This is a genomic window from Mesorhizobium sp. B2-3-7, assembly GCF_006442695.1.
Classification (GTDB): Bacteria; Pseudomonadota; Alphaproteobacteria; order Rhizobiales; family Rhizobiaceae; genus Mesorhizobium.
Window position 1 is genome coordinate 1 of the sequence record NZ_VFVV01000016.1, and the last position, 111,491, is coordinate 111,491.

The 111,491-nt window shown below is 63.9% G+C and carries 111 protein-coding genes, 1 tRNA gene, 1 pseudogene and 1 riboswitch (1 of these 114 running past the window's edge); of the genes and pseudogenes, 51 read left to right on the top strand and 62 right to left on the bottom strand.

Going from position 1 to position 111,491, the window contains the following annotated elements; all coding sequences use genetic code 11:
* Positions 1-484 precede the first annotated feature (484 nt).
* On the top strand, positions 485-2,455 hold the full coding sequence (locus tag FJ940_RS25015; RefSeq protein WP_181168324.1) for a M23 family metallopeptidase: 1,971 nt from the start codon (positions 485-487) through the stop codon (positions 2,453-2,455).
* Positions 2,456-2,472: 17 nt separating this feature from the next.
* On the opposite strand, the gene FJ940_RS25020 is transcribed toward FJ940_RS25015, so the two are convergent.
* Positions 2,473-4,026, bottom strand: coding sequence for an MFS transporter (locus FJ940_RS25020; protein WP_140658236.1), 1,554 nt, complete (start codon positions 4,024-4,026; stop codon positions 2,473-2,475).
* A 184-nt stretch (positions 4,027-4,210) separates the two neighbouring features.
* Between FJ940_RS25020 and FJ940_RS25025 the strand changes: the two genes are divergently transcribed.
* Positions 4,211-4,843, top strand: a complete 633-nt coding sequence (locus tag FJ940_RS25025) for a TMEM175 family protein (protein ID WP_140513832.1) — start codon at positions 4,211-4,213, stop codon at positions 4,841-4,843.
* 113 nt (positions 4,844-4,956) lie between these two features.
* Here FJ940_RS25025 and FJ940_RS25030 read toward each other — a convergent pair whose 3' ends face one another.
* From FJ940_RS25030 to FJ940_RS25070, 9 genes are all read right to left on the bottom strand, one after another.
* Complete coding sequence (locus FJ940_RS25030) at positions 4,957-6,444, bottom strand: L,D-transpeptidase family protein (RefSeq protein WP_140525458.1); 1,488 nt, start codon at positions 6,442-6,444, stop codon at positions 4,957-4,959.
* A gap of 256 nt (positions 6,445-6,700) precedes the next feature.
* Positions 6,701-7,060 carry an MmcQ/YjbR family DNA-binding protein gene (locus FJ940_RS25035; RefSeq protein ID WP_140500941.1) on the bottom strand — a complete coding sequence of 120 codons (360 nt, stop codon included), beginning with the start codon at positions 7,058-7,060 and terminating at the stop codon, positions 6,701-6,703.
* Between the two features lie 61 nt (positions 7,061-7,121).
* Positions 7,122-9,728, bottom strand: a complete 2,607-nt coding sequence (clpB, locus tag FJ940_RS25040) for an ATP-dependent chaperone ClpB (protein ID WP_140500939.1) — start codon at positions 9,726-9,728, stop codon at positions 7,122-7,124.
* 219 nt (positions 9,729-9,947) lie between these two features.
* Positions 9,948-10,874 carry a DUF4167 domain-containing protein gene (locus tag FJ940_RS25045; protein WP_140658238.1) on the bottom strand — a complete coding sequence of 309 codons (927 nt, stop codon included), beginning with the start codon at positions 10,872-10,874 and terminating at the stop codon, positions 9,948-9,950.
* A gap of 304 nt (positions 10,875-11,178) precedes the next feature.
* Positions 11,179-12,051, bottom strand: coding sequence for a peptide chain release factor N(5)-glutamine methyltransferase (prmC, locus tag FJ940_RS25050; protein ID WP_140500927.1), 873 nt, complete (start codon positions 12,049-12,051; stop codon positions 11,179-11,181).
* Entirely contained in the window at positions 12,044-13,123 is a 1,080-nt protein-coding gene (gene prfA / locus FJ940_RS25055) for a peptide chain release factor 1 (protein ID WP_140500926.1), read from the bottom strand. The genes prmC and prfA overlap by 8 nt, the downstream gene beginning before the upstream one ends.
* A 10-nt stretch (positions 13,124-13,133) precedes the next feature.
* Positions 13,134-15,404 carry a phosphoenolpyruvate--protein phosphotransferase gene (ptsP, locus tag FJ940_RS25060; RefSeq protein WP_140525455.1) on the bottom strand — a complete coding sequence of 757 codons (2,271 nt, stop codon included), beginning with the start codon at positions 15,402-15,404 and terminating at the stop codon, positions 13,134-13,136.
* An 80-nt stretch (positions 15,405-15,484) separates the two neighbouring features.
* Positions 15,485-16,738 carry an aspartate kinase gene (locus FJ940_RS25065; RefSeq protein WP_140658240.1) on the bottom strand — a complete coding sequence of 418 codons (1,254 nt, stop codon included), beginning with the start codon at positions 16,736-16,738 and terminating at the stop codon, positions 15,485-15,487.
* A 208-nt stretch (positions 16,739-16,946) separates the two neighbouring features.
* A complete protein-coding gene (locus FJ940_RS25070; protein ID WP_246671084.1) occupies positions 16,947-17,513 on the bottom strand; it encodes a putative glycolipid-binding domain-containing protein in 567 nt (188 codons plus the stop codon).
* 217 nt (positions 17,514-17,730) lie between these two features.
* Between FJ940_RS25070 and ubiG the strand changes: the two genes are divergently transcribed.
* Positions 17,731-18,480: a bifunctional 2-polyprenyl-6-hydroxyphenol methylase/3-demethylubiquinol 3-O-methyltransferase UbiG gene (gene ubiG, locus FJ940_RS25075; RefSeq protein WP_140500923.1), complete on the top strand. Its 750-nt coding sequence runs from the start codon at positions 17,731-17,733 to the stop codon at positions 18,478-18,480.
* A 6-nt stretch (positions 18,481-18,486) separates the two neighbouring features.
* Here the strand turns inward: ubiG and FJ940_RS25080 are convergent, their stop codons facing one another.
* Entirely contained in the window at positions 18,487-19,401 is a 915-nt protein-coding gene (locus tag FJ940_RS25080) for a DMT family transporter (protein ID WP_140513841.1), read from the bottom strand.
* A gap of 98 nt (positions 19,402-19,499) precedes the next feature.
* On the opposite strand from FJ940_RS25080, the gene FJ940_RS25085 reads away from it, so the two are divergent.
* Positions 19,500-19,985 carry a MarR family transcriptional regulator gene (locus FJ940_RS25085; protein ID WP_140500921.1) on the top strand — a complete coding sequence of 162 codons (486 nt, stop codon included), beginning with the start codon at positions 19,500-19,502 and terminating at the stop codon, positions 19,983-19,985.
* A 4-nt stretch (positions 19,986-19,989) separates the two neighbouring features.
* On the opposite strand, the gene FJ940_RS25090 is transcribed toward FJ940_RS25085, so the two are convergent.
* Genes FJ940_RS25090 through FJ940_RS25105 form a run of 4 tightly spaced genes read right to left on the bottom strand, consistent with a single transcriptional unit; the run spans position 19,990 to position 22,380 of the window.
* Positions 19,990-20,415, bottom strand: a complete 426-nt coding sequence (locus FJ940_RS25090) for a DUF1178 family protein (RefSeq protein WP_140500920.1) — start codon at positions 20,413-20,415, stop codon at positions 19,990-19,992.
* Complete coding sequence (locus FJ940_RS25095; protein ID WP_140658242.1) at positions 20,412-21,272, bottom strand: carbon-nitrogen hydrolase family protein; 861 nt, start codon at positions 21,270-21,272, stop codon at positions 20,412-20,414. Before FJ940_RS25095 ends, FJ940_RS25090 begins: the two co-directional genes overlap by 4 nt.
* A gap of 10 nt (positions 21,273-21,282) precedes the next feature.
* Entirely contained in the window at positions 21,283-21,552 is a 270-nt protein-coding gene (grxC, locus tag FJ940_RS25100; protein ID WP_140513844.1) for a glutaredoxin 3, read from the bottom strand.
* A gap of 27 nt (positions 21,553-21,579) precedes the next feature.
* Entirely contained in the window at positions 21,580-22,380 is an 801-nt protein-coding gene (locus tag FJ940_RS25105; protein WP_140513940.1) for a ComF family protein, read from the bottom strand.
* A gap of 66 nt (positions 22,381-22,446) precedes the next feature.
* Here FJ940_RS25105 and FJ940_RS25110 point away from each other — a divergent pair, with 66 nt between their 5' ends.
* Positions 22,447-23,319: a methyltransferase domain-containing protein gene (locus FJ940_RS25110; RefSeq protein WP_140513845.1), complete on the top strand. Its 873-nt coding sequence runs from the start codon at positions 22,447-22,449 to the stop codon at positions 23,317-23,319.
* A 27-nt stretch (positions 23,320-23,346) separates the two neighbouring features.
* Here the strand turns inward: FJ940_RS25110 and FJ940_RS25115 are convergent, their stop codons facing one another.
* The 5 genes from FJ940_RS25115 to argJ all read right to left on the bottom strand — a co-directional run bounded on the left by FJ940_RS25115 (position 23,347) and on the right by argJ (position 26,550).
* Positions 23,347-23,526, bottom strand: a complete 180-nt coding sequence (locus FJ940_RS25115; protein WP_140500916.1) for a Flp family type IVb pilin — start codon at positions 23,524-23,526, stop codon at positions 23,347-23,349.
* Between the two features lie 109 nt (positions 23,527-23,635).
* Positions 23,636-23,950, bottom strand: coding sequence for a hypothetical protein (locus tag FJ940_RS25120; protein WP_140658244.1), 315 nt, complete (start codon positions 23,948-23,950; stop codon positions 23,636-23,638).
* 145 nt (positions 23,951-24,095) lie between these two features.
* Positions 24,096-24,518, bottom strand: a complete 423-nt coding sequence (locus tag FJ940_RS25125) for a (deoxy)nucleoside triphosphate pyrophosphohydrolase (RefSeq protein WP_140625586.1) — start codon at positions 24,516-24,518, stop codon at positions 24,096-24,098.
* Positions 24,519-24,526: 8 nt separating this feature from the next.
* Positions 24,527-25,279 carry a GNAT family N-acetyltransferase gene (locus FJ940_RS25130; RefSeq protein WP_140500961.1) on the bottom strand — a complete coding sequence of 251 codons (753 nt, stop codon included), beginning with the start codon at positions 25,277-25,279 and terminating at the stop codon, positions 24,527-24,529.
* 29 nt (positions 25,280-25,308) lie between these two features.
* Positions 25,309-26,550, bottom strand: coding sequence for a bifunctional glutamate N-acetyltransferase/amino-acid acetyltransferase ArgJ (gene argJ, locus FJ940_RS25135; protein ID WP_140500913.1), 1,242 nt, complete (start codon positions 26,548-26,550; stop codon positions 25,309-25,311).
* Between the two features lie 388 nt (positions 26,551-26,938).
* On the opposite strand from argJ, the gene FJ940_RS25140 reads away from it, so the two are divergent.
* A complete protein-coding gene (locus FJ940_RS25140; RefSeq protein ID WP_140513847.1) occupies positions 26,939-27,538 on the top strand; it encodes a TetR/AcrR family transcriptional regulator in 600 nt (199 codons plus the stop codon).
* A gap of 63 nt (positions 27,539-27,601) precedes the next feature.
* On the opposite strand, the gene FJ940_RS25145 is transcribed toward FJ940_RS25140, so the two are convergent.
* The gene (locus FJ940_RS25145; RefSeq protein ID WP_140500911.1) at positions 27,602-28,519 is read right to left on the bottom strand and encodes a peptidylprolyl isomerase; all 918 of its coding nucleotides are present in this window, start codon (positions 28,517-28,519) and stop codon (positions 27,602-27,604) included.
* Positions 28,520-28,778: 259 nt separating this feature from the next.
* Here FJ940_RS25145 and secA point away from each other — a divergent pair, with 259 nt between their 5' ends.
* Positions 28,779-31,511 (top strand): preprotein translocase subunit SecA, encoded by a 2,733-nt coding sequence (gene secA / locus FJ940_RS25150; protein ID WP_140500910.1) that lies wholly within the window; start codon positions 28,779-28,781, stop codon positions 31,509-31,511.
* A 58-nt stretch (positions 31,512-31,569) separates the two neighbouring features.
* Here the strand turns inward: secA and FJ940_RS25155 are convergent, their stop codons facing one another.
* Complete coding sequence (locus tag FJ940_RS25155; protein WP_140633328.1) at positions 31,570-34,155, bottom strand: AAA family ATPase; 2,586 nt, start codon at positions 34,153-34,155, stop codon at positions 31,570-31,572.
* Positions 34,156-34,370: 215 nt separating this feature from the next.
* On the opposite strand from FJ940_RS25155, the gene FJ940_RS25160 reads away from it, so the two are divergent.
* From FJ940_RS25160 to FJ940_RS25185, 5 genes are all read left to right on the top strand, one after another.
* A complete protein-coding gene (locus tag FJ940_RS25160) occupies positions 34,371-34,643 on the top strand; it encodes a DUF4242 domain-containing protein (RefSeq protein ID WP_140500909.1) in 273 nt (90 codons plus the stop codon).
* Between the two features lie 418 nt (positions 34,644-35,061).
* Positions 35,062-35,559, top strand: a complete 498-nt coding sequence (locus FJ940_RS25170) for a hypothetical protein (protein ID WP_140500907.1) — start codon at positions 35,062-35,064, stop codon at positions 35,557-35,559.
* A 57-nt stretch (positions 35,560-35,616) separates the two neighbouring features.
* Positions 35,617-35,823, top strand: a complete 207-nt coding sequence (locus FJ940_RS25175; protein ID WP_140525446.1) for a DUF1127 domain-containing protein — start codon at positions 35,617-35,619, stop codon at positions 35,821-35,823.
* 176 nt (positions 35,824-35,999) lie between these two features.
* Complete coding sequence (locus FJ940_RS25180) at positions 36,000-37,400, top strand: lipopolysaccharide biosynthesis protein (RefSeq protein WP_140658246.1); 1,401 nt, start codon at positions 36,000-36,002, stop codon at positions 37,398-37,400.
* Complete coding sequence (locus FJ940_RS25185) at positions 37,400-38,680, top strand: GNAT family N-acetyltransferase (RefSeq protein WP_140525444.1); 1,281 nt, start codon at positions 37,400-37,402, stop codon at positions 38,678-38,680. Before FJ940_RS25180 ends, FJ940_RS25185 begins: the two co-directional genes overlap by 1 nt.
* A gap of 577 nt (positions 38,681-39,257) precedes the next feature.
* Here the strand turns inward: FJ940_RS25185 and FJ940_RS25190 are convergent.
* Positions 39,258-39,491 (bottom strand): polymerase, encoded by a 234-nt coding sequence (locus FJ940_RS25190; RefSeq protein WP_140500900.1) that lies wholly within the window; start codon positions 39,489-39,491, stop codon positions 39,258-39,260.
* A 334-nt stretch (positions 39,492-39,825) separates the two neighbouring features.
* Between FJ940_RS25190 and FJ940_RS25195 the strand changes: the two genes are divergently transcribed.
* Entirely contained in the window at positions 39,826-40,026 is a 201-nt protein-coding gene (locus FJ940_RS25195) for a hypothetical protein (protein ID WP_140525443.1), read from the top strand.
* Between the two features lie 182 nt (positions 40,027-40,208).
* Here the strand turns inward: FJ940_RS25195 and FJ940_RS25200 are convergent, their stop codons facing one another.
* Together FJ940_RS25200 and FJ940_RS25205 are read right to left on the bottom strand one after the other, a co-directional pair.
* On the bottom strand, positions 40,209-40,418 hold the full coding sequence (locus tag FJ940_RS25200; protein ID WP_140500898.1) for a hypothetical protein: 210 nt from the start codon (positions 40,416-40,418) through the stop codon (positions 40,209-40,211).
* 283 nt (positions 40,419-40,701) lie between these two features.
* A tRNA-Leu gene (locus FJ940_RS25205) sits at positions 40,702-40,786 on the bottom strand.
* A 327-nt stretch (positions 40,787-41,113) separates the two neighbouring features.
* Between FJ940_RS25205 and FJ940_RS25210 the strand changes: the two genes are divergently transcribed.
* Both FJ940_RS25210 and FJ940_RS25215 read left to right on the top strand, forming a co-directional pair.
* Positions 41,114-41,701: a YqaA family protein gene (locus tag FJ940_RS25210; RefSeq protein WP_140500881.1), complete on the top strand. Its 588-nt coding sequence runs from the start codon at positions 41,114-41,116 to the stop codon at positions 41,699-41,701.
* A gap of 84 nt (positions 41,702-41,785) precedes the next feature.
* A complete protein-coding gene (locus FJ940_RS25215; RefSeq protein WP_140500880.1) occupies positions 41,786-42,304 on the top strand; it encodes a disulfide bond formation protein B in 519 nt (172 codons plus the stop codon).
* Positions 42,305-42,668: 364 nt separating this feature from the next.
* On the opposite strand, the gene FJ940_RS25225 is transcribed toward FJ940_RS25215, so the two are convergent.
* Together FJ940_RS25225 and FJ940_RS25230 are read right to left on the bottom strand one after the other, a co-directional pair.
* Positions 42,669-43,226, bottom strand: a complete 558-nt coding sequence (locus FJ940_RS25225; RefSeq protein ID WP_023677956.1) for an HNH endonuclease — start codon at positions 43,224-43,226, stop codon at positions 42,669-42,671.
* A gap of 130 nt (positions 43,227-43,356) precedes the next feature.
* Positions 43,357-43,998, bottom strand: a complete 642-nt coding sequence (locus tag FJ940_RS25230; protein ID WP_140658248.1) for a DNA-3-methyladenine glycosylase — start codon at positions 43,996-43,998, stop codon at positions 43,357-43,359.
* Between the two features lie 74 nt (positions 43,999-44,072).
* Between FJ940_RS25230 and gluQRS the strand changes: the two genes are divergently transcribed.
* Positions 44,073-44,942: a tRNA glutamyl-Q(34) synthetase GluQRS gene (gene gluQRS / locus FJ940_RS25235; RefSeq protein WP_140658250.1), complete on the top strand. Its 870-nt coding sequence runs from the start codon at positions 44,073-44,075 to the stop codon at positions 44,940-44,942.
* Positions 44,943-45,093: 151 nt separating this feature from the next.
* Positions 45,094-45,990: a DMT family transporter gene (locus FJ940_RS25240; protein ID WP_140658252.1), complete on the top strand. Its 897-nt coding sequence runs from the start codon at positions 45,094-45,096 to the stop codon at positions 45,988-45,990.
* A 105-nt stretch (positions 45,991-46,095) separates the two neighbouring features.
* Here FJ940_RS25240 and FJ940_RS25245 read toward each other — a convergent pair whose 3' ends face one another.
* The gene (locus FJ940_RS25245; protein ID WP_140500876.1) at positions 46,096-46,947 is read right to left on the bottom strand and encodes a YihY/virulence factor BrkB family protein; all 852 of its coding nucleotides are present in this window, start codon (positions 46,945-46,947) and stop codon (positions 46,096-46,098) included.
* 58 nt (positions 46,948-47,005) lie between these two features.
* On the opposite strand from FJ940_RS25245, the gene FJ940_RS25250 reads away from it, so the two are divergent.
* The 7 genes from FJ940_RS25250 (at position 47,006) to FJ940_RS25280 (ending at position 52,414) form a co-directional block, all read left to right on the top strand.
* The gene (locus FJ940_RS25250) at positions 47,006-47,872 is read left to right on the top strand and encodes an SDR family oxidoreductase (RefSeq protein WP_140560187.1); all 867 of its coding nucleotides are present in this window, start codon (positions 47,006-47,008) and stop codon (positions 47,870-47,872) included.
* 24 nt (positions 47,873-47,896) lie between these two features.
* Complete coding sequence (locus tag FJ940_RS25255) at positions 47,897-48,088, top strand: twin transmembrane helix small protein (protein ID WP_140500874.1); 192 nt, start codon at positions 47,897-47,899, stop codon at positions 48,086-48,088.
* Positions 48,089-48,113: 25 nt separating this feature from the next.
* Entirely contained in the window at positions 48,114-48,695 is a 582-nt protein-coding gene (locus tag FJ940_RS25260; protein WP_140500873.1) for a cob(I)yrinic acid a,c-diamide adenosyltransferase, read from the top strand.
* 31 nt (positions 48,696-48,726) lie between these two features.
* Positions 48,727-49,539 carry a rhomboid family intramembrane serine protease gene (locus FJ940_RS25265; protein ID WP_140560186.1) on the top strand — a complete coding sequence of 271 codons (813 nt, stop codon included), beginning with the start codon at positions 48,727-48,729 and terminating at the stop codon, positions 49,537-49,539.
* Positions 49,540-49,716: 177 nt separating this feature from the next.
* Positions 49,717-50,466 (top strand): electron transfer flavoprotein subunit beta/FixA family protein, encoded by a 750-nt coding sequence (locus FJ940_RS25270; protein WP_140525441.1) that lies wholly within the window; start codon positions 49,717-49,719, stop codon positions 50,464-50,466.
* A gap of 20 nt (positions 50,467-50,486) precedes the next feature.
* Entirely contained in the window at positions 50,487-51,416 is a 930-nt protein-coding gene (locus FJ940_RS25275; protein WP_140558136.1) for an electron transfer flavoprotein subunit alpha/FixB family protein, read from the top strand.
* A 119-nt stretch (positions 51,417-51,535) separates the two neighbouring features.
* Positions 51,536-52,414 (top strand): 3-hydroxybutyryl-CoA dehydrogenase, encoded by an 879-nt coding sequence (locus tag FJ940_RS25280; RefSeq protein WP_140500869.1) that lies wholly within the window; start codon positions 51,536-51,538, stop codon positions 52,412-52,414.
* Positions 52,415-52,447: 33 nt separating this feature from the next.
* Here FJ940_RS25280 and FJ940_RS25285 read toward each other — a convergent pair whose 3' ends face one another.
* The 3 genes from FJ940_RS25285 to FJ940_RS25295 all read right to left on the bottom strand — a co-directional run bounded on the left by FJ940_RS25285 (position 52,448) and on the right by FJ940_RS25295 (position 55,773).
* Complete coding sequence (locus tag FJ940_RS25285; protein WP_246671085.1) at positions 52,448-54,343, bottom strand: PAS domain S-box protein; 1,896 nt, start codon at positions 54,341-54,343, stop codon at positions 52,448-52,450.
* A 238-nt stretch (positions 54,344-54,581) separates the two neighbouring features.
* Positions 54,582-55,220 (bottom strand): NrsF family protein, encoded by a 639-nt coding sequence (locus FJ940_RS25290; RefSeq protein WP_140525439.1) that lies wholly within the window; start codon positions 55,218-55,220, stop codon positions 54,582-54,584.
* Between the two features lies 1 nt (position 55,221).
* Positions 55,222-55,773: a sigma-70 family RNA polymerase sigma factor gene (locus FJ940_RS25295; RefSeq protein WP_140513867.1), complete on the bottom strand. Its 552-nt coding sequence runs from the start codon at positions 55,771-55,773 to the stop codon at positions 55,222-55,224.
* Between the two features lie 297 nt (positions 55,774-56,070).
* Here FJ940_RS25295 and FJ940_RS25300 point away from each other — a divergent pair, with 297 nt between their 5' ends.
* The 3 genes from FJ940_RS25300 (at position 56,071) to FJ940_RS25310 (ending at position 59,906) form a co-directional block, all read left to right on the top strand.
* Complete coding sequence (locus FJ940_RS25300; protein ID WP_140658253.1) at positions 56,071-57,078, top strand: iron ABC transporter substrate-binding protein; 1,008 nt, start codon at positions 56,071-56,073, stop codon at positions 57,076-57,078.
* 168 nt (positions 57,079-57,246) lie between these two features.
* Positions 57,247-58,827 (top strand): iron ABC transporter permease, encoded by a 1,581-nt coding sequence (locus tag FJ940_RS25305; protein WP_181165391.1) that lies wholly within the window; start codon positions 57,247-57,249, stop codon positions 58,825-58,827.
* Positions 58,824-59,906, top strand: coding sequence for an ABC transporter ATP-binding protein (locus FJ940_RS25310; protein ID WP_140513869.1), 1,083 nt, complete (start codon positions 58,824-58,826; stop codon positions 59,904-59,906). The genes FJ940_RS25305 and FJ940_RS25310 overlap by 4 nt, the downstream gene beginning before the upstream one ends.
* 45 nt (positions 59,907-59,951) lie before the next feature.
* Here FJ940_RS25310 and FJ940_RS25315 read toward each other — a convergent pair whose 3' ends face one another.
* The 7 genes from FJ940_RS25315 to FJ940_RS25350 all read right to left on the bottom strand — a co-directional run bounded on the left by FJ940_RS25315 (position 59,952) and on the right by FJ940_RS25350 (position 67,612).
* A complete protein-coding gene (locus tag FJ940_RS25315; protein WP_140500808.1) occupies positions 59,952-61,001 on the bottom strand; it encodes a sn-glycerol-3-phosphate import ATP-binding protein UgpC in 1,050 nt (349 codons plus the stop codon).
* A gap of 7 nt (positions 61,002-61,008) precedes the next feature.
* The gene (gene ugpE / locus FJ940_RS25320; RefSeq protein ID WP_140500807.1) at positions 61,009-61,857 is read right to left on the bottom strand and encodes a sn-glycerol-3-phosphate ABC transporter permease UgpE; all 849 of its coding nucleotides are present in this window, start codon (positions 61,855-61,857) and stop codon (positions 61,009-61,011) included.
* Positions 61,858-61,865: 8 nt separating this feature from the next.
* Positions 61,866-62,750, bottom strand: a complete 885-nt coding sequence (ugpA, locus tag FJ940_RS25325; RefSeq protein ID WP_140513871.1) for a sn-glycerol-3-phosphate ABC transporter permease UgpA — start codon at positions 62,748-62,750, stop codon at positions 61,866-61,868.
* A gap of 239 nt (positions 62,751-62,989) precedes the next feature.
* Positions 62,990-64,294, bottom strand: coding sequence for a sn-glycerol-3-phosphate ABC transporter substrate-binding protein UgpB (ugpB, locus tag FJ940_RS25335; protein WP_140633277.1), 1,305 nt, complete (start codon positions 64,292-64,294; stop codon positions 62,990-62,992).
* 396 nt (positions 64,295-64,690) lie between these two features.
* Positions 64,691-65,815: an ATP-binding protein gene (locus tag FJ940_RS25340; RefSeq protein WP_140658255.1), complete on the bottom strand. Its 1,125-nt coding sequence runs from the start codon at positions 65,813-65,815 to the stop codon at positions 64,691-64,693.
* Positions 65,812-67,305, bottom strand: coding sequence for a circadian clock protein KaiC (gene kaiC / locus FJ940_RS25345; protein ID WP_140500803.1), 1,494 nt, complete (start codon positions 67,303-67,305; stop codon positions 65,812-65,814). Before kaiC ends, FJ940_RS25340 begins: the two co-directional genes overlap by 4 nt.
* Positions 67,289-67,612: a circadian clock KaiB family protein gene (locus FJ940_RS25350; RefSeq protein ID WP_140500802.1), complete on the bottom strand. Its 324-nt coding sequence runs from the start codon at positions 67,610-67,612 to the stop codon at positions 67,289-67,291. The genes kaiC and FJ940_RS25350 overlap by 17 nt, the downstream gene beginning before the upstream one ends.
* Positions 67,613-67,873: 261 nt before the next feature.
* Between FJ940_RS25350 and FJ940_RS25355 the strand changes: the two genes are divergently transcribed.
* Complete coding sequence (locus FJ940_RS25355) at positions 67,874-68,632, top strand: Crp/Fnr family transcriptional regulator (RefSeq protein WP_140513873.1); 759 nt, start codon at positions 67,874-67,876, stop codon at positions 68,630-68,632.
* A 191-nt stretch (positions 68,633-68,823) separates the two neighbouring features.
* Here the strand turns inward: FJ940_RS25355 and FJ940_RS25360 are convergent, their stop codons facing one another.
* Positions 68,824-69,504 carry a TlpA disulfide reductase family protein gene (locus tag FJ940_RS25360; RefSeq protein ID WP_140633280.1) on the bottom strand — a complete coding sequence of 227 codons (681 nt, stop codon included), beginning with the start codon at positions 69,502-69,504 and terminating at the stop codon, positions 68,824-68,826.
* 36 nt (positions 69,505-69,540) lie between these two features.
* Here FJ940_RS25360 and argH point away from each other — a divergent pair, with 36 nt between their 5' ends.
* The 3 genes from argH (at position 69,541) to lysA (ending at position 72,625) form a co-directional block, all read left to right on the top strand.
* A complete protein-coding gene (gene argH / locus FJ940_RS25365) occupies positions 69,541-70,941 on the top strand; it encodes an argininosuccinate lyase (protein WP_140658257.1) in 1,401 nt (466 codons plus the stop codon).
* 140 nt (positions 70,942-71,081) lie between these two features.
* Positions 71,082-71,288: a lipoprotein gene (locus FJ940_RS25370; protein WP_140500798.1), complete on the top strand. Its 207-nt coding sequence runs from the start codon at positions 71,082-71,084 to the stop codon at positions 71,286-71,288.
* A 68-nt stretch (positions 71,289-71,356) separates the two neighbouring features.
* The gene (gene lysA, locus FJ940_RS25375; RefSeq protein WP_140513876.1) at positions 71,357-72,625 is read left to right on the top strand and encodes a diaminopimelate decarboxylase; all 1,269 of its coding nucleotides are present in this window, start codon (positions 71,357-71,359) and stop codon (positions 72,623-72,625) included.
* 22 nt (positions 72,626-72,647) lie between these two features.
* Here the strand turns inward: lysA and FJ940_RS25380 are convergent, their stop codons facing one another.
* The gene (locus tag FJ940_RS25380) at positions 72,648-72,950 is read right to left on the bottom strand and encodes a metalloregulator ArsR/SmtB family transcription factor (protein WP_140513877.1); all 303 of its coding nucleotides are present in this window, start codon (positions 72,948-72,950) and stop codon (positions 72,648-72,650) included.
* A 50-nt stretch (positions 72,951-73,000) separates the two neighbouring features.
* Here FJ940_RS25380 and FJ940_RS25385 point away from each other — a divergent pair, with 50 nt between their 5' ends.
* The 3 genes from FJ940_RS25385 to FJ940_RS25395 all read left to right on the top strand — a co-directional run bounded on the left by FJ940_RS25385 (position 73,001) and on the right by FJ940_RS25395 (position 77,068).
* Entirely contained in the window at positions 73,001-73,942 is a 942-nt protein-coding gene (locus FJ940_RS25385) for a threonine/serine dehydratase (RefSeq protein WP_140584042.1), read from the top strand.
* 118 nt (positions 73,943-74,060) lie between these two features.
* Complete coding sequence (locus FJ940_RS25390; RefSeq protein WP_140525430.1) at positions 74,061-76,655, top strand: TIGR02302 family protein; 2,595 nt, start codon at positions 74,061-74,063, stop codon at positions 76,653-76,655.
* Between the two features lie 41 nt (positions 76,656-76,696).
* Positions 76,697-77,068 (top strand): glyoxalase superfamily protein, encoded by a 372-nt coding sequence (locus FJ940_RS25395; protein ID WP_140525429.1) that lies wholly within the window; start codon positions 76,697-76,699, stop codon positions 77,066-77,068.
* On the opposite strand, the gene FJ940_RS25400 is transcribed toward FJ940_RS25395, so the two are convergent.
* A complete protein-coding gene (locus tag FJ940_RS25400) occupies positions 77,047-77,928 on the bottom strand; it encodes a LysR family transcriptional regulator (protein ID WP_140558119.1) in 882 nt (293 codons plus the stop codon). The genes FJ940_RS25395 and FJ940_RS25400 overlap by 22 nt on opposite strands.
* A 222-nt stretch (positions 77,929-78,150) precedes the next feature.
* Here FJ940_RS25400 and FJ940_RS25405 point away from each other — a divergent pair, with 222 nt between their 5' ends.
* The gene (locus tag FJ940_RS25405; protein ID WP_181171815.1) at positions 78,151-79,092 is read left to right on the top strand and encodes a DMT family transporter; all 942 of its coding nucleotides are present in this window, start codon (positions 78,151-78,153) and stop codon (positions 79,090-79,092) included.
* Here FJ940_RS25405 and FJ940_RS25410 read toward each other — a convergent pair whose 3' ends face one another.
* The 3 genes from FJ940_RS25410 to FJ940_RS25420 all read right to left on the bottom strand — a co-directional run bounded on the left by FJ940_RS25410 (position 79,093) and on the right by FJ940_RS25420 (position 80,847).
* The gene (locus tag FJ940_RS25410; protein WP_181165388.1) at positions 79,093-79,464 is read right to left on the bottom strand and encodes a response regulator; all 372 of its coding nucleotides are present in this window, start codon (positions 79,462-79,464) and stop codon (positions 79,093-79,095) included. It lies immediately after the preceding gene.
* A 109-nt stretch (positions 79,465-79,573) separates the two neighbouring features.
* Positions 79,574-80,116, bottom strand: coding sequence for a hypoxanthine phosphoribosyltransferase (gene hpt / locus FJ940_RS25415; RefSeq protein WP_023677924.1), 543 nt, complete (start codon positions 80,114-80,116; stop codon positions 79,574-79,576).
* A gap of 89 nt (positions 80,117-80,205) precedes the next feature.
* Entirely contained in the window at positions 80,206-80,847 is a 642-nt protein-coding gene (locus FJ940_RS25420) for a hypothetical protein (RefSeq protein ID WP_140658259.1), read from the bottom strand.
* A 301-nt stretch (positions 80,848-81,148) separates the two neighbouring features.
* On the opposite strand from FJ940_RS25420, the gene ftsE reads away from it, so the two are divergent.
* The 3 genes from ftsE (at position 81,149) to FJ940_RS25435 (ending at position 83,600) form a co-directional block, all read left to right on the top strand.
* Positions 81,149-81,808, top strand: a complete 660-nt coding sequence (gene ftsE / locus FJ940_RS25425) for a cell division ATP-binding protein FtsE (protein ID WP_027023302.1) — start codon at positions 81,149-81,151, stop codon at positions 81,806-81,808.
* Positions 81,801-82,787: an ABC transporter permease gene (locus FJ940_RS25430; RefSeq protein WP_140658261.1), complete on the top strand. Its 987-nt coding sequence runs from the start codon at positions 81,801-81,803 to the stop codon at positions 82,785-82,787. Before ftsE ends, FJ940_RS25430 begins: the two co-directional genes overlap by 8 nt.
* A 99-nt stretch (positions 82,788-82,886) precedes the next feature.
* On the top strand, positions 82,887-83,600 hold the full coding sequence (locus FJ940_RS25435) for a YdcF family protein (protein ID WP_140658263.1): 714 nt from the start codon (positions 82,887-82,889) through the stop codon (positions 83,598-83,600).
* 9 nt (positions 83,601-83,609) lie between these two features.
* Here FJ940_RS25435 and FJ940_RS25440 read toward each other — a convergent pair whose 3' ends face one another.
* Both FJ940_RS25440 and FJ940_RS25445 read right to left on the bottom strand, forming a co-directional pair.
* Positions 83,610-84,242, bottom strand: a complete 633-nt coding sequence (locus FJ940_RS25440; protein ID WP_140658265.1) for a pyridoxamine 5'-phosphate oxidase family protein — start codon at positions 84,240-84,242, stop codon at positions 83,610-83,612.
* Positions 84,243-84,267: 25 nt separating this feature from the next.
* Positions 84,268-84,738 carry a DUF1348 family protein gene (locus FJ940_RS25445; RefSeq protein WP_140565877.1) on the bottom strand — a complete coding sequence of 157 codons (471 nt, stop codon included), beginning with the start codon at positions 84,736-84,738 and terminating at the stop codon, positions 84,268-84,270.
* A gap of 113 nt (positions 84,739-84,851) precedes the next feature.
* Here FJ940_RS25445 and FJ940_RS25450 point away from each other — a divergent pair, with 113 nt between their 5' ends.
* Both FJ940_RS25450 and FJ940_RS25455 read left to right on the top strand, forming a co-directional pair.
* Positions 84,852-85,754, top strand: coding sequence for a LysR family transcriptional regulator (locus FJ940_RS25450; RefSeq protein ID WP_140658267.1), 903 nt, complete (start codon positions 84,852-84,854; stop codon positions 85,752-85,754).
* Between the two features lie 122 nt (positions 85,755-85,876).
* Entirely contained in the window at positions 85,877-86,665 is a 789-nt protein-coding gene (locus FJ940_RS25455) for a 1-acyl-sn-glycerol-3-phosphate acyltransferase (RefSeq protein WP_140633304.1), read from the top strand.
* Between the two features lie 41 nt (positions 86,666-86,706).
* Here the strand turns inward: FJ940_RS25455 and FJ940_RS25460 are convergent, their stop codons facing one another.
* From FJ940_RS25460 to FJ940_RS25470, 3 genes are all read right to left on the bottom strand, one after another.
* Positions 86,707-87,333, bottom strand: coding sequence for a LysE family translocator (locus tag FJ940_RS25460; RefSeq protein WP_140513889.1), 627 nt, complete (start codon positions 87,331-87,333; stop codon positions 86,707-86,709).
* Between the two features lie 86 nt (positions 87,334-87,419).
* Positions 87,420-88,367 carry an aldo/keto reductase gene (locus FJ940_RS25465; RefSeq protein ID WP_140658269.1) on the bottom strand — a complete coding sequence of 316 codons (948 nt, stop codon included), beginning with the start codon at positions 88,365-88,367 and terminating at the stop codon, positions 87,420-87,422.
* Between the two features lie 118 nt (positions 88,368-88,485).
* On the bottom strand, positions 88,486-89,007 hold the full coding sequence (locus FJ940_RS25470) for a gamma-glutamylcyclotransferase (protein ID WP_140500781.1): 522 nt from the start codon (positions 89,005-89,007) through the stop codon (positions 88,486-88,488).
* A gap of 137 nt (positions 89,008-89,144) precedes the next feature.
* Between FJ940_RS25470 and FJ940_RS25475 the strand changes: the two genes are divergently transcribed.
* Positions 89,145-90,143: a DUF2125 domain-containing protein gene (locus FJ940_RS25475; protein ID WP_140658271.1), complete on the top strand. Its 999-nt coding sequence runs from the start codon at positions 89,145-89,147 to the stop codon at positions 90,141-90,143.
* Between the two features lie 9 nt (positions 90,144-90,152).
* Positions 90,153-91,082: a sugar kinase gene (locus tag FJ940_RS25480; protein ID WP_140658273.1), complete on the top strand. Its 930-nt coding sequence runs from the start codon at positions 90,153-90,155 to the stop codon at positions 91,080-91,082.
* On the opposite strand, the gene FJ940_RS25485 is transcribed toward FJ940_RS25480, so the two are convergent.
* Positions 91,079-92,014, bottom strand: a complete 936-nt coding sequence (locus tag FJ940_RS25485) for a prephenate/arogenate dehydrogenase family protein (protein ID WP_181167284.1) — start codon at positions 92,012-92,014, stop codon at positions 91,079-91,081. The genes FJ940_RS25480 and FJ940_RS25485 overlap by 4 nt on opposite strands.
* A 6-nt stretch (positions 92,015-92,020) precedes the next feature.
* Entirely contained in the window at positions 92,021-93,130 is a 1,110-nt protein-coding gene (gene hisC, locus FJ940_RS25490; protein WP_140558101.1) for a histidinol-phosphate transaminase, read from the bottom strand.
* Between the two features lie 136 nt (positions 93,131-93,266).
* Positions 93,267-93,344, top strand: a riboswitch (SAM riboswitch).
* Positions 93,345-93,464: 120 nt separating this feature from the next.
* Between hisC and FJ940_RS25495 the strand changes: the two genes are divergently transcribed.
* Positions 93,465-94,634 carry a homoserine O-acetyltransferase gene (locus tag FJ940_RS25495; RefSeq protein WP_140513895.1) on the top strand — a complete coding sequence of 390 codons (1,170 nt, stop codon included), beginning with the start codon at positions 93,465-93,467 and terminating at the stop codon, positions 94,632-94,634.
* A 58-nt stretch (positions 94,635-94,692) separates the two neighbouring features.
* Positions 94,693-95,307, top strand: coding sequence for a methionine biosynthesis protein MetW (metW, locus tag FJ940_RS25500; RefSeq protein WP_140500775.1), 615 nt, complete (start codon positions 94,693-94,695; stop codon positions 95,305-95,307).
* A gap of 111 nt (positions 95,308-95,418) precedes the next feature.
* Here metW and FJ940_RS25505 read toward each other — a convergent pair whose 3' ends face one another.
* The 3 genes from FJ940_RS25505 to FJ940_RS25515 form a co-directional block, all read right to left on the bottom strand.
* Entirely contained in the window at positions 95,419-96,222 is an 804-nt protein-coding gene (locus FJ940_RS25505) for a DUF1194 domain-containing protein (protein ID WP_140658275.1), read from the bottom strand.
* A 105-nt stretch (positions 96,223-96,327) separates the two neighbouring features.
* Positions 96,328-98,151: an ABC transporter ATP-binding protein/permease gene (locus tag FJ940_RS25510; RefSeq protein ID WP_140658277.1), complete on the bottom strand. Its 1,824-nt coding sequence runs from the start codon at positions 98,149-98,151 to the stop codon at positions 96,328-96,330.
* A gap of 139 nt (positions 98,152-98,290) precedes the next feature.
* Complete coding sequence (locus FJ940_RS25515) at positions 98,291-99,079, bottom strand: methyltransferase domain-containing protein (protein WP_140565863.1); 789 nt, start codon at positions 99,077-99,079, stop codon at positions 98,291-98,293.
* A gap of 153 nt (positions 99,080-99,232) precedes the next feature.
* Here FJ940_RS25515 and gloB point away from each other — a divergent pair, with 153 nt between their 5' ends.
* On the top strand, positions 99,233-100,000 hold the full coding sequence (gene gloB, locus FJ940_RS25520; protein ID WP_140560165.1) for a hydroxyacylglutathione hydrolase: 768 nt from the start codon (positions 99,233-99,235) through the stop codon (positions 99,998-100,000).
* Positions 100,001-100,023: 23 nt separating this feature from the next.
* On the top strand, positions 100,024-100,464 hold the full coding sequence (locus FJ940_RS25525) for a cupin domain-containing protein (protein WP_140500770.1): 441 nt from the start codon (positions 100,024-100,026) through the stop codon (positions 100,462-100,464).
* A 15-nt stretch (positions 100,465-100,479) separates the two neighbouring features.
* Here the strand turns inward: FJ940_RS25525 and FJ940_RS25530 are convergent, their stop codons facing one another.
* From FJ940_RS25530 to FJ940_RS25540, 3 genes are read right to left on the bottom strand one after another with little or no spacing between them, the layout of a single operon-like run.
* Entirely contained in the window at positions 100,480-101,154 is a 675-nt protein-coding gene (locus FJ940_RS25530; protein WP_140500769.1) for a lysoplasmalogenase family protein, read from the bottom strand.
* Complete coding sequence (locus tag FJ940_RS25535; protein WP_140500768.1) at positions 101,151-102,086, bottom strand: EamA family transporter; 936 nt, start codon at positions 102,084-102,086, stop codon at positions 101,151-101,153. Before FJ940_RS25535 ends, FJ940_RS25530 begins: the two co-directional genes overlap by 4 nt.
* A gap of 27 nt (positions 102,087-102,113) precedes the next feature.
* The gene (locus FJ940_RS25540; RefSeq protein WP_140525409.1) at positions 102,114-102,902 is read right to left on the bottom strand and encodes a DUF3108 domain-containing protein; all 789 of its coding nucleotides are present in this window, start codon (positions 102,900-102,902) and stop codon (positions 102,114-102,116) included.
* A gap of 252 nt (positions 102,903-103,154) precedes the next feature.
* Between FJ940_RS25540 and rpmB the strand changes: the two genes are divergently transcribed.
* The 3 genes and pseudogenes from rpmB to FJ940_RS25555 all read left to right on the top strand — a co-directional run bounded on the left by rpmB (position 103,155) and on the right by FJ940_RS25555 (position 104,982).
* Entirely contained in the window at positions 103,155-103,451 is a 297-nt protein-coding gene (gene rpmB / locus FJ940_RS25545; RefSeq protein ID WP_140500766.1) for a 50S ribosomal protein L28, read from the top strand.
* A gap of 164 nt (positions 103,452-103,615) precedes the next feature.
* A complete protein-coding gene (locus FJ940_RS25550) occupies positions 103,616-104,299 on the top strand; it encodes a queuosine precursor transporter (RefSeq protein WP_140565855.1) in 684 nt (227 codons plus the stop codon).
* 3 nt (positions 104,300-104,302) lie between these two features.
* Positions 104,303-104,982: pseudogene (locus FJ940_RS25555) on the top strand (hypothetical protein).
* A gap of 87 nt (positions 104,983-105,069) precedes the next feature.
* Here the strand turns inward: FJ940_RS25555 and FJ940_RS25560 are convergent.
* The 4 genes from FJ940_RS25560 to FJ940_RS25575 form a co-directional block, all read right to left on the bottom strand.
* Positions 105,070-106,098, bottom strand: coding sequence for an esterase-like activity of phytase family protein (locus tag FJ940_RS25560; RefSeq protein ID WP_140513906.1), 1,029 nt, complete (start codon positions 106,096-106,098; stop codon positions 105,070-105,072).
* Positions 106,095-107,993, bottom strand: a complete 1,899-nt coding sequence (cobT, locus tag FJ940_RS25565; protein WP_140513907.1) for a cobaltochelatase subunit CobT — start codon at positions 107,991-107,993, stop codon at positions 106,095-106,097. The genes FJ940_RS25560 and cobT overlap by 4 nt, the downstream gene beginning before the upstream one ends.
* A gap of 11 nt (positions 107,994-108,004) precedes the next feature.
* Complete coding sequence (gene cobS, locus FJ940_RS25570) at positions 108,005-108,991, bottom strand: cobaltochelatase subunit CobS (RefSeq protein ID WP_140500761.1); 987 nt, start codon at positions 108,989-108,991, stop codon at positions 108,005-108,007.
* 123 nt (positions 108,992-109,114) lie between these two features.
* The gene (locus tag FJ940_RS25575) at positions 109,115-109,735 is read right to left on the bottom strand and encodes a J domain-containing protein (RefSeq protein WP_140500760.1); all 621 of its coding nucleotides are present in this window, start codon (positions 109,733-109,735) and stop codon (positions 109,115-109,117) included.
* A gap of 183 nt (positions 109,736-109,918) precedes the next feature.
* On the opposite strand from FJ940_RS25575, the gene FJ940_RS25580 reads away from it, so the two are divergent.
* Positions 109,919-110,221, top strand: a complete 303-nt coding sequence (locus FJ940_RS25580; protein WP_140500759.1) for a BolA family protein — start codon at positions 109,919-109,921, stop codon at positions 110,219-110,221.
* Between the two features lie 55 nt (positions 110,222-110,276).
* Here the strand turns inward: FJ940_RS25580 and FJ940_RS25585 are convergent, their stop codons facing one another.
* Positions 110,277-111,083, bottom strand: a complete 807-nt coding sequence (locus FJ940_RS25585) for an alpha/beta hydrolase (protein ID WP_140513908.1) — start codon at positions 111,081-111,083, stop codon at positions 110,277-110,279.
* 341 nt (positions 111,084-111,424) lie between these two features.
* Between FJ940_RS25585 and FJ940_RS25590 the strand changes: the two genes are divergently transcribed.
* A protein-coding gene (locus tag FJ940_RS25590) for a PrkA family serine protein kinase (protein ID WP_140500854.1) crosses the window boundary here: on the top strand, positions 111,425-111,491 show its 5' end (the start). It continues 1,883 nt past the right edge of the window; only the first 67 of its 1,950 coding nucleotides appear in the window; it begins with the start codon at positions 111,425-111,427; its stop codon lies beyond the right edge, outside the window.

Here is a 111,491-nt window from a genome sequence, read left to right on the forward strand (position 1 = left end):
GGGCAGTCTTAGAAGCAAACTTCTTCGTCGCCAGCGGCGCACCGCCCTCGTTCGTGAGGCGTATATAGTCGCCACCCCGACAAACTGTCAACACCGATCCAAGAAGTTTTTGAATTTTTTGCGACAGAAATTTCAGGCCCGATTTGTCGATAGCCGGCTGCCGTTGGGGAACAGGACGCTAAGGAGTATCCAGCCACGAAGGAGCCCTATTGCCGCCGCATTGCCGTTCGACACCAGAACCAACAAAGCGGGCGCAGCGCAGCGGCGCGGTGCCTCTTTTAAGAGCCTCATATAGAGGTGTGCGATGAGCCCTCGAGAGAGGGAAACGCCGCCCTCTTTGCAGAGCGCTCTATAAGAGAAGCGCGCGAGGGGAATTCGACCGGGGCCCGAGGCTTCGTTGACTTAACCTGCCGTGACAGGCAAATGTCATGGCCACAACAAAAGCGACAAGCCGTTCCGCCCGGGGAAAAAGCAGCCTTTCTGGATGCCAGATACGGAAGATGTCATAGCCGAACTCGGCAACGAGCCGCCGCTTATCGCGGACGGCCGCAGTGGCCCACCCGACCGGCGCGAGGTTTCCGCGCGCTGGCTGTCGGGGACATTCTTGACCGGCGTGACCTCAAGCGTGCTGATGGGCGTGGCGCTGTTCGCCGCCCTCGACGGGCGCCAGCAACTGGCGACGCCACCCGAGATCGCCGAACTGATCGGCCTTGCCGGCAATGGCGATTCGGGCGAGATGGCCAAGACCACCAGGCTGGTGGCGCCGCGCCAGATCGCCAAGGCCAAGGACCGTCGACGCATGGAAGTGTCGATGGTTACCAAGGTCGGCGACCGCGATGTCATCCACACCATGCCTTTCGTGCAGATCAAGATGGCGCTGGCCGCCGGCCATACTACCAACCGGCCCTACCCGCCCTTCGATCCGATGCAGGTGTTCGGCGACGACGGTGACGACGCATCGGCGCAACCGGCGACGGCCGCCGCTGCGCCGGGCCAGATCTACGGCACCAAGGTCGAAAGCGAAATGAGCCTGAAGACCGTCGACTTCCCCATTGAAACGGCTTCCTTCGATGAAAAGAGCGACCTTTCCGCCGATGAGGTGGAAAAGGTAGTGCGCGAGGCCGGCACCGATCTCAGCGACGGCGCCGTCCAGGTCGCTTCGCTCCACTATGTCGACCCGCAGCGATTTGGCGAGGCCTTTGCCGAGAGCATGGCCGGCTCCTACGACGTCAGGATCGTGCCGGAGAACGTTTCGGTCGCGCCACGTGCCAACGCCGATGACCAGGCACCGGCCTTCGCCGAGGAAATCATCCCTTTCACCAAGGATCTCGCCATCACGGAAGCCTTCGCAGATTCGGGCTATACGGGCGAGGACGCCGCCGGCATGGCCGAGGCGATCACCAAGCTCTTGAACGCCCCGGCGCTCAAGGCTGGAACCGTGCTGCGTGTTGGTCTCGAGGTCCATGGCGACGCCGCCAAGGTCGTGCGCACCAGCGTCTACGATCGGACCCAGCATATCGTCACCATAGCGCTCGACGATCGCGGCCAGTATGTGCCGGCGCAGGAACCGGAGCCCAATCCGGAGTTGCTGACGGCGTTCGATGATTCGTCGGCGCCAGTGGTGGTGCGCGGCAACCTGCCCAACGTCTATGACGGCATCTACCGCGCCGCCTATTCCTACGGCATGTCCAAGGCCATGACGCAGCGGCTCATCAAGCTGTTGGCTTCCGATGTCGACTTCCAGTCCCGCCTCAATCCGGCCGACCGTCTCGAAGTGCTATTCTCGCAGCCCGACGGCGACGACCAGACCTCGGACAATTCCGAACTGCTTTACGTCTCGGCGACCTTCGGCGGGCAGACGCGCAATTTCTACCGTTTTCAGATGCAGGACGGCAGCACGGATTATTTCGACGAGGACGGCTCGAGCGCCCAGCAGTTCCTGCTGCGCAATCCGTTGCCGGCCGGAAAGTTCCGCTCCGGCTTTGGCGCGCGCAGGCACCCGATCCTCGGCTATGTCCGCATGCATACCGGCGTCGACTGGGCAGCCCCCATCGGCACGCCGATCATCGCCGCGGGCAATGGCGTCATCGAGAAGGTCGGCTGGGCCGGCGGCTATGGCAAGCAGATCATCATTCGCCATGCCAACGGCTATGAGACCTCCTACAATCACCAGAGCGCTTTTGCCAAAGGCATCGAACCGGGCGTTCACGTCCGACAAGGCCAGACCATCGGCTATCTCGGCCAGACCGGCCTCGCCACCGGCCCGCATCTTCACTACGAGCTGATCGTCAATGGCACCAAGGTCGATCCGATGCGCGTCCGCCTGCCCGTCGGCAAGGTGTTGAAGGGCGAGGACCTTGTCGCCTTCAAGCGTGAACGCGAGCGCATCGACGACCTGCTGAAGCAGGAAGACAGTGATTCGCTGAAGGTCGCGAGCGCCAAGATCGAAGGATAGTTCCTTCGATCCACCCGTCAGTCGCGAGGGTTTTCGGCGGGCCGGCGCCATGGCAATGATTCGCCTGAAATCGTCATCCAGGCGATGACAGCCGAAAGCAGGCAAAGCAGCGCCGTTACAAAGGAAACAGCCGAGAATGCGGCGTCGCTGGCGGCAAGCCGTGCGGCGTCGACAACCGGGGCCAGTCCGGTCGTCGCCGGTTCACCGAACCCCGGCACGCCGGGCAAGGCGCTGCCATCCAGGGCCTTCGCGTAGACCCAGGCGGCAAGCGACCCCATAGCCGCAACCGCAATCAGGCCGCCTATGCGCGAGACGGCATTGTTGATACCGGAGGCCGCGCCCGTATCCTTGTCTTCCACCGCCGTCATGATCGCCGTCGACAGCGGCGACACCACCAGCGCCATGCCGAACCCCATCAGCGCCATCAGCGGAAATGTTCCGGTCCAGAAATTGTGGATACCGGCATGCGTCAACAAGCCAAGCCCGGCGAAGGCGAAGGCAACCACCAGACTGCCGCTGGCGATCGGAAAACGCGGTCCGATCCGGTCGGACCACTGGCCGACAGGCCCAGACAGCAGTGCGATCAATGCAGACAGCGGCAGGAAGATGAAGCCGACCTCGGCCGTGCTCAGCCCCCAGCCGGCGATCAAAAGCATGGGCAGGTAGAAAAGATTGGCCGACAGCGCGAAATAGAGGAAGAAGGTCGCGAGATTGGCGCCGGCGAAGGCGCCGATGCGAAACAGATTGAGATCGATCATCGGCTCGCGCTGCCGGCGCTCGTAGAAAATGAAGACGAAAAGCAGGACCACGCCGGCAACGATTGCCGAACCCGACATGAATCCGGCAGCCTCCGCGTTCATCGCCGTCAGCCCGTAGGCCAGCAACCCGAAGGCCAGTGTCGCCAGCGCCGCGCCGCCAAGATCGAGGCTGCGCTTTTCGGTCGGCCGATCCGCCGGGATCTTGGCGAGCAGCAGGTAGATCGAAACCAGCCCAAGCGGCAGGTTGATGGCAAATATCGCACGCCAGATTCCATTGCCGAGGGTCGACAGCACGAAACCGCCCAGCACCGGACCGAGTGCCGTGGTCAGCGCCGAAGCGGCGGCCCAGATGCCGATTGCGCGGCCGCGCTCCTTTTTCGGATAGGCCTTGGCGATGATGGCAAGGCTGCCCGGCACCATGATCGCCGCGCCGACGCCCTGGATTGCACGAAACGCGATCAGCACCGCCGGATTGGGCGCCAGCGCGCAGGCCAATGAAGCGGCGATGAACAGCGCGATGCCGGCGACGAAGGCGCGGCGCAGGCCGAAGCGGTCGCCCGCAGCACCGCCGGCAAGGATGAGCGCCGAAAGCGTCAGCGCGTAGGCATTGGATATCCACTGCGCTTGCGCCAGGCTGGCGCCGAGATCGACGCGGATTGCCGGCGTGGCGATGGCAAGGATCGAACCGTCGATGAAACCAAGCGCTGAAGCCAGGATCGCGGCGATCAGCACATAGCGCCGCTGCGACTGCGGGCAGAACGTACCGTTGGCGGTCGGCGGCGGGACGGCAGCGGCTTTGCTCGGTGAATGCATGCAACCTGCATAAACCCGCGGCGCGCCCGCAACAACCAGCCAGCGGTCCCGGTGGTTGAAACCAGCTGCGCAGCCACCTGGCCGCGTTGGCAGGTGCCGGCCCACGCAGGTGCAAACAAGCGCCGGCATGCTAAGCTTTCACGCGGCATCGGACGGGAGCCGATCAGACAGGGGGAGAAAATCGATGAAGCGACCGCTCGAACCATCCCAGTCCGGGCTCCACCGCGTCGTCGGGCTGACCGACGGCGTCTTCGCCATCGCGCTGACCCTGATCGTTCTGGAGATTCGTGTACCGACGCACGAGGCGATCCATTCCGAAGGCGATCTCCTCGACGCCGTCCTGGCGTTGGCGCCGCGCTTCCTGACCTATGCGCTTTCCTTCCTGACGCTGACCATCTTCTGGTTCGGCCAGCAGGCGCAGCATGGGTTGATCACCAGATCCGACAGGCGGCTGGCAACGCTCAATTTGTGCTTTCTCGCCTTTATCGCCCTGCTGCCGTTCTCGACCGATCTTCTGGCCGACTTCCTCGAATTCAGAACCGCGGTCGCCGTCTATTGGCTCAATCTGCTGATGCTCGGCGTCACCCTGATCGCCAGCTGGCGCTATGCGGAGAAAAATGGCCTTCTGGCGGATGATGTCGACGTCGAAACGAAACGCACGGTCTACCTGCGCATCGTCAAGGCGCAGCTTCTGTGGGCGGTCGGCGCCCTGCTCTGTCTGGTCACCCCGCTGCTCAGCGTCGGCTTCATTCTCATGGTGCAGCTGATTTATGCCGCGACACCGAGCGCGAAATGGTTGCGCAGGATAATCGGGTAGAGCAATTCCAGGAAAAACGTGGCGGTTTCCCGGGAAAAGCGCGCAGCGCTGGAGCGGCTCGGAAGTCCATCGAACACTGAACCGCTCTAACCAGCGACGAACGCCGCATCGTCTCAGTCGACGAATTCCACCGTCACGCCGGGCGAAACCAGCTTGGCCAGCTCGCGGGCATCCCAATTGGTTAGTCGCACGCAACCATGGCTTTCGGTCTTGCCGATCTTCGAGGGATCCGGCGTGCCATGGATGCCGTAGGTCGGCTTGTCCAACGCGATCCACACCGAGCCGACAGGGCCATTCGGGCCGGGCGGAATGGTCAGGACCTTATTGTTCTCGCCCTGTTTAAAATTGATGTTGGGGTTGTAAGTGTAGTTCGGATCGAGCGCGACACGGGACACGGCATGAATGCCGGACGGCGACGGCGTGTCGGACGAGCCGATGGTGGCGGGATAGGCCGCGACCAGCTTGCCCGCCGTATCATAGGCAAAGACCTCTTTCTTGCCCTTGTCGGCGACGATACGAGCCACCGGCGACGACACCAGTCTGCCGAAATTGGCAACCTTGATGATCGTTCCGGGACGGTTGAAATTGGCCTCCGGGTTGAGCGCCTTGAGATAGTTCTCGTCCATGTGGAAGCGCTCGGCAAGCGCTTCCGTGACCGACGTATAGCCCATGCGGTCGAGCTGCGCCTTCTGGCTGTAATCTTCCGGGATCGACGCAACATAGGGACCGGCCGCATCCTCCGGCGTGATCGTGTAGTTGGCCAAGGCATCGCCGCCCGATTGTGCAAGGGCCGCCTGGATGCCGACGGCGTCGGTCGATCGCAGATTGCTGCCGGTGATCTGGTTGTAGGCAGCCAGCGCCTTGTCGACATTCGAACCGAAGCGCCCGTCGATGACGCCAGGCGAAGCGCCGCCGCGATCAAGCAGCACCTGCAGAGCCGCGACATCCTGGCGTGCTCCGAGCGAAAGCGACGGGTCGACCACAGTCTTGCCGCCTGCTTTCGGCGGTAATCCCGCCTCCTCTGCGGGCGCCGGCTGCGCGGCGGGAGCCGTGGGCTCGACCGGCTCTATCGAGGCCTCGTTCAGCGGCTGGCGCTTGATGGAGGGCGGCGTTGCCGGCTGGGGCGCTTCCGGATAGTTGTCGTAGACGCCGTCGCCGCCGGGGGCCGGCGGGTAGGCCTCGACGGAATTGTCGCCATAGGGATCATATTCCTGGACGGGCGGCGCGATGACCCGGCCTTCGTCTTCCATCTGCCTGCGGCGGAAGCGTGCCATGTCTTCCGGATCGTCGAGATAGTAGCGGTCGTCGTCGGCGGGAACGCGGCCGAGTTCGCGCAGCCGTGTCTCGCGGCGCAGCGCGCGTCGGTCGAGCCTGGTCTGCGGCGGTTGGATGGCGATGACCTTGCCCGTGTCCGCATCGACGATGACGCGGTTGCCCCTGGCGTCGTAATAGATGTCGAGATTGCCGTCCTGGGCCAGCAGGATGCCGCCGTCAGCGGGGCGGACGACCCGCGGCGAAGCGTCCTCGGTCGGCGCGGCGAACGCGCTTGAAAACGCCAGTCCGGCCGCAAGTGCCGAAAGGGTGAAGATCGTCCGCAACATCGTGGGCAAACTCTCCGGTCCGTAATTGCCGTCGCCGGCGGCTTTCGCGCGTAGCGAGTCCTTCGCCAGCGAACCACCGCCCGACCATAAGGTTCCAATATGAACCGGGCATGAAGATGGCGGTTTTCCGGCGCCTCGACGAATATCAGCTAAATGCATATCATCCAAAAGCGGCCCGGTTTGGGGCGAAAGATATGCATAGAACAAAAAGCTAAAGCGCGTCGCCTGAATCCGTCGAGCGTGACGCGTTTTAGCCTCAGGCAAGTCCCAGTTCCTTTCGCGCCTGCTTCGTCAACTTCAGGGCGACAAGACGATGGCTCTCGCGCAGATAATCCTTCAGCGCGCCATCATCCATGCTCTGGCTTGTCTGGCGCTGGATCCATTTCATGCCGCGCGAGGCAAGGTAGGGTGCGGGCCGCAAGCCGGGCTGCTCCTTCAGCACATCATAGGCAATGTCGGAGCATTTGAAGGTAATGAAAGGGTCGCGGCCCTCGCTCCAGCCGCCGATGGCAAAGACCTTGGCGCCGACCTTCCAGACATGGGCGCCGCCCCACTGGACGACATGCGATGTGGCGGGCAGCGAGGCGCAGAAGCCGTTATAGTCGTCCAGCGTCATGCGTGCTCCTGCCGAAAGACGCGAAAAAGCCGCGCGCCCGTCCTGGGCGCGCGGCGTTCAATCAGGCTGCCGCTTCGGTCGCGACGACCGTCGGCTTCGAACGGAAATTCAGCCGGTCGGAGCCGGCGGTCACCTTGACGGTCGAGCCGTCGAGGATCTCGCCGAGCAGGATCTTCTCCGCCAGCGGATCCTGCAGGTCTTTCTGCATCACCCGCTTTAACGGCCGCGCGCCATAGGCGGGGTCGTAACCCTTGGATGCCAGCCAGTCGATCGCCTCCTGGTCCAGTGACAGCGTGATCTTGCGGTCGACCAGCAGGTTTTCCAGCCGCTTGAGCTGGATTTCGACGATGCGGCCCATATCCTGCCGGCGCAGCCGATGGAACAGGATCACCTCGTCGACGCGGTTGAGGAACTCCGGCCGGAACGACGCCTTGACGACGTTCATCACCTCGTCGCGAACCTGGTCGACATCCTGGTCCTCGCCGAGATTGACCAGGTATTCGGCGCCGAGGTTCGACGTCATGATGATCAGCGTGTTGCGGAAGTCAACCGTGCGGCCCTGCCCATCGGTGAGCCGGCCGTCGTCGAGCACCTGCAGGAGCACGTTGAACACGTCGGGATGCGCTTTCTCGATCTCGTCGAACAGCACGACCTGATAGGGCCGGCGCCGCACCGCTTCGGTCAGCGCGCCGCCTTCCTCATAACCGACATAGCCGGGAGGCGCGCCGATCAATCGGGCAACCGAATGCTTCTCCATGAACTCCGACATGTCGATGCGCACCATCGCGCTCTCGTCGTCGAACAGGAAGTTCGCCAGCGCCTTGGTCAGTTCGGTCTTGCCAACGCCGGTCGGGCCGAGGAACATGAACGAGCCGATCGGCCGGTTCGGATCCTGCAGGCCGGCGCGAGCGCGCCGCACTGCCTTGGAAACAGCTTGCACCGCCTCGCCCTGGCCGACGACGCGCTTGCCGATCTCGTCTTCCATGCGCAACAGCTTGTCGCGCTCGCCTTCCAGCATCTTGTCGACCGGAATTCCGGTCCAGCGCGAGACGATGTGGGCGACATGATCGGGCGTGACCACTTCCTCGACCATGCCGGCCTTGCCGTCCTGGGCCTCGGCTTCCTTCAGCTTCTTTTCCAGTTCCGGGATCTTGCCATAGGCAAGCTCGCCGGCGCGCTGGAACTCGCCCTTGCGCTGGGCGATGGCCAGTTCGTTGCGCGCCTCGTCAAGCTGCTTCTTGAGGTCGGCGGCGAGCCCGAGCTTCTGCTTCTCGGCCTGCCACTTCGAGGTCATCTCGGTCGATTCCTCCTCGAGGCTGGCGAGGTCCTTCTCGAGCCGGGCAAGCCTGTCCTTCGAAGCTTCGTCCTTCTCGACCTTCAGCGCTTCGCGCTCGATCTTGAGCTGCATGATGCGGCGGTCGATCTCGTCCAGCGCTTCGGGCTTGGAATCGACCTGCATGCGAAGCCTCGAAGCGGCTTCGTCGACGAGGTCGATCGCCTTGTCCGGCAGGAACCGGTCGGCGATGTAGCGGTTGGACAGCGTCGCCGCCGCGACCAGCGCCGAATCGGAAATGCGCACCTTGTGGTGCTGTTCGTATTTCTCCTTCAGGCCGCGCAGGATGGAGACCGTGTCCTCCACCGTCGGCTCCTCGACGAAGACCGGCTGGAAGCGGCGGGCGAGTGCGGCATCCTTCTCCACATGCTTGCGGTATTCGTCGAGAGTGGTGGCGCCGACGCAGTGCAGTTCGCCGCGCGCCAGCGCCGGCTTCAGAAGGTTGGACGCATCCATGGCGCCGTCCGCCTTGCCGGCGCCGACCAGGGTGTGCATCTCGTCGATGAACAGGATGATCCCGCCGGCAGCGGCAGTGACCTCGGAAAGCACGGCCTTCAGCCGCTCCTCGAACTCACCGCGATATTTGGCGCCGGCGATCAGCGCGCCCATGTCGAGCGCCATCAGCTGCTTGTCCTTCAGCGATTCCGGCACGTCGCCATTGACGATACGCAGCGCCAGGCCTTCTGCAATCGCCGTCTTGCCGACGCCCGGCTCGCCGATCAGCACCGGATTGTTCTTGGTGCGGCGCGACAGCACCTGGATGGTGCGGCGGATCTCGTCGTCGCGGCCGATGACCGGATCGAGCTTGCCGGCGCGGGCATCGGCGGTGAGATCGCGCGCGTATTTCTTCAGCGCGTCATAGCCCTGTTCGGCATTCGCCGAATCGGCGGTGCGGCCCTTGCGGACATCGTTGATCACCTGGTTGAGCGCCTGCGCGGTAACGCCGGCCTTGGCCAGTATGTCTGATGTCTTGGCCGATTTCTCGACCGCCAGCGCGGTCAGCAGCCTTTCGACCGTGACGAAGCTGTCGCCGGCCTTCTTGGCCAGTTCCTCGGCCGTCGAAAACACCTTGGCCAACGGCTGTGCCAGATAGAGCTGGCCGTTGCCGCCCTCCACCTTGGGCATCGCTTCGAGTGCCGTCTCGATGCCGAGCTTGACGTCGCGGACGCTGCCGCCGGCGCGCTCGATGAGCGACGCAGCCAGACCCTCGTCGTCATCGACGAGCACTTTCAGGATATGTTCGGGGGTGAATTGCTGGTGGTTGCGCGAGAGCGCCATGGTTTGCGCGGATTGGATGAAGCCGCGCACGCGCTCCGAGTATTTCTCGAGATTCATACCTGTCTCCTTCCATCACCGGCCCGCTTTGCGGCACCGGATCAGTTTGCGGTGACGGACCCGCCCGTGAGAGCCGGATCCAGTTGAGGCTGATATGGTGCGCAACCCGCGAACCCTCAAGACGTCTCGATGGCTGCGAAAGCATAATATTCCACGGCCGCGCAAAACGAAAACGGCGGAGATTTCTCTCCGCCGTTCAATGCATGGAAGCGTCGCCGCTCAGTTGTCGATGTCGGCGACCGCGGTGTCGGCGTTGCCATTGTCCGTCGGCGCCGCGACCACCTCGCCAGCGTCGGCATTGTCGTTGCCGCTGGTGATCTGGTCGGCATTGCCGCGCGGGCGGCGCGGACGCCTCGGACGACGGCTGGGACTAGTCTCCGCGGCCGTCTCATTGAGTTCGGCCTGGGCTGCGAGCCCGGCCGGCGACAGGTTCTCGAACAGCGGCGCCGCCTGCTCGACCGGCGCGGCGGATTCGGCTGGCGTGGCGACCTCGGCCTGTTCGGCCGTCTCGTTGCGCTGCTGCTGGGCACCCTGCTCGGCGGACGAACCATAATCGCCGCGCTGGCTGTTCTGGCCATAGCCGCCATTGGGGCGGCGGTCGCGATGGCGTCCGCCATTATTGTCGCGGCCGCCACTGTTGCGCCCGCCATTATTATCACGATCGCGGCCGTTTTCCCGGTTCAGCGCGACTTCGGCCGGCATGCCTTCGATAACCGGCTGCGGACCCGCGCCGTGGTTGATCACCGGAACCGGCGCATCCGCAACGTTGTTGCCGGCGTTGCCGGCATTGTCGAACTCGTCGCGATCCTCATCGCCATCATCGTCGAATTCGTCGCGATTCTGCTGGACGTTCTGGATCGGCATCTGCGCCTGCGCGGCGGCAATGATGCGATTATAGTGCTCGGCGTGCTGGAGATAGTTCTCCGCCATCACCCGGTCGCCGGAGCTTTGCGCATCACGGGCAAGGGTGGCGTACTTTTCAGCGATCTGCTGAGCAGACCCACGGATCTTCACGTCCGGGCCGTTGCTCTCGTAGTTGCGCGTCAGGGGATTTGGCCCCTTGCGGTTGTTGTTATTGTTGTTGTTGCCGCCGCCGCCATTGTTGTTGCGACCGCGCATGCGCCTGTTCTGCTGTTGTGGCCTCATTCGACTCTCTTCATATTGAAATTTTCGAAAACTCTTCACGAACGGTGGCGCTCATGCAGCCAGCCGTTTCGTTTCTTCACCGGCGTTCGCCCGCATCAATTGCGTTGGCGCCACGTGCCATCCTGTTCCGGTTACATCACTTGCCGGACGATTCCCGCACGAAGCTTGGGCGTCGTTTGCGCAAGAAGGCAGCTATTTCCAAGGAAAACCGAATCGCTAAGAGCACTGCCTGCTTCGTCTCATCCGGTTAACGCGACCCTAGCCGCATTCCCCGGCATTGCCAAGCGGTTTTTTTCGCACTGCGTCAAGGCTTTCCCCGTTGAAAGACAAGAACCCTGTCGTTTCCGCCGAGGTCGCCGAACGCACCAGCGACCGCATAGCCGGACGAGCGAAATATAGCGGTGACCTCGATGTGCTGTGTGTAGCCGATCTCGACCGCAATCCTGCTTCCGGCTTCTAGAAACTTAGCCGCCTCAGCGGCGATGACCCTGTAAGGGGCCAACCCATCCGCGCCGCCATCCAGGGCCAGGCGCGGGTCGAAATCCCGGACTTCATCCTGCAGATTTCCGATGTCCTCCGATCGTATATAGGGAGGGTTTGCGACAATTACATGGTATCGACCAGAAACTTTTTCAAACCAGTCGGACAGCAGCGCCGTGAACCGGTCGCCAAGCCCCAATTGCGCGGCATTGCGCGTTGCCGTCCTCAACGCCCCTTCCGAGAAGTCGACCCCGGTGGCAATCGCTGCCGGCACGGCGCTGAGCAGCGCCAGCGCGATGGCTCCGCTGCCGGTTCCCAGATCGAGGATGCGGCACTCGCCCTCGCGCATGACGGTTGCCCTGACAAAGGGCAGTATGGCCTCGACCAGCGTTTCGGTGTCGGGCCGCGGCTCCAGCGTTTCCGGCGACAGCGACAGCCGCAACCCGTAGAACTCCCGATAGCCCAGGATGCGGTGCACGGGCTCGCCGCCCGCGCGGCGCCTCAAGGCGCGGTCGATCTGGACAAGAGCGGCGGCATCGACCGCATGTTCGGGATCGGCAATGGCCTGCGTGCGGGTCGTACCTGAAAAGTGCTCCACGATCAGTCTTGCATCGAGCGCCGGATTATCGACCGCCGCCAAGCGCGCTCGCGCTGCCCGCAGCAGCGGCCCCAGCGCCTGGGGCAAAGGATCAGCCATCAAGACCGATATCGGCGAGCAGCTTCGACTGGTGATCGGCGATCAGAGCGTCGATGACTTCGTCGAGTTCGCCCATCATCACCCGGTCGAGCTTGTAGAGCGTCAGGTTGATGCGATGATCGGTGACGCGGCCTTGCGGAAAATTGTAGGTGCGGATGCGTTCCGAGCGGTCGCCGGAGCCGACCTGCGACTTGCGCGATTCCGAGCGCTCCTCATCGGCCTTGCTGCGTTCCAGGTCGTAGAGCCGGGCCCGCAGGATCTGCATGGCCTTGGCCCGGTTCTGGTGCTGCGATTTCTCCGCCTGCACCACCATGATGCCGGTCGGCAAATGGGTGATGCGCACTGCCGAATCGGTGGTGTTGACGTGCTGGCCGCCCGAGCCCGACGCGCGCATCGTGTCGATGCGGATGTCTTCGGCCCGGATGTCGATGTCGACTTCCTCCGCCTCCGGCAGCACGGCTACCGTCGCCGCCGAGGTGTGAATGCGTCCGCTGGCCTCGGTCGCGGGCACGCGCTGCACCCGGTGGACGCCGGACTCGAATTTCAGATGCGCGAAAACCCCCTTGCCGGAAACCGTGGCGATGATTTCCTTATAGCCGCCGGCATCGCCCTCGCTGGCCGATACCGTCTCGAACCGCCAGCCACGCGAAGCGGCATAGCGCTCATACATGCGAAACAGGTCGCCGGCGAACAATGCTGCCTCGTCGCCGCCGGTGCCGGCGCGGATTTCCAGGATGGCGTTCTTGTCATCGGCCGCATCCCTGGGCAAGAGCAGGATCTGGATGTCCTTCTGCAACGCTTCGATGCGCTCATCGACCTCTGGCAGGTCGGCCTCGGCGAGAGCCCGCATCTCGGCATCGGTGCCCTTGTCGGCGAGCATCGCCTCGAGATCGGCCTGCTCCTGCTCGGCCGAGCGCAAGGCTCTGACCTTGGCAACCATCTCCTGGAGCTCGGCATATTCCGATGCCATCTTAACATAGGCATCCGGCGCCGGGCCGGCCGACATCTGCGCTTCGAGCATTTCGAAACGCTTGACGACTTGATCCATGCGGTCGCGGGGAAGGGAGATCATTGCAAAGGTGCTATAACGGAATTGAGCGGTCGTCGGCAAAGGCCTGCAGCAGCGCCCGCATCGGCAGCCCCTGGGCCGGCGCCATCAGATTGTCGTCGAAGAACGCTTTCAACGCCTCCAGCGGCAATTCGGTCAGCATCGCCTTGACCGGACCGATCGAAGCGGGCGACATCGAGATAGAACGGAAACCGAGGCCGACCAGCGCCATTGCCGAGATCGGCTTGCCGGCGAGTTCGCCGCAGAGTGTGACGGGCGTGTGGTTGCGGGCGCCGGCATCGGCGATGGTCTTGAGCACCCGCAGGAACGGCGTCGACAACGTGTCGAAGCGATCGGAAAGCTGCGTGTTGCCGCGGTCGACCGCCATCACGAACTGGAACAGGTCGTTCGAGCCGACCGAGACGAAGTCGACCGCCTTCATCAACTCGTCAAGCTGGAACAGGAGGGACGGCACCTCCAACATTGCCCCGAGCTTGAGGCTGGTCGGCAAATGATGGGCAAAGCGCGACAGATGCCGCACCTCGCGGTCGATGATTTCGCGCGCCTGGGCGATCTCGCCGAGCTCGGTGACCATCGGCAGCATCAGCTTGAGCTCCCGCCCGCCGCAGGCTTTCAGCAGGGCGCGGATCTGGGTGCGCAGCAATCCCGGACGGTCCAGCGTCAGGCGGATCGCCCGCCAGCCGAGCGCCGGGTTCTCTTCCTGGATGGCGCCTTTGAAATAGGGCAGCACCTTGTCGCCGCCGATGTCGATGGTGCGGAAGGTCACCGGCTTGCCGCGCGCGGCATCGAGCACGTCGCGGTAGAGCCGCTCCTGCGCCTCGGCACGGGGAAAGGTCGAGGCGACCATGAACTGCAATTCGGTGCGGAACAGGCCGATCCCGGCGGCACCCGACTCGGCCAGTTGCGGCAGGTCGACGGCAAGCCCGGCATTCATCAAAAGGTCGACCGCAACGCCATCCTTGGTCACCGACGGCTTCTTGCGCAGTTCGCGGTAGACTTCCTGCCGGCGCGCCCGGAACCGCACCTTTTCGGCATAGGCGGCTTCGAGATCCGACTGCGGACGAAGATGGATCGCGCCTTCCTCGCCGTCGACGATGATGGCATCGCCGTTTTCCGCCATGGAAACGGCGCCCTTCATCTGCCCGGCGACGGGAATGCCCATGGCGCGCGCGACGATGACGACGTGGCTGGTGGCCGCGCCATCCTCGAGCACCAGCCCGCGCAATTTGTCCCGGGGATAGTCGAGCAGTTCGGCGGCGCCCATCGAGCGGGCGACGATGATGGCATCCTTCGGCAGCGAGGCCGCGACATCATCAGGCCCGCGTCCCATCAGCTGGCGCAGAAGCCGGTTGGCGAGGTCGTCGAAATCGCTCATCCGCTCGCGCAGATAAGGATCGGTCATGTGCAGCATGCGGGCGCGCATGTCGCTCTGCACTTTTTCGACCGCAGCTTCCGCCGTCAGGCCGTTGCGGATCGCCTCTTCCAGCCGCCGGACCCAACCGCGGTCGTTGGCGAACATGCGGTAGGCTTCCAGCACCTGGCGATGCTCGCCCTCGAAGGCGACGTCGCGGCGCTCGAGCATGTCGTCGATGGAAAGCCTGAGCGAACCGAGCGATGCCTCGAGCCGGCGGACTTCCTCTTCGCTGTCCTCGTTGAACAGGTTGGTGACGACGATGCGCGGCTCGTGCAGCACGACATGACCGAGCCCGACGCCCTCGTTGAAGGACAGGCCGGTGAAGCTGACCGGGCGGCGCAGATCGAGCTCGAGGCCGGGCCGCGTCAGCCGCGCCAGATCGCCGGTGGCGATCATCTCGGCGATCACCATCGCGGTGGTTTCCAGCGCCTCGACCTCGTCGTCGCGGTAATGGCGCATGGTCTTGTTTTGCACCACCAGCACGCCCAGCGTGCGCCCTGCCCTGAGCACCGGCACGCCGAGGAAGGAATTGTAGATCTCTTCCCCGGTTTCCGGCAGGTAGGCGAAGGCCGGATGTTCCTGCGCATTGGACAGGTTGAGCGGCCGCGCGCTGGCGGCAATCGTGCCGACCAGGCCTTGCCCCAGCCTGAGCTGCGCCAGGTGCACCGCGTTCGGGTTCAGGCCTTCGGTGGCGTAGAGTTCGAGCACGGAATCGGCGCGCAGCACATAGAGCGAGCACACTTCGGCGACCATGTTGGAGGCGATGTCGCGCACGATGCGGTCGAGCCGCTCCTGCGGCTCCAGCGGCTCCTGCATGAGCTCGCGGAGCCGTTTCAGCAGAACGCGCGGGCCACTGGCCGGGTCACGCATCGCGGCTTCTTCTCCAATAGGCTTCTTGCCGGCGCAGTTTCGGCCGCCGCCGGCACGCACGCAACAACTGATTCAGTCTGCTACTGCTTATCCAGACCGTAGACGGAATGCAAAGTGCGAACCGCGAGTTCCGTGTAAGGACCGTCGATCAGTATCGAAATCTTGATCTCGGAGGTGGTGATGGCGCGGATGTTGATCGCCTTGTCGGCCAGCGCCTTGAAGGCGGTGGCGGCAACGCCGGCATGGCTTCTCATGCCGATGCCGATGACCGAGACCTTCGACATGCCGGCTTCCGACTGCACGACGTCATAGCCGACATCGGCCTTCAGCCGGTCGAGCACGGCCAGCGCTTTGTCCACGTCTCCGGAGGGCACCGTGAAGGTCATGTCGGTAAGCTTGCCGTCCTCGGAAATGTTCTGGACGATCATGTCTACGTTGATGTTGGCCTCGGCCAGCGGCCCGAAAATGCCGGCGGCAACGCCCGGTCGGTCGCCGACACGGCGCAGCGAAATCTGCGCCTCGTCCTTGGCATAGGCAATTCCGGTGACGACCTGCTGTTCCACGATCTCTTCCTCGTCGCAAATAAGCGTTCCGGGCGGATTGAGCAAATCCCCCATTCCGGGCGCGTCGGGATCGTCGAAGGACGACCGCACGAAGGTACGCACCCTGTGCACCATGGCAAGCTCGACCGAACGCACCTGCAGAACCTTGGCGCCGAGCGAGGCCATTTCAAGCATTTCCTCGAACGATATCTTGGCCAGCCGCCGCGCCTTCGGCTCGATGCGCGGATCGGTGGTGTAGACGCCGTCGACGTCGGTATAGATGTCGCAGCGGTCGGCTTTGACGGAGGCCGCGATCGCCACCGCGCTGGTGTCGGAGCCGCCACGACCAAGCGTTGCGATGCGGTTGTCCGGTCCGATGCCCTGGAAACCTGCGATGACGGCCACCTGGCCCTCGCCGAAGCGCTTGATCAGGAAAGCGCCGTCGATATCGAGGATGCGTGCCGCGCCATGCGCGTTGTCGGTCTTGATCGGGATCTGCCAGCCCTGCCAGGAGCGGGCGTGCACGCCCATGTTCTGCAAGGTGATCGCCAGGAGGCCTGCCGTCACCTGCTCGCCGGACGCAACCACGGCATCATATTCGCGCGCGTCGTGCATCGGCGAGGCCTCGCGCGTCCAGCCGACCAGTTCGTTGGTCTTGCCGGCCATCGCCGAGACCACCACCGCCACCTCGTGGCCGGCATCGACCTCCCGTTTGACGTGACGCGCCACATTGCGGATGCGGGCGATGTCGGCGACGGAGGTTCCGCCGAATTTCATCACGATGCGCGCCATGGAAGCGAAATGCCTTTGACTGAAGCCGGCTCTGCGCCGAAAAACCGAGGAAAGCGCCCGGCTGGCGCCGGCCGCTGAATGCGCGGCCTCCTTAGCCAAAACATCCAGGCTTCGCAAGCGACGGCTCATAAGAAGAGCGCCGCGCGGGCTGAACGGTAACTTCATTTTGCGCAGGGCCCAACCGGCAAGGCTCACACGGCGACGGGCGTCAGCCCAGGCGCACGATGCTTTTCCACAAATGTGGATAGTCGAGCACGAAGCCGAGTGGAGAGACCTCCAGAACCGCCTCATAGCCGAATGCCGGCGCGGCATAGGCGTAGCGGGCCGCGTCGAGGCGCCGATAGGTCTGCTCGAGCCGCATCATTCTGAGCTCGGGAAAGGCCAGATAGGCGGCCGGCGCGGGCGTCGCTTCGCCGACGGCGAGCGCGAACCGGCGGATCGCCAGGAGGTTCGAAGCCGGCGTGAAGCCGAGATCGACGTCTATCAGGCCGGCCACCTCCGGCTGCGGCTCGCCATTCAGCGCCCAGGAGCCGTCGGCGCGGCGTTCGATCCCCAGGGAAAGCTCTTGCGGGCCGAGAAAGCCCTCGACCCGTGCCGAGCGCGTGTGCCAGCCGGCATCGCAATCCACCTCGTAGGCGATGCAACACGGCCTGTCGTCTTGCAGGAAGATGGCCTGCCCCTTCAGGCCGTGCCCACTGGGCCGCTGCGAGAGCATGCAGGAATCGTGACCTTCAAAGTCGAGCCTGCGCCAAAGGATCGATGCGGTCTGAGCCACGGCCATCTCCTTTTTTCAACACGATCTTCCCTTTTTCGCACACCGCCGCGATTTTGTTTCGGCCGAGATGCCCTGAGCTGACACGTCCTGACAGAGCGCCGCCGGCAATACAGGGCGCTTGTCGGCGGTGCCGGCCTCGCACTGTCAGCAGGCGAAAATGCAGCCTTGACTTTCCCTCCCCCACGCCCGACTTGCTAGCGTCCGAGGAGACCAATCGATGCCAGAGCCCCGACGATCGACGATCGATGCCGGAGAAGTGGAGCGCTTTTCCGCCCTTGCCGCCGAATGGTGGAACCCAAACGGCAAGTTCCGGCCGCTGCACAAGTTCAACCCCATCCGGCTTGCCTACATACGCGACCAGGTGGCAACGCGCTTCGGCCGCGATCCGCGCGCGGCACGGCCATTCGAGGGCCTGCGCTTTCTCGACATCGGTTGCGGCGGCGGCCTGCTGTGCGAGCCGATGGCGCGGCTTGGCGCCGAAGTGGTCGGCGCCGATGCTTCCGCCACCAATATCGAAGTGGCCAAATTGCACGCCGCCGAAGTCGGCGTGCCGATCGACTACCGCGCCACCACGGCCGAGGACCTGGCCGACGCCGGCGAAAAATTCGACGTTATCCTCAATATGGAAGTGGTCGAGCATGTCGCCGACATCGACCTGTTCGTCGCCAAATGCGGCGAGATGGTCAAGCCCGGCGGCATCATGTTCGTGGCCACGATCAACCGCACGCTGAAGGCGCTAGGGCTGGCCATCATCGGCGCCGAATATGTGCTGCGCTGGCTGCCGCGCGGCACTCATCAGTTCGGCAAGCTGGTGCGCCCGGAAGAGCTGGAAAAGGCGCTCGGCGGCGCCGGCCTGACCGTCATCGACCGCACCGGCGTCGTCTACCACCCGCTCGCCGACCGCTGGCAGCGGTCGAAAGACATGGACGTCAACTATATGGTGCTGGCGGAAAAGGGCACGGTCTGAACCGGCTCACGCCGCCTGACTCTGCGCCCTCGCGCTGGTCCCGCTTTGCGCCTTGGTGGTGATAAACACGCCGGCCGTGATGATGACAGCGCCTGCCCAGGTCAGCAGTTGATAGTGCTCGCCGAGGAAGATCGTGCCCGCGAACAGCCCGACGGCCGCCGCCACATAGCCGATCTGGCTGAGATAGACCGGGCCGCCCACCGCCTGCAGCCGGAAGAAGAAGGCAAACATTGCCGAAGCCGACGCCATCTGCGCGACGACCACAGGCGGTACCGCGCCCAGCGGAACAAACGCTTGCCAGCCGAAAAGCGTCAGGATGCCGAGGAGAAGCAAGGTCGCCGACGCCAGATGGCTGCCCACGGCAAGCTCGATCGGGCCGGTTCCTTCGGGCCAGTCGACGGTGCGGTAGATGTTGCCCGCGGCAAGGCTGACCGGGATCAGCAATCCGATCGTTACCCAGAAATAATCGGCCGGTTGGCCAGCTTCGCCGCGTGTAAGCGCGACCATGACCGCACCGATGAAGCCGACCGCAATGCCGATGACGCCGAGCAGGTTGGGGCGCCGAACGCCAAGCAAGATCGAGAACACGAGCGTGATCACCGGCGATAGCGTGAACATGATGCCCGTATATCCCGCGCCGAGATGCGGGATGGCCGAAAACATCAAGAGGTTGGGAAAGGCATAGGACACCGCCGCCGTGACGAAGAAATAGCGCAGCTTGCGCGCCGTAAGCTTGATGCGCTCGCCACGCAGCAGGAGAGCCAGCAACAGCACGCCGCCGGCACCGAGCGAGATGACGAAGGCCCAGACCATGGCCGGAACGCCGGCGGCGGTCGCAAGCTTGCCGAACGGCAGCGTCAGGCCAAGCAGGGCGCCCGTCACGACCAGCAGGCCAAGCGCCGAATCCCAGAGAAATTTCATCTGATGGTCCTCGTCATCGTCGCCGGCACTTGGCCGCCACTTCATTTTCCGATAAGATAACGAAAAGATTCTTAACGTCAAGATACATGGCAGAATAGATGGACAGGGCGGCAAAGGCGATCGAACAATGGAACAGGGAGAGGCCGGACCTTGACGTCTCGCCGATGGGCGTGATCGGGCGGTTGAATGAAGCATCCTCGCTGATTGCCCGCGAGCGCCTCGCGCCGTTGTTTGCGCGCTATGGATTGCAGGCCGGCGAATTCGACGTGCTGGCCACGTTGCGCCGCTCGGGCGCGCCCTACGCGCTGACCCCGACCGCCCTTTACGAGGCGACGATGGTGACCTCGGGCGCCATGACCAACCGGCTCGACCGGCTCGAAACCTCAGGGTTGATCGTGCGTGGTCCGCATCCCAACGACCGGCGCGGCATCGTCGTGCGGCTGACTGAAAAAGGCCTCGCTTTGATCGACGAGGCCATTGCTGCCCACGTCGCCAACGAGCACGAGATTCTTTCCGGCCTGACGCAAGCCGAACGGGAAACGCTTTCGCGCCTGCTTGAAAAATTGATCGGCAGCGTAAGCTGACCGCTCAGTTCCGATCCTCCGGAAACACCGGGATCGGCATGAACTCGACGCCGTCCTCGGCCAGGCTCTTGGCCTCCTCCAGCGTCGCCTCGCCATAGATGCCGCGCGGGTCGGTCTCGCCGAAATGGATCTTGCGCGCTTCCTCGGCGAATTTGTCGCCGACGTAATCGGCATTCTCGCGAACCTTCTCGGCCATTGCCTTCAGTTGCGCCAGCGCCTGCTTCTGCGCCTCGCCCATGGCGAGCGCTATCGTTTCCTGCTTGCGCGCCGTCGACACGGCCGGCGCCATCAGGGCTTTCTCCACCTTGTGCGAGCCGCAGCTCGGGCAATCGACGAAGCCACGCTTCTTTTGCGTGTCGAAATCGTCATTGCTGCGGAACCAGCCCTCGAACTCGTGCTCGTTTTCGCAGATCAGGGAGAAGCGGATCAAGAGGCCGCTCCCCTGAGACGCGATGTCTCGGACGAACCGGCATTGACAGCGAAATCCCGCGCATTTTTCAGATTGGGGATCTTCTTGCGCGCCGCCAGCGACTGCGCCGGGTCGATCTCGGCGACGATCACCGCCGGCTCATTGTGCGCCGCCTCCGCGATGACGCGGCCCCACGGATCGACGATCAGCGAATGGCCATAGGTTTCGCGGCCGTCCTCGTGAAGGCCGCCTTGCGCAGCGGCCACGACATAGGCGCCGTTCTCGATGGCGCGGGCCCTGAGCAGCACGTGCCAATGCGCCTCGCCGGTTTGGCGGGTGAAGGCGGCGGGCACGGAAAGCAGGTCGGCGCCGGCTAGCGCCTCGGCGCGGAACAGTTGCGGAAACCGCAGGTCATAACAGACGGCAAAGCCCAGCTTGGCGCCTTCGATGGTCGTGACGACCGCCTCCGTGCCGGGCTCGTAGGTCGCGGATTCGCGCCAGCTCTCGCCATTGTCGAGATCGACGTCGAACATATGGATCTTGTCATAGGAGGCGAGCGTGGCGCCGTCCGGACCGAACAGCAGCGCCCGGTTGGCGAGCTTGCCGTCGGCGCGCAGGATGGCGGTCGAGCCGATATGCAGGTGGACGCCAAGTTCGCGGGCCAGTCGGCGGGCGGTCCCGACGATGATGTCCTTGTCCTCTGAGGTAAAAGACGCGGCCTTCTTGTCACGCACCAGCGCTCCGGTCATTTCCGGTGTCTGGATGTAGGTGGCCCCCTGGCCGGCTGCCTCGCGCACCAGCCGCTCGAGATCAGTTGCGTTGCGCTCTGGCCTCTCGCCCGAACGCATCTGGATCGCGGCCGCCTTGAAAACACCCATCGTCATATCCTCAATTCGTCGAACCATTGGCGAGCAACTTGTCCAGCCGGCCTTGCGCCTCCAGCTCGTGGAGGTCGTCGCAACCGCCGACATGCGTGTCGCCGACGAAAATCTGCGGAAAGGTCGTGCGGCCATGGGCGCGGGAAATCATCTCCTGGCGCAGTTCCGGCGAAAACGACGCGTCATGCTCCGTATAGGCGACGCCCTTGCGCTCGAGCAGCCGCTTGGCGGCCGTGCAGTAGCCGCACATCATGCGTGTATAGATGGTGACGTCGACCATGACGAATTTCCACTGTTTGTTGCCGACTTATATAGTCGTGGACTCGTCGGCCCGAAAGTCCCCCGGCAGCACGCGTGCGAAGGTCAGCACATCGACGGCGCCGGCCCCTGCTTTTTTCAGCGCCTTGCTGGCGGCGCGAACCGTGGCACCCGTGGTGTAGACGTCGTCGATCAAAAGCACGCGGCGGCCGGCGATCTCGATTTCCGCTTCGGCAGGCACGCGAAAGGCGGCCCGCACGTTGTCCTCGCGGTCCTTGCGCTCCAGCCCGACCTGCTGGCGCGTGAGCTTGACACGCCGCATGGCCGAGGGTGCGAAAGACAGGCCGCTGAGCTCGCAGACCGCCCTCGCCAATTCCGCTGACTGGTTGAACCGCCGCCTGAAGAAGCGACGCCAGTGCAGCGGGACCGGCACCACCACATCCGCCTCGGCAATGAGGTCGGCGCCGGCGCGCAGCATCCAACGCGCCATCCACGGCGCCAGGTCGGTGCGATCCTGGTATTTCAGCCCCTGCACCATCTGGCGGGCGACGCCGGAATAGGCGACGGCCGCCCGCGCCCGCTCGAAGGGCGGCGGATCGGCGATCGCCTCGGCCGACAGAAAGCCCTCACCCATATGGTGGGTGAACGGCGTGCCCATCACCGGGCACCAGGGCCGCTCCAGGAGGCGCAGTTTCGGCCAGCAGGCGCCGCACAGAACGCCGGGCTGCGAGACATGCCTGCGGCAGCCGGCGCAGACAGGCGGGAACAGGATGCGCGCCGGCCAGTTCGCCGCCGACCGTGCAAGGTTCCTGATGTCCAGAGGCTTGATCTTGGGCATGGGATCGGCCACGTGGTGGGTGCTGTGCGCCACTATATCAACTCCATCGGGGAATGGACAAACAAAGGATCTGCCCGTTTGCTGCCGATAATGGACACCTCACTGTGGCTGGCGCACAAGCAGCGCGCGCTCGATCATCCGGTCGGCGGCGCGGACTTCCTGATGCGGCGCAGTGCCGACGATCTTGCCGACCGGCTGGGTGCCGTGGAGCGCAGGTTTAGCAAGGCAGCGGTGCTGTTTTGCCAGACGTCGGCCGCAGCCGACATCCTCGCCGCGAGCGGCAAGGTGGCGGACATCGTCCGTGTCGAGGCGGATACGGCTTTCCTGGGCAATTCCGCCGGCATGGTCGCGCCGCTGGAAACCGTGCCCTTCGAGCCGCAAAGCCTCGACCTGGCGGTGTCGCTCCTGTCGCTGCAGGCCATGAACGACATTCCCGGCATGCTGGTGCAGATCCGCCGTGCGCTGCGTCCGGACGGGCTTTTCCTCGGCGCCTTCGCCGGCGCCGGCACGCTTGGCGAATTGCGTGAAAGCCTGCTGGCGGCCGAGACCGAGCTTCACGGCGGCGCCAGCCCGCGCGTCATTCCGTTCACCGACGTTCGCGACGCGGGAGCGCTGCTGCAGCGCGCCGGCCTCGCTCTGCCGGTCGCCGATGTCGAGACGGTGACGGTGCGCTATGACAGTCTTTTCAACCTGATGGCCGATTTGCGCGCCATGGGCGAAACCAGCGCGCTTGCCGATCGCAGCCGGCGGCCGGGCACACGCCAGCTGTTCGCCCGCGCCGCGCAAATCTACGCCGAGCGGTTTTCGGATCCCGACGGCCGCATCCGCGCAAGCTTTTCGATGGTCTGGATGTCCGGCTGGGCGCCCGATGCATCGCAGCAAAAGCCGCTCAAGCCGGGTTCGGCCAAGATCTCGCTGAAGACTGTGTTGGAGCAGCCCAAGGGGCAATGACAGTGTCCGCGGACGCGGACAGCCAGATCAGGGTGCGAAAGCGTTGGCAAGCCTGCTGCCATTGTCGCTGAACAGCCAGGTGATCGCGTTGAAGACCTGGCTGATGCCGCCGACGATCGTCAGCGACAGTACGGCGACGATCAAGCCGTATTCGACGGCCGTGGCGCCCTTTTCATCGTTCAGGAAACGCAGCAGCACTGTTTTCATCACGTCGATCCCTCTTGCCGGAACCATACCGCCGACCTGTTAAGAAAGGTTAACGGCACAGGCTTAATAGGCGATGAAACCGCCGCCTCTGAAAATGTCTTGGACCCGATCAGCAGTCGCCGCTGGTCCGGCCGTCGGATCGGATGATGCAGACCGAATCGGGCTGCGGCTGAAGCACGCTGCGGCGCACCGTATAGGTATCGCGACGAGTAATCGAACCAGTGGCAGTCATGTCGAGACCGCTGGCAAAATTCCGAGCCGATTGCGAGCGCGCCTGGCTCTCGAGGAAGGGCGTTGCGATCAGGGCCAGCGCCACCGCGGCCGACCCGAACAGCAGCGTGACGCGCAGCACGCCCATGCCCGCATCCGCGGCGCGAAAACTGCGGTCGGGCCGGATCGAATCCCAATCCCTGTCTAGGCTCATGCTGTCGCTCCCCAGAAAATCGCCGGCACGGCCGCGACGAGGCAGCCTTGCATCAATTTTTCATGATGAGATAAATCTTCCATTAATGCTGGCTTATGCGCCCCGCAGCTCCGCTCAGCCACAGGCCGCTAGCGGTTCTGTTCGCCTACAGGAGGTCGATCAGGAACGGGATCAGCGGAGCGTCGGCCGGCGGCATCGGGTAGTCGCGCATCTGCCTGGGCCGCACCCATTTCAGCGCCTGCCCCTCCTTCGGCTGGGCGATGCCGCGAAAGCGGCGGCAGATGAAAAGCGGCATCAAAAGATGGAAATCGTCGTAGCTATGGCTGGCGAAGGTGAGCGGTGCCAGGCACGGGATGTCGGTCTCGATCGCGATCTCCTCATAGAGTTCGCGGATAAGGCATTGCTCCGGCGTCTCGCCGGGCTCGACCTTGCCGCCGGGAAACTCCCAGAGCCCGGCAAGCTGCTTGCCCTCGGGCCGCTGCGCCAGGAGCACGCGCCCGTCGGCGTCGACCAGGGCGCAGGCGGCGACCAGGAGCAGGCGCTTGCCGGCGATCGTCACATCATTCATGCCCGATTTCACCCATGAACAGGCGGCCGGCGGTAGTGGTAGCGATAGACCTCGTCGAAGCCGAGCGAATGATAGAGCGCCAGCGCCGGCACATTGCCGGCCTCGACCTGCAGCCAGGCTTCCCGCGCGCCGCGCAGCCGCGCCCATTTCAGCGCCGACAGGATCAGGTTGCGGCCGTGGCCCTTGTTGCGTGCCGACTTGTCGGTGGCGACCTCGAACAGGCCGGCGAGATCGCCGTCATGGACGCAGATCAGCGTGGCCAGTGGTTCCGCTCCAGCCTCGAGCGCGAACAGCCCGGCCTCGGGCTGGATGGCGCCGATGATCTCCGACAGGCCTGGCCGCAGCGACGCGTCCGAGCCGCTGACCTTGAGCGACGCGCCGATGAAGCGGCTGATGTCCTTCAACGGGATCTGGTCCATGGCGGCATCGAGCTGGGCATCGGCCAGCGGCAGCCGCATCACCAGCGATTCGTCGAACCGGCTCCAACCCTCGCGGTCGAGATGGCTGGCGAGATCCGGACCCGATAGCGGCGACATGCGGAAGGTCAGCGGCCTGCCATAGGCATCGAAACGACGGCTGGCGCGGCCGATGCGGTCGGCGATGTGCTGGGTGTCGCCGGGATCGAGCGGATTGACCGAATTCAGCCGCTTGGCCGGATGTCCGGCCGTCAGCCGCACCACCCAGGTGCCGTCATAATGGACTGCCGCCGCGGGCCAGGCGCGGAACCCGGCCGCCTCATAGCGGCGCACTGTCGCCAGCATGCTGGCCGGATGTTTGGAAACCAAGTCCGTCAGCTCCGGTAGTCGCCATTGATGGCGACGTATTCCTTGGTGAGGTCGCAGGTCCACACCGTCGCCTTGCCGCGGCCGATGCCGATATCGGCGCGGATGCGGATGTCGTCGCGCTTCATATACGCCGAGGTCGCTTCCTCCGAATAGGCCGGATCGCGCTCGCCCTCATGCGCCAGCCTGTTGTCGCCGAACCAGATCGACAGGCGGTCGCGGTCAGCCGGCTCGCCGGCCTTGCCGACGGCCATGACGACGCGGCCCCAATTGGCGTCCTCGCCGGCGACCGCGGTCTTGACCAGCGGCGAATTGGCGATCGAGAGTGCGATGCGCTTGGCCGAACGCGCCGATTTCGCGCCGGTAACGGTGACTTCGACCTGCTTGCGGGCGCCCTCACCGTCGCGCACCACTTGCAGCGCCAGCGACTTCAGCACTTTGCCGAGCGCACGGCGGAACGCCCCCAGACGGGCATCCTTGGGATCGGTTATCTCCGGCGCGCCGCGTTTGGCGGCCTTTCCGGTGGCGAAGAGCAGCAGCGTGTCGCTGGTCGAGGTGTCGCTGTCGACGGTCACCGCGTTGAAGGTCTTGGCCGTGCCGCGCGACAGCAGATCCTGCAGCACGGGGGCGGCGATCGGCGCATCGGTGGCGACGAAGGACAGCATCGTGGCCATGTCGGGTGCGATCATGCCGGCGCCCTTGGAAATACCGTTGATGGTGACATCGGTCTCGCCGAGCTTGACGGTCTGCGTCGCCACCTTCGGATAAGTGTCCGTGGTCATGATGGCCTTGGCCGCCTCGGTCCACAGGTCGGGCTTGCCGTTGCTGACCAGACCAGCCAGCAGGTGGCTGAACTTGGTTGTGTCAAGCGGCTCGCCGATGACGCCGGTCGAGGCCAGGAACACCTCGCCTGGCGTGCAGCCGGCAGCCTTGGCTGCCGCTTCGCCCGTCAGCGCGGTGGAGTCCCGGCCCTTCTTGCCGGTGAAGGCATTGGCGTTGCCGGAATTGACGACGAGCACCCGGGCCTTGCCCGCGGCAAGGTTCTGCCGGCAGAAATCGACTGGCGCCGAGGGGCATTTCGACTTTGTGAACACGCCGGCGACCGCCGTGCCGGGCTCGAAGACCATGGCCAGGAGATCGGTGCGGTTCTTGTATTTTATCCCCGCTTCGGCGGTGGCGATGCGCACCCCCTCGATCTCAGGCATCTTGGGGTATTTCTTCGGCGCGAGCGGCGAAATCGTCGTGGACATGGAACCTCGGACGGGAAAAATCGGCGGAGAAACGCCGGTTTGCCCGATACGGCGCGCCCGCGCAAGGCGTTTTGGTGGCGGCGTGAGAACCGGAATTGGCCTTGACCGGTTCGCAGCCGGCTCCGTTGCAGTTCGCTGGCACCGCCCTGCCCAGGTTGCGATCTCTCCCGAGGGCAGCTTCTGACCCTGGCCCTGGTATTTCTGGGAGCCGTTGCGACTCGGCGCGGGAGCGCGGGCAGAGTTGGTCAGCACCGATGGCGGCCTGCGCATCGTGCGGGGGGACATGGCAGGCAAAATGTCTCCTGCCTCAGCCGCCAAGAACGGGCCGTTTCGTTTCATCGCCGGATCACTTATATTGCCGGCCTAAACCGACGGCGAGGGCGACAGGATGGCCGAAGAGGCGGATACGGCGCGTAAATCCATCGGTGCGCGGCGCAATCCCGACAGCGCGGAAGCCATTCTCGATGCCGCCGAGGCGGTGTTGGTCGAGGCCGGCTATGCCGGCTTCTCGATCGAGGCCGTGGCGCGGCGGGCGCGTGCCGGAAAGCCGACCATCTATCGCTGGTGGCCGAGCAAGGCCTCGCTGCTGCTGGAGGTCTACCAGCGCCAGAAACGCGTCGATGTTCCCGATACGGGAAGACTGGAAGAGGATCTCGTCGGCTTCCTCAAGAACCTGTTCGCGCACTGGCGCGAGACGTCGTCGGGCAGCGTGTTCAGGTCGCTGATCGCCGAGGCGCAGTCGGACGAAACGGCGGCCGCGGCCCTTGCCGGCTATACAGGCGGGCGCCGGGCCCACACCGGCCAGATCATCGAGCGCGCCAAGGCAAGGGGCGAGGTCGCGGCCGATGTCGATCCGGCTGTGGCGGCTGACTTGGTGGCTTCCTATGCGTGGCGGCAGCTCCTGACCAACCGGCTCGACGAAGACGAGGCGACGATACGCAAGGTGGTCCGCTACCTCCTGCGAGGCATAGAAGGGCCCGACGGCTGAACTGACGCAAAAAGGGCGCGGCGCCCTTTGGCCGCCGCGCCCCTTTTTCGAAACCGTTCTGGTTTACTTGGCGCTTTCCAGCGTATCGACGGCCTTCTTCAAATTGGCGTCGGGAATTTCGACCTTGGCATCGGCGCGCAGCGACTTGACCAGCGCGAAATACTTGTCGCGGATGACCGCCTGCTTGGCCTGGTCCTTGACGTCGTCGAAGGCCGGCGGCTGCTTGGTGCGCTTGTCCTCGAGCTTGATCACATGCCAGCCGAACTGCGACTGCACCGGCTGCTCGGTGTATTTTCCGACCTCGAGCGCGAAAGCGGCCTTGTCGAATTCCGGCACCATCTGGCCAGGTCCGAACCAGCCGAGATCGCCGCCACTGGTCTTGCCGCTCGGATCCGAGGTGTGCTCGTTGGCGAGCTTCTGGAAATCGGCGCCGCCGTCGAGTTGCTTGATGATCGCTTCGGCCTCTTCCTTCGTCTTCACGAGGATGTGACGGGCATGCACCTCATTGACCGGCGGCGTGTTGGCGATCTCCTGGTCGTAGCGGGCGCGGATCTCGGCGTCGGTGACCTTGTCGACGACGCCTTTCTCGACCATCTCGCCATGCAGCGCGCGCTGCTGCAGGAAGGCCATGCGGCGCTGGAAATCGGGATCCTTGTCGAGACCGGTCGAGACGGCCTGGGCGGCCATGACGCGGATCTCGATTGCGGCCGAAAGCGCCGCGGCGCGGCGTTGCTCGGCCGGGAGTTGCGCGAACTGCTGCGACAGCTCGCCTTCGGCAAGCACGAGATCTGCTTCGGTGAGGGGTTGGCCGTTGACGGTGGCAACCACTGTATTCGGATCGACCGGTGCGGCCGGTGCCGCTGGTGGTGCCGGCTGGGCTGGTGCGGTTTCCTGCGCCATCAGCGGCGACAGGCAAAGAGCCGACAGGCCGACGGCCAGGCCGAGGCTGGCGAGCGACGCACGGCGGAACAACAAGGACATTAAGATGACTCCGATGAGGATGTGAAGGACGGGAGGCTTCCAGATCAGCCAGATTGTGGCCGAATTTGGCGCGACCGGCAGGGCCAGCGCGGCGTTGACATCAGTTGAGCCCCCTCTTATCTGTCCAACGACTTTGCGTCCAGAACCGTTTTCCGGGCGCTTTTTGCGTTGCCCGTATACAGGCGGCGCATTCACGTGGATTTGATGGGGCCGGCCGGCGCTCGTCTCAGTTTGAGAATTCTATCGAAAGGACCATTGGATGGTCAGTCTCGGCGGTCTCGCCCGTAAGGTTTTCGGCTCCTCCAACGACCGCAGGGTCAAGTCGACCCGGCCCCGTGTCGAGGCGATCAACGCCATGGAAAACGAGATGCGGGCGCTCTCCGATGCAGAGCTCGCCGGCCGCACGGAAAAGTTCCGCCAAGACATCGCCAACGGCGCCAGCCTCGAGGACCTGCTGATCCCGGCCTTCGCCACCGCCCGCGAGGCGGCGCGCCGCGTGCTCGGCATGCGCCCCTTCGACGTCCAGCTGATCGGCGGCATGGTGCTGCACAATGGCGGCATCGCCGAGATGCGCACCGGTGAGGGCAAGACGCTGGTCGCGACCTTGCCCGTTTATCTCAATGCACTGGCCGGCAATGGCGTCCACGTCGTCACCGTCAACGACTATCTCGCCACCCGCGACTCCGAATGGATGGGCCGCGTCTATAAGTTCCTCGGCCTCTCGGTCGGCGTCATCGTCCATGGCCTGTCCGACGAGGAGCGCCGCGTCGCCTACGCCGCCGACGTCACCTATGCCACCAACAACGAACTCGGCTTCGACTATCTGCGCGACAACATGAAGTACGAGCGCGCCCAGATGGTACAGCGTGGTCACAACTACGCGATCGTCGACGAAGTCGATTCCATCCTGGTCGATGAAGCGCGCACGCCGCTGATCATTTCCGGTCCCCTCGAGGACCGTTCGGAAATGTACAACACCATCGACACTTTCATCATCCAGCTGCAGCCGCAGGATTATGAGATCGACGAGAAGCAGAAGACCTCCATCTTCACCGAGGAAGGCACCGAGAAGCTCGAGAACCTGCTGCGCGACGCCGGCCTGCTCAAGGGCGAGTCGCTTTATGACGTCGAGAACGTCGCCATCGTCCATCACGTCAACAATGCGCTGAAGGCGCACCGCCTGTTCCAGCGCGACAAGGACTATATCGTGCGCAACGGCGAGATCGTCATCATCGACGAGTTCACCGGCCGCATGATGCCCGGCCGCCGCTACTCGGAAGGCCTGCACCAGGCGCTTGAAGCCAAGGAGCATGTGGCAATCCAGCCGGAGAACCAGACGCTCGCCTCCGTTACCTTCCAGAACTATTTCCGCCTCTACAAGAAGCTTTCCGGCATGACCGGCACCGCGCTGACCGAGGCCGAGGAATTCGGCAACATCTACGGCCTCGAAGTCACCGAGATCCCGACCAACCTGCCGGTCATCCGCAAGGATGAGGACGACGAGGTCTACCGGACGGTCGAGGAGAAATACAAGGCGATCGTCAAGGAGATCCGCGAAGCCAGCGCCAAGGGCCAGCCGACGCTGGTCGGCACCACCTCGATCGAGAAGTCCGAGCAACTGGCCGAGCGGCTGCGCAAGGAAGGTTTTAAGGATTTCGAGGTGCTGAACGCCCGCCATCACGAGCGCGAGGCGGCGATCGTCGCCCAGGCGGGCAAGCCCGGCGCCATCACCATCGCCACCAACATGGCCGGCCGCGGCACCGACATCAAACTCGGCGGCAATGCCGAGATGCGCATCGCCGAGGAACTGGGCGACATGCCCGAAGGGCCCGAGCGCGAGGCGCGGGAAAAGGAAATCTATGCCGACGTCGAGCGCCTGAAGGAAAAGGCGCTGGCTGCCGGCGGCCTCTACGTGCTCGCCACCGAACGCCACGAGTCACGCCGCATCGACAACCAGCTTCGTGGCCGCTCCGGCCGCCAGGGCGACCCCGGCCGCTCGAAATTCTTCCTGTCGCTGCAGGACGATCTGATGCGCATCTTCGGCTCCGAGCGCATGGACGGCATGTTGCAGAAGCTCGGCCTCAAGGAAGACGAGGCCATCATCCATCCCTGGATCAACAAGGCGCTGGAAAAGGCGCAGAAGAAGGTCGAGGCGCGCAACTTCGACATCCGCAAGAATCTTCTGAAATATGACGACGTTTCCAACGACCAGCGCAAGGTCGTGTTCGAACAGCGCATCGAGCTGATGGACGGCGAAGGCCTGTCGGAGACCATTGCCGAGATGCGCGAAGGCGTTATCGACGAGATCGTCGCCAAGGCCATTCCCGAGAACGCCTATGCCGAGCAGTGGGATGTCGCCGGGTTGAAGGCCGAGGTCGCCGAGTTCCTCAATCTCGACCTGCCGATTGAGGAATGGGTCAAGGAAGAAGGCATCGCCGAGGACGACATTCGCGAGCGCATCACGCAAGCCGCCGACGCCGCCGCCAAGGAGCGCGCCGAGCGCTTCGGGCCCGAGGTGATGACCTATGTCGAGCGCTCCGTGGTGCTGCAGACGCTCGACCATCTGTGGCGCGAGCACATCGTTAATCTCGACCATCTGCGTTCGGTTGTCGGCTTCCGCGGCTACGCCCAGCGCGATCCTTTGCAGGAATACAAGAGCGAGGCGTTCGAGCTGTTCCAGGCGATGCTGGGCAATCTGCGCCAGGCCGTCACCGCGCAGCTGATGCGCGTCGAACTGGTCCGCCAGGCTGCCGAGGCCCCGCCGCCGGAAGCCCCCGACATGTTCGGCACGCATATTGACGGTACCACCGGCGAGAACGATTTCGAAGGCGGCGAAACCGCCCTTCTGGTGCGCCAGGAAAGCAACGCCATCGTCGCCCCCGAAGACCGCGACCCCAACAACCCCGCCACCTGGGGCAAGGTCGGCCGCAACGAAGCGTGCCCCTGCGGCTCCGGCAAGAAATACAAGCACTGCCACGGCGCTTTCGCGTAAGGAAAACCTGCAGGGCTCACATTCCCGGATTTCTGATCCGGGCGAGATTCCTACGTGCTCAGATCAGCCCGGAATCGCGCGCGGCGGCGGTCGCCTCGCCACGCGAAATGGCGTCCAGCTTGCCCAGCACCGCCGAGACATGATGATCGACGGTCTTCGGTGAGATGGTCAGGTGCTCGGCTATTCTCTTGTTGGAAAAACCGCGTTCGATCAGTTGCAGGACCTGCATCTGGCGCAGCGTCAGGCCAGCTTGATTGGCGCGCGTGCTCTGCCGCGGTCCCCTTGCAATGTTATTGACGCCATTCTGCCGCATGACGGCGCGGACGTGCTGGGCGACCGGCCGGGCACCGAGCCCCTCGAATATATCCAGGGCCAGGCGCAGGGCCGGCTCGTCGCCGCGCAGCAGGGCGAGCGCCTGCTCGAACGGAGCACCCAGCCGGGCCCACAGCGTCGCGGCACCGTGCCAATCGCCGGCGAGCAGCAGGCGATAGGGCTCCGCCATGCCGGTCGTATCGCCAGGGTCGCTTTCAGGCGACAAGAGCAGCCGCCAGACGGCCAGTTCGGCGAACATCGCCCTCGTCGGCGACAGGCTTTCTGCCAGCTCGATCAGGCGAAGCGCCTCACTGGCGTCGCCTTGCCCAAGCCATGCCAGTTCGGCCATCGACGCCGTGTAAGGCACCAGCCGCTGCAGCTCCATTCCCCTGTCCAGGAACCGCTTCATTTCCTCCAGCACCGGCCCAGCCGGATCGCCTCGCCTTATGCGCAGTTTCGCCAGCGCGACCAGGGATGGGTAACGCACCAGGGCTGTCGTTGCAGCATCGTCGATGACGTCGAGAGCCATGGCCGCCGCATCGTCCCAAAGGCCGCGTCGCAAAAGCAGCTGCGCCTGCACGCCCCGCATATAGTCGCGCCAGGTCGCGAGGTCGTTCTCAACGCAATAGGCAATGCCGCGGTCGAGAAAGGATTGCGCGCGCACAAGATCGAGCTGGTTCATTTCGGCGCAGGCGCAATTGGTGAAGCCGCGTGCCGCGTGCTCCTGGAAATTCTGCACGAGCGCGATTTCAAGGCTGCGGGCGAGGTGCAGCCGGCCCTTGGCCAGGTCAAGCCACTGCTCGGCCGAGCCAAGATTGTTGAGCGCGTGGCAGATTATCTCCGGCTTGTTCAACCGTTCGGCCAGAGCGACTGCCTTGCCGCCAAGCAGCAGCGTCTCATCGAGCTTCTCGGCCAGCATCGCCAGCTGCGAGAGATTGGAATAGGCCATGGCAAGCTCCGGACTGGCAGGCGCCTGTTCCAGCAGTTCCACTGCCTGGGCCCCGAACAGGTCCGCCTGTTCGCGGTCACCCACCAAATAGGCGAAGCGCGACAGGCATCTGAGGCTGTCGCCCTCCCTGAGCGTGTCGCCCAGCGCCTGCTGTAGCCGGCGCGCTTGGCTCTGCGCCTCGATGGCCGCATCGATGCGGCCGATCAGATGGCATTCAAACGCATATCCTTCGTAAAGCCTCGCCCGGTCGCTCATCGGCAGGCTGTCGGCATGCCGCAAGGCGACCTCGTAGTAGCCGGCGGCATCGCGATGCGCGCCGACGCGGGAAGCCTCGCGCGCTGCGAGCGGGGCAAGCTCGCGCACCGCCTCAAGATTCTGGGCCTCCACCGCATGGTGCACAAGCCTTGCGGTAGTCACCTCGGCGTTTTCCTGCAGTGCGGAAAGCGCGCGTTGGTTGAATTCGCGCCGACGGCTCGAGGTCAGCGCCATCTCGATGGCGCGACGGGCGATCTCGTGCCGGAAGGCGTAGCCATCGCCGAGATCGTCGAGCAAGCCATTCGAGACACATTCCGCCAGCTGGCCGGCGCTGGCGACGCCACAGAGGCCGCGCAGCGCCCAGGCATCGGCGCGGCGTGGAAACACAGACACCGCGTCGAGCATCGAGCGCGCTCCCGGCGACAGGCGCTCGGCACGCGCCAGCACGGCGTCGCGGACGCTGGCCGGCGGGATCATCTCGCTTTCGGCAGCCAGCAATTCGGTGACGAAGAAGGCGTTGCCCGCGGTGGCGCGATAGATTGCGCTGCCGTCGCGGTTGGCTGCTTCGGCAAGCGACAACACCGCCGCCTCGCTGAGCAGTGGCACTTCGATGCGCTGGACGTTGCCGGCTGGAATTTCGCCGAGCACCCGGCGCGCACGCATCTGCCCTTCGCTGCGGTCGGTGCGTGCCGTGAACAGCACCAGCATATGTGTGTTGGTGATGCGCCGGCCCAGGAAACGGACGAAATCCAGGGTCGCGTCGTCGGCCCAGTGCATATCCTCGATGACCAGCAAACCCGGCCGAGACCTCGCCTCGAAAACCTCGAGAGCGTCTGAAAACAGGGGCAGCCGCTGACCTTGGCGGTCGTCGATTGCCCGGGGCAGTGCCCACTGCGCGTCCCGGGCCAGATCATAGAGCGGTCCCAGCGGATCGGGAATCGACAGGTCTTCGCAAGCGCTGCGGAATATGGAAACGTGCTGCCCGGCACGGGTTACGAACGCCTCGACGAGTGCCGTCTTGCCGGCGCCGGCCTCGCCCAGCAATGCCGCCACGCGGCCGCGACCGCGCGCGGCCTCCGCGAGCAGTTCCTCCAACTGATCGAGTTGTGCCTGCCGTTCCAGAAGCATCGTCACTGGCCCATAAGTATCGTCGTCCCTCGACCCTTCTCCAAAATACCCCCGCTTCGGTATCCGCAGTGTGGCTCCCAGACCAAACGTCGAAAACATAGGGAATCGTCCCGCGCAATATGGGGAAAGGCTCCGATGTGCGCTTTCGACGATCGTGATTTTTCTCCAACCGCGCTCATTTCGAGCGTGAATCAGTCACAAAAGGAAGCCACTCCATGCCTCGCTATCTGATCGAACGGACATTCCCCGACGGGCTCAACGTGCCGACGAACGACGTCGGCGCGACGGCGCTCGGCGGCATCATCATGCGCAACGCCGAGAAGGGGGTCACCTGGCTGCACTCCTTCGTGTCGCCCGACAGGAACAAGAGTTTCTGCATCTACGACGCCCCCTCGCCGGAGGCGATCCGCAGCACGGCGCAGAAGAATTCGCTACCGGTGGACAAGATCACGGAGGTGAGGGTCCTGGACCCTTACTTTTATCGCTGACCCTATGGACCAAGGATGGAACAATGAGCGTGAGATCGTCCTGGGCAGCGATGGGTGTCGGCTTTCCGTGCTGTTTCCTCCCGAAACGGCAGCCGCCGTCGTGGCGTTCGACCATGCACCCTCCCGGCGTGGTCTCGCATCGCGGATTGTCTCCGCGCTGCTCGCGCCATTGCGAAGCCGGCGCAGGCGCCTGCCACCGCAAGACGATTATTTAAGGCGGGACGTCGGCCTGCCGGAGCACGAGATGCGGCGGGACTACTGGGAATATTGGTGGTGGCATCAATGAGACCGCCGCCCGGCTAGAGAGGAACGGATCGGACCCGTCCCGCAACTGACGATCCAACGCGCAGGCATGGCAGCAGGGCCTTACAGGCCGGTCCTGCCGCCTGCGCGTCACCAACAACCAATGGAGAATAAAATGAACGTCAATTTCTGGCGCCTTGCCGCGCTGTCCATCATGGCGATCACCGCCACTGCCGCATCTGCGGAGAGTGGCAATCGGCTGGCCGCCGAGGTGCGGGCGGCCAACGGCCGCTTCGTGAATGTCGCGGCGGCCACCGCCGAGGGCTATGCGCCGATTCCCTGCGCCAGCGGCATCACCGGCGGCGCCATGGGCATTCACTACGTCAATGGCGCCTATCTCAAGGACGATGCCGTCGACCTCGCCAAGCCGGAGGCCGTGATGTACGAGCCGATGGCCGATGGCAAGCTGAAGCTGGTGGCCGTCGAATATATCACCGCGAAGGGTCCTGCGTCGCTCGAAGGCCAGCTGTTCAACTTCGACAGCGCTCCCAACCGCTACGGCCTCGGCCCCTTCTACGAACTTCATGTCTGGGCCTGGAAGCAGAACCCGACCGGCGCCTTCGCCGACATGAACCCGAATGTCTCATGCGATGCCATGAAAAAGGCCGACTGACGGCACCGCCTGCCGGAACAGTGCCGGCAGGCCTTTTACGCGTCGCGAGGAGAAACCATGCCCGAGATAGCTATCTTCCTGGCAAGGCTGCGCGCCCCACCATGGCGGCTGATGGCCATCCTCGCTTGGCTGGCGCGCGGACGGCGCCTCCGACATGAGCGGCGTCACCTGGAGGCCATGCCCGATTTCATGCTGAAAGACATCGGCATCAGCCGTTCCGAGATCGACTATGTCGCAACTCACGGCGAAGCGCGCCGCTCTTAGGCTTGGCTGGGAGTTGGAACGACAGAGCGCGTGTCTCCTGCTTGCGGCATGGAACCCACACCGGTCGTCCTCGCTGGCCTCTCTGCCATTGTGTATGCCTCTTCCACCCACCCTTTCTTAAGGTGTCTCCGCTACACCAAAGCCTGAAAAGAAGCGGAAAACGGAGAACAATCGGGGTGCGCTTTTCCGCGGCCACGACAGCCGGGCGGTTCTTGCCGCAGCGTTTGGCGCTGCGCGTGGAGCCGTTGCTTGGCCGCGTCGACGCCGTGCTGTTCACCGCCGACGAGCGCGGCGAGGCCGGCCGCATGTCGGTCATTGCCTTTTGCATCCGCATCGTCAGCGCCGTCATCGCCTTCGTCAGCCAGGTGTTGATGGCACGCTGGATGGGCTCGTTCGAATACGGCATCTTCGTCCTTGTCTGGGTGACCATGGTCATCGTCGGCAATCTCGCCTGCCTCGGCTTCCACACCTCGGTCATCCGCTTCATTCCCGAATACCGCGAGCGCGGCCTCATCGACGAGTTGCGCGGTATCGTCGTGGCCAGCCGCCTGTTCGTCCTGATCGCTTCGACGGTCATCGCCGGGCTCGGCGCGCTCGGCGTGTGGCTCGCTTCGTCATGGACTGAAAACTACTATGTCCTGCCGTTCATCCTCGGCGTCATCTGCCTGCCGATGATAGCGCTGTCGGATCTGCTGCAAGGCCAGGCCAGGGCGAACAGCTGGGCGCTGTTCGCCCTGGCGCCGACCTATCTGATACGGCCCGTGCTGATCCTGCTGTTCATGGCGCTGATGCTTTTCGCCGGCTACGCGCCCGACGCGAAGACCGCGATCTTCGCCTCGATCGCCGCCACTTACGTCACCACGCTCGCCCAGCTTATCGGCGTCACCCGGCGCATGGAAAAGCAGATTCCGGCCGGGCCGATGAAGGTGCATTTCGCACAATGGTTCATTGTCTCGCTGCCGATCTTCCTGGTCGAAAGCTTCTTTTTCCTGCTCACCAATGCCGACGTGCTGATGGTCGGCGCCTATATGGACCCCAACGACGTCGCCGTCTATTTCGCCACGGTCAAGACACTGGCGCTGGTGCATTTCGTCTACTTCGCCGTCAAGGCAGGCGTCGCTCAGCGCTATGCCCAGTTCACCCATGGCGAGCCGGAAAAGCTCGCCGCCTTCGCCCGCGAGACGGTGTCGTGGACCTTCTGGCCATCGCTCGCCATGGCGCTGCTGGTGCTGGCGCTTGGCAAACCGATGCTGATGCTGTTCGGTCCCGAATTCACATCGGGTTATCCGCTTCTGTTCCTGCTCGTCTTCGGCGTCGTGGCGCGCGCCGCCGTGGGCCCGTGCGAAAGCCTGCTCACCATGAGCGGCAACCAGAATGTCTGCGCCGCCGTCTATGCCATGACGCTGGCCTTCAACATTGGCCTGAACGTGGTGCTGATCCCGCTCTTCGGCCTGTGGGGCGCCGCAATGGCCACCGCCTTCGCCATGATCTTCGAGGCCGGCGCGCTGTCCTTCACGGTCTGGCGCAAGCTCGGCATCGTCATGGCGATCTTCGTGCCAGCCAAAGGAGCCGCGTGATGGCCGCCATCCCCTTGCTCGAGGAAACCAGCGGCGGCCCCGCCGGCGCCATGGTGTCCGGCCTTGCCGGACTGGGGCGCGACACCGACCCGGCCCATATCGAGATCCTCGCCAACAACCGGCCCGAGCGGAAACTGGCCATCTATCCGGCGTCGGCCGGGTTCGACCTCGTCGAGGAGCTGGATTATCTGTGCGCCCGCACCATCGAGCCCAACGTCTTCTTCAACCCGCGTTTCCTCGCGCCCGCAATGCCCCGGCTGGAAGACCGCGAGGTGCGTCTGGCCGTCATCCGTGACGGCGATGAATACCGCAACCGGCTACGCCTTCTGGTGCCGTTCTCGGTGGAGCGGCCGGTGGTGCCGCTCGGGGTTCCGGTCATGCGCACATGGTCGAGCCCGTTCGGCCCGCTCGGCACCCCGCTGGTCGACCGCGACGATCCGGTCGGTGTCCTCGAGGATTTCTTCTCCATGCTGTCGCGCCCGCATCTGAAGCTGCCGAAAGTGTTCGTCCTGCCCGACATCAGGCTCGACGGCGCGGTGGCGAGCCTGGTTGCCACTGTGGCCGAAACGCGTGGCCTGATGTTGGTCACCACCGGTCACGCCCAGCGTCCGCTGCTCGAGAGCGAACGCGACGCCGAGGACTATCTGAAGGCTTCGCTGCGCGCGCACCATTATCGCGAGTTCCGCCGCCTCAAGCGGCGGCTGGGTGACCTCGGTAAGCTTGAACATGTCGTGGCGCGCGGCCCCGACGAGATCCGTCACGCCATCGAGAGCTTCCTGACGCTGGAGGCGGCCGGCTGGAAGGGCCGCGAGCGCACGGCCATGGCGATCGACCGCTACCGCGCCGCCTTCGCCCGCGAGGCCGTGCACAGGCTGGCCGAGCAGGACCTGTGCCGCATCCATTCGCTGACGCTCGACGGCCGCACCATTGCGTGCCTGATCGTCTTCGTCGAAGCCGGCGTTGCCTACACCTGGAAGACGGCCTACGACGAAACTCTGGCCGGCTATTCGCCAGGCACGCTGCTGATGATCGAGGTGACCAGGCAGCATCTCGACGACCCCAACATCATGATGACCGATTCCTGTGCCGTGCCCGACCATCCGGTGATGAGCAGGCTGTGGACCGAGCGCAAGCCGATGGGCACGCTGGTGATCGGCCTGACGCCGGACGCCGACCGTCTCGCCCGCCAGGCGGCCTCGCAACTGCATCTCTACCGGGAGACCCGCAACATGGCCCGCCTGCTGCGCAACCGGATGAAGAGCCTGCTCAAGAGACGATAGACGCGCTCGCATCTTCTGGAGCGCGTGGATGCTTGCTTCAAGCCTGAGCATTTGGTTGCTTCATGGGATTAACAGTCACTGTATTGATGGCGTTTATTCGCCAGCGCCTGCTTGAGCAACAGTCACAATCTTTCAACAAAGCGCGACAAAGGTGATACGATTTTGGGTATAATTCAAGTCGCTTGCCGGCGGCGCATCCGTTTTTCTTCAGCACTTTTCCTCGTGGCGGACATCAGAATTAGCTAATTCATTCGAACATATAAAGGACATTCACGGAACTTAAGTGGTAACATAAGACCTTTGGGACCAGACCCTGGGACTTTGGTCCGCCTTCACGAAATCCGGCAGCGAGCATGAGGCTAATCTTCATTGCTCTTCAGGAACTTGAAACGGCCGACCAGATCTAACTTGAGCCACTCGTCCTCATTCTTCCCCGTCGCTTTCGGCGGTGGCGCGCGGATTGCGAGGAACAGGCGCTGAACGCGAGAAATCCACCTGCCGGAACCAGCGGGGGAGCCGCCAATGGGAAAGCTGCCGGCGCCAGAATCCTGGACGCGTAAAAGCCCGCCACGGAGCCCTACGGGGACGGTCTTGGGCGAGCGAGCGCCATGTCGAAAGTGTCCGGCAGGTGAGGATGCGCGCCGGTCCGTCTCACCGAAGCCGTGGTCATCGCGTCGACCGGGAGAATAATCGACATGCGAGCATAGTGGTCCGGCCACAGCGGCTTTCCAAACAGGAAGAACACGATCGCGAGAAAACAAATCAGCAGCAGGACGGCGAAGGTGTTCGCGATGATCTCGCCAAGCTGCATGTCTTTCTCCCCGAAGTCGGACACCCGCCGCTCGCAGCAACGGCGGGCGTCCAGGGACCGTCGATGAAGGGACTTTACTCGACGGCTTCCACGCCAATGAGGAACGGCGGCTTATGTTCAGGGTTTAGGACCAATGCGTCGATGCTTCGGACTTCAGTCCCAATTGCGGGTCCAGGAGAAGGAGACAGTCTGCCTTTCGCACCGGCTAAGCCCTCCACCAAGGTACCTGACAGCCGGGAGCACAGCCCGGCCTGCTCGCCAAGTGCCGAACCTACCGCCAAAAGCAGGCCGGGCTCCTTCTGTCGATAGTCAAGATCGTCGCCCAACGGGGAAAATGACCAGCTACAAGGTGGAGGAAATCCTGGGCGAGAGAATTATCGGCACGCACGAGGTGGCGGCTTCAAGTCCCGCAGGGGCTGCCAGACGGGCAACCGGTCATCCGATGCAACCCCGCATTCCAGGCGCGCTGTTCGTTCGGGTCACCAGAGAGGACGGCACGGTCGCCGAATTCAGCTTCGCGGGATTTCCTTGTTGAACCCGGATGCCGTCGGATAGGACGGCACGAGTGGCGTTTCTTGCGACTATGGCCGGTGTCTACGCCGACCCATTGGCGCGGTTCGGCATTGAAGGAACCCGCTCGCTCTGACCCTTTGTATTCACGTGGATTCCGAAGCTCGTCGATGAAACCGTTTTGACCCGACTTGCACCAGAATTGCGCTAGCGTCCCAGCGGCTGTCTGGATGCCGAAACCAATTCGTCTTCGTCCCTGATCCCGGCCATGTAATTCGCGATTATGCGGGATGAAATCGCTTCGCGTTGCTGGGCCGATCGGGCGTCGAGCTTCAGCCTGTCGAACACGCGGCCAAGCAGGGCCACTTCGGAGGAATCGAAGACGCCAGCCTCCTGAGCTTTCTGACGAATCGGCATGAGTTCCTCCCTTTCAGATAAATAAGCAACAACTGATGCAAGGGGCAATCTCAAGGCCTGATATATCCACACCGAGGAACGGTCAGGCGGCCAACATAGGTCCTGAAGCGTGAAAGCGGCTATCGCATTGGACAGGCCGTCCTGCACCCTGCCGAGCCGCTCCCGGATGTCGCTCTTGCGATATCGGCTTTAAGCGGCGCACGACAAACTCGAGCACCATATCCGCAGTGCCGAAACGCCGATCGGGAAATTAGCGGCAGACGCATCGAAGCGGCGACTGAAATGGTGCCCCTAGCCGGGATCGAACCAGCACTCCTTGCGGAACTCGATTTTGAGTCGAGCGCGTCTACCAATTCCGCCATAGGGGCTCAGGCCGGGCGGCCTGGATGGCGCGGACTATACGGTTGGAGGCCTGTTCGTCAACTGGCCTGTTGCCGATAGCCTGCGGAGCCGCGACCAAACCGCCCCTTTCGGTTTCCTGCGGGCACTGCCATTGTGCGGCGCGGAAAATCTTTCTAGACAGGCGTCGTGTCGAAGCGCCTGGCGTCCGGAAGAAGGAACGCGGCGCGCTTCGGGTCTTGGTTTCACGCATGCACCTGTTTCATCCATGCCCCTGGTTTTCTGCCTGCCCTTATGCCGGCCACGCCGTGCATGTGGGCGCCGTGCGGTAGGCATTTACGACATTAGGAGAGCCGATGCTTCGCGGACTGTACGACTGGACCTTGTCGCTGGCGGCGCGCAAATCCGCCGAATGGTGGCTGGCCTTCATCGCCTTCGTCGAGAGTTCCGTGTTCCTGGTGCCGGCCGACGTGCTCTATCTGCCGATGGCACTGTCGCGGCCTGATCGCGCCTATCGCTATGCGCTGATCGCCACCGTCGCCTCCGTGCTGGGCGGCATCGCCGGCTGGTTCATCGGCCACTACGCCTACGACGCGCTGGCGCGGCCCATCCTCGAATTCTACGGCAAGTATGACGAGTTCGAGGCGCTGCGCGTCTCTTCGGGCATCGGCTTCATCATCTTGATGCTGATCACCTCGGGCGCCGCCCATCTGCCGCCGATCAAGGTGGTGACGATCCTTTCGGGGGTCATCGGCGTCAATCTTTTGCTGTTCATCGCGCTGGCAATCGTGGCGCGCGGCGGGCGCTTCCTGCTCCTGGCCTGGCTGCTGCGCCGCTATGGCGAGCCGATCCGCGAGTTCATCGAAAAGCGCCTCGGCCTGATCGCGGGTGCGGCGGCAGCCGCCCTGATTTTGCTCTATATCCTGGTCAAATACGCCTTCTGATTCATGTCGCCCAAACCGCGCGGCGGCGTGGCGACATGGACCACAAGACCGGGCGAGCGGCGAACATAACGGACGAAAGACCCCATGACTGCGACCATGACTGCCAACACCGGACGCCAGCGGACCATGACGGCCCTGTTCCTTGCCGTAGCCATGGCCGCCACTGTCGGCTCCGCGCTCGCCTTCCAGTACATTGGCGGCTACATCCCTTGCCATCTCTGCCTGGAACAGCGCACGCCCTACTATATCGGCGTGCCGCTGATGCTGCTGGCGCTGCTTGCATCGGCGCTGCACGCGCCGGCATGGGTGGTGCGCGGCTTGCTGGCCATCGGCGGCCTGCTGATGCTCTATGGCCTTTATCTCGGCATCTATCATGCCGGCGTGGAGTGGGCCTGGTGGCAGGGCCCGGCCGATTGCACCGCGGGCGGAGGCCCGGTCGACACCGGCGGCAAAGGCGTCCTCGACGCGCTCGACAAATTCGTGCCCCCGTCCTGCGACAAGGCCGCGCTTCGCATTCTCGGCCTGTCGCTCGCCGGCTGGAACGCCATCGCCAGCCTTGTCCTAGCGGCCATCGCCTTCCGCAGCGCGCTTTCGCGCGACTGAGTCCGTTCAACCGAACGGCACGACAAGAGTTCGAGCAGAAATCCGGCGGGCCGAGTCGGATAGCGCGGCTTTCGACGTCCGAGCCAGGTCGACCCCCACTCCGTCTCGGCTCCGCCGAGCCACCTCTCCCCCGATCGACGGGGGAGAGGAATGGCGCGAACCTATTGCCTCAGGCTCCTTTCCTCTCCCTCCGGAGGGGGGAGAGGTGGCGCTGCGAAGCAGCGACGGAGTGGAGGAAGCCGGTCCTCAAAACGCGAAGCCGCTGATAAGTGAGCGCGGCCGAGCTGGTCCGATATCAGGGTATGTCAGACTATCATGGAGACAATCGCTTCAGACGGCCAGCGTCCCGAATTCTCGGACGATCTCAGGGTTCGAGTTCGACATCCCAGTACAGATAATCCATCCAGCTTTCATGCAGATGGTTGGGCGGGAACAGACGGCCATTATTGTGCAGGTCGTGCACCGTCGGCTGGTAGGGCTTCTGCAACGGCCACATCTTGGCATGGGCCGGCATCATGCCACCTTTCCTGAGATTGCAGGGCGAACAGGCGGCGACGACATTCTCCCACGTCGTAGCACCCCCGCGATGGCGGGGGATGACGTGATCGAAGGTCAGATCGTCGGGCGTGCCGCAATACTGGCACTGGAAGCGGTCGCGCAGGAAGACGTTGAAGCGTGTGAAGGCTGGATGCCGCGACGGCTTCACATAGGCCTTCAGGCTGACGACGCTCGGCAGCTTCATCGAGAAGGTCGGCGAGGACACCGCGTGCTCGTATTCGGCGACGATGTTCACCCGTTCGAGGAACACCGCCTTGATGGCGTCCTGCCACGACCAGAGCGACAGGGGGTAATAGCTGAGCGGACGGTAATCCGCATTCAGCACCAGCGCTGGAAGCCCATCCGGAGATACGGCAACCGTCACGTCGTTGGCCTCCTTGGTTCTCTAACCTGAATGGCGCGGATACTGTAAGCCCGACATGACAGGGATGTGAAGCGGATTGTCACGCGTCCGAAGGCACAAAAAAACGAGATTTTGATGCTTTTTCGCGTTTTCAGGCCGGGGGTGCGGCATCCCTGCCCTTCAATTCGCGATAATAGGACCAGAAAAGCCGCGATGCGACACCTCTCCATGGGCTCCATGATTCGGCGAGCTGGATCAGTGTTTTCTCCGGCGGACGCGGGTCGATGCCGAGCGCATGGCCGACGGCGGTCTGGAGCGCGACATCGCGCGCCGGGAAGATGTCGGGATGGCCTGCGGCGAACAGCAGATACACCTGCGCCGTCCACGGACCGATACCGGGCACGGCCGTCATGGTCGTGATTGCCTCGCCGGCGTCAAGCGAACACAAACGATGAAGATCGAGGCCGTCCGCCGCCGCCTGGGCGGCGGCGAGGAGGCCGCGTTGCTTGGGTCGCGACAGGCCCGCCTCGCGAAACATGTCCTCGCCGGCGGCAAGGATCGCCAGCGGCGTCAACGGGTCGACCAGTTTCGTCAGCCGGCCGAAGATCGCATCGGCGCTGGCGCGCGACACCTGCTGCGAGACGATAATCGAGGCAAGGCTCGAGAATCCTGGTTGGGACAGCCGTAGCGGCACCTCGCCCGCCATGCCGCGGATCTTTTCCAGCCTTGGGTCGATCGCGCAAAGCGCGTCGAGTCCCCGGGCGATGTCGTCCAATGTGGCGATACGTTGCATGCTTTCTTGTTCCTGAACCGGCCGCACGGTAGCAATTGGCAAAACCGCCGCACAACCCGATTGCCGCTCAAGAGATGACACTCCTGACATTCCGTTTCGCGCCCAGTCCCAATGGCGAACTGCATCTCGGCCATGCCTTTTCGGTGCTGCTCAACCAGAAACTGGCGCGAGCGGTCGGCGGCCGCCTGCTGCTGCGCATCGAGGATATCGATACCACGCGCTGCTCGCCGGAATTCGAGGCGGGCATCTTTGCCGACCTGAAATGGCTCGGTCTTGCCTGGGAACAGCCTGTACGACGGCAATCCGAGCACTTCGCCTGTTATGAGACGGTGCTTGACCGGCTGATCCGGGAGGACCTTGTCTATCCCGCCTTCATGAGCAGAAGCGAGATCCGGGCTTTCATCACCGAGAGCGAAAAGCGCGACTGGCCGCGCGATCCCGACGGCGTGCCGGTCTATCCCGCCGTCGACAAGGCTCTGCCGGCGAAGGAACGCCGGCGCCGCATTGCCGCGGGCGCTCCCTTCGCCTGGCGGCTGGATATCGATGCGGCGATGGCACGCGTCGGCAAGGATTTGTCATGGAATGAATTTTCAGACGAATCGCTTTCCGCGACGCGCGTCGTCGAGGCCCGCCCGCGCGATTGGGGCGACGTGATCGTGGCGCGCCGCGAAATCCCGACCAGCTATCATCTCGCCGTCGTCGTCGACGATGCGCTGCAGGGCGTCAGCCATGTCGTGCGCGGCCAGGATCTTTATTCCGCCACCGGGGTACAGCGGCTGCTTCAGGAACTGCTTGGCCTGCCGCAGCCAGCCTATTTCCATCACCGGCTGATCCTGGGACCCGACGGGCGCAAGCTGTCGAAAAGCCTGAAGGACACCGGCCTTGCCGTCTTGCGCGAAGCGGGCGTGTCGGCTCACGATGTCAGGCGGATGGTCGGTCTCTGACGCAGGCGAAGGCCGAAGAGACAGCTTGCAGAAAAGGCGGCCGGTTGAATTCCGGTGATGCATGGATCAATCGTTTCGTTTTGCGCGCCGGCTTGAACCGGACTAGAGCTTCGCCACGGCTCAAATTCTCATCAAGCGCGGTCCCCGGAAAATGCACAGCGTCAAGCGGCTCATCCCCGCCACTTTCGTCGTCCTGTGGGCGACCGGCTTCATCGGCGCCCGCTATGCCATGCCGTGGGCCGAACCGTTTACGTTCCTGGCTGCGCGCTTCGTCCTGGCGGCGGCGTTGTTCGCCGGCCTGGTGGTCGTACTTGGCTCCAAGAGAGCCTCCCGCGAAGAGGCATTGCACGCCACCGGGGCCGGCATTCTGATGCATGGCGTCTATCTCGGCGCGGTCTTCTGGGCTATCCACAGGGGCATGCCCGCCGGGCTGTCGGCGCTGATTGTCGGCCTGCAGCCGCTGATCACGGCGGTGCTCGCCGGCAAGTTTCTCGGCGAGGCGATCCTGCCGCGCCATTGGGCCGGCCTCGCGGTCGGCCTGGCCGGCGTCGTCATCGTGCTCTGGCCGAAGCTCGGCGCGCTCGGCGGCGGCGTGACGTCAGCCACGTTGACAGCCTCGCTCGTCTCGGTGCTCGGCATGAGCGCCGGCACGATATGGCAGAAGCGTTTTGCTTCCGGCGGCGACCTCGTCGCCGCGACCATGTGGCAATATGTCGGCGGCGCTTCGGTGATGATCCTGGCTTCACTGGCCTTCGAGACCCACACGGTCGTCATCAACGGCGAATTGATCTTCGCCATGGCCTGGCTGGTGCTGGTGCTGTCGATCGGCGCCATCTTCCTTCTGATGGTGATGATCCGCGACGGCGAGATGTCGAAGGTCGCTTCGCTGTTCTATCTGGTGCCGGCGGTGACGGCCGTCATCGCCTGGGCCTTGTTCGACGAGCAGCTCAACGCGCTTCAGATTGCCGGCATGGCGATCACGACCTTCGGTGTCGGTCTGGCAACGGCGCGGCAGACCAAGGGAAGAATTGTAGAATTGAGGAATTGAGGAATTGAGGAATTGAGGAATTGAGGAAAATGGTGCCATTTGGCGCTGGGGGCTTCTTCTTCAATTCTCCAATTCTCCAATTCTCCAGTTCTTCAATTCAGCCGGTCATCCCACCCGCGCGCGTGCCTCGAGATAGCGGCTGATTGCTGCATTGAGTTCGCCACCGAGAATGAAGATCGCGGACACGATGTAGAGAAAGACCACCGCGATCATGATCGAGGCAAGCCCGGCGTAGGTCGTCACGTAGGACGAGAAATGGTCGAGATAGGTGGCGAAAATGGTCGAGCCGATCAGCCATGCGGCGAGCGTGAAGACGATGCCGGGGATCAGCGAGACGAAACGGCGCTTGCCGGCCGGCAGCCAGTAATGCACTGAAAACAGACCGCCGACGATGACGGTCGAGGCGATGACGTAGCGCCACAGCGTGATGGTGCCCGTATAGGGTTTTATCCACTCGAAATGCGCCTCGGCCAGCCGCGCCAGCAATGGCGCGAAGACCAGGAGCACGCTGATCGCCAGGAAGCCTGCCGTGGCGATCAGCACGAAGAAGATGCTCTGCACGCGGCGATAGATGATGCCGCGCGTCTCGGTGACGCGATAGGCCCGGTTGAGCGAGGTGCGCAGCGCCTCGATGCCGTTCGAGGCGAAATAGGCGGCCAGCAGCACGCCGTAGGTGAGCAGATCCGATCGTCGCACGGTGAGCACGTTCAGCACCTCTCGCGCGATCGGTTTGGCGATTTGTTCCGGCCAGGTGTCGAAGACCAGGTGCACGGCCGTGTCGGCGAAGGCTTGCGCGCCGAGGAAGCTCGCCAGCGTGGTGGCGAAGATCAGGAACGGAAACAGCGCCATCAGCGAGGTGATTGCCAGATGGCTGGCCATCGCCCAGCCGTCATCGGTGTTGAAATGACCGATCGCGTCGTAGAGCACGCGGCGCAGGGCGACGATATTCCGCAACAAGAACCGCGCTCCCCTTCGATTGTCTCGACGCCGCGAATATGGGAAGGGAATGCGGCAAATGGCAACCCTTGGTCATAAGACGAATCCGTCGGCACGCGCGTTGCGCGTCATCATCGTCACCGGCGCGTCGTCCGGCATAGGCGCTTATTGCGCGCGGGCGCTCAAGGCGGAAGGCTGGCGGGTGTTCGCCACGGCGCGCAAGCCCGAAGACATCGCGGCCCTGGAAAAGGAGGGCATCGAGGCGTTCTATCTGGACTATCGCGAACCTGCCTCCATCGAAGCGCTTGCGGCTTCAGTGCTGGAGCGGACCGGCGGCAGGATCGATGCTCTGTTCAACAATGGCGCCTATGCGCAAGCGGGCGCGGTCGAGGATCTGCCGGTGGCCGCCTTGCGCGAGCAGTTCGAGGCCAATTTCTTCGGCTGGCACGACCTGACCCGCCGGCTCGTGCCGGTGATGCGCCGCCAGGGCCGTGGCCGGATCGTTCATTGCTCGTCGATCCTTGGCCTGGTGCCGGTACGTTTTCGCGGCGCCTATTCGGCATCCAAACACGCTTTGGAGGCGCTGATGCTCTGTCAGCGCCAGGAACTGGCCGGCAGCGGCGTGCATGTCTCGCTGATCGAGCCGGGGCCGGTGAAATCGAAGATCGCCAGCAATGGCCTCGCCTGGTTTCTCAGGAATATCGACCATGAGAATTCCGTGCATCGCGCGGACTATGAGGCGCAGTTGGAACGGATGCGCACCGGCGGCAGCCAATCGGCGCTGAAGCCCGGGCCGGAAGTGGTCCACAAGGCGCTTCGCCATGCACTTCTGTCGCGGCGCCCGCGCCCGCACTATGTGGTAACAGTGCCCGCCAAGGTCGGCGCCACGCTCAAACGCATCCTTCCGGCATCGATGCTTCACCGCCTGCTCGCCAAACGCGCCTGAACAAGAAAAGGACTGGAAACGCAAATGGCATCCGTCTTCAACATCCTTGCCATCCTGGTCATGGTCGCCGTGGTGATCGTGCTGGTCCGGGGTCTGATCAACATGATGCGCGGCGGTTCCGGCATGACCTCCAACAAGCTGATGCAGACGCGCGTCGTGCTGCAGGCCGTGGCGCTGGCGCTGATCCTGCTGGCCGTGTATTTCACCCGCAAATGAGGACACCGGCCGTTCGGGAGGCGACGTGGTCAAGCTCAACAAGATCTACACCCGCACCGGCGACAACGGCACCACCGGGCTCGGCACGGGTGAGCGGCGGCTGAAGTCCGATCTCAGGGTGGACGCCTACGGCACTGTCGACGAAGCCAATGCCTGCATTGGCATGGCTCGTGTTCACACCGCCCCAAGCCACCCGGCGATTGACGCCATGCTTGCCCGCATCCAGAACGATCTCTTCGACCTGGGCGCCGATCTGGCCGTGCCCGACGACGGCAAGCCGCTCGGCTACGAGCCGCTGCGCATCATTGCCGCGCAGACCGAGCGCGTCGAACACGACATCGATCTCCTCAACAACGACCTCCAGCCGCTCAAATCCTTCGTGCTGAACGGCGGCACGCCGGCCGCCGCTGCGCTCCATCTCGCCCGAACGGTGGCGCGGCGGGCCGAGCGGCTGATGGTGGCGCTCGCACAGCATCCTGGTGAGCACGTCAACCGCGACGGGCTGAAATACATCAACCGCGTCTCCGACTTCCTGTTCGTCGCCGCCAGGGCGGTCAATGACAATGGAAATGCCGACGTGTTATGGGTTCCTGGCAAGAACCGCTGAACTATGCCAAGGCGGGAGAGGCCAGGCACCTATGTTCATCCCGCTCTACGACACCAACAGGCTGCGGCACATCAGGCTGCAGTATGTGACGATCGCCCTGATCCTGGCCAACGCGCTGGTCTATTGCGCCACCGCGCTCGGGGGCGAGAATTTCACCAATGCCGCCGTGCTCGGCCTCGGCTTCATCCCCTCCGTGGTGCATGACACGGCAGAGCTCGACCCGCGCTTTATCGTCATTCCCGAAAGCCTGAGCTATCTCACCTACTCATTCCTGCATGCCGACATTTTCCACCTTGGCGGCAACATGCTGTTCCTGTGGGTGTTCGGCGACAATGTCGAGGACGCGCTCGGCCATATCCGCTATCTCATCTTCTACCTCCTGTGCGCCATCGCCGGAGCCGCCTTCCAGGGCCTCATCGCGTGGGACTCGCAGGTGCCGCTGATCGGCGCCTCCGGCGCCATCGCCGGCGTGGTCGTCGCCTACCTGATCCTCTATCCCAGGGTGAAGGTCTGGGTGCTGGCCTTTGCCCGCATTCCGCTGCGCATCCCGGCCTTCATCCCGCTCCTCCTGTGGGTGCTGTTCCAGATCGTCATGTTCGCCGCCGGTGGCGAGGACCAGATTTCCTGGGCCTGCCACATAGGCGGCATCATCGCCGGCGCCGTGCTGGTGCTCGTGCTGCGCAGCCGCGGCGTGCCGCTTTTTGCGGGCGCGGACGAAGAAGCCGCACCCGCCGACCAGCCCGCCGTCGCCGTAGATCCGGCCGTAAACGAGCCGATTGCCGCGCAGCCCGTGCCACGCTGGGGTCGAGGAAGTGCCCCGGCCCCGACTGAACCGATTGAGTGAATTGCCCGACGCCGTGGCATATTGACGTGCGGGTTCGCCGCAACTACGGAAGCGTTTCCGCCCGCCTTTGGCGGTTGAAGAGCAGAATTTCCATCCGGAATGTCGGCTTTCGACAACTCTGACAGGGTTCACGCTGGTATAGCGCGCCCCAACTATCTCAAGAGAGGTGACAGGAAAATGAAGATCCTTGTGCCCGTGAAGCGGGTTGTGGATGCGAATGTGAAGGTTCGCGTCAAGGCTGACGGTTCGGCGGTGGAATTGGCCAACGTCAAGATGGCGATGAACCCATTCGACGAGATCGCGGTGGAAGAGGCGATCCGGCTCAAGGAAGCCGGCAAGGCCGAAGAGATCATCGTCGTGTCGATCGGCCCGCAGCAGGCGCAGGAGACGCTTCGCACCGCGCTCGCCATGGGCGCCGACCGCGCCATCCTGGTCAAGACCGACGAGCAGACAGAGCCACTGGGCGTCGCCAAGGTACTGAAGGGCGTGGTCGAGGCCGAGCAGCCCGGCCTTGTCATCCTCGGCAAGCAGGCGATCGACGATGATTCCAACCAGACCGGCCAGATGCTCGCAGCCCTTCTCGGCTGGGCGCAGGGCACGTTTGCTTCCAAGGTGGTGCTGGAGGGCGACAAGGCCAGGGTGACGCGCGAGGTCGACGGCGGCCTGCAGACGGTTGAGCTGAAGATGCCGGCGATCGTCACTGCCGACCTTCGCCTCAACCAGCCGCGCTATGCATCGCTGCCCAACATCATGAAGGCCAAGAAGAAGCCGCTCGACGAGAAGAGCCCGGCCGACTACGGCGCTGACGTCAAGCCGCGGCTGAAGGTCATCAAGACCGAAGAGCCGGGCGGCCGCAAGGCGGGCGTCAAGGTCAAGAGCGTCGCCGAGCTCATCGACAAGCTGAAGAACGAAGCCGGCGTGCTCTGAGATCGGAAGGAACAGATAAAATGACCATTCTCCTCATCGCCGAACACGACAACGCTACCCTTTCCGACCAGACCGCCAAGGCGCTGTCGGCCGCGCTGCAGATCGGCTCGGACGTGCATGTGCTGGTGGCCGGCAAGGGCGCCAAGGGCGCAGCCGACGCCGCCGCCAAGCTGAAGGGCGTGAGCAAGGTGCTGCTGGCCGAAGCCGACGAGCTTGCCGAGCGTCTCGCCGAGCCGACCGCGGCGCTCGTCGTGTCGCTGGCCGGCTCCTATGACACCATCGTCGCGCCGGCAACCTCGTCGGGCAAGAACGTCGCGCCGCGCGTGGCCGCTTTGCTCGACGTGGCGCAGGTCTCCGAGATCATCGAAGTGGTCTCGCCGGACACCTTCAAGCGGCCGATCTATGCCGGCAACGCCATCCAGACGGTACAGTCGACCGATGCCAAGAAGGTCATTACCGTGCGCACCGCCTCCTTCCAGGCGGCGCCCGAGGGCGGTTCGGCCGCTGTCGAAACCGTCAGCGCTGCGGCCAATCCTGGCCTCTCCTCCTTCGTCGAGAACAAGCTATCGGAGACCGATCGTCCGGAACTGACCTCGGCCAAGATCATCATCTCGGGCGGCCGCGCGCTCGGCTCCTCGGAGAAGTTCCAGGAGGTCATCCTGCCGGTCGCCGACAAGCTCGGCGCCGCCGTCGGCGCATCCCGCGCCGCCGTCGATGCCGGTTATGCGCCGAATGACTGGCAGGTCGGCCAGACCGGCAAGGTCGTCGCCCCCGACCTCTACATCGCCGTCGGCATCTCCGGCGCCATCCAGCACCTCGCCGGCATGAAGGATTCGAAGGTCATCGTCGCCATCAACAAGGACGAGGAAGCGCCGATCTTCCAGGTTGCCGACTATGGCCTCGTCGGCGATCTGTTCGTTGTCCTGCCGGAGTTGCAGAAGGCGCTTTGACGCCCTGCCGCAAAGCGTATTAAATTGTGAGGGGTGGGGTAGACGAAGTCGCCCCACCCTTTTAGTTTGCACCGCACAAAAAGCAGGCCGCAAAGGCCTTTTTCGACGGGATCGGTGTAATGAGCAAGATCGAAACGATCGGCATCATCGGCGCGGGCCAGATGGGCGGCGGCATCGCCCATGTCTCCGCACTTTCGGGCTACAAGGTGCTGATCTACGATATATCGCCCGACCGTATCGAGAAGGGCATCGCCACTGTCAGCGGCAACATGGCCCGCCAGGTGGGGTCCGGCAAGCTCGACGAGAAGCTCCGCAACCAGGCGATGGCGCGCATCGCGGCGGCGCCATCCATGGCCGATCTCGCCGGTGCCGACCTGGTCATCGAGGCAGCGACCGAGGACGAGACGGTCAAGCGCAAGATCTACGCCCAGCTTTGTCCGCAGCTCAATCCCGAGGCCATACTGGCGACCAATACCTCGTCGATCTCGATCACGCGGCTAGCCGCGCAGACCGACCGCCCCGAGCGCTTCATCGGCATCCATTTCATGAACCCGGTTCCCCTGATGAAGCTGGTCGAACTGGTGCGCGGCATCGCCACCGAGGACCAGACCTTCGAGGCGGCAAAGACCTATGTGAAGCAGCTCGACAAGACGATCACGGTCTCGGAGGATTTTCCGGCCTTCATCGTCAACCGCATCCTTTTGCCGATGATCAACGAGGCGATCTACACGCTCTATGAGGGCGTCGGCACGGTCGATGCCATCGACACCGCCATGCGGCTCGGCGCCAACCATCCGATGGGGCCGCTGCAGCTGGCCGATTTCATCGGCCTGGACACCTGCCTGTCGATCATGCAGGTGCTGCATGACGGCCTGTCGGATTCGAAGTACCGCCCCTGCCCGTTGCTGGTCAAATATGTCGAGGCCGGCTGGCTCGGCCGCAAGACCGGCCGCGGCTTCTACGATTATCGCGGCGAGCATCCGGTTCCAACACGCTGACCCGCCAGGGTTGATCGCGGCCCTATCGCGGGGCTACGACGCTGCGGCCAGGGGCTTGGGTGTCTCGATTTCGATCCTGTCGTCCGTGGCGTCATTCTCGGGCGCCATGGACACGCATCCGCGACCCGCAGCCTTGGCCACGTAGCAGGCGGCGTCTGCCCTGGCGATGATCTCGTCGACAGCGCCGCAATCGGCGTCGATAGGAGCCAGTCCGATGCTGGCGCCGATCGAATGGGGACGGCCTTCCCAGGTGAAATCGAGGCCCTGTATCGCATCGATGATGGATCGCGCCGCGATCCTGGCCCCGGCGGCCGAGCCCGACTTCAGAATGACCGCGAATTCGTCGCCGCCCAGACGCGCGACCATGTCCTGCGGACCAAGCACGCCACGCACGGCCTCGGCAACGCACTTGAGCAATGCATCTCCCGCCGCGTGGCCACCTGTGTCGTTGACCAGTTTGAAATGATCGAGGTCGATGAACATGAACTGATGTCCGATCCCCTCCTTGCGGGCCTGATCGACCAGTTCTTCCATGGCGCGGATGAAACTCGCGCGGTTGGCAAGGCCGGTCAGCGCATCATGCGCGGCGGCGTGGGCAAGCTGGCGCTGCAGCGCGCGCGCATCGGTGAAGTCCTGGAAGACGATGACCAGTCCGCAGAATTCGTTGCGTTCGTTCATGATCGGCGACACGACCTGCCGGATGCTGCAGCGCGTCTCGTCGCGCCGGATGAGGACGGCGCGGCTGTTCTGGTCATCGGCTCCCTGGCCGCCGATCGCAGGCCGCGCCACGCCGATCCTGTGGCCGGTCTCCTCGTCGACCGCCCAATAGACATGGCCGAGCGTCTTGCCGAGGGCATCATTGCAGGAGACACCGGTCAGCTTTTCGGCGACAGGATTCATGAAGGTGACGCGGTTGGCGGCATCGGTGCAGATGACGGCATCGCCGATCGACTGGAGCGTCACTTTGAGGCGCTCCTTTTCGTCCGCCAGCATGGCCGCCGACACGGCGAGGCGCTCCTCCGCCTGCTTGCGCCGGGTGATGTCGGTCAGGCTGCCTATCGCCCTGATCAGCCGCCCCTCTTCGTCGCGCTCGATCGCCTTGCCGCGGTCGAGGAACCAGAGCCAGCGGCCATCCTTGTGGCGCATCCTGAATTCGGCCTCGAAGAACGGCGTGCGGCCTTCGAGATGGGCGCGGTCCGCCTCGGCCACTGCTTCGCGGTCGTCGGGATGTATCATCGCCAGCCAGTGATCGGGGTCACCGTCGAGTTCCCCGTCGGCGTAACCCAGCATCTTGACCCAGGTCGAGGAATAGTTAGTGCCGCCCCTGCGCTTGTCGAAGTCCCAGACGCCCTGGCCGGCGCCGGCCAATGCAAAGTTCCAGCGCGTTTCGGCCTCGGCGATCCGCGCCTCGGCCTGCTTGCGCGCATTGATGTCCTCTATCTGCGAGACGAGATACAGCGGCCGGCCGCTATTCCCGTCGCGAATGACGGAGCCGGCCAGCCTGGCCCAGACGGGCGTGCCGTCCTTCTTGAGATAGCGCTTCTCGAAATGAAAGGAATCGATCTTGCCGGCCTTCAGGTCTTCCATCGTCTCCCGCCCGATCTCCAGATCGTCGGCATGCGTGAGCTGGAAGAAGGTCAACGCCTCGATCTCGTCGCGGCGGTAGTCGAGCATGGCAGCGAAAGCCGGGTTGGCCTCGAGAATGCGCCCGTCGAGGCCGACGATGGCGACGCCGATGGAGGAATCCTCCATGGCACGGCGGAAGCGCTGCTCGCTCTCGGCGATCTGGCGGCGGTCCTTGCGGATGACGCGCGCGAACATGCAGGCCAGGAGAAGTGCGCCGGCTGCCACACCGACCGACGCCTGCACACATAATTCGAGCGTCTCGGCGCCGGGATCCAGCCGCGACAGCAGGATCGATGCCGTCATCGCCGCTGTCCCGCCCACGAGCAGAGCCAACCCCGCATGTCTGTGCGGCGCCGGCCCGATGATCCTTCGCATTGCCACGATTTGTACCACCCCGTGGGCAATCGCATTTCCCGTGAAAATCCTGACGGATCGATTTTAAGGAAAGGTTGCGTCGGGTATCGGCGATGCCGCCGGCCGGCAAACATTTGCCGGCATGATTAAGGATCGGTATGCGCGGGATGCAGCAGCGGGCGTCGCGCTACCAGCGCACGAAAAACCGGCCGCCGAGCGCGCCGAGCAGCGCCAGCGCGGCGATCGCGATCGTATACCAGGTGGCGACGAAAAGCGGCGAATCATCAAAGCAATGCGCGGCATAGAAGGTTGCCGCCAGCCCGCCGGCGAGCAGGCCCGCGGCCGTGCCGGCCAGCACCGGCCGTGTCGGCGCGCCATAGCGCAGCATCCACAGGAAGATGGCAAGCGGGCCGATGCCGATCAGCGGGATGAGCCCCATGCAGACCATCATGTTGGAACCGACGAGACGCCTGCCCCAGTCGGCCTCGGGCACGGCGTAAAGCTCCAGCACCACGGCCACTGCCACGAGCACGGGCGCAGCCGCCATCCAGGCCGCCGCCTTGCCTGTCGATGCTCCCGGTGTCGACAATGTCCTGACGAAGGCGAAGGCGCTGGCGGCGAGCACGATGGTGAACAGGAACTTCGAAAGAAAGCGCATCGTATGTGCGGCAGCCATGAAGTCGGGGCGCGGACCGATCGTCATCATGAAAACCGCGCCCGCAATCACGGCGGCCACGCCGGCAGCCAGCCACCAGGCCGAGCGCAGCGGCATCGCCTTGCTGCGGGCGTCGGCATCAAGCGCCTTGATGAGATCTTCGGTCCTCATGTCATTCCCGCCCAAACCGCCCCTGCCCGAACCGCTTGGCAATGGCTGCAAGTCCGCGATGCAAGGAAACCCGCACCGCTGTTTCGCTGATGCCGAACTTGGCTGCCGTGTCGCCGATCGAGCGCCCCTCCACCGACACGGACGACACCACGGAGCGCTGTGCCGGCGGCAGGCCGTCGAGCGCCCGGTTGATGTCGCGTTCGCTGACGGTTTCCGTTTCCGGCTCGGCGAAGGTTTCGGCAATATCGTCGACATCGATCTCGATGCGCCGTCCGCGCCGCCGGAACGCGTCGATCAACTTGAAGCGCGCGATGGCATAGACCCAGGGCAGCACAGGTGCGTCCTGGCGCCAGGTGTGCCGTTTCACATGAATGGCCAGCAAGGTTTCCTGCACGACATCCTCGGGATCGACCCCGCCTTTGACGATCTTGCGCCTGGCAAAACCGCGAACCAGAGCGGCCGTCCGGTGCAGAAAGTCGGCATAGGCCCTTTCATCTCCCGCGATCGCGGCTCGCATCAGCCGGGAAAGCTCGGCCTCGTCCTTGCCGCTCACAAGAGTTCACTCCCCGATCTTCGCGCCTCGGCGCTGATTTGTTACGTGGCCGGCGAAATAATGTCCAAGGCAAACTACCGGCAAGTCACGAAAGATTGCGGGCGAACGCGAACTTGGGCTCGTCGACGGCGACTGTGTCCTGGACCGTCGGTCGCGCGCGGCCATCACGCGGAATTGTCCGTCTGGCATGGGCCTGTGCCGCCAGCGGCCGATTGAAGCAGGCCAAAAATGTTGACTACACCTGTCATGTATCGATAGGTGCTGCGTGCCAGTTCAACGAGATCGAGGACGACGCCCATGAAATACGCTCTTTCCACCCTTGCCGGCGCCGCGGCGGTGGCGGTCAGCCTGATCGCTGGCCAGGCGATGGTTGAGGATACAGGCATCATCGTCTACAATGCCCAGCACGAGAGCCTCGCCAAGGAATGGGCCGACGGCTTCACCAAGGAAACCGGTATCAAGGTCACGCTGCGCAATGGCGGCGACAGCGATTTCTCCAACCAGATCGTCGCGGAGGGCACCGCCTCGCCCGCCGACGTGTTCCTGACCGAGAATTCGCCGGCCATGGTGCTGGTCGAGAATGCCGGCCTGTTCGCGCCGGTCGACGCCGACACACTGGCGCAGGTTCCGCAGGATTATCAGGCAGCGAGCGGCAAATGGGTCGGCGTTGCCGCCCGCAGCACCGTCTTTGCCTACAATACCACCAAGCTCAAGGCCGACCAGTTGCCCAAGTCGCTGCTCGACCTTGCCGATCCGAGCTGGAAAGGCCGCTGGGCCGCCTCGCCGTCGGGCGCCGATTTCCAGGCTATCGTCAGCGCGCTGCTGCAGCTCAAGGGCGAAGCCGCGACGGCGGACTGGCTGAAGGCGATGAAGCAGAATTTCACCGCCTATAAGGGCAACAGCACCGTGATGAAGGCGGTCAACGCCGGCGAGATCGAAGGCGGCGTGATCTATCACTACTACTACTTCGGCGATCAGGCCAAGACCGGCGAGAACAGCAAGAACGTTGCGCTGCATTATTTCAAAAACCAGGATCCGGGCGCCTTCGTCTCGACCTCCGGCGGTGGCGTGCTGGCTTCGAGCAAGCATCCCAAGGAAGCCCAGGCTTTCCTGAAGTGGGTGACCGGCAAGGGCGGCCAGGACGTGCTGAAGAACGGAACGTCCTTCGAATACGCGGTCGGCAAGGGCGCAGAGTCCAATCCGAAGCTGGTGCCGCTGGCCGACCTGCAGGCGCCGAAGATCGATGCCGCGACGCTGAACTCCAAGAAGGCTACCGACCTGATGACGGCGGCCGGCTTGCTTTAGTTGCCGTTCGTCCTAATAAGGACACCGGCCGTGCTCCCGCGGGAATTCCGCGGGAGCGTTTTGTTTTTTCGAGATGGCATTCGTCGATGACGACACGCTGTATTCCCGACCATGATCGTGGTCTTTCGATTGCCGCCGCCGGGCGGCAAGGGCGCGAAGTCTGAGCCGATGCAGTTCGCGGCCGACATCGCAAGCCCGGGCCTGCCGCCGAGGACGCGCCGCAGGGCGCGCCGGCGCGCTGCGTCGTGGATCGTTGCCGCCGCTATCTTCGTTTCGCTGCTGGCCCTGCTGCCGCTTGCCTTCATCGTCTGGGTTGCCGTGCAGACCGGTTGGGAAACCGTCTCGGCGCTGGTTTTCCGGCCGCGTGTCGGCGAGCTTCTGGCCAACACCGTCCTGCTTGTCGCGCTCGCCGTGCCGATCGCCATCATCCTGTCGGTGGCGCTGGCCTGGCTGACCGAACGCAGCGACCTGCCCGGCGCCCGGCTGTGGGCCTGGCTATGCGTGGCGCCGCTCGCCATTCCCGCCTTCGTGCACAGCTATGCCTGGATCACCATGGTGCCCGGGCTGCATGGCTTGTGGGCCGGCGTGCTTGTCTCTGTCATAGCGTATTTCCCGTTCCTTTATCTGCCGGTATCGGCGGCCCTGCGCCGGCTCGATCCGGCGCTCGAAGACGCCGCGGCCGCACTCGGCCTTGGTCCCTGGCGTGTGTTCTGGCGCGTCGTGCTGCCGCAGCTCAGGCTTGCCATCTGTGGCGGCGCATTGCTGGTCGGCCTGCATCTGTTGGCCGAATACGGCCTTTACGTCTTCATCCGCTTCGACACCTTCACCACGGCGATCGTCGACCAGTTCCAATCGACCTTCAACGGGCCGGCCGCGAATATGCTGGCCGGCGTGCTGGTGAGCTGCTGCTTCGTGCTGCTCGGGCTGGAGGTGCTGGTGCGCGGGGAAGAGCGCTATGCCCGCGTCGGTTCGGGCGCCGCGCGCCACCAACAGCGCGCGCCGCTCGGCCGGGCGACCGTGCCTTGCCTGCTGCTGCTTGCCGCCACCACGCTTCTGGCGCTCGGCGTACCGTTCGTCACCATCGGACGCTGGCTTGCCGCCGGCGGCGCCGAGGTCTGGCGGCTCGACGAGATCGGCCTGGCGCTCGGCCAGACGTTGTTCCTGGCGCTCGCCGGCGCGCTGCTCGCCACCGTCGCCGCCATGCCGATGGCCTGGATCTCGATCCGCGCGCCGGGGCCTCTGCAGCGCTTGCTGGAGGGCTGCAACTACATCGTCGGATCGCTGCCCGGGGTCGTGATCGCACTGGCGCTGGTCACCATCACCGTGCGCATCGCCCTGCCGCTCTACCAGACCCTGTTCACCATCCTGGTTGCCTATGCCTTGATGTTCCTGCCCCGCGCCCTGATCAGCCTGCGGGCGTCGATCGCGCAGGCGCCGGTCGAGCTCGAGCGCGCCGCGTCCAGCCTCGGGCGGTCGCCGCTCCATGCATTGTGGTCGACGACGATCCGCCTGTCGGCGCCGGGTGCCGCCGCCGGCATGGCGCTGGTGGCGCTCGGCATCATGAACGAGCTGACCGCGACCCAGATGCTGGCGCCGAACGGCACCCGCACGCTGGCGATGGCGTTCTGGTCCTACAGCGGCGAGATCGACTACGCTTCGGCAGCACCTTACGCCTTCATCATGGTGGCGATGTCGCTGCCCCTGACCTGGCTGCTCTATGTCCAGTCAAAACGGATGGCTGGACGATGAGCTTTCTCGAACTCAGGGGCTTGCACAAGCATTACGGCCCGGTCGCGGCGCTTGCCGGCATCGATCTCGACATCGCCAGCGGCAGCCGCACGGCCATCGTCGGGCCGTCCGGCTGCGGCAAGACCACCTTGCTGCGGCTGATCGCCGGTTTCGAGGCGCCCGACCAGGGCAGCATCGTGCTTGACGGAAAGATGCTGGCCGACAGCGGCGGCGCCGTTCCGGCGCACCGCCGCGGTATCGGCCTGGTTGCACAGGACGGCGCCCTGTTTCCGCACCTGACGATTGGCGACAATATCGGTTTCGGGATGGACCGCAGGCTGGACAAACGCTCCGAACGCATCGTCGAACTGGCCTATATAGTAGGGCTGGACAAGGCGATCCTGAAGCGCCGCCCGCACGAACTCTCCGGCGGTCAGCAGCAACGCGTGGCGCTCGCCCGCGCCATGGCGATGAAGCCGCGGCTGATGCTGCTCGACGAACCGTTCTCGGCGCTCGACACCGGCCTGCGCGCCTCCATGCGCAAGGCCGTGGCGGAACTGCTCGAAGCCGCCGGCATCACCACCATCCTGGTGACGCACGATCAGGCCGAGGCGCTGTCCTTCGCCAGCCAGGTCGCGGTGATGCGCGAGGGCCGGTTCTCGCAGATCGGCACGCCGCGCGAACTTTATCTCAAGCCGAAGGACAGGATGATTGCCGAGTTCCTTGGCGACGCCATCATCCTGCCGGCGAAGATAGCGGGCGGTTTCGCCACGTCGCCGCTTGGCCGCATCGCCGTCGATACGTCGGACAGCCGCGATGTCGCCCGTATCATGTTGCGGCCGGAGCAGATCGGACTGAAGCGGACATCGCGCGAGGGCATGTCGGGCACGCCGGACATGCTTTTTGGCGAGGTAACGGAATCCGAATTCGCCGGCTCGACCTGCACGGTCGCGGTGCGGTTGCTCAACAGCCCCGACCCGCCGGACGCCGCCGCCATCGGCAGTACGCCGCTGATCCTGCGCAAGTCCGGCATGGACGCGCCGGCGGTCGGTGAGATCGTCCGGCTCACCGTGTCGGGACAGGCGCATGTATTCGCCTGACCGGCCGACGGTTCGCGGCTCGCTGATCAGCATGCAAGATTGGCGTCAGTCGACCCTCTTTGCAGCCTGATCGAACCAGTGAAGTTTCTCGGCCTTGGCCACGACGCGCAACTGGTCGCCGGGCTTGGCTGTTGCGCGCGCGGCCACACGCACGACGATGCGGTCGCCTCCTGCCGCACAGTGAAGAAAGCTGTCCGCTCCCACCGGCTCGACCGCCTCCACCATTGTCGGCAGCACGAGCGCGCCGGACGGTGCCTCGGCCGCGAAAGTGACATCGGCATCCTCGGGGCGGAAGCCAAGCGTGACGGCATTCGCAGGCGCAAAGTCGCTCGTCTTGCTGCCGGTCAGCGCCGGACCCGAAAGGGACAGAAGATTCATCGGCGGTGCGCCGATGAAAGAGGCGACGAACGTCGAGGCCGGCTTTTCGTAAATGTCGAGTGGCGCGCCCGCCTGCTCGACCAATCCGCCATTCATCACGACAAGGATGTCGGCCAACGTCATCGCTTCCAACTGGTCATGGGTGACGTAGACCGAGGTGACACCGAGCGAGCGCTGCAAGTTCTTGATTTCGACCCGCATCTGGCCGCGCAGCTTGGCATCGAGATTGGAGAGTGGCTCGTCGAACAGGAAGACTTTCGGATTGCGCACGATGGCGCGGCCCATGGCGACGCGCTGGCGTTGACCGCCTGAAAGCTCGCGCGGGCGCCGGTCAAGCAGCGCTGAAAGCTCCAGCACCTTGGCGGTCGAACGAACCCTGCTGTCGATCTCGTCCTTGGGCGTACCGCGATTGCGTAGCCCGTAAGCCATGTTGTCGTAGACTTTCATATGCGGATAGAGCGCATAGTTTTGGAACACCATGGCGATGTCGCGCTCGGTCGGGCCGATCGTGTTGACGATCTTGCCGTCGATAGCGACCGTGCCGGAAGAAATGGTCTCCAGCCCGGCGATCATCCTCAAAAGCGTGGACTTGCCGCAGCCGGACGGCCCGACCAGCACACAGAGTTCCTTGTCGGGAATGGCAATGGAGACGCCCTTCACGGCTTCGACGCCGCCGGCATATACTTTCTTCACGTCCCTCAGATCGACCGTCGCCATCGGCTTCTCACTTTTCGGTGTCGACCAGTCCGCGCACGAACCAGCGCTGCATCAGCACCACAACCAGGATTGGCGGCAAGATTGCCAGGATCGCCGTGACCATGACCAAATGCCATTGGGTGTCGGCATCGGCGAAGGAGACCATCTTCTTCAGTGCGATGACGATGGTGTTCATATCGTTGCTGTTGGTGACCAGCAGCGGCCACAGATACTGCGTCCAGCCGTAGATGAAAAGAATGACGAACAGCGCCGCGATATTGGTGCGCGACAATGGCAACAGGATATCGAAAAAGAACCGCCATGGACCGGCGCCGTCGACGCGCGCCGCCTCGACCAACTCGCCCGGGATGGTCATGAAGAACTGGCGGAACAACAACGTTGCGGTGGCCGAGGCGATCAGCGGGATGATCAGTCCGGCATAAGTGTCGATCATACCGAGGTCGACCATTACCTTGTAGGTCGGCAGGATGCGCACCTCGACGGGAAGCATCAGGGTGATGAAGATCAGCCAGAAGAAAGTCATGCGCAGCGGAAAACGGAAGAAGACGATCGCATAGGCCGACAGGATCGAGATGAATATCTTTCCGACCGCGACGCCGAGCGCCATGATCGTGGAGTTGAGGAGCAGCCTGCCGACGCCGAGCCCGCCGATGCGGCCGACGCCGCCGAACAGCGCCTCGCCGTAATTGTTCCAGAACTCGCTGCCCGGCCGGAAAGGCAGTGGCGGCCTAAGGATGGTTTGCAGCGTCTGCGTCGAGGCAACGAAAGTGTAGTAGATCGGAAAGGCCACGATCAGTATGCCGAGGATGAGCACGGCATGTGCAAGGAAAATGCGAAACGGGGATTGACCGATCATCGCGCTCCTCAGCCGTAATGAACCTTCCGTTCCACGTAGCGGAACTGGATGGCGGTGAGCGCGATGACGATGACCATCAGGATGACCGACTGCGCCGCCGAATCGCCGAGGATCAGATTGACGAAGCCGTCATTGTAGACCTTGTAGACCAGTGTCTCGGTGGCCTTGCCCGGCCCACCGCCGGTGACGGCGTGGACGATGCCGAACGTGTCGAACAGCGCATAGACGGTATTGACGACCAAAAGGAAAAACGTCGTCGGCGCCAAAAGCGGGAAGACGATGGTCCAGAAGCGCTTGGTTTCGCCAGCGCCGTCGATCGCCGCCGCCTCGATCAGCGTTTTCGGCACCGCCTGCAGCCCGGCGACGAAGAACAGGAAATTGTAGCTGATCTGCTTCCAGGCGGCCGCCGCCACCAGAAGGATCATGGCGTCGGTGCCGTTGAGCAGCGGATCCCAGGCGACGCCCAAACGTCTCAGCAGATAAGACAGCGAGCCGATCGATGGATTGAACAGGAACAGCCACAGCATGCCTGCAATCGCCGGCGCCACCGCGTAGGGCCAGATCATCAGCGTGCGGTAGAGGCCTTTGCCGCGCACCACCTTTTCCGCCATCACGGCAAGGAGCAGCGCCACGCCCATGGCAACGATCACGGTCGCGAGCGAAAACACCACTGTGACCTTGATCGAGTTGAGATAGGCCGGGTCGGCAAGCACCTTGCGGAAATTGGCAAACCAGACGAACCTGCTCCTCAGCCCGAACGGGTCCTGCCTCAGCATCGACTGGTAGAGCGCCTGCCCGGCCGGCCAGTAGAAGAACACCAGCGTGATGGCAAGTTGCGGCGCCACCAGGAGGTATGGCAAGACTTTGTTGGGAAAGACGACGCGCGGGGTCAATGCGCCGCTCCGGCGTGGAAAGCCGAGCGGCACTCTACGGCGCTCACCGCTGCCCTGCCGGGCATCTCCCCTTCTTGGAGGAAGATTGGCAGTTCCTGCGGCAGCTGCCATTCTCCAGCTTTGACAATCGCCGAAAACGGTCGCGACAGCCAGTCTCCCCCCTTCAGGGGGAGATGCCCGGCAGGGCAGAGGGGGGCCTCGTAGAGCAAGGACTATAACTCGATAGGTTCGGACGCGCCCTAATTCCCCAGCGCTTCCTTGATTGCCGCGTTGCCACGCGTGACCGCATTGTCGAGCGCCTGCTGGGCGGTTTCCTGGCCGGCAAGCATCTTTTCGAACTCCTCGTTCTGGATGTCGCGCACCTGCGGCAAGTTCGGCAACCGCACGCCCTTCGAATTGTCGGTCGGCGCCTTGCCCGTCATCTGCAGGATCGGCGTCTCGCGACCGGGATTCTTGTCGTAGAAGCCGGACTTTTTCGTCGCCTCATAGGCGGCGAGCGTCACCGGCAGGTATCCCGATTTCTGGTGCAGATATTCCTGCACATCGGTCTTGGACAGATAGGCGAAGAAAGCCGCGACGCCTTTGTACTCCTCGTCGGACTTGCCGCCGAAGACCCAAAGGCTCGCACCGCCCGGCGTCGTGTTCTGCGGCGCGCCCTTGGCGTCGCTGTCATAGGGCAACTGGCCAATGCCGTAGTTCATGCCCGACTTGACGATGTCGCCTAGGCCGCCCGAGGATTCGGTGAAGATGCCGCATTCGCCGGCGAGGAATATCTGCTTGGCTTCGGAGGTGCGCCCGCCATATTTGAAGGTGCCGTCCTTGGCCAGATCGGCGAGCGCCTGGAAATGTTTGACGAAGATCGGCGAGTTGATCTTGAGTTCGACATCACCGCCGGCCAGGCCATTCTGCTGCGTGGCCCACGGCACATCGTTCCACGCCGCGAAGTTTTCCAGGTGTATCCAGGTCAGCCAGGTCGAGGTGTAGCCGCAAGCGGCGGCGCCGCTCGCCTTGATCTTTTTGGCATCCTCCCACACCTCGTTCCAGGTCTTGGGTGGGTTGTTCACATCGAGCCCCGCCTTCTGGAAGATGTCCTTGTTGTAGTAGAGGATCGGCGAGGAGGAGTTGTAGGGGAAGGACAGCATGGTGCCGTCCGGCGTCGAATAATAACCGACGATGCCTGGCAGATACTGGCTCTTGTCAAAGTCCATCCCGGCGCCGGTCAGCACCTCGGCCACTGGCTTGATCGCGTCCCGGGCCGCCATCATCACGCCGGTGCCGACATCGAACACCTGGATGATGTCAGGCGACTGGCCGGCGCGATAGGCGGCGATGCCGGCATTCAGCGTTTCGGGATAGGTGCCCTTGAAAACCGGAACAATCTGGTAGTCGCCCTGGCTGGCGTTGAAATCCTTGGAAATCTTGTCGACGACCTCTGCGTTGGCGCCGGTCATGGCGTGCCACCAGCTGATCTGCGTGACGGCGAAGGCGGAGGTTGTGGAAAGCAGGGTCACGGCGACACCGGCCGCGAAGCCAAAGAACTTCATGTTTCGTCTCCCGTTCTCATTGCTTGTCATTGGCGAAAGGGGCACTCCCGCAATGGCACTATGTGTCGTTCGCGCGCAGCGGACAACGGTTTTGTTGCGGGCAGGCGCACTTCATGTCCGGCTAAAGTAGCGTTCACTTCCGGATGAAAGTGACCCGGAAAAGGATTGCATAGCGGCTTGCTGCTTGAATTGATGTACCAGGGACCTGTCTCGAGACGGTCAGCGACCTCACCGACGGACGGCGTCTAACAGCACATGACAACACTGACATGACAACGCTGAAAAAGGCGTCGGTTTAATGCTCGGTCGATGCGTGGAAATTCCCGTCCCGCGCTCAGCCTGACGGATTTGACATCGGCCAATCAGTCTGCTGGCCGGGAATGGGTCTGCCGCCGCTCAGTTCTGCTGCCGCTCGGTTCCAGAAGCGCGCGGCAAGTAGAGATGCAGGCTTGTTCCCTGACCGATTTCGCTATCGATTCGGACATGCCCACCGGATTGCTTGATGAAGCCGTAAACTTGGCTTAGCCCGAGTCCCGTACCCTGCCCTTCCGATTTTGTTGTGAAGAATGGTTCGAAAACGCGCGCCAGGGTGTCCTTGCTCATTCCACAGCCGGTATCGCGTACAGTCACGCGAACAAATGAAGCCGCCGCTGAACGCAAATCCTCCAGATCATTTGGAAAATTGCTGGTCTCAATCGTGAGGGTGCCACTGCCTTTCATTGCATCTCTGGCGTTCACCGCAAGGTTAAGAACGGCGATGTCGAGCTGGTTGGCATCGATAAGGATAGGGTCCAAGGCTGGATCCAGATTGCATTGCACCCGGATACCGCTCCCCAACGTCCGTTCCAGCAGCGTCGTCAGCCCCTTGATACGTTCATTGAGATCAATCTGTTCCGGGACCAGGGATTGGCGTCGCGAAAAGGCAAGCAGTTGCTGTGTTAGCGCTCCTCCATTTTCGATCCGCCTGAACATCTCCTCGACCAGCAGAGTGACTTTCTCATCCGCAGGATCTTTAGCGATCTGTTTCTCCAGAAGCCGAAGGCCAGACCCGAAAACGGCGAGTAGGTTGTTGAAGTCATGGACAATGCCAGCTGCGAGGCGTCCAATGGCTTCGAGCTTTTGTGACTGGCGTGCGTTTTCTTCTCTTGATCGCTGGGCCGAGACATCGCGCAGGCTGGCAAGCAATGCGGGCCTGCTGTCCCAGGTAACCTCGACCGTACGCATTTCCACTTCTGCCGGCTTGCGGCCGGAACGGTGAACGGTGATCTCGGCGATCTCTCCGGAGACGACCGGACGGCCGAGCGGAACGTGGAGGAGTTCGTCAAGCGGCTGTCCAAAAATTACGGCTGCCGCAGGATTGGCATAGAGCACTGTTCCGTCCAAATCGACCACCAGCATCCCGTCGGCGGTATTTTCGATCAACTGGCGAAAGCTGAGCTGGCTGATGCCAGCCGGAGATGTATCTCCGGGCGATTCCAGCATTTCGGCGGCGTTTTGCGCCGTATTCAAGGCGCTCTTCATGTCGACGTGTTGTCCACGGCGGAGTCGCCGAACACATCAGGCGCGCTGTCAAAGGGCTTTCCAAGATGCATACCGCCACTGTCGATGGTGAAGCGCCGTATCTGTTTGTCGTGTTCGCTGCCGCGCATTTTCAGCACCATCATGCCGCGATGCATGAATTCTTCCTGCTGAATGTAGCGCAACAGAATGATCGAATCGGTGAGTGTGGAAATATGCTGCTCGCTAGCGCTCTGGCCTCCGACAAGCGATTTGTTGGTAGCGGTGCAAAGGCCGGCAATTTCGCGCTTCTTTATGAAGGAGGTGACGCTGATCAAGAACTCACGAAACCCGGTTTCTGGCGCGATGCGCTCCAATGCCGACAAGCTGTCGATTGCCATGCGATCGGGTTTGAACTCCGCCACCAGTTCGCGGATCATCAGAAGGTGATCCGGCAAACTCTGCGCTTCCGGATAAAGGCAGACTACCTTCAGGCGACCATCCGCCTCCATCGCTTCGAAATCGACGCCCCAGCTACGCGCGTTGCGGAAAAGCTGGCCGCGGCTCTCCTCATAGCCGACGAGCAAGGCGCGTTCGCCCGCAGCCACTCCGCCCGCTAGAAAGTTGGTGACAAGTAGAGTCTTTCCGGTGCCTGTGGCTCCACTGACAAGGGTTACGCTGTCGCGAAAGAACCCGCCGCTGCACATTTTGTCGAGTTCGGAATTACCACTGGTGACCCGTTTCGTGCTTGATTGCTGCTCCAGGCGCAACGATGACAGAGGCACAGCTACGATGCCCTGTTCGGCGACCAGCGTTATGGGCACTTCGCCCTCAACGTGACGGCTGCCGCGCATTTTCAGGACTTCTATAGTCCGCCGACGGCGCTCGCGATCAAGGGCATTGCGAAGGATCACGACATTGTCTGCGACGAACTCCTCTATTCGGTGACGGGAGATTTCACCATATTCACTGTTGCGTTCCGCGGTCATAAGGACCGTCAGCCCTTCTTTCTTCAGCGCGGTCGCAATACGTAGAAGTTCGCGGCGCACTGCCGTCTGCTCGGCTACGAAATGATCGAAAAGTTGGGTAACCGAATCGAGCACGATGCGCTTTGCCCCGGCGCTTCGGCTCGCGTGCAGAATGCGGGTCAGAAGACCGGCGAGGTCGAAATCGCCCACAACCACCTGGTCCTGATCGCGCGGGCTCGCATCGACGAAAACAAGCTTGTCCGCCGCTCGCCAGCCGCGGATGTCCCAGCCGAAGCTCGCCATGTTTACCTCGATCTCGGTTGGCGACTCCTCGAAAGTGACGAAGACACCGGCCTCATTGAGACCGGTGATGCCATGCGCCAGGAACTGCGTGGCGAATACGGTCTTGCCGCTACCGGGCGTGCCGCCCACGATGGTGGTGCGTCCGCGCGGCAAGCCACCCATCACCAAGTCGTCAAAAGCCTCGATCCCTGTATTGACGCGTTCAAGAACCGGGTCGATAGAGATCTCATCCGTCGCGGTCATGAATATCATCCTTCTTGCGAAAACCGAAATAGTCCAGAACCTGAGCGATATTGCTGATGTCGCCCACCAGACGGCGCGGGGGATCGGCGGATTCGTCGGAGAGCGTCGGCGTTGCTAGTATCCCTGCTCGCTCCGCCTCATGAGGATGTTCCAGGATATCGAAGATCTGGATTTCAATGGATGCGCTCATCTCCTCGATTATCTTCAGGCGGCTTTCCAGTGCCCGACGAGCACCGGGCGTGTCTCCGGCGATGTAGAGCCGGAGAAGGGGATGGGCCCCTGAAGCGGGCGGTTGTTCCGGGTTCATATCTCACGCTGGTTGCACGGGTTCAGTATCGACGTGCTCTACGCGACACGCCAGCAATTCAACCGCAGGGCTTTGTTGTCCGCCTTGGGCGATCTTCTAGCATTTCGCCTGGAGCCGACGCGCCACAGCTCGCGCTCGATGGGGCCTGGATCAGCACCCCTGTCACTTCTTAGACATTCGCGCTTTGCGCGTCTGCGCACTAGTGGACATTTCTCCGGTTATTGGGATATGGGCCGCAAGCGATCGTTCGGAGGAGTGTAAATGGAAGCCCGCGCCCACATAGACTCCGGCATGATCGGCAACAATCTTCTGCGGGCACTCACCGCGGCAGATTGGGCAATCCTCGAGCCTTGGCTGGATGAGTGGTCGGCCCCCACCGGAACACTGCTTTATGAACCTGGTGACACGGTTCGCCATGCATACTTCCCGAGAGGTCCCAGCCTGATTTCCTATCTCGTCGTGCTGAGCGACGGGCGTGCGATCGAGACGGCTCTGGTCGGACGAGAAGGGGCAATTGGCGGAGTTGTCAGCCAAGGCAGGCTCCCAGCTTACGCTCGCGCTGAAGTACAATTGGGAGGTTCGTTCTTCCGCATCGACCTGCTTAACCTTGAAGAGGCGAAGTCCAGGTCGTCGACGCTACGGAATCTGTTCGCGCGGTACGCGGACTGCCTGATGGCGCAGATGTTCCAGTCCGTGGCCTGCAATGCCGCGCATTCGATCGAGCAACGGACAGCGAAATGGCTGCTGGCCGCCATTGATCGGACGGGCACTCCCGATCTGGCGCTGACACAAGAACAGCTCGCCGTAATGCTCGGAGTCGGCCGGAGCTATTTGAGCCGCGTCATACGCGATCTGAAAGAACACGGTCTCATTGAGACCCATCGTGCCCGGATCGTCGTTCGCAAGGTCGACGGCCTGCGGTGGCTTGCTTGCGAGTGCAATGCGGCGGTCAGTCATCACTTCGACGAAGTATTGAAGGGCGTCTATCCCCTGCCGACCAACGGCTCGTCTGGCCGATAGCACAAACGGCTCGCCATATATGTCCTTAAGGTGAGTCCCTGGACGCCGAGGCTTGGACTACTATCTCGGCAAGCCGGCGCCGATCCAGGCATTCGACGAATTGACCGGGTCGGCTCAGGCCGACGCGGATGGGCTGGGCGGAACCGTTGCGTGGTCAAGCCGCGCTTGCGCCCAGCCTTGTCCCAGCCTCTTCAAGACCCGAGCGCGGCCTCGACAAGCCGCTTGGCGTCCGGCCCCGACCACTCGGCCGGGCCGTTCATATGGGCGATCAGGCAGCCTTCGCCGTCGATCAGCATGGTGACGGGCAGGCCGAGCGCCAGGCCGCGCGTCTTGAGCTCGTTGAACAGCGCCATCGTCGAATCCCTGTAATAGCCGAGCGCCTCGACGCCGGTGTCCTTGAGGAACTTCTTCGGCTTCACGTCGTCGCCGGCATCGACGTTGACGGCGACGACCTGGAACGCATCGCTGCCTTTCTCCTTCTGCAAGGCGTCCAGCGCCGGCATTTCGGCGCGGCATGGCGCGCACCATGTCGCCCACAGATTGAGCAGCACCGTCTTGCCGGCATGGTCGGCGATGGTCATCGGCTTGCCGTCCGGGTCGTTGAAGGCGAGGCTCTTCATCGATTGCGGCGGATCGGCTGGCAAGAGCGCCGCGACCTCGCCGGTGGCGGCTGCGGCGATCTTCTTGGCGCGTTCGCTCTTGGCGGCGCAGGCGACATCGTCCTTGCTGTCTCCGACGGCGACTTGCGACGCGGCGTTGTTGCCAGACTGGCTCTCGCTGACATATACCGCGACCGCGCCGGCCAGCGCTCCCGCCACCAGGGCGGCGAGGATCAGGCGCGGGGCCGGGAAAAATCTGTTTCCGTCTGCCATGTTCTCAAAACTGCTCCGAGCACGGGTTTTATAGCCATGAGCGACAACAAGACCAGCAACCAGATGTGGGGCGGACGATTTGCCTCGGGTCCGGCCGCGATCATGGAAGCAATCAACGCATCGATCTCGTTCGACCGCAAACTCTATGCGCAGGACATCAGAGGTTCGATCGCCCATAGCGCGATGCTGGCGCAAACGGGCATTATTTCGGCGGCCGATCAAGAGAAAATCGCTCACGGCCTGAACACGATCCTGAAAGAGATCGAGGCGGGCACGTTTGAATTCTCGACCAGGCTGGAAGACATCCACATGAACGTCGAGGCCCGCCTCGCCGAGCTGATCGGTCCGGCCGCCGGCCGGCTGCACACGGCCCGCTCTCGCAACGACCAGGTTGCAGTGGACCTCCGGCTCTGGGTCAAGGACGAGTGCTTTCGCGTCGCCGAGGCCTTGAAGGGTCTCATCAGTGCGTTGCTGGAGCGGGCCGAGCAGCACGCCGCGACGGTGATGCCGGGCTTCACCCATATGCAGGCGGCGCAGCCGGTGACATTCGGCCACCACTGCATGGCCTATGTCGAGATGTTTTCGCGCGACCTGTCGCGGGTGCGCGACGCCGTCGAACGCATGGACGAGAGCCCGCTTGGTGCGGCCGCCCTTGCCGGCACCAGCTTTCCGATCGACCGCCACCAGACCGCCAGTGCGCTCGGCTTCCGCGAGCCGATGCGCAATTCGCTGGACAGCGTCTCGGACCGCGATTTCGCGCTGGAATTCCTGGGACTGGCGGCCATATGCGCCACGCATCTGTCGCGGCTGGCGGAAGAAATCATCATCTGGTCGACGCCGCAATTCGGCTTCATCAGGCTGTCGGACAGCTTCTCCACCGGCTCCTCGATCATGCCGCAGAAGAAGAACCCCGACGCCGCCGAACTGGTGCGCGGCAAGACCGGGCGCGTCACCGGCCATCTGGTCGGCCTGCTGACGGTGATGAAGGGCATGCCTTTGACCTATGGCAAGGACATGCAGGAAGACAAGGAATCGGTGTTCGATGCCGCCGAGACGCTCGACCTGATGCTGGCGGCGATGACCGGCATGGTCTCCGATATGACGGTGAACGCGGCGGCGATGAAGAAGGCTGCCGGCTCCGGCCACGCAACCGCGACCGACCTTGCCGACTGGCTGGTGCGCACGCTCGGCCTGCCGTTCCGGGAAGCGCATCATGTCACGGGACGGGCGGTGGCGCTGGCCGAAGAGAAGAAGCTGAGCCTGGAGAAGCTTGCGCTGGAAGACTTGCAGTCGATCCACCCCGGCATCACGAAGGACATTTTTTCGGTGCTGGCCGTGCAGAACTCTGTGAAGAGCCGCACCTCCTTCGGCGGCACCGCACCGTCGGAAGTCAGGAAGCAGATCCGCTACTGGAAAAAGCGGCTGGCCAAGGCGTGATGCCGGACATTGCGGCCAGCCATATCCCGGATATTGCAACCGCCAATATCCACGATATTGCAACGGCAATATCCAGGGTGCAATGCGCCGAGAACTCGGCTAAAAGCAGCGGCGGAAAAAAGTTTCGGACGGATGGATCGATGACCGGAAGCAGGATTTTGGTGACACTGACGCTGCTTGCGGCGGTTGCCGCCGTTACGGCTTGCGGCAGAAGGTCCGGTCTCGACACGCCTTACGAGGCGGCCGTGCAGGCGCGCAAGGACGCCGAGAAGGCACACCAACCCGTGCCGCCGGAACCGGAAAAACCGGTCGCGGACAAGAAGTTCATTCTCGACCCGCTGCTCTAGAGCCGGTCAGAGCGGTTTAGAGTGCTAAACCCGCTCCTACCCTGCTCCAACTTTTCGGAACCACTCTCGTGAACCATTTCGACTACCGCGACGGCGTGCTTCATGCCGAGGACGTGGCGATATCGGACATCGCCGCAACCGTCGGCACGCCATTCTACTGCTATTCGACGGCCACGCTGACCAGGCACTACCACGTCTTCGTCCAGGCATTTGCCGGGCTCGATGCACTGGTCTGCTACGCCATGAAGGCGAATTCCAATCAGGCGGTGCTCAAAACCCTGGCCAGGCTCGGCGCCGGAGCCGACGTGGTGTCGGAAGGCGAGTTGCGGCGCGCGCTGGCAGCCGGCATCCCGGCCAGCAAGATCCTGTTCTCCGGCGTCGGCAAGACCGCGCGTGAGATGGACTTTGCGCTGGCAGCCGGCATCCTGTGCTTCAACGTCGAATCCGAGCCCGAACTCGAACTGCTCTCGTCGCGCGCCGTTGCCCTGGGCAAGGTGGCGCCGGTCTCGCTGCGCATCAATCCGGATGTCGACGCCAGGACGCACAAGAAGATCTCGACAGGCAAAGCCGAGAACAAGTTCGGCATCCCATGGCAGAAGGCGCGTCAGGTCTATGCGCGCGCGGCTGAATTGCCGGGCATCAAGGTCACCGGCATCGACACCCATATCGGCAGCCAGATCACCGAGCTGCAACCCTTCGACGATGCCTTCGCGCTTTTGGTGGAACTGGTCGGCGCGCTGCGCGCCGACGGCCATGCCATCGAGCATGTCGATCTCGGCGGCGGTCTCGGCATTCCCTACCGCGTCGACAACAACCCGCCACCGCTCCCCGACGCCTACGCGCAGATCGTCCGCAAGCACGTCACCAAGCTTGGCTTGAAGGTGATGTTCGAGCCGGGCCGGCTGATCGTTGGCAATGCCGGTATCCTCGTCTCGCAAGTGATCTTCGCCAAAGAAGGCGATGCCAAGAATTTCCTCGTCGTCGACGCCGCCATGAACGACCTGATCCGGCCGACGCTCTACGACGCTTTCCACGACATAAGACCGGTGGTGCTGCCGCCCGCCGACGCGCCGCGCATGACGGTCGATATCGTCGGCCCGGTCTGCGAGACCGGCGACTATCTCGGCCTCGACCGCGACCTGCCAAGGCTCAAGTCCGGCGACCTGGTCGCCATCGCCACCGCCGGCGCCTATGGCGCGGTACAGGCGGGCACCTACAACACCCGCCTACTGGTGCCGGAAGTGCTGGTCGACGGCGATCGTTTCCACGTCGTGCGCCCGCGCCAGACCTATGACGAACTGATCGGGCTGGATTCGATCCCCGACTGGCTTGCATAGAAGCCGCCGAAGGCGGTCCTAGCTATAGCCGGTTCTGGATGAGCGCTCTTGTCTCAGCGATCCTGTCCTCGTCGCGGCGATAGAATGTCCATTGCTTGATGCGCTTGGCCCGTAACAGCCCTGCCTGGGTGAGCACACGCATGTGCTCGCTGAGCGTCGCCTGGGTAATGCCGAGCTTTTCGGCGATCAGCAGCGCACAGACGCCGTCCTCGACCAGATCGCCATCCGCCTGGGCCGGGAAATGCGCGCGCGGATCCTTCAGCCAGTCGAGGATCCGCAGCCTTCGTTCGTTGGCGATCGCCTTGAACACATCAACCTCTTGCATTTAGCCATTTTGCCAAGTTACTAATTGCTGTCAATCCCAAGGAGATGGCCATGACCAACGGCAACACCATAACGCGCGAACGCATCGCGATGATGGAACCGCGCATCCGTCGCTATGTGCGCCACACGCCGGTGCTGCGCGTCGACATGGCCGACTTCGACCGGCCGCCGCTGGCGGTCGATCTCAAACTCGAATGCCTGCAGCATTCCGGTTCGTTCAAGGCGCGCGGCGCGTTCACCAATCTTCTCGAGCGGCAGGTCCCCGGGGCCGGTGTCGTCGCCGCCTCGGGCGGCAATCATGGAGCGGCGGTGGCGTATGCCGCCATGCGTCTCGGCCACAGGGCGACCATCTTCGTTCCGGAGGTGAGCCCGCCGGCCAAGCTGGAGCGCATTCGCAGCTACGGCGCCGAGCTGGTCGTCGGCGGCGCCCGCTATGCCGAGGCGCTGGCCGCCAGCGAACGTTTCGCCGAGCAAACCGGCGCCTTGCAGATCCACGCTTTCAACCAGGAGGAAACGCTTATCGGGCAAGGCACGCTCGGGCTGGAAATCGAGAACGACCTGCCTCAGATCGACACTTTGCTGGTCGCCGTCGGCGGCGGCGGCCTGATCGGCGGCATCGCCGCCTGGTTCGCCGGCCGTATCCGCATCGTCGCCGTCGAACCGGAGGGCGCGCCGACACTCTATCGCGCCCTCGAGGCCGGCCATCCGGTCGATGCGCCGGCCGAGGGCATCGCCGCCGATTCCCTGGCGCCCAAACGTGTCGGCGAGATGATGTTCCCGATCGCCGAGGCCTTCGTGGAACGCTCCATCCTGGTCAGCGACGACGACATCGTCGCCGCCCAGAAGGCGCTGTGGGACCGGGTGCGGATCATCTCGGAACCCGGTGGCGCCGCGGCGTTCGGCGCCATCCTGTCCGGCCGCTATGCGCCGGCACCCGGCGAACGGCTCGCCGTCCTGGTCTGCGGCGCGAACGCAAACCCGGCGAAATTCTGATCGCCGCGCCTTTCTCTCCTTCACGTTTTTCAGGAACTGCCTCGCCTTCGCCGCGTTTGCTGGGTATTCTTCGAGTCGTGAGGTTCGGGCCATCCCGCCCGCTCCCGTGGAAGGGCCGATGACGGAACGACCGATCTTCAGCAGCGATCGCGGTCTTGCCGGGCGCCTGGCGCTCAGCCGGCTGGCGACGCGGGTCTCGATGATGGTCGAACGGGGTTGGCCGCTCCTGCTGCCGCTTCTCGTCGTCGCCAGCCTGTTTCTCAGCATTTCCTGGCTAGGGCTTTTCCCGCGCCTGCCCGATGCGGCGCGCATCGGGTTGGTCGCCGCCTTCGGCGTTGCGACACTGGCCGCGCTCTATCCGCTACGCTTTTTCCGCATGCCGGGCGGCGCCGAGATCGACCGCCGCATCGAGGCGGCCAATCACTTGCTGCACCACCCCGTCCAGACCCAGACGGACCGGCCGAGCGGCCGCGAAAGCAGCTTCTCGCAGGCGCTGTGGCGCGAGCACCAGAAGCGCATGGCCGACAGGCTCGACAGCCTCGGCGCCGACGTGCCGCGCACGCGCGTGCCGGAACGCGATCCCTGGGGATTGCGCGCCGTGGCAGCGCTTCTGCTCGTCACCGCCTTCGCTTTTTCCTTCGGACCGACTGGTGGCCGGATAGCCGACGCGTTCAGCGCCCAGGACGCGCATGACGCCGTGCCGCCGCGCATCGATGCGTGGGTGACGCCGCCCGTTTATACCGGCAAGCCGCCGATCTTCCTTACGGCAGACGCCAACCAGGCGGCGCCGGCTTTCCACGTTCCCGAAGGCAGTGATGTTTCGCTGCGCGTCACCGGCGGCACGGGCGAGGAGACGCTTGCCTATGCCGATAAGAATGGCAATGCCCGCGCCATCGATCCCGCCGACCCGCAGGCGGCCGCGGCCAAGCCGGCGGCAAGCCCGGCAGCGCAGTCCAAAGTGCGCCAGTTCATCGGCAAGCTGACGAGCGATGGCACGCTGACGCTGAAGTCGGGCGAGGACGAACTCGGCCGTTGGGCCTTCGCGGTGATCCCGGACAAGCCGCCGCAGATCCGTTTCGTCGGGGAGCCGAAGCGCGCTGTCAACGGCGCTTTCGAGCTCAACTACCAGATCGACGACGATTATGGCGCCGCCAACGCCAAGGCCGTGTTCGCGCTCGCCGATCCGCAGGCGCCCGATGCGCGTCCGCTCTACGGTCCGCCTGACATGCCGCTGACGCTACCGCGCCGCGGCGGCAAGGCGAATGCCGCCAGGACCTCGAAGGACCTGACCGAACACGTCTGGGCCGGCGCCGAGATCAAGCTGACGCTGGTCGCCACCGACGATGCCCGGCATACGGCGAGCAGCGAAACCAAGACGTTGGTGATGCCGGAGCGGCCGTTCTCCAATTCGCTGGCGCGTGCCGTTATCGAGCAGCGCCGCCTGCTGGCGCTCGACGCGAACGCCAAGCCGCGCGTGCTCGACCTGATGGATGCGATCACGCTGCGGCCCGAGGACACGTTCGACAACATGTCCCACTACCTCGCAATCATGAGCGCGCGCAGCCGGTTGAAGATGGCCGACAGCGACGACCAGTTGCGCAACGAGGTCTCCTATCTCTGGGAAATCGCGCTCGGCATCGAGGAGGGCAATCTCTCGGCTGCCGAGAAGCGGCTGCGCCAGGCGCAGCAGGCTTTGCAGGATGCTATCAAGAACGGCGCCAGCGACGCGGAGATCGAAAAGGCGATGAAGGAATTGCGCGAGGCGATGAACCAGTTCCTGCGGGAATTCGCCGAGCGCGCCAAGCAGAATCCCAACGCCCCGCAGATGCAGCAGAACGGCCAGGAACTACGCCAGAGCGACATCGACCGCATGATGGACCAGATCGAGAACCTGGCGAAGTCCGGCGATCGCGACAAGGCGCAGCAATTGCTGTCGCAGCTGCAGGACATGATGAACAACCTCCAGGCCGGCCGCCAGCAGCAGGGTGGCCAGCAGGACAGCCAGATGCGCCAGCAGATGGACAAGCTCGGCGACATCCTGCGGCGCCAGCAGGAGATGATGAACGACACCTTCCGCATGGACCAGATGCAACGCGGCGAGCGCCAGCGCGGCCAGAACCGCGATGAACAGCTCGGCGAAGGCGGCGGCGAGGATCAGGACAGACCGGGCGCAGGCGAGAACCGCGATCCGCTCGCCGGGCAAAAGCCGATGACGCCGCAGGAATTCGCCGACGCGCTGAAGCAGTTGCAGGAAGGCCAGGGCCAGCTGAAGAACGACCTCGAACAGTTGAAGAAGGGGCTCGAGGGGATGGGCATGGAGCCCAATGAAGGATTTGGCGAGGCGGGCAAATCAATGGGCAATGCCGAGCAGGCCCTGGGCGATGGTGAAGGTGATCAGGCCGTTGGCCACCAGGGCCGCGCTCTGGAGGCGCTGCGCAAGGGTGCCAAGGACATGATGAAGCAGATGCAGGCCATGCAGGGCGACGAAGGCGGCAGCGAGGAAGGCGGTCGCCAGCAGAACGCCGATCGCGATCCGCTCGGCCGGCCGCGTGCCAGCCAGGGTCCCGATTTTGGCGATTCGGTGAAGGTGCCGGACGAGATCGACGTGCAGCGCGCGCGCCAGATCCTGGAAGCGATCCGCAAGCGGCTCGGCAATGCGCTCAGCCCCGATATCGAGCGCAGCTATCTGGAACGGCTGCTGGAACTGAAATAGGGATCGCCGCCGCGGCATCCGCTGGGAGCGGCTGCAACATCATGCCCAAACTCGGCACAGTGACGCCCATCCTGCGCATCTTCGACATTGCCAAGGCCCACGAGTTTTACGTCGGCTTCCTCGGCTTCCAGGTGCTGTGGGAGCACCGCTTTGACGACAACGCGCCGCTTTACATGGCGGTCGGCCGTGACGGCTGCATCCTGCATCTGAGCGAACACCATGGCGACGGCGCGCCCGGCATCGCCATGCGCATCAAGGTCGAGGACATCGCCGCCCTGCATCGCGAACTGATCGGCAGAGCATACCGTTTCGCCAGGCCGGGCCTGGAAGAGACGCCGTGGAAGACCCGCGAGGTGTCGGTTGCCGATCCGTTCGGCAACCGGCTGCATTTCTACGAGGATGCGGCCGGCTGAGTCTGCCTGTTGACGAACGCCTCGCGGATCGCCTCTTGCATGCCGTCGATCGCCTCGCCCGACGCATTCGGGTTGCGATGCATCACCACATTCGAGGAATCGATGTCGCCGAAACCGTCGGCGGACGTCAACTCGCGGCAGCCGTCCGGAATGTTGCTGCGCGAAATCGGTGCGATCGCCAGTCCCGAGGTGACGGCAAGCTTCAGGCCGCCGGTCGTGTCGCTGGTGTAGGCGACACGATAGCCGAGCCCGCGCTGCTCGAGCGATTTGATGGCGAAATCCTTGCACCAGCCGGCCCGGTTATAGAGCGCGATCGGCACCGGACGCTCCTCATGCATGTTATGCAGGATCGATGTCACCCACACCGTCGGATCGTTCATCAGCACTTCGCCGCCTGAAGGATCCTGCCATTCGAACACCACGCAAAGATCGAGTTCGCCGGCGGCAAGCGCCGCTATCTGCGCCCCCGAATGGGCATAGCGCACGGTGACCTCGACCTTGGTGTGACGCTTCGAGAACGCGCCGAGCGCGCGCGACAGGATGGCATGGCCGTATTCTTCCGGAATGCCGATCCGCACCGGCCCGCCGAGCGGCGCCGCCGCCATCGACGCGGCCGTCTCGTCGAGCAGTGAGACGATGCGGCGGGCATTGACAATCAGCTCGCCGCCGCGCCGCGTCAGCGCCACGCCGCGCGACCCGCGCTCGAACAGGCTGTCGCCGATGACGCTTTCGAGCTTCTTCATCTGCATCGAAACCGCCGATTGGGTGCGGCCGGCCTGCTCGGCCGCCTTGGTGAAATTGCCTGCTTCGACAATGGCCACGAAGGTGCGCAGGAGATCGCTGTCGAGAGTGGGTCGCATCCCGTCCGCCATAAGGAATTTTGATTGCTGGTATCATTCCAATTCGTTTGCAACATGTCAAACACGGGATGATAGTTGCTACACCCATTGGATATGTGGCTGAGGATTCGGCCACGGACCAATCAAGAGTCCTCACTCATGCCCGCTGCCCGAAACGGTGGCGGGTTCTTTTTAGCTTGCTGCAAGCTTGCTTGCGCCCTGGTACGGGAGCTTGGGATCCTCATGCGCAATCGGATGGTGCTCGGCATGCTGAGCCTGTGCCTGGGCGTGTTGGTCTTCTCGCTGCAAGACCCGCTCGTCAAGGCGGTGTCGGGCGGCTACTCCGTGACTGAGGTGATGGCCATCCGCGCGATCGTCGCCCTGCCGATCCTGATTGTCCTCGTCCATGCCGATGTCGGGCTGCGAGCGATCCTGTCGCGGCGGTTCGGCATGCTGACCATGCGCGCCTTCATTCAGTTCACCTCCTACACCATGTACTACCTCGCCATCGCCGCCTTGCCCCTGGCCGATGCCGTGGCGCTCTATTTCATGGCCCCGCTGTGCATCATGGTGCTGGCCGGGCCCTATCTTGGCGAACGGGTCTCCTGGCAGGCGCTGGCGACCGTGTTGATCGGGCTGCTTGGCGTCGTCGTGATGCTGCGCCCCGGTGTGGGACTGTTCGACTGGGCGGCGCTGCTGTCGCTGGGCTCCGCGGTGCTCTACGGCTTCTCGCAACTGATGGCGCGCAAGATCGGCGACACCGAATCCTCGACCGTGATGGCTTTCTACCAGAACGGTGCCTATCTCGCCGGTGCCGCACTGGTCGCAAGCCTGTTCTGGCTAGCCGGCATCAATCATGCCGCCCATCCCAGCCTGGAATTCTTGGTTCGCCCCTGGCTGTGGCCGACAATGCCGGATTTCCTCAAGATGGCCGCCTGCGGCTTCGTCGCCTCCGCCGGCATGATCCTGCTGTCGCAGGCCTACCGGATGGCGCCGGCCAATCGCGTCGCCACCTTCGAATACACAGGCATCCTGTGGTCGCCGCTGTGGGGTTTTCTGTTCTTCGCCGAAGTGCCGCGGTCGACGACCGTGATCGGCGCCGCCCTTATCATCGGCGCCGGCCTGCTTGCGCTCAACACCGGACGGCGCAAGCTCCCCGTACTCGTCGCTGCCGATCCCGCCTGATCAGGCGAAAATGCTCAGCGCCCGTTCGACGCGTGAACGGATTTCGGCCAGCGTGAACGGCTTCTGCACGACGTCGAGGATGATGCCGTTCAACTCCTCGGCGCGCTCGCGCTGATCGGCATAGCCGGTCATCAGCAGTATCTTCATCGACGGGAAAAATGCCGAGGCTGCAATCGCCATCTCGATGCCGTCCATCTCGGGCATGCGGATGTCGGAGACGACGAGATCATAGGCGCCCTTCGCGGCGCGTATCAGCGCCAGTCCTTGCGCGCCGTCGGCGGCGATGTCGATTGCGTGTCCGGCGCGTTCGAGCGCCCGGGCTGCGAGGGTGCGGACGGACTCATCGTCCTCAACGATCAGAAGCTTTGCCATGGCCGGCATGTTTGGCGAGCAAACGTTGACTTTTTCTGAAAGGCCCGGCGCTCCGGCATGGGTTATTTTCTTGAAGCCGTTAAGGCCTTTTTCAGTATTTGCCGCTGCCTCACGCATCGCCTTTGACGACGCCGACGAACGGCAGTTCGCGAAAGGCGTGCGCGACATCCATGCCGTAGCCGACGACGAAATAATCCGGACAGTCGAAGCCGACATAATCGGCATTGAGGGTGGTCTGGCGGCGCATGCGCTTGTCGAGCAGCACCGCGATGGCGCAGCTTCTGGCGCCGCGTGACAGCATCAGGTCGCGGGTGAAGCTCAGCGTCTTGCCCGACTCCAGAATGTCGTCGATCAGAAGCACGTCGCGGCCGGCGACCTCGTTGTCGATGTCGCGCAGCACCCTCACCTCGCCGCTTGTGGTGCCGGCGCCATAGCTGGAGATGAAGATGAACTCGACCTCCGGCGACAGGCCGACATCATGCATGGCGCGGATAAGGTCTGCGGCGAAGATGAACGAGCCCTTCAGCACCGAGATCACCAGAAGATCGTGATAGTCGTGCCCGGCGATCTCCTTGGCGAGTTCGAGATTGCGTCGGGCGATGGCCGACGCCGAAAACAGGACCTCGATGTCCTTGCCGCGCACAACTGGCATTCTTCGTCCCTTCAAGATTTTCAAAGGCCTTCGCGCACCGGAAGCGCTGACATCAGCCGTTTGCGGGCCGGCCTCACCTGTCGCACATGCTATTCCGCGAAGGTGACCGACACCGTCCTTACGCCGTTTCTAGGCACGTCAAGCCGGCTGGCAAAGCCGAATCTTTCATTTGGCGCCAATGAGCGGCTGGATGTCCCCAAAGTATAGCGCGTTGTGCGCCCATCATTGCCGGTGACGCGGATCTCGAGCGGCGGCAGCGTCGCCGGACTTGCACCGTCATTGGCGGCCTCGCCGTCGACGAACAGCACGGGGTTCGCCCCAGACGCGTCCACGCGTGACGTCACCCCTGAAATGCTCAACGCCGAGGCCGGTCCGCCCGCGAGGGGCGCCGCCTGGCGCACCAGTGCATGCCCGCCGGAGACCCAGAAGGCGGCAAAGGCGGCGCCGACACCGGCGATCCAGAAGATCGGACCGCCGCGCGGCGCCGGCGGCCGCACCGGCGGCGGCTCGGGCTTGCGCAGCATGTCCATGCCTTCGAGGGATGGCATGGACATCACGCGCCGCGGTGAAATGGCTTCGGCATGGGGCGCGGCCCGCGGCACCACCACATAGTCGGCATCGACGATATCCGCCGCGCCAGCGCGCAGGATACGCTCCGGCGCGGCATTTGCCGGCGGATCGGTCATGATTTCGCCGGAAACCGGGCGCGCGGTTCGATCCTCAGCCATCATGGCCCCAGCATTGCAGCACGTTCGCTTTTCGTTTCTTTTGCGTAAAGGCAAATGGTTAACGCTTCTCCACCGGAGCCCTTGTGACGAGCCGAAACAACCCGCTAATTAACCGCCGGTTAACCATGCCGGCCGATGGTCTTTTCCCAGAACAGGCCGGCTTGCCGCCGACGGATTCCGATTTCAGGTCAAATCGACCTGAAATCTGAATCCGCCTCCGAATTAGAGTGATAGAGCATGATGTCGCCCGAAAATCGCCTCACACTTTTCGGCATCACGCTCTAGGAATTTCAGGTCGCCGAAAGTGATTCGCTTCGAAAATGTCGGCCTCCGCTATGGCATGGGTCCGGAAATCCTCCGCGACATCTCCCTGCACATACCGGAGCGCTCGTTCCAGTTCCTGAGCGGGCCTTCGGGCGCCGGCAAGACGACGTTGCTGCGCCTTCTGTTCATGTCGCTGAAGCCGACGCGTGGGCTGATCACCATCTTCGGCAAGGACCGCTCGCGCATCTCGCGCGCCGAACTGCCGCATCTCAGGCGCCGCATCGGCGTGGTGTTCCAGGATTTCCGCCTGCTCGACCACATGACCACCTATGAGAATGTCGCGTTGCCCTTGCGCGTGCGCGGGCGCGAGGAAGCGAGCTACCGCACCGACGTCACCGAGCTGTTGAAATGGGTCGGGCTCGGCGAACGCATGCATGTGCTGCCGCCGGTCCTGTCGGGCGGCGAGAAGCAGCGGGCCGCGATCGCCCGCGCCCTGATCGAGCAGCCGGAGATCCTGCTGGCCGACGAGCCGACCGGCAATGTCGATCCGCCGCTGGCGCGACGCCTGCTCAGGCTCTTCATCGAACTCAACCGCCTGGGCACCGCCGTGGTGATCGCGACCCACGATCTCGGCCTGATGGAGCAGGTCGATGCGCGCCGCATGATCCTGGCCGGCGGGAGGCTTGATATCTATGACTGAGCTTTCCGCCGAACACCTCGACGCACAGGCCGACGAAGCGGCCGCGCCAAGGCCGCGCGTCCAGCGCAAGATGGCGCCCATCGTGCCGGCGCAGAACATCGCCGGCCGCGCCCTGGTGCTGGTCATCGCCATCATGACCTTCCTGTCCTGCCTGACCTTCGGCGCGGTTACCCTGGTGCGCGACACCGCCTCGGTCTGGGAAAACCAGATCTCGCGCGAGGCGACGATCCAGATCAAGCCGGTCGACGGCCTCGACATGGAGGCAGCCCTTGCCCAGGCCTCGCAGATCGCCGGCGAATTCCCCGGCGTGAAGGCGACCAGGATCATCGACCGCGACGCCACCGCCAGATTGCTGGAGCCGTGGCTGGGTTCGGGCCTCAACATCGACGAACTGCCGGTGCCGCGGCTGATCATCGTCACCATCGACGAGAGCAACCCGCCCGATTTCGCCGCCATGCGCGCCGCGATCACGCCGAAGCTGCCGAGCGCATCGCTTGACGATCACCGCACCTGGGTGGACCGGCTGGTGGCCATGGCCCGCACCACGGTGACCATCGGTATCGCGGTGCTGGCGCTGATGCTCTCGGCGACGGTGCTGACCGTGGTGTTCGCCACGCGCGGCGCCATGGCCGGCAACGGCCACATCATCGAGGTGCTGCATTTCGTCGGCGCCGAAGCGCGTTTCATCGCCCGCGAGTTCCGCCGCCATTTCCTGATCACCGGCATGAAGGGCGCGGCCGCCGGCGGAGCCGCCGCGGTCGCCGTCTTCATCGTCTTTTCCTGGTGGTCCTCGCGCAACATGGCGACCCCGCAGGCCGACCAGGCGACTGCGCTATTCGGCAACTTCGCCATCGGCTCGGCCGGCTATCTCGGTGTCGTGCTGATGGTGCTGATTATCGGCGGGCTGACGGCTGCAACCTCGCACGCCACCGTCGTCGCCTATCTCAGCGACATCGACGTCCGCCAGCCTGAAGCATGACAACGTCGAATGACCAGGATCGATCACGCATGAAGAACCGCCGTAACGCAAATTGCGATTTTTACCTACCAAAGGCCGCATTTCGGGATTAACCATGCCATGATGGAGGTGCGGGACTCGACCAGTACCGTTGGACCGATGCCGGCGTTGGCGGCGCTTCCGCATGGACGCGGCCGGGTTTCGGCCGTGCTGCGCGTTTCTTCTTTCGCCTTGCTTGCCCTGCTCGCCCTGTTTGCCGGCGGCTTCGGCTGGTTCGCCAACACTGTCAGTCATCTGACCACCCCTGCCAACCCTGCCAGGGCCGACGCAATCATCGTGTTGACGGGCGGCCAATCGCGCCTCGATGCGGCGATGGAGCTGCTGGCGTCCGGCAAGGGCGCGCGGCTTTTGATCAGCGGTGTGCATCCCTCCGCCAGCCGACGCCAGCTTCAGGCCGCGACTGGCGGCGACATCAGGCTGTTTTCCTGCTGCGTCGACATCGACCGCGCCGCGCTCGACACGATCGGCAATGCCGAGGAAAGCGCCAAATGGGTCGAGAGCCATGCCTATGGCACGGTGATCCTCGTCACCAACAATTACCACATGCCGCGCAGCCTGCTGGAAATGGGCCGGCTGCTGCACAAGGCCAAGCTCGAACCCTATCCGGTGGTCAACAGCAATCTCGACAATGGCGGCTGGCTGACCAAGCCGCGGGCGCTGCGCGTGCTGTTCACCGAATACAATAAATATCTGCTGGCATTGGCGCGCGGCATCGTTCCGGTGAAGCCGACGCCGGACGGCATCGCGTTGGCCGAGATCGCCGCCGGCAGCTGAACCTGCTCGTCATTTGGTGACGACGGATCCCGGCGCCTGCCGCAGGCGAGCGACTTCCTGTTCGAGCCGTTCGATCCGCCTGTCCCGTTCGGCCAGCGCCGCCGCCACATCGGCGGCCTCGAAACGCTGCGGAATGTGCTGCGGACAATTGGCATCCCAGGTGGCCACGGTGAACAGGATGACCTGTTCGGGCCGTGCCGCATAATCCCGCGGCATCAGCCTCGCCATCAGCTCGGCGTCGCCTTCCACCACACGCGCCGTGCCCCAGATCTTGACACGCCGGCGATGGGCATAGTCGATGAGGAACAGGAAGGCCTGCGGATTGTCGGCGAGATTGCCCTGGGTGATGAACTGTCTGTTGCCGGCGAAATCGGCGAAGCCGATCGTCTTTTCATCGAGCACCTTGAGGAAGCCGGCCGGCCCGCCGCGATGCTGGATATAGGGCTGGCCAACACCGTTGGCCGTCGACAGGAAGACGCTGGTCTGCATCTCGATGAAGGCCGCAAGGTCCGATGTAATCACCGACTGCCAGCCACCGCGCTCCTCGACCCGGGAATAGGCCTGGCGAGAGCCCTTGCGGGCCTGGATCGCCTTGACGGTCGGCGTGAAAGCGACGTCGCTGGTAAAAGCATGCGCGTCCATCGATGGCCTTTCTTGCCCGGAGAGGTTAAAGCCCGAGTTCAGACAGCGACGGATGGTCGTCCGGCCGTCGGCCGAGCGGCCAGTGATATTTACGGTCGGCAGCGCCGATCGGCAGGTCGTTGATGCTGGCGATGCGCAGCCGCATCAGCCCATATTCGTCGAATTCCCAGTTCTCATTGCCATAGCTGCGGAACCACGAGCCGCTGTCGTCATGCCACTCATAGGCGAAACGCACCGCGATACGGTTGCCATGGAAAGCCCAGACCTCCTTGATCAGCCGGTAGTCGAGTTCCCGGCTCCATTTGCGCGTCAGGAAAGCCTGGATGGCATCGCGGCCTTGCAGGAACTCGGCGCGATTGCGCCAGCGGCTGTCTACCGTATAGGCAAGCGCGACACGGGCTGGATCGCGCGAGTTCCAGGCATCCTCGGCCATGCGCGCCTTCTGCGCGGCGGTTTCCGCGGTGAATGGCGGCAGCGGCGGACGCTCTTGCGACATGACAATTCCTTTCTTGACCCGGGTCGTCTGCGTCACGGCCAATATGGAGGCTTCCATCAGACAGATGTAGATGCCATATTTGTAATCTATCCTTCCAATTTCCGGAAGAATCGATGGACCGGCTCGAAGCCATGTCGCTCTTTGTCGCCGCGGCGGAGGCCGGCAGCCTGTCTGCAGCCGCGCGCCGTTTTCGCATTCCGCTGGCGACGGTCAGCCGCAAGGTTTCCGACCTGGAACGACATCTCAAGACCCGCCTTCTGAACCGCTCGACACGCCGGCTGACGCTGACCGATGCGGGCCAGGCGTATCTTGCCGCCTGCCGCCGCATCCTGGGCGAGGTCGGCGAGGCCGAGCGCATGGCGGCCGGCGAATACAGCGCGCCGACGGGCGAACTGGCCATCACCGCGCCGGTCGTCTTCGGCCGCCTGCATGTGCTGCCGGTCGTGACCGGCTTCCTCGCCGCCTATCCCGACGTAGACATCCGCCTGACGCTGGCCGACCGCATAACCCAGTTGGTCGAGGACCATTTCGACCTCGCCATCCGCATCGGCCGGCTTCCCGACTCCAGTTTTGTCGCCATGCGGATCGGTACGATCCGCCGTGTCGTTTGCGCGAGCCCCGGCTATATGGCCGAACGCGGCGCCCCGACGGCGCTTGCGGACCTCGAGTCCCACAGCTGCATTACCTTCGAAGGGCCGGGCGCGCTCTCGACATGGAGCTTCACCGTCGGGAAGGCCGAGATGCCGATTCGGGTCCGCTCGCGGCTTCAGGTCAACACCGCCGAAGCTGCGATCGATGCCGCGCTCGCCGGCGTCGGGCTGACGAGGGTGCTGTCCTACCAGGTCGACGCGGCGGTGCGGTCAGGCGCGCTGCGCGTGCTGCTGCAGGAGTTCGAACCGGAACCCTGGCCGGTAAGCCTGGTGCACGCAGGCCACGGCTTGCTGCCGGTCAAGCTGCGCGCATTTCTTGACTTCGCCGCCCCGCGCCTGAAAGAAAGGCTGGCGCGGCTGATGTAGCGCGGCTGGGCCGTGGGCGAAGCCGAAATGTCTTTCGGCGCCGTTCGGGGGCATCTTCGGCCATTTCCTTTTTGCGCCCGCTTGGTGTAACCAACGCACACCTCCTTACCGGGCCTCCCCCAATGCTCCAAGTCCGATCGCTGGCGTTCAACTTCGTCTTCTACGTCAATCTGATCGTCCAGATGATCCTCTGGACTCCCTATTATTTCCTGTCGCCGCGCCATCGCGCCTGGTTCGTGCCGAAGTTCTGGTCGCGCACCTCGATGTGGCTCTACGACAAGATCGCCGGGACCAAGAGCGACATCACCGGGGTGGAAAATCTGCCCGAAGGTTCCTTCATCCTGGCGCCCAAGCACCAGTCCTTCTGGGACGCGATCGCCTTCTTCCCCTATCTCCAGGATCCACTCTACATCCTGAAGCGCGAGCTGACCTGGATTCCGTTCTTCGGCTGGTACATCCTGAAAATGCGCATGATCCCGGTCGACCGCGGCAGCCGCTCCAAGGCGCTGAAGGCGGTGGTTGCGGCGACCAAGGAAGAAATCGCGCGCAACCCGCGGCAGCTCATCATCTATCCCGAAGGCACCCGCCGCGCGCCCGGCGACGAACCCGCCTACAAATACGGCATCGTCGAAATCTATGCGCAGCTCGGCATTCCCGTGGTGCCGGTCGCCCATGTTGCCGGCCTCTATTGGCCGCGCCGCAAGTTCCTGCGCTATCCCGGCACCATCAAGGCGCGCTTCCTGCCGCCGATCCCGCCGGGCCTGGACAAGGAGGAATTCATGCGGCGGCTGATCGGCGAAACCGAAACCGCCTGCGACCAGTTCCTCATCGACGCGTCCCGTGCACCCAATCCGCCCGCCTTGCCGCCGACGGCGGTGAAGCGGCTGCGGGAACTCGGCGCCAAAGCCTGAAGGGCGGCCTTCGGCGCGACCGATGGCGGCCCGCGCAACGTTCAAGCGAACACAGCCAGTGCGGTCGTCAGCACCAGCGTCGCGGCAAAGACCAGATTGATGATGCGCGAAGCCACCGGCCTGCGAAGAAAGCGTGCGAAAGCAGCGCCCGCAAGCAGCCACACGGCATGGATGGCGACGATCATGAATGCGAGAGCGGTCAGCTTCGGCCCGGTGCCGATGGCGCCGGCGCCCGAATCCGCGGACGCGCCGGCGAACACCGCGGCGATGGCCACATAAGCCTTCGGGTTGGCCACCGCCAGCAGGAACCCGCCGGTGAATGTCGGTCGCGCGGCCTCGCCGGCATCCGCCGCCAGGGGCGGCGCGCTGGCAATCTTGAACGCGAGATAGAGGATATAGGCAGCCGACGCCGCGACAAGCAGCGGCGCGAGCCGCGGCATCGTGGCAAGCATGGCGCTCACCCCGCTTGCCACGACCAGAAGCACGGTGATCGTGCCCAGGATGACCCCCAAGGCGTAGCTCAGGGAACGGCGCAGGCCGAACGCCGCGCCGACGGCGGTGACGCTTATCGTCGCCGGTCCCGGGCTGCCCATGACGGCCGTAGCGGCAAGCATCAGCGCAACGAGCTGACGCCACATATCCGGCTGCGAAAAAAGCGGGCCTGCCATCCGCGCCTCCTGTCTTGCCAAGCGTCAATGACGGTATGGCAAGGTCGGGGCGACCGTCTTGGACGATCGTGCGCGCTGCTGACGGCTCAGCCGCTCGCCTTGTCGAGCTCGGCCATGTCGTCGGCGCTCAGCTCCAGCGACACCGCCTTGATCAGGCTGTCCATCTGTTCAGGCTTGGTGGCGCTGGCGATAGGCGCGGTGACGCCCGGCCGGGCAATGACCCAGGCAAGCGCCACTTCCGCCTGTTTGGCCGAATGCCTGGCGGACACCGCGTCGAGTGCCGCGAGGATGCGCATACCGCGCGCATTGAGGTAATCCTTCACCCCGCCGCCGCGCGGGCTTTGACCGAGATCGGCCTCGCTGCGGTATTTGCCACTCAAGAAACCCTTGGCCAGGCTGAAATAGGTGATCACGCCGATGTCCTCCGCCATGCAGAGATCGCGCAGCGGGCCATCGAACGACGAGCGGTCGTAGAGATTGTATTCCGGCTGCAGCACTTCATAGCGCGGCAGGCTGCGCAGGCTTGCCACGTCGAGCGCGGCGCGCAACTGGCCGGCGTCGAGATTCGAGCAGCCGGCATACCGGATCTTGCCCTTGGCGAGGAGCTTTTCATAGGCGCCGAGGGTTTCCTCATAGGGCGTGGTTGGATCCGGCCAGTGCGACAGATAAAGATCGATGAACTCGGTCTGAAGCCGCTTCAGCGAAGCATCGACGGCCTTTTCGATGTAAGCGGCGGACAGGTCCTTGTGGCCCTGTCCCATGTCCGAGCCGACTTTGGTGACCACCACGACCTTATCGCGGTTGCCGCGGTCCTTCATCCATTTGCCGATGATGGTTTCCGATTCGCCGCCCTCGTGGCCGGGCACCCAGCGCGAATAGGAGTCCGCTGTGTCGACCGCGTTCAGGCCGGCGCCGACGAAGCGGTCGAGCAGGTCGAACGACGTCTTCTCGTCGGCGGTCCAGCCGAAGACATTGCCGCCCAGAACCAGCGGCGCGATGGAAAGGTCGGTGCGACCGAGACGGCGTTTCTGCAAGGCTGATCTCCGTGTTGGTGGGATTGGGCGGCTATCGCCCGTTGAGAGTCGGAGCCTAACCTAGGTCTCGCCGCATCGAGGTCAAAGACCTCGCCGGATTTTTCCGCAAGCCAGCGCTTCACAAAGGCGCGATCCGCCTGGCCACGTCTTCCAACCAGTGATCGCGGATGCCGAGCGCCCGGAGATGGTCCAGCGTGCTCGACACATAATCCTCATTATTGCCGGACTGGCCGACAGCGCCGCGCACCACATCAGCGGCGTGGGCCGCATCGAGCGCACCGGCATACTGCTCATGATTGCGGTCGACGATATAGGCCACGGCCTCGACCGTGCCGCCGCCGTCAAGGCGGACATTGAGCATGCGCTCGAGATAGACATTGGTGACCAGCTCGCGCTCACGCAGATAGGCGATGACCTCGTCCCGCAACTCGCCCGGCACCCGGAAAGCCAGCCCGACGCAGGAACCCCCGCGGTCAAGGCCGAGCACCAGCCCCGGACGTTCCCGCGTGCCGCGATGCACGAAGGAATAGACGCACAGCGCGCGACGATAGCCATGCAGGCGCGCCCGCCTTGTCTCGACATGCGCGAACCCCGGCCGCCATATCAACGAACCATAGCCAAACACCCAAAAATCGCCCATATCGCCGTGCCTGATTGCGTAAGAATGGCAACACCACACCGGAATCGGTGTTTTTTCCGTCCATCTCTGTCTACCTATTGTCGTTGCCAGAATCGACAGCCCGCCCACAGCCCCCATGCGTGAACGAGAACCGCAGCATGACGTCCACTGACGAACGCCAGCCGAAGCATCGCCGCCGCCTGTTCTGGCTTGCAGCGTTTGTCATCGCGCTGTTCGCCATCTACAGCGGCGGCTGGTTCTATCTCGCCGACAGGGTCCGGAGCGAAGCCGACAAGGCGATCGCCACGCTCAACAAGAGTGGCATCGAGGCCGGCTGCGCCAATCTCCAGGTCAGCGGTTATCCCCTGAGCTTCGCCGTCTCCTGCGACAATCTTGCCTATGAGGACGACGCCAAGAACGTTGCCGCCTCTGCCGGCTCCTTCAACGCCGTCGCCCAGATCATCCAGCCGCTGTCGCCGGTCGCGGACCTGCGCGGTCCGCTCAGGACCTCGGTTCCGGGCATGGTGCCGCTGTGGATCGACTGGGATGATCTTAAGGCCAACGTCAAGCTCTCATGGCCGCTGCCGCGACGCATTTCGCTCACGGCCGAGGGCCTGTCCGGCCAGACCGATCCGGCCGACGACACCGATCCGGTGCAACTGTTCAGCGCCGGCAAGGCGGCGGGCCAGCTGCAGCCGAACGGCAGGGATATCGACTATATCGGCAGCTTCGGCGATCTGGAGATCGACCCCGATGCGATCGGGGGCCGCGTCCTGCCGCCGCTCGACGCCAGTGGCGAGGCGACGCTGAAGAACGGCCTGGCCCTGATCGGCACGCAACTGAAAAGCCTGCGCGGCCAGGCCGTCGAGATCCGCAGGCTCGATTTGTCGTCGGGCACGGCGCATGTCGCCGTTTCCGGGCCGCTGTCGGTCGACGCCGAGGGCCTGGTCGATGCCGATTTGATGATCAGGCTGAAGGACCCGAAAGCCGTGGCCGCCATTCTCGGCACCGCCATACCCGAACAGAAAAACCAGATCGAACAAGGCTTTGCCGCCCTGGCGCTGCTCGGCAACGAACCGTCGATGCCGCTCAAGGTGGTCAAGGGCAAGGCCTCGCTCGGCTTTATCCCGCTGGGCAAGATCAAGCCGGTCGACTAAGCATCCCCAATGGACAGACCGGCAAAGCTCCTGAGCGTCGGCGCGCTGACGCTCGACACCATCCTTCGCGTCGAAACGCTTCCCATCCATCAGGGCAAGTTCATGGCCGCCGATGGCGTCCAGATCGCTTCCGGCATGGCCACGAGTGCCGCCTGCGCCGCACGCCGGCTGGGCGCCGAAGTGTGGCTTTGGGCGAGCGCCGGCGATGATCAGGTCGGCGACCAGTTGATATCAGGCATCGAGGCGGAGGGCGTCGATTGCAGCCTCATCCGTCGCGTTGCCGGAGCGCGCTCGGCGCTGGCCGCGATCCTCGTCGACGGCCATGGCGAGCGCATCATCGTGCCTTTCTACGATCAGCGCGCTCAGGCCGATCCCGACGGCTTGCCGGTCGCCGATCTCACGGCTTTCGATGCCGTGCTGGTCGATGTGCGCTGGCCGGGTGCGGCGGCGCTGGCGCTCAGCGCTGCGCGCGCTGCCGGCCGCCCCGGGATCCTCGATGCCGACACCGCGCCATTGGCAGTGCTGGAGCGGCTGTTGCCGCTCGCCTCGCACATCGTCGCCTCCGAACCGGCGGCGCGCATCGTCTGCGGCCAGGCGCTGGACCCGCAGGCCGCATGCGCCGACCTTGCGTCGCGCACCGACGCTTTCGTCGCGGTAACCGCCGGCGGGGCTGGAACCTGGTGGCATGACAGGCAGGCCGGTTGCGTACGCCACGTCGCTGCGCCAAAGGTCAAGGTGGTGGATACGCTGGCAGCCGGCGACGTCTTTCATGGCGCATTCGCAGCCGGATTGGCGCAAGCCATGCCGATCGAGCAGGCGCTACGCTTTGCCAGCGCGGCCGCAGCGCTCAAATGCCAGCGCTTCGGCGGCAGGCTGGGCGCGCCCGATCGTGCCGAGACACTGGCGATGATGGCGGCGACCTGGCCTGAAGGAGCCTAGTTCTTCGCCGGATGCTCGACCGCCTGGCGACCGAAATCCGGCACGTCAATGTCCTGGCCGGCCTCGATGATCGAGCGTCGCACGGCCCGGGTGCGGGTGAACAGGTCGAACAGCTTGTCGCCGTCGCCCCAGCGGATCGCCCGCTGCAGAAAAGCCAGATCCTCCGAGAACCGCGCCAGCATTTCCAGGATCGCGTCCTTGTTGTGCAGGCACACGTCCCGCCACATGGTCGGATCTGAGGCGGCGAGACGCGTGAAGTCGCGGAAACCGGAAGCGGAATATTTGATGACTTCCGTCTTGGTCACCGATTCCAGGTCATCGGCGGTGCCGACGATGTTGTAGGCGATGATGTGCGGCAAATGCGAGACGATGGCCAGTGTCATGTCGTGATGCTGCGGATCCATCGTGTCGATGTTGGCGCCACAACGGCGCCAGAATTCGGAAAGCCTTTCCAGCGCGTCCGGATCCGTGTCCGGCAGCGGAGTGAAAATGCACCAGCGGTTGTCGAACAGATCGGCGAAACCGGCATCGGGCCCAGATTTCTCCGTGCCGGCCAGCGGATGGCCGGGAATGAAATGCACCCCACCGGGTATATGCGGCTGCATCTGTGCGATCACGGAAGCCTTGGTCGAGCCGACATCGGTGACGATGGCGCCCCTCTTCAGCGCCGGCGCGATCTCTTGCGCCACCGCGCCGGACGAGCCGACCGGCACCGAGACGATAACCAGGTCGGCATCGCGGACCGCTTCCTTGGCATCTATGGCGTAGGAGGAGCCCAGCCCAAGCTCTTGCGCGCGCGCCAGCGTTGCGGCGCTGCGCGTCGAGATGGCGACATGGCCGGCCAGGCCCTCGCGGCGGATGACGCGGGCCAGCGACGAGCCGATCAGGCCGATGCCGACCAGCGCGATCTTTTCGAACATCGGTGATGCCATGGCGTTCTAGCTTTTCAGGAATGTCGTGAGTGCCGCGACAACGCCGCGATTGGCCTCTTCGGTGCCGACCGTCATACGCAGTGCGTTGGGAAAGCCATAGCCCGAAACACGCCGCAATATGTAGCCGCGCTGGGTGAGATAATCGTCCGCCGCCGCGGCCGAATGCTTGCCGTCGTCGGGAAAATGAATGAGGAGGAAATTGCCGACGCTCGGCGTCACCCGCAACCCGAGCCCGGTCATCTGTTCGCTCAGCCAGGCCAGCCAGGTCTCGTTATGCGCGACGCTGCGCTCGATATGGGCGCGGTCGCGGACGGCGGCGATGCCGGCCTCGATCGCCGTCGCATTGACGTTGAAGGGACCGCGTATGCGGTTGATCGCGTCGACGATGTGCATCGGCCCATACATCCATCCGATCCGCGCCCCGCCAAGTCCGATCTTGGAGAAGGTGCGGGTCATGACCACGTTCTGAGAGCTGCCCGCGAGCTCGATGCCGGCCTCATAGTCGTTGCGCCTGACATATTCGGCATAGGCGGCATCGAGCACCAGAAGCACGTTCTTCGGCAGGCCGGCATGCAGGCGGCGCACCTCCTGGAACGGCACGTAAGTGCCGGTTGGATTGTTGGGATTGGCGAGGAACACGATCTTCGTACGTGGCGTGACGGCCGCCAGGATCGCATCGATGTCGGCGCGCTCCTCGGTCTCCTTGACCGCGACAGGCGTCGCCCCCGCCGACTGGATGTAGATCTTGTAGACCATGAAGGCGTGTTCGGTGAATATGGCCTCGTCGCCGGGGGCGAGATAAGTCTGCGCCAGCAGGCCGAGGATCTCGTCGGAGCCGTTGGAACAGATGATGTTCTGTGCGTTCAGACCATGCACCTCGGCGATTGCTTCGCGCAGGCGCCGGGCGGTGCCGTCGGGATAGACGTCGAGCTTGGCGGCGACCTCGCGCGCGGCCTCGATTGCCTTCGGCGAGGGGCCGAGCGGGTTCTCGTTCGACGACAGCTTGTGGACCTTGTCCACCCCGGCGGGGGCCGAGCTCTTGCCCGGCACATAGGCCTGGATGTCCATGATGCCCGCGCGCGGGGTTGGACGTGCCTTGTCCGAGGTCTGGCTCATATCGCAAAATCCGTCGAGAACGCCTCCATCCTGGAAGCCGCTGCGGAAATACAAGCCATGGCCGGCAATGTCGAGAGGTGGCAGTGGTGCCAGCAGGCGGCATTGACGGCGAGGCAGGTGAGTTCTAGAAGGGCAGCGACAGTTCCGTGGTGATTTGGCCGGTCGGCTTGCAGCCACGTTAAACAATTCGCTAAAGGGCCGTTTGCGCGACGTAACCGGCTTTGCGAAGGCATTGCCGGTTTTTTATTGTCCGCGGCCGGCCGGACGAACGCATCGGCGGCGCGGACATCGGTAGCGATTTCCGCAAAGGCGAGGGTGCAGCAAGAGAGACGAGATGGCCGCTCAGCGCGCTGGCAGAACCAACAACGAGGCAGACCAACCGTCGAGCCCGGTCGTGCGCTTCGGCGCCGACAAGCCGCTCAAGCTCGACGCCGGCACGCTGCTGTCGCCGTTCCAGATCGCCTACCAGACCTACGGCACGCTGAATGACGCCCGTTCCAACGCCATTCTCGTCTGCCACGCATTGACCGGCGACCAGCATGTGGCCAGCACCAATCCAGTGACCGGCAAGCCGGGTTGGTGGGAAGTGCTGATCGGCCCCGGCAAGATCATCGACACCAACCGTTTCTTCGTCATCTGCTCAAACGTCATCGGCGGCTGCCTCGGTTCCACCGGCCCGGCATCCACCAATCCCGCCACCGGCAAGCCTTATGGGCTCGACCTTCCGGTCATCACCATCCGCGACATGGTGCGTGCCCAGCAGATGCTGATCGATCATTTCGGCATCGAAAAACTGTTTTGCGTGCTCGGCGGGTCGATGGGCGGCATGCAGGTGCTGCAATGGGCGTCGAGCTATCCGGAGCGTGTTTTCTCGGCGCTGCCGATCGCCACCGGCGCGCGGCATTCCTCGCAGAACATCGCTTTCCACGAGGTCGGCCGGCAGGCCGTGATGGCCGACCCCGAATGGCATGGCGGCAAGTATTTCGACCACGGCAAACGCCCGGAAAAGGGGCTCGCCGTGGCGCGCATGGCCGCCCACATCACCTACCTGTCGGAAGCAGCCTTGCACCGGAAGTTCGGCCGCAACCTGCAGGATCGCGAAGCGCTGACCTTCGGCTTCGACGCCGATTTCCAGATCGAGAGCTATCTGCGTCACCAGGGCATGACTTTCGTCGACCGCTTCGACGCCAATTCCTATCTCTATATGACGCGGTCCATGGACTATTTCGACCTCGCCGCCGACCACGGCGGCAGGCTGGCCGATGCTTTTGCCGGCACCAAGACACGCTTCTGCCTGGTTTCGTTCACCTCGGATTGGCTGTTTCCGACCGAGGAGAGCCGCTCGATCGTCCATGCGCTGAATGCCGCCGGCGCGTCGGTGTCCTTCGTCGAGATCGAGACCGATCGCGGGCACGACGCCTTCCTGCTTGACGAGCCGGAACTGTTCGCCGCCATCAATGGCTTCATCGGCTCGGCCGCGCGAGCGAGAGGGCTCGGCGCATGACCCCGCAAAATTGCAGACCTGTCCATCAAGGGTCACGCACCACGACAAGGGGCAAGCCATGAGCGTCAACCGCGCCCAGCGCGTCGATCTCGAGGTGATCGCCGGTCTGATCCCGCCGCAATCGCGGGTGCTGGACGTCGGCTCCGGCGACGGCTCGCTGCTCGAGCTTTTGCAGGAAACCAAGCAGATCGACGGCCGCGGACTGGAGCTGTCGCAGCGCGGTGTCAACGAATGCGTGGCGCGCGGCCTTTCCGTCGTTCAGGGCGACGCCGACAAGGATCTCGAATTCTATCCCGACAAGGGTTTTGATTTCGTTGTCCTGTCGCAGACCTTGCAGGCGACCCGCAACCCGAAGCTCGTTCTCGACGAACTGCTCAGGATCGGCGAACACGCCATCGTTTCCTTCCCCAATTTCGGCCACTGGCGGGTGCGCCTGTCGCTGTTCGTCAAGGGCCGCATGCCGGTGACCAAGGACCTGCCCTATTCCTGGTACGACACGCCGAACATCCACTTCTGCACCATCCGCGACTTCGTCAATCTGTGCGAGGAGCTTGGCGCGACCGTGGAAAGGGCGACCGCGCTCGACGCCAACGGCCAGAAGATCGGCCTGTCGATGCCATGGTGGTTCTGGAACTTCTTCGGCCAGCAGGCAGTGTTCTTGTTGAAGCGATAAGGGCCATCCCGGAGGTGGCTATGACACCCCCTTTTCGGGCGAAGTCGAGCTACAGGCTGATCTCTGCGACGAAGGTCATCAGCAGGTTGGAACGCATAGCCCGGCGAAGGCTCAGCGATCGAGCTCCGGGAAATACGGATCCGACAAGAACCGTCTGTCGCGTTCGCCTTGCAGGCAGTCGATCGGAGCCTCGGCTTCGGCGGGAATGATCCTGGTCTCGTTCTGAACGCCGCTCACTTCGAGAATCAGCTTGCGCCGGATTGCCGTCGAAAATTCGGCGGCTGTATAAATCGGCAGCACGAAGGAGCCCGGCCCGCCGGTGACGCACTGGGCGTAATACCGGTCGAGGTGGCTGAAGGTGGGCGATGGATTGATCAGGATCGGCAGGCCGTTGATGACGATGCCTCTGGCGTTTGCCGCATCCCGCGTGGCGGTGACGGGCGGCCCGATATTGTTCGGTCCGTCACCGGAAATATCGATGACGCTGCGTTCGCTTTCGTAAGCGGTGCGGTCGAAGAGCCCCGCGCCGAAGGCGAGCGCGCCGGAGATCGACGTGCCGCGGAAGCTGCGGAACGGACGGGCCGCTATCTTGTCGGCAAAGGCGTTGGCGCTCTCGGCGCCGTCGATGACCTGCCAGCCGATGAGCGCGTCGTCGCGCACGGTGCCGGCCCATTCGAAATAGGTGAGCGCGATGCGACCGGCGTTCCCGGCGCGGACCGCCTTGATGAAGTCGGGATGACGCAGCGCCTCCACATAGCCGGCGCGCTGCAGGGCGAACTCCTTCTCGTCCATCGACAATGAGATATCGACCGCCAGCACCAGTTGGACACCAACGGCCAGACTATCCGGCGCAGGCGCAGTCACGGCGGCCTCGGTGCAGGCCAGGCAGGCAAGCAGGCTGAGAGCATCAAGCATGGCCGGCTCAAGCTATGTTTCCGGTGCGATCTTCCCTCGCGATCACGGCGAAATAAAGCTGCCGCGTGGCGTGGCGCGGGCTGGTCCGAATAGATGCCGGAAGTGCTATTTCTTGCGGCGAGGAGCGGCCGGCGGCGGCTCGATTGCGCCTGCCCTTATGCGCGCGGGCTTCAGAGCCGGCACGCCGGACGCCTTCACGATGGTCAGTGCGCGCGGGAAGAATTGATTGTTGTGCTGGCCGCGGCCTATATTGAGGATCGTCGCCCCGCCCAGCCGCTTCTCCAGCATCGACAACACCCGCCGCAGTGTCGGTCCGTCGAAGGCATCGAGAGCCTCATCGATGATCACCCATTTTGGTTGGCGCAGCACGAGGCGGGCAAAGGCCAGCAGGCGCAGTTCGTCGTCGGCCAGTTCATGCTCCCAGCGCGCGCTGCGGCCGAGCGACGACGACAGGTGTTCCAGGCCGATCTCGGCCAGCACGGCTGAGATATCGGCATCGCTTGCCGGCGCAACCCCGTCCACGTGGTCGAGCACTTCGCGCAACGTGGCGGTCGCGAAGTAGGGCGTGCGCGGCACGAAGATAGGCACCTCCCCCGCCGGCATGCCGATGCGCCCGCTCCCCCACGGCCACAGGCCGGCAATGGCGCGAAAGAACAGCGTCTTGCCCGCGCCAGGCTCGCCGGTGAGCATGACGCGTTCGCCGGCGTGGATCTCGACATGCTGGTCGGCGAGCCTCGTGCAGCCCTCCGGCGAGGCCACTTCGAGTTTCTCGAAGGTCAGCTTGCCGTTTGCATTCTCGCCGAATTCGATGCGCCTTTCCTGGTCGTGCAGCACATCGGTCTCATCCAGCGCAATGCGGAAATCGGCGACGCGCATCAGCGTCGCGCGCCAATCGGCGATGCTGCCGATATTGTTGATGAACCAACGCAATGAAGAATGGACCTGATTGAAGGCGCCGACCGCCATCATCAGTCCGCCGAAGCTGATATCGCCCGCGAAATAGACCGGCGAAGCGACCAGGATGGGAGCCACCACGGTGATCCAGCCATAGGTGTCCGTCACCCAGGCGAGATTGATCTGGGCGTTATAGATGCGTCGCATGGCGCCGAGCACGGTGCCCAGGTCGGTTTCCAGCCGCCGCCTGGCATCGGGCTCGCTTCGGGCGAGCGCGATGGCATCGATGTTCTCGTTGACGCGCACCATCGAGGAACGCAGCTCCGCCTCGCGTGTGTAGCGGTCGCTGTTGAGGTGGATCAGTGGCCGTCCGACCAGCCAGCTCAGCCAGGAAGCCGTTCCGGCATAGAGGATGGCCGCCCACACCATGTAGCCCGGTATGGCGAGCGATGTCCCGCCGACATGGAAGACGAAGCCCGAGGACAGCTCCCATAACACGCCGACGAAGGAGGCGAGCAGGATTAGGGATTGCAGCAGGCCAACGCCAAGATCCGTCGACAGGTCGGAAAGATGGCTCGCGTCCTGCTGCATGCGCTGGTCGGGATTGACCCCGATGGCGCCTGCATGCGCCAGGCGAAAAGCGCGCGCCGGCCGCATCCATCCATCGATCAGATCGAGCGTCAGCGCCTCGCGCAGCTTCAGCCGGATCGTCTGATTGAGCCAGGTCTGGCCGACATTGAGCACAAGAAGCCCACCGGCAATCGCGGCAAAAATGGCGAGCTGGTGCAGGAAGGCCTGCATGTCGCGGCGTGCAAGCGCATCGTAGAAAGGCTGGTTCCAGCGGTTGAGCAGAACCTGGCCGATCGAGGTCGCGACAATGACGGCAACCATTCCGATGGAGGCCCAGCGTAGCCCTTTGCGGACCGGCGACCCGGCAAGCGCCAGCTTGATGGTTGCCACCTGATCACGCAGGCTCGAAGCTTCGACCGCAGCGATAGGCCGGGCAGAGGCATCATTGTCCGGATAATCGGCCATGAGCTGAAGTCCTTGCGTTCAAAAGCGGTGCTGAAAACCGGATGAAGTGTAGTGACGCCACCGGTCACTCAGCCAGGCTGCGAGCCCGTCAGCGACAGATAGGTCGCGAAATGCCGTCCGGCGCAAGTTTCTGGCACGATCACGAAGGTGTCATTCGCGGACCCGGCGATGTCGTGGCCCCGGTCTCTATTCGCCGGCCGAGCCGCGTTGCTGCATGCGGCGAAAGCACCGGCACGAAAACCCGTCGGGAAGCGCGCTGGGCGGCCGGCACGCCCTGATAGAGCCGCTTCTGCGCCTCGACCACGATGACGCCGGAAAAGATCGGCCACAGCCGCCGGCCGGCGCGCTCCACCATATTGTGGAAGCGCATCATGAAACGCCGCCGCGATGGCGGAAAGAACAGGGCGTCGGACCAGGCGGCGGGCGTGAAATTCGCCTCGCGCAGCAATTCGGTGAGCTGACCGCGCGAGAAGGGCCTGCCATTGCCGAACGGCGTATGTTCGAACCGCGCCCAGACGCCGCGCCGGTTGGGCACGACGATGACCACCCGGCCGGCCGGCGACAGCACGCGCCAGATCTCGTTCAGCGTTTCGCGCGGGTTTTCGACATGCTCGAGCGAATGCACGAGCAGCATGCGGTCGATGCAGGAATCGACCAGCGGCAGTTCCTCGTCGAAAACCAGAGCCGTCGCCGTCGGTCCCGCCGCCGGCCAGACCACGGCGCCCTGCGTCGCCGGCATGAAGGCGAACACCCGCTCGGCGTCGCTGCCGAACCGTTCCAGCCAAGGCAAGGTGTAGCCGAGCCCGACAAGCCGCTCATTGGGCACGGTGGCCCATATCGATGACAAGGCCATGGTGATCGAATGCTCGGCGAAGCGACCGAGCGCTGTCGAATAGAAGGAGCGGAGATCGACGATGTCGGAATGCATGTCAGGGATGTAGCCGCGATATCGGCGGGTTTCAACAAAAGGCCGCGACGTCCCGAGATCCCGGATGTCGAATGACATCCTGACATTAGTCATCTCCGGGATGACATCCGCGCGTCGGCGTCCTATGTCTGCGGCGAAAGATGGAGAGATGCGATGGCGGTCGAAATCGAACAGTTCATGTGCCGCAGCGACAATTTCGGCGTGCTGGTGCATGACCCCAAAAGCGGTCAGACCGCGCTTATCGATGCGCCGGAAGAAGCGGCGATCCTGGCTGCGGTCAAGCGCACCGGCTGGACGCCGACGATGATCCTGACCACGCATCACCATGCCGACCATGTCGAGGCCAATCTGGCGCTGAAGCAGCGCTTCAAGCTGCGCATCGTGGGTCCCGAAGCCGAAAAGGCCAAGATTCCCGGCATTGACGACACTGTCGAGGACGGTTCGATCCTGCATCTCGGCGAGGAGCGCATCGAAGTGATCGCCACCCCCGGCCACACCGCCGGCCACGTCTCCTATCACCTGCCGGCATCGAAAGTGGCGTTCACCGCCGACACGCTGTTCGCGCTCGGCTGCGGGCGGCTGTTCGAATGCAAGCCGCCGGTGATGTATGGATCCCTGAAGAAGCTCGCGGCACTGCCTGCCGCGACCGTGATCTATTGCGGGCACGAATACACGCTCGCCAACGCCCGTTTCGCGCTGAGCGTCGACCGGACCAATTCGGCATTGAAGGAACGCGCGGCAAAAATTGAAGCGCTGCGCGCCGATAACAAGCCGACGCTGCCGACCACGATCGGCGAGGAATTGTCGACCAACCCTTTCCTGCGCTGGCACGATCCGGCAATCCGCAGGCATCTCGGCATGGAGAAGGCGTCGGATGTCGAGGTTTTTGCCGAGATCCGCAAGCGCAAGGATAATTTCTAGGCCAAGCGACACTGGTCGAAACCATGACGAGTTCCGCAGAAATCATCGTCATCCTTGGCATGAAGCCGCATCCGGAAGGCGGCTGGTACACGGAAACCTTTCGCGACGGTGGCGGCGGAGCTCGAGGCCACTCGACGGCGATCTATTTTCTGCTGGAGCAGGGCCAGGTTTCCGCCTGGCATCGCGTCAGGGATGCAGCCGAGGCCTGGCACTTCTACGCCGGCGCGCCGCTGGCGCTGTCGATATGGGAAGAAGGCGGCCCAAAGGCTAACCGGGTGATCGAGCAGGTGCTCGGCATCGAGCTTGCGGCCGGCGAGCGGCCGCAAATCGTCGTGCCGGCGGGCTGGTGGCAATCGGCGCGCAGCCTGGGCGAGTGGACCCTGGTCGGCTGCACCGTGGCGCCGGGCTTCGACTTTGCGGCGTTTGAACTGGCGGAGCCTGGTTGGCGGCCTAAACAGCTCTGACGCAGCCGGAAACCCTTAGCGCAGCAGGAAACCAAGCGTGATCACGAGCTGCGCGGCGTAGTAAAGCACCCAGACCGCCAAACGCATCCAGGCGCGATGTGGCGAAATGGCGGCCGCCAGGAAGCGTTCCGTGGCCAGCAGCGCGTCGGACGCCATGAACAGCACGGCACCGCCGATAACAGCGGCACTGCTCGTCGTCAGCGCCGAAATGCCCATGGCGAGGATGGCCGCGACATAGCCCGCGATCGGCGCTCGCAGGGCCGGGCCGACGCGGCGCCACAGCGCCGCCAGCATGAGAATAACGAATACCGCCATCGCAAGTGCGATTGCCGCGCGCCAAGGTTCGGCCCCCAGCACTCCCATCCCCCCGCCGCTGCGCAGGAACAGCACGACGTAGACGATATGCGCGGCGAGAAAGCTGCCCAGCCCGCCCAGAAACATCTTTTCGCCATCCCGCGACAGGAAGGCGTCGCCGATGGCGCTCAGCGCAAGAGCGGCGACCAGTAGCAGCGGCCCGCCCTGCATCGCCGCCAGCACGGCAAGCATGGCCACGGCGAGCGTTTTTGCCGCCGAACGGGCGAGCGTCGGCGCCATGCCTGATGTGAAGGCGTAGACAACCGCCGCCACCAGCGAAAAGATCAGCGTCGCATTGGCGTTGGCGTCGATGCCGCCTGGAAACGGCATCGTCACGCCCGGGCTCCGCCTTCGGATGCCCCGGCTCCGTTTTCGGATGCCCCGGCTCCGCTTTCGGAAGCAGCGGGCTTGCGCAGGAACAGCGACTTTGCCGCAAGTGCGGCCCCCCCGGTGATGAGCACGCAGGCCGCGACAATGCGCAGCGACGGCTCGGCGACGCCGGCCGCGATCAACACCAGCGTCGACAGGAGCGGCGCGGCATAGCTTGCCGCGCCCAGCACCTGGATGTTGCCGCGCTTGACGCCGACATCCCAGGCATAGAAGGCTGCCCCCACTGGCATCAGGCCGAGCCCGAGCACGGCAAGCCATTGCCCGGCACTCGCGGGCAGCACCGTCTCTTCCAGCGCCAGATGGCAGGCAAGCGACAACAGCGCGGTCGCCGCGCAGAACCAAGTGACGATGCTGGTCGGCACCGAGGGGAAACGCCGCGACAGGAGCGAATAGGACGACCACAGCACGGCGCAGACGGCAGCCATGGCGTAGCCGAAGGCATAGCGCGCGTCGAAGGCGAGGCCGCCGCCCTTGGTGACGATGAGCACGGTGCCGGCAAGGCCGAGCAGCGCGCCCACGATATGGTTCCAGGCCAACCGCTCGCCCGGCATCAGCGCCGAGCCGAGCACGATCAGCAGCGGCCACAGATAGGCGATCAGGCTGGCCTCCACCGCCGGCGCGTTGCGCAGCGCTGTGAAGTAGAAGAAGTGGTAGCCGAAAAGGCCGGCAATGCCGATCACCCAGACCTGGCGCGGTATCTTCTGGCTTCTATCCGCGGCCGGCATGAAAAGGCGCGCGACAAGCCCGACCCCGGTGCCGATCGAGAAGGTGATGGCCGACAAGAGGAACGGCGGCACCTTGCCGGATGCGTCCGTAAGCAACGCCAGCAGTGCCCACATGGCGACGGCCGAAAAGCCGATCAGTGTCGCGCGCCCCATTCTGTCTCCAGCGGCGCGCGTGGCGCCTTATTGTATTGCTTCGAAACGCCTGGCGCTGATGGTCAAGGTGCCGATCTGCGTCCCGACCGTCGCGCGGATCGGCGCATATACCCCGGTTTGGCCGAGCGGCGCAAATGTCACCATTATGCGGCTTTTGTTCTTGAGGTAGTTGAGCGCCTTGCGGCCCTTGCGGTAGCCCGCCACCGGCTCGAAACCCATCCGGCATGTGACCGTGTCGCCCTTGTAGCCGGGCACCGAGATCGACCCTTTTGAAGCGTAGCTCAGCGTCAGGTTGGCGCGCATCTCGCCGTCATACAGCCTCACGGTGCGGCCGCAGACCTTGTCGAGGCTGCCGGCATGGATGACGGTTGCCGCCATCGGATCGAGCACCGATGCCAGGTCGCCGGCGCCAAGCGGCACCCAACTGTCGGGATCGCGCTTTTCCGGCGCGGGAACGACCGTCGTCGAGATGACGTTGCCATTGGCAAAACGAATGTCGATGGCGGAGGCTTTCTTGCCGGAAGTGTAGTCCGCGCGGAACGCCTGCGGCACCATCTTCTGGCCCGAAATCGTACCCTTGGACGAGATCGTGCCGCGCGTGTCATCGAACAGCTTGGCGAGACCAGCCGCGGAAACGCTGCCGTCGATCGAGTAGACGCCGTTCTCATAATGGCTTGAAAAGCTTGATTTCGCGATAGAAAGGCCGAGAAACGACACTGTGTATTCGCCCCTGAAGGACTGCGGCGAGGCGGCCGTCGCGGCCGACGGCAAGGCGACGGCCAGCGCGGCGGCAAGGGCATGGGGCAAGCGAAGCATGGCGCGATCGGATCCTTGATTTCAACCGGAGGCGGACAACTCCGGTCTGGCATGTCCCTATGGAACCGCTTATACGACGAATTCCGGCCTTAGTATGAAATGCCGCTGGGCCCAGGCTGGAGCTTGACGCATGGGCGAAATGCAACTATGGAACGCCAACTTTTTCCATAAGGCCGCTTGACCAGAACCGCGCGCCACCCGGCGTGGGCACGAAGGTTTGGCAGGTCCCCGAGAGAACTGAAGGTTAGAACCATGTCCCGCACCTGCGAACTCACTGCCAAGGCAGTCCAGACCGGCAACAATGTGAGCCACGCCAACAACAAGACCAAGCGTCGCTTCCTGCCGAACCTCGTCAATGTGACGCTGATTTCGGAAGCGCTGAACCAGAATGTGCGCCTGCGCATTTCCGCCAACGCGCTGCGTTCGGTCGAGCATCGCGGCGGTCTGGACGCCTTCCTGGCCAAGGCTGACGTCAAGGAGCTGTCGCAGCGCGCGCGCCTCTTGAAGAAGCAGATCGCCAAGAAGCTCGCCGAGCAGGCTGCGGCGTAATACCGTTTCAAGGCGGGGGACAACCGCCCTGGCCAACCTCTTGTTGGCCTTGGACATCGGGTCGCCGTCCGCAAGGCGGTTTCGGAAATCCGATGCTCGAACAAAGCGAGCGCGATCCGGTTTCGGCATGACGCTCCGCTGGTTCCATTACCCAGGATAAAAAAATGACTTCCTTCTCGCGATACCTGCCCTTCGTGGCCGCCATGGCGCTTGTCGTCGTGGCATCGAATATCCTCGTGCAGTTCCCGATGCAGGGTCGGATTGGCGGCTTGTCGCTGGCCGACCTGCTCACCTGGGGCGCCTTCACCTACCCGTTCTCCTTTCTAGTCACCGACCTTGCCAATCGCCGCTACGGGCCTGCCGTGGCGCGCCGGATCGTCTTTGTCGGCTTCATGACGGCGGTGGTCTGCTCGATCCTCGTGCCGCCCTTCCTGTTCCGCCATGGTTTCATCGAATTCGAGACCGCCGCCGACCGGCTGGTGCGCATCGCGGCGGCGTCCGGCGCGGCCTTCCTCACCGCGCAATTGCTCGACGTGACCGTGTTCAACCGTCTGCGCCGACAGAGCTGGTGGCGGGCGCCGATCGTCGGCACGCTGGTCGGCTCGGTGTTCGACACCGTCGTGTTCTTCAGCGTCGCTTTCTCCGCGGCTTTCGCCTTCGCTGGCCCAAGCGACAGTTTTGCGCTGGAAACGGCGCCGCTGATGGGCGTGCTGCCGGTCGAGGCCATGCGTTGGGTCTCCTGGGCGCTTGGCGACCTCAGCGTGAAGCTGATCATCGCCGTCGTGGCACTGATCCCCTATCGGCTGCTCGCCGCCCGCTGGAGCCAGCCGGCTGTTGCTGCGGTCTAGGCCGTGATTCCCTGGATCCAGCTGGACTCCGCGAAAACCCCGGATGGCGCGCAGGAGCTTCGGCTCAAGCGGCGCGGTTCCGAATTCTCGATCATGCTGGGACCAACGAGTTGATGAACAGCCGCCTCAGCGGCTCGGAAGAAGCGTTGGCCAGGCTCTCCTGTCAGAGGATCGCCGGCCGCAGACAGCCGAGAATGCTGATCGGCGGCCTTGGCATGGGTTTTACGCTGCGCGCCGCTCTCGCCGAGTTGGGCGAGAATGCCGAAATCACTGTCGCGGAGTTGGTGCCGGCGGTCGTCGCGTGGGCACGAGGGCCGATGGCCGAGCTGTTTGGTGGCTGTCTCGACGATCCGCGCGTCATCGTCCGGGAGGCCGATGTCGGGCAGTTTATAAGATCCCGGCCCGCGGTCTGGGACGCCATCCTGCTCGATGTCGACAACGGCCCGGACGGCATCGTTCACAAATCCAACGACGCGCTGTACAGCCTGCAGGGCCTGGCGGCAGCGCGCACCGCACTGAAGCCCGGCGGCGTGCTTGCCGTGTGGTCGCAAGGGCCGGACAGCGGCTTCACCCGGCGGCTGAAGCAGGCAGGTTTCGCGGTCGAGGAGGTGAGCACGCGCGCCAACGGCAAGCGCGGCGCGCGTCATGTCATCTGGATCGCCACCAACGGCTCGCGACCCTGAGCGGACGCCGTCATTTGATGAATAGCCGACCAAATCGAAGCCGGCGTTGAATACCTTCAACTTCAGCTTCGCAGCTGGAGCGCCAAATCAGTCCTGGTGCAAAATGAATTCCAGGTAGAGATTGCGCTGCAGGATCGAGTGGTTGTCGTCGGAGATCAGCGACACCATCAGCGCGCCGTCTTCGCGCTTCCAGACGTCGAGCCCTTCCATATTGTCGATCTGGTAACCCATATCGGCTTCCAGCAGCACCGGACCGTCGGCGACCGCGCCCTTCTCGACGGTCTCGCCATCAATGCGCCGCAGCCGCATCTTGAGGCCTCCTGCCATCGTGAAACTGCGCTCCAGCAGCAGAAGGTCGCCATCCGGCAGGAAAGCCCCATCGGTGATATCGAAATCGCCGTTGCGCTTGACGGTGAAGACGCCCTTGTGCGGACCTTCGATGATGGCGGCATAGATGTTGCCGGCCTTGTCCAAGCTCTTTTCCGACACCACGACCAGGCCACCTTGGTGGCGGCCATTGGCATTGGCGTGGGTGACGGTCTCGAAGCCTCGGTTCCGGCGCAGCTCCCATGCCGGAACCAGGAAATCCATCTGCCTGAACGGCGCCTTCATATCGTAGGGGCCAATTTTGAACTGGGCGACGCGATGGTTGCGCTCGAAACCCACGGTGGCAATGCCGTCCTTGACGGAAAGCCCCTCGGCATCGACTTCCGATTTCTCGTCGATCGGCTGGCCCGATGCATCGACCATCTGTTCCATGCGGAAGTCCCCGATGCCTGACGGGCGCTTGTCCGCATCATGGGTCACGGTGCCGAAGAACCAGAATCCGGTATCGGCGACGCCGACGAAGTCGCGACCGCCTTTCAGGAAACGGAAGGCCGACAGCGCGCCGAAATCGCGCGACGGCGACGTCATCTCCAGCCCGCCGACGAATTCGAGCGGACCGAATTGCTTGTCGGCACGGCCTATACGGAATTCGGTGATCGGGCGGGCCGAGACCTCGACCGGTTCAACCGAGGTCGCGCCGGCCGAACTGGATGGCACCGGGGCTGCACCGGCAAACAGGGCGATGGCGGCGAAAAGTGCTTGTCGAAATCCGCCGTGCGAAAAGATCATCCGGCGCGCCGCATGCCGCCGCGCCGCGTATCGCGTGCGCTTTCCTCGGCGAACAGCGAAGCCAATTGCTCGGTCATGGCGCCGGCCAGTTCCTCGGCATCGACAATGGTGACGGCGCGCCGGTAATAGCGGGTGACGTCATGGCCGATGCCGATGGCAAGCAGCTCGACCGGCGAGCGCGTCTCGATCAGTTCGATGACGGCGCGCAGATGGCGCTCGAGATAATTGCCCGGATTGACCGACAGCGTCGAATCGTCGACCGGCGCGCCGTCGGAGATCATCATCAGGATCTTGCGCTGCTCTGGCCGGGCGATCAGCCGGTTATGCGCCCACAGCAGCGCCTCGCCATCGATGTTTTCCTTGAGCAGGCCTTCGCGCATCATCAGGCCGAGATTGCGCCGTGCCCGCCGCCAGGGATGGTCGGCCGACTTGTAGATGATGTGGCGCAGGTCGTTCAGCCGGCCCGGATTCGGCGGCTTGCCGTCCTTCAGCCACTTCTCGCGGGCCTGCCCGCCTTTCCAGGCGCGCGTGGTGAAGCCCAGAATCTCGACCGAAACGCCGCAGCGTTCCAGCGTGCGCGCCAGAATGTCGGCGCAGGTGGCGGCCACTGTGATCGGCCGGCCGCGCATGGAACCCGAATTGTCGAGCACCAGCGTCACCACCGTGTCGCGGAATTTGGTGTCGCGCTCCTGCTTGAAAGACAGCGGCTGCATCGGATCGATGACGACGCGCACCAACCGTGCCGGATCGAGATAGCCCTCCTCCAGGTCGAAATCCCACGACCGGTTCTGCTGCGCCATCAGGCGGCGCTGCAAACGGTTGGCCAGCCGGCCGACGACGCCGGACAGGTTGGCGAGTTGCTTGTCGAGAAAGGCGCGCAGCCGGTCAAGCTCTTCTTCCTCGCAAAGCTCCTCCGCCCCCACCGTCTCGTCGAAAGCTGACGTGAAGACCTTGTAATCGATCTCCTTCGGAAGGTTGGTGAAAGGGTTGTCGTTGCGGCGCGCCTCACCGGGCGTCTCGGCATCGGCATCGTCGTCGTCGGACAAATCGTCGGCAGTGGCGTCGGAGGCTTCGGTCTCGGCCGACTGCTCGTCGTCAGAGGAAGCCTCGGCATCCTCGGACTGCGACTGTTCGGAGCCGGAATCGTCCTCGCCGCCTTCCTCGCTCTGTTCCTCGCCTTGCGGCTGGTTATCGTCATTGTCCTCCGAGTCTTCGGTCTCCTGCTCGTCGCCGAGTTCCTCGGCCATTTCCATGGAGGCGAGCATTTCACGCACGACGCGGGCGAAGGCCTGCTGGTCGTCGAGCTTGGACGACAGCCCGTCGAGGTCGGCGCTGGCCTTTTCCTCGACCCAGGGGCGCCAGAGCTCGACCAGCCGCTCGCCGCTCTTGGGAATCGGCCGGCCGGTCAGCTTCTCGCGCACCATCAGCGCCAGCGCCTCCTCGATCGGGGCGTCGGCCTTATCCTTGACGTCGACGAGATTGGCCTTGGCGTATTTGTCCTCCAGCATCGAGCCTATATTGTCGGCGACCCCTTGCATGGCGCGGCTGCCGATCGCCTCGACGCGCGCCTGTTCGACCGCGTCGTAGATGGCGCGGGCCGCCTTGCCTTCCGGCGCCAGTCTGCTGTGGATGCGCACGTCATGGCAGGCGCGCTTGAGCGCCATGGAATCGCCGAGGCCGCGGGTGATGGCTATGTCGGCCTTGGACGCTTTCTTGGGCAATTCCGGCAGCCGGGCGCGGCTGCCGGCGAGCGCCGGGCGGTCCTTGGCGAAGCCGACTTCCAGCTCCTTGTCGCCGGCGATGGCGCGCATGCAGACGGTGACGGCGCGCTTGAAGCTGTCGGCTTCAGAGCCCGTCTTCGACTTGTTGCGCGTATTGTCGCCCGGACCCGCCATCGAGGCTCTGCTTAGCCCAGCACCACATTGGCGGCGCTCTCCGGCAGATCCTCGCCGAAGGCGCGCTGGTAGAACTCGGCCACCACCGAGCGCTCCAGTTCGTCGCATTTGTTGAGGAAGGTCAGCCGGAACGCCATGCCGATATTGCCGAAGATCTCGGCATTCTCGGCCCAGGTGATGACGGTACGCGGGCTCATCACGGTCGACAGATCGCCATTGATGAAGGCCGAGCGCGTCATGTCTGCGACGCGCACCATCTTGTTGACGATGTCCTTGCCCTTGCCGTCGCGATAGTGCTTGGCCTTGGCCAGCACGATATTCACCTCATTGTCGTGCGGCAGGTAGTTCAGCGTGGTGACGATCGACCAGCGGTCCATCTGCGCCTGGTTGATCTGCTGGGTGCCGTGATAGAGGCCGGTGGTGTCGCCCAACCCGACCGTGTTGGCGGTCGAGAACAGCCGGAACGCCGGATGCGGACGGATGACGCGGCTCTGGTCGAGCAGCGTCAGCCGACCAGACGATTCCAGCACGCGCTGGATGACGAACATCACGTCCGGACGGCCGGCGTCATACTCGTCGAAGCACAGCGCCACATTGTGCTGGTAGGCCCAGGGCAGAATGCCGTCGCGGAATTCGGTGATCTGCAAGCCGTCCTTGACCACGATCGCGTCCTTGCCGACGAGGTCGATGCGGCTGACATGGCTGTCGAGATTGACGCGCACGCAAGGCCAGTTGAGGCGGGCCGCGACCTGCTCGATATGGGTCGATTTGCCGGTGCCGTGATAGCCCGAGACCATGACGCGCCGGTTGTAGGCGAAGCCGGCGAGGATCGCCATCGTCGTCGCCTTGTCGAAAAGATAGTCGGGATCGATGTCGGGCACATGTTCGCTGGTGACCGAATAGGCCGGCACCACCATCTTGGAGTCGAAGCCGAATTTGTCCTTCACCGACACCGTGGTGTCGGGTAGGTTGGCGATGTCGCGATCGACCTTGTTCATCTCTATCCACGTCTCCACGGGCGAAACGACTGATTTCGCCGGCAATCGATTTTCTCCGGGGGCGGTCTTAGAGCCTTTTCCACCCTTATGAAAGTTGGAAAACGACACGAACCGTTGGGTCGCTCAGCACAAACCCGCCTGCTTGAGCACGCGATAGGCCTGGAGCACATCGCGGAACCGGTCTTCCGAACCTCTGTCGCCGCCATTCGCATCCGGATGGTGACGCTTCACCAGTTCCTTATAGCGCGCCTTGATCTCCTTGCCAGTCGCCTTTGTATCAAGGCCAAGCGTTTCCAGCGCCTTGGCCTCAAGCGGCTTGGCCTTGCGCTCGCGCACCTCGCGGGGATCTTTCGGCCCCTTGAACAGGTCGAACGGGTCGCGCATCCGGTTGTAGTAGCCGGCGCGGCCGGAGCGCATCTGCGCCATATCGGGAGACGAGCGCGTCGAGGCGCCGTTGACGCCCATCTTCCAGGTCGGCCGATGGCCGGTCATCGCCTCCTTCTGGAAACGGGCGACCTCGGTGTCCGGAACGCCGGAAAAATAGTTGAAACCCTTGTTGTACTCGCGCACATGGTCGAAGCAGAAGCGGAAATACTCGCCCTCCTTCATGCGCCCGACCGGAGCGCGATGGGTGCCCGCCTCCTTGCAGCCATCCCACTGGCAGATCGGCGCGTGCGACTTCAGCTCCGCGTCCTTCTCCTGGCGGATGCGGATCTTCTCGAAATATTTGGGATACGGCTTCATCTAACCCATTTATGGGGCGTTCGCAGATGCGAAACAAGAATTGACATTTTCGCGATGATCGCCCTAACCGCTGAATCGCGGCATAAAGCAGGCGAAGGACCGATTTTGTTGAAGCGCGACATGCAACGAAGTCGGTTCGGCTTCCGCGATCCCGCTGGCGATATGTGGTGAAGGGAGACGGCAATGTCCATACAGGCAACCATGGAAGACAAGTTGAGCAAGGCATTTTCGCCGGAGCGGCTGGTCGTCATCAACGAAAGCCATCTGCACGCCGGCCATCATCATGTGGAATCCGGCCACCAGGCTACGTTCGACGGCACCGGCGAGACGCATTTCCGCGTCCGCATTGTTTCGCCGGATTTTGCCGGCATGAGCCGCATCGAGCGCCACCGCGCGGTCAACGCGCTTTTGGCCGACGAATTGAAGGCTGGCCTGCACGCGCTGGCGATCGAACCGGCGGCTCCCGGCGAAAAGACGCGCTGGTAGGCCGGTCCTCCTCGCTCCTCGCGGTGACGTTCAGAGCTCCGTTTCGATGCCGCAATCACCCAACCGCCGATTTCAGGAATGCCAGTGCCGCCCCGGTCAAGGCGTCGCCATCCTCGCCGAAATCGCGGTTGATCGACATGTGCGTATAGGCGCTGCCGTCGAACAGCGTCACCTTGGTGCCGGTGGCGCGCAAGCGCTCGGCGAACGCCTTGGAGTCCCCGTCCCGGCCCGAAGCGCCTGAGTAGGCGATGAAGGTCGGCGGGTGCTTGCGGCCATCTACATAACTGGCCGGCGACAACGCCGCCCATTGCGCGGGATCGGGGAAGGCCCGCGCATAGGCCCCCGCCATGCCGCCATTCCTGGAAAGCGCGGTGAGGTCATAGGCCCTGGTGTCGTCGAGAAGCAGCGCGGCGACACCCGGTAGACCGCCGCGCATGCCGGTCAGCGCAACGAGGTGGCAACCGGCCGAATGGCCCATGGCCACGATGCGCCTGGCATCGCCGCCATGCCGGGCAATGTTGGCGCGGACATAGGCATAGGCCTTTTCGACATCGTCGGCCTGGGTGGCGGCCTCCGCTTCGGGCAGCATGCGATAGTCGATGGAGACCAGGCAAAACCCGTTGGCGAGCAGGAAGGCCGGCTTCGCGTTGACCTGCGAGCGCTTGCCGGAGCGCCAGGCGCCGCCATGGACGAAGAAGACGACCGGCAATCCGCGTGCGCCATCCGGCGCATAGATATCGAGCTTGGCCGGCCCGTAATCGAAGGTTGTCGGCACGGGTTGGCGCTGGCCCCATGCGACCGATGTGCCCAATGGCAACATCGCCGCCGCGGAGACCAGAATAAGGCTTCGTCGATCGATCATCGCAATCTCCCGATCGTTGGGCCCGATATGTAGACGAGGAATGCCCGCACGCACCACGAGCATCCCGTTAGACTTGGGAGTGCTCAACGATCTGATTCAACACCGTACCAGCCGCATCAATGCACTCGCTTTGCCGTTCGGTTCACGAAATCGATATTTGCCCTTGACGGTCTCCTCTGGCCATCACCACCTGAGATATCAGACGAGCATTGTAACTGTGTGCTGTCCAAGTTCGATGCAGATACACGCTCTCTCTCCAATGTGGAGGGAACCACAATGCATCCCGGTAGTTGAATGAGATGAGCCGGGCGGCAGCCAGAATGGCTCTGAGGGCAACCATCATGGGTGAGAACCAGTCCGACGTCTTCGATCTGTTTTCGGAGATTTATGCAAACGCGGGCCAGGAGG

Bases quoted from the DNA above. Each gene is read 5' to 3' on its own strand.
- FJ940_RS25015 (WP_181168324.1), top strand. From the start codon at position 485: ATGCCAGATACGGAAGATGTCATAGCCGAACTCGGCAACGAGCCGCCG.
- FJ940_RS25020 (WP_140658236.1), bottom strand. From the start codon at position 4,026: ATGCATTCACCGAGCAAAGCCGCTGCCGTCCCGCCGCCGACCGCCAAC.
- FJ940_RS25025 (WP_140513832.1), top strand. From the start codon at position 4,211: ATGAAGCGACCGCTCGAACCATCCCAGTCCGGGCTCCACCGCGTCGTC.
- FJ940_RS25030 (WP_140525458.1), bottom strand. From the start codon at position 6,444: ATGTTGCGGACGATCTTCACCCTTTCGGCACTTGCGGCCGGACTGGCG.
- FJ940_RS25035 (WP_140500941.1), bottom strand. From the start codon at position 7,060: ATGACGCTGGACGACTATAACGGCTTCTGCGCCTCGCTGCCCGCCACA.
- clpB (WP_140500939.1), bottom strand. From the start codon at position 9,728: ATGAATCTCGAGAAATACTCGGAGCGCGTGCGCGGCTTCATCCAATCC.
- FJ940_RS25045 (WP_140658238.1), bottom strand. From the start codon at position 10,874: ATGAGGCCACAACAGCAGAACAGGCGCATGCGCGGTCGCAACAACAAT.
- prmC (WP_140500927.1), bottom strand. From the start codon at position 12,051: ATGGCTGATCCTTTGCCCCAGGCGCTGGGGCCGCTGCTGCGGGCAGCG.
- prfA (WP_140500926.1), bottom strand. From the start codon at position 13,123: ATGATCTCCCTTCCCCGCGACCGCATGGATCAAGTCGTCAAGCGTTTC.
- ptsP (WP_140525455.1), bottom strand. From the start codon at position 15,404: ATGCGTGACCCGGCCAGTGGCCCGCGCGTTCTGCTGAAACGGCTCCGC.
- FJ940_RS25065 (WP_140658240.1), bottom strand. From the start codon at position 16,738: ATGGCGCGCATCGTGATGAAATTCGGCGGAACCTCCGTCGCCGACATC.
- ubiG (WP_140500923.1), top strand. From the start codon at position 17,731: ATGCCAGAGCCCCGACGATCGACGATCGATGCCGGAGAAGTGGAGCGC.
- FJ940_RS25080 (WP_140513841.1), bottom strand. From the start codon at position 19,401: ATGAAATTTCTCTGGGATTCGGCGCTTGGCCTGCTGGTCGTGACGGGC.
- FJ940_RS25085 (WP_140500921.1), top strand. From the start codon at position 19,500: ATGGACAGGGCGGCAAAGGCGATCGAACAATGGAACAGGGAGAGGCCG.
- FJ940_RS25095 (WP_140658242.1), bottom strand. From the start codon at position 21,272: ATGGGTGTTTTCAAGGCGGCCGCGATCCAGATGCGTTCGGGCGAGAGG.
- grxC (WP_140513844.1), bottom strand. From the start codon at position 21,552: ATGGTCGACGTCACCATCTATACACGCATGATGTGCGGCTACTGCACG.
- FJ940_RS25115 (WP_140500916.1), bottom strand. From the start codon at position 23,526: ATGAAAACAGTGCTGCTGCGTTTCCTGAACGATGAAAAGGGCGCCACG.
- FJ940_RS25120 (WP_140658244.1), bottom strand. From the start codon at position 23,950: ATGAGCCTAGACAGGGATTGGGATTCGATCCGGCCCGACCGCAGTTTT.
- FJ940_RS25125 (WP_140625586.1), bottom strand. From the start codon at position 24,518: ATGAATGATGTGACGATCGCCGGCAAGCGCCTGCTCCTGGTCGCCGCC.
- FJ940_RS25130 (WP_140500961.1), bottom strand. From the start codon at position 25,279: ATGCTGGCGACAGTGCGCCGCTATGAGGCGGCCGGGTTCCGCGCCTGG.
- argJ (WP_140500913.1), bottom strand. From the start codon at position 26,550: ATGTCCACGACGATTTCGCCGCTCGCGCCGAAGAAATACCCCAAGATG.
- FJ940_RS25140 (WP_140513847.1), top strand. From the start codon at position 26,939: ATGGCCGAAGAGGCGGATACGGCGCGTAAATCCATCGGTGCGCGGCGC.
- FJ940_RS25145 (WP_140500911.1), bottom strand. From the start codon at position 28,519: ATGTCCTTGTTGTTCCGCCGTGCGTCGCTCGCCAGCCTCGGCCTGGCC.
- secA (WP_140500910.1), top strand. From the start codon at position 28,779: ATGGTCAGTCTCGGCGGTCTCGCCCGTAAGGTTTTCGGCTCCTCCAAC.
- FJ940_RS25155 (WP_140633328.1), bottom strand. From the start codon at position 34,155: ATGCTTCTGGAACGGCAGGCACAACTCGATCAGTTGGAGGAACTGCTC.
- FJ940_RS25160 (WP_140500909.1), top strand. From the start codon at position 34,371: ATGCCTCGCTATCTGATCGAACGGACATTCCCCGACGGGCTCAACGTG.
- FJ940_RS25170 (WP_140500907.1), top strand. From the start codon at position 35,062: ATGAACGTCAATTTCTGGCGCCTTGCCGCGCTGTCCATCATGGCGATC.
- FJ940_RS25175 (WP_140525446.1), top strand. From the start codon at position 35,617: ATGCCCGAGATAGCTATCTTCCTGGCAAGGCTGCGCGCCCCACCATGG.
- FJ940_RS25185 (WP_140525444.1), top strand. From the start codon at position 37,400: ATGGCCGCCATCCCCTTGCTCGAGGAAACCAGCGGCGGCCCCGCCGGC.
- FJ940_RS25190 (WP_140500900.1), bottom strand. From the start codon at position 39,491: ATGCAGCTTGGCGAGATCATCGCGAACACCTTCGCCGTCCTGCTGCTG.
- FJ940_RS25195 (WP_140525443.1), top strand. From the start codon at position 39,826: ATGACCAGCTACAAGGTGGAGGAAATCCTGGGCGAGAGAATTATCGGC.
- FJ940_RS25200 (WP_140500898.1), bottom strand. From the start codon at position 40,418: ATGCCGATTCGTCAGAAAGCTCAGGAGGCTGGCGTCTTCGATTCCTCC.
- FJ940_RS25210 (WP_140500881.1), top strand. From the start codon at position 41,114: ATGCTTCGCGGACTGTACGACTGGACCTTGTCGCTGGCGGCGCGCAAA.
- FJ940_RS25215 (WP_140500880.1), top strand. From the start codon at position 41,786: ATGACTGCGACCATGACTGCCAACACCGGACGCCAGCGGACCATGACG.
- FJ940_RS25230 (WP_140658248.1), bottom strand. From the start codon at position 43,998: ATGCAACGTATCGCCACATTGGACGACATCGCCCGGGGACTCGACGCG.
- gluQRS (WP_140658250.1), top strand. From the start codon at position 44,073: ATGACACTCCTGACATTCCGTTTCGCGCCCAGTCCCAATGGCGAACTG.
- FJ940_RS25240 (WP_140658252.1), top strand. From the start codon at position 45,094: ATGCACAGCGTCAAGCGGCTCATCCCCGCCACTTTCGTCGTCCTGTGG.
- FJ940_RS25250 (WP_140560187.1), top strand. From the start codon at position 47,006: ATGGCAACCCTTGGTCATAAGACGAATCCGTCGGCACGCGCGTTGCGC.
- FJ940_RS25255 (WP_140500874.1), top strand. From the start codon at position 47,897: ATGGCATCCGTCTTCAACATCCTTGCCATCCTGGTCATGGTCGCCGTG.
- FJ940_RS25265 (WP_140560186.1), top strand. From the start codon at position 48,727: ATGTTCATCCCGCTCTACGACACCAACAGGCTGCGGCACATCAGGCTG.
- FJ940_RS25270 (WP_140525441.1), top strand. From the start codon at position 49,717: ATGAAGATCCTTGTGCCCGTGAAGCGGGTTGTGGATGCGAATGTGAAG.
- FJ940_RS25275 (WP_140558136.1), top strand. From the start codon at position 50,487: ATGACCATTCTCCTCATCGCCGAACACGACAACGCTACCCTTTCCGAC.
- FJ940_RS25280 (WP_140500869.1), top strand. From the start codon at position 51,536: ATGAGCAAGATCGAAACGATCGGCATCATCGGCGCGGGCCAGATGGGC.
- FJ940_RS25285 (WP_246671085.1), bottom strand. From the start codon at position 54,343: ATGACGGCATCGATCCTGCTGTCGCGGCTGGATCCCGGCGCCGAGACG.
- FJ940_RS25290 (WP_140525439.1), bottom strand. From the start codon at position 55,220: ATGAGGACCGAAGATCTCATCAAGGCGCTTGATGCCGACGCCCGCAGC.
- FJ940_RS25300 (WP_140658253.1), top strand. From the start codon at position 56,071: ATGAAATACGCTCTTTCCACCCTTGCCGGCGCCGCGGCGGTGGCGGTC.
- FJ940_RS25305 (WP_181165391.1), top strand. From the start codon at position 57,247: ATGCAGTTCGCGGCCGACATCGCAAGCCCGGGCCTGCCGCCGAGGACG.
- FJ940_RS25310 (WP_140513869.1), top strand. From the start codon at position 58,824: ATGAGCTTTCTCGAACTCAGGGGCTTGCACAAGCATTACGGCCCGGTC.
- FJ940_RS25315 (WP_140500808.1), bottom strand. From the start codon at position 61,001: ATGGCGACGGTCGATCTGAGGGACGTGAAGAAAGTATATGCCGGCGGC.
- ugpE (WP_140500807.1), bottom strand. From the start codon at position 61,857: ATGATCGGTCAATCCCCGTTTCGCATTTTCCTTGCACATGCCGTGCTC.
- ugpB (WP_140633277.1), bottom strand. From the start codon at position 64,294: ATGAAGTTCTTTGGCTTCGCGGCCGGTGTCGCCGTGACCCTGCTTTCC.
- FJ940_RS25340 (WP_140658255.1), bottom strand. From the start codon at position 65,815: ATGAAGAGCGCCTTGAATACGGCGCAAAACGCCGCCGAAATGCTGGAA.
- kaiC (WP_140500803.1), bottom strand. From the start codon at position 67,305: ATGACCGCGACGGATGAGATCTCTATCGACCCGGTTCTTGAACGCGTC.
- FJ940_RS25350 (WP_140500802.1), bottom strand. From the start codon at position 67,612: ATGAACCCGGAACAACCGCCCGCTTCAGGGGCCCATCCCCTTCTCCGG.
- FJ940_RS25355 (WP_140513873.1), top strand. From the start codon at position 67,874: ATGGAAGCCCGCGCCCACATAGACTCCGGCATGATCGGCAACAATCTT.
- FJ940_RS25360 (WP_140633280.1), bottom strand. From the start codon at position 69,504: ATGGCAGACGGAAACAGATTTTTCCCGGCCCCGCGCCTGATCCTCGCC.
- argH (WP_140658257.1), top strand. From the start codon at position 69,541: ATGAGCGACAACAAGACCAGCAACCAGATGTGGGGCGGACGATTTGCC.
- FJ940_RS25370 (WP_140500798.1), top strand. From the start codon at position 71,082: ATGACCGGAAGCAGGATTTTGGTGACACTGACGCTGCTTGCGGCGGTT.
- FJ940_RS25380 (WP_140513877.1), bottom strand. From the start codon at position 72,950: ATGCAAGAGGTTGATGTGTTCAAGGCGATCGCCAACGAACGAAGGCTG.
- FJ940_RS25385 (WP_140584042.1), top strand. From the start codon at position 73,001: ATGACCAACGGCAACACCATAACGCGCGAACGCATCGCGATGATGGAA.
- FJ940_RS25390 (WP_140525430.1), top strand. From the start codon at position 74,061: ATGACGGAACGACCGATCTTCAGCAGCGATCGCGGTCTTGCCGGGCGC.
- FJ940_RS25395 (WP_140525429.1), top strand. From the start codon at position 76,697: ATGCCCAAACTCGGCACAGTGACGCCCATCCTGCGCATCTTCGACATT.
- FJ940_RS25400 (WP_140558119.1), bottom strand. From the start codon at position 77,928: ATGCGACCCACTCTCGACAGCGATCTCCTGCGCACCTTCGTGGCCATT.
- FJ940_RS25405 (WP_181171815.1), top strand. From the start codon at position 78,151: ATGCGCAATCGGATGGTGCTCGGCATGCTGAGCCTGTGCCTGGGCGTG.
- FJ940_RS25410 (WP_181165388.1), bottom strand. From the start codon at position 79,464: ATGGCAAAGCTTCTGATCGTTGAGGACGATGAGTCCGTCCGCACCCTC.
- hpt (WP_023677924.1), bottom strand. From the start codon at position 80,116: ATGCCAGTTGTGCGCGGCAAGGACATCGAGGTCCTGTTTTCGGCGTCG.
- FJ940_RS25420 (WP_140658259.1), bottom strand. From the start codon at position 80,847: ATGATGGCTGAGGATCGAACCGCGCGCCCGGTTTCCGGCGAAATCATG.
- FJ940_RS25430 (WP_140658261.1), top strand. From the start codon at position 81,801: ATGACTGAGCTTTCCGCCGAACACCTCGACGCACAGGCCGACGAAGCG.
- FJ940_RS25435 (WP_140658263.1), top strand. From the start codon at position 82,887: ATGATGGAGGTGCGGGACTCGACCAGTACCGTTGGACCGATGCCGGCG.
- FJ940_RS25440 (WP_140658265.1), bottom strand. From the start codon at position 84,242: ATGGACGCGCATGCTTTTACCAGCGACGTCGCTTTCACGCCGACCGTC.
- FJ940_RS25445 (WP_140565877.1), bottom strand. From the start codon at position 84,738: ATGTCGCAAGAGCGTCCGCCGCTGCCGCCATTCACCGCGGAAACCGCC.
- FJ940_RS25450 (WP_140658267.1), top strand. From the start codon at position 84,852: ATGGACCGGCTCGAAGCCATGTCGCTCTTTGTCGCCGCGGCGGAGGCC.
- FJ940_RS25455 (WP_140633304.1), top strand. From the start codon at position 85,877: ATGCTCCAAGTCCGATCGCTGGCGTTCAACTTCGTCTTCTACGTCAAT.
- FJ940_RS25460 (WP_140513889.1), bottom strand. From the start codon at position 87,333: ATGGCAGGCCCGCTTTTTTCGCAGCCGGATATGTGGCGTCAGCTCGTT.
- FJ940_RS25470 (WP_140500781.1), bottom strand. From the start codon at position 89,007: ATGGGCGATTTTTGGGTGTTTGGCTATGGTTCGTTGATATGGCGGCCG.
- FJ940_RS25475 (WP_140658271.1), top strand. From the start codon at position 89,145: ATGACGTCCACTGACGAACGCCAGCCGAAGCATCGCCGCCGCCTGTTC.
- FJ940_RS25480 (WP_140658273.1), top strand. From the start codon at position 90,153: ATGGACAGACCGGCAAAGCTCCTGAGCGTCGGCGCGCTGACGCTCGAC.
- FJ940_RS25485 (WP_181167284.1), bottom strand. From the start codon at position 92,014: ATGGCATCACCGATGTTCGAAAAGATCGCGCTGGTCGGCATCGGCCTG.
- hisC (WP_140558101.1), bottom strand. From the start codon at position 93,130: ATGAGCCAGACCTCGGACAAGGCACGTCCAACCCCGCGCGCGGGCATC.
- FJ940_RS25495 (WP_140513895.1), top strand. From the start codon at position 93,465: ATGGCCGCTCAGCGCGCTGGCAGAACCAACAACGAGGCAGACCAACCG.
- metW (WP_140500775.1), top strand. From the start codon at position 94,693: ATGAGCGTCAACCGCGCCCAGCGCGTCGATCTCGAGGTGATCGCCGGT.
- FJ940_RS25505 (WP_140658275.1), bottom strand. From the start codon at position 96,222: ATGCTTGATGCTCTCAGCCTGCTTGCCTGCCTGGCCTGCACCGAGGCC.
- FJ940_RS25510 (WP_140658277.1), bottom strand. From the start codon at position 98,151: ATGGCCGATTATCCGGACAATGATGCCTCTGCCCGGCCTATCGCTGCG.
- FJ940_RS25515 (WP_140565863.1), bottom strand. From the start codon at position 99,079: ATGCATTCCGACATCGTCGATCTCCGCTCCTTCTATTCGACAGCGCTC.
- gloB (WP_140560165.1), top strand. From the start codon at position 99,233: ATGGCGGTCGAAATCGAACAGTTCATGTGCCGCAGCGACAATTTCGGC.
- FJ940_RS25525 (WP_140500770.1), top strand. From the start codon at position 100,024: ATGACGAGTTCCGCAGAAATCATCGTCATCCTTGGCATGAAGCCGCAT.
- FJ940_RS25535 (WP_140500768.1), bottom strand. From the start codon at position 102,086: ATGGGGCGCGCGACACTGATCGGCTTTTCGGCCGTCGCCATGTGGGCA.
- FJ940_RS25540 (WP_140525409.1), bottom strand. From the start codon at position 102,902: ATGCTTCGCTTGCCCCATGCCCTTGCCGCCGCGCTGGCCGTCGCCTTG.
- rpmB (WP_140500766.1), top strand. From the start codon at position 103,155: ATGTCCCGCACCTGCGAACTCACTGCCAAGGCAGTCCAGACCGGCAAC.
- FJ940_RS25550 (WP_140565855.1), top strand. From the start codon at position 103,616: ATGACTTCCTTCTCGCGATACCTGCCCTTCGTGGCCGCCATGGCGCTT.
- FJ940_RS25560 (WP_140513906.1), bottom strand. From the start codon at position 106,098: ATGATCTTTTCGCACGGCGGATTTCGACAAGCACTTTTCGCCGCCATC.
- cobT (WP_140513907.1), bottom strand. From the start codon at position 107,993: ATGGCGGGTCCGGGCGACAATACGCGCAACAAGTCGAAGACGGGCTCT.
- cobS (WP_140500761.1), bottom strand. From the start codon at position 108,991: ATGAACAAGGTCGATCGCGACATCGCCAACCTACCCGACACCACGGTG.
- FJ940_RS25575 (WP_140500760.1), bottom strand. From the start codon at position 109,735: ATGAAGCCGTATCCCAAATATTTCGAGAAGATCCGCATCCGCCAGGAG.
- FJ940_RS25580 (WP_140500759.1), top strand. From the start codon at position 109,919: ATGTCCATACAGGCAACCATGGAAGACAAGTTGAGCAAGGCATTTTCG.
- FJ940_RS25585 (WP_140513908.1), bottom strand. From the start codon at position 111,083: ATGATCGATCGACGAAGCCTTATTCTGGTCTCCGCGGCGGCGATGTTG.